We start from the raw sequence: 115343 nt of genomic DNA on the forward strand, positions 1-115343 counted from the left end.
CTCCACGCCGTAGCGGCACGTGGCGATGACGAGCTCCGGCGCGGGAACGGTGTAGTAGCTGTGCACGAAATAGAAACGGGCGTCGGGAGAAACTCCTTCCAGAAGCCGCGAGGGACGGCGCACCTCAAGGGTGTTCCAGCCCATGTGCGGAATGCGGATGGGTTCCCCGCCGTCGCGCCATTCCGGCCGGAAGCGACGGCATTCGCCGGGCACGATGCCGAGCGTTTCGGCGTTGTTTTCCTCGCTGCGTTCGAGCAGAATCTGGCAGCCGAGGCAGATGCCGAGCAGGGGCTTGCCTCTGGCGACCACCTCGCGCAGCACCTTGTCCATGCCCGTGGAGACGAGCTGATTCATGGCCTGACCGGCCGCGCCCACGCCGGGAAAGATCACGCCTTCCGCGGCAAGAATGACCGAAGGATCGGACGTAATTTCGGCGGGTATGTCCAGAGAACGCAGCGCCCTCAGAACGCTGGTCTGGTTCCCCGCCTTGTAATCGAGAATGGCAAGCATCGGGATGACCTGTGTTGTAAATGAACGGCTCCGAAGAGCTAGAAACTGATGCCGGTACGGGTCCGGCTCGACATGTGGGAAGGCGAACTTCCCGTTCTGAACACCGTGGTGATATCGCCATCGACCTTGACGCTGTCGAAGGTGTCTTCCTGCATGCAGCCCGTCAGAAAGAGCGTCGTCAGCATCAAAAGAGCGAGCGGCACAAGAAACGTTTTCATGTCGCATCCTCCTGCGGTCATCATAACCAAGACGTAAAACAGCGCAAGCCCTTCCCCATCGGCGGAACAAAAAAGAAGTCGTATTTTCAATACTCTGATTTTATTGGTATTATTTTGTAAGATTAAAGAAAAAGCACGCATGACTTGACAGTTCTTCATCTCGGGTGCAAACATGCGTTTTACAATAATGAAAAACTTGCCCCTTATGCAGGTTTTGCAACAGGAGAATTGCCCGCCATGAAGAAGTCCCTGAACGTTGCTGTGTGCGGCGCTACCGGCGCCGTCGGCCGCGAAATGCTTAAAACCCTTGCCGAACGCCATTTTCCCTGCGCTTCCATCACCGCTCTCGCCTCCGCCCGTTCCGCCGGAACCCGCGTTCCCTTCGGAGACGACGAAATTACGGTCAAGGAACTGACGAAGGACTCCTTCAAGGGCATTGATCTGGCCATCTTTTCCGCCGGCGGCAGCGTATCCACCGAATTTGCGCCCTACGCCGTGGCGTCCGGCTGCGTGGTGGTGGACAATTCCAGCGCCTGGCGCATGGACGACCGCTGCCCCCTCGTCATTCCCGAAGTGAACCCCGACGATCTGGAAAAGCACAACGGCATCATCGCCAACCCCAACTGCTCCACCATTCAGATGCTGGTGGCCCTCAAGCCCCTGCACGACGCTGCCAAGATCAAGCGCATCATCGTGACCACCATGCAGGCCGTGAGCGGCACGGGCAAGAAGGGCATCGACGAACTCGAAACCCAGGTGCGCCGCCTCTTCAACATGCAGGATGTCGAACCCAAGGCCTACCCTCATCAGATCGCCTTCAACTGCCTGCCCCACATCGACGTCTTCCAGGCCAACGACTACACCAAGGAAGAAATGAAGATGGTGAACGAAACGCACAAGATGCTCGATCCGAACATCCGCGTCACCGCCACGTGCGTCCGCGTTCCCGTGTTCTACGGCCATTCCGAATCCGTGAACATTGAAACGGAAAAGAAGCTCACCGCCGCCGAAGCCCGCGTCATTCTTTCCCAGGCTCCCGGCGTGCAGGTGGTGGACAACCCCCGCGCCAATCTCTATCCGCTCGCCATCGACGCCGCCGGCGAAGACGACGTGTTCGTGGGCCGCATTCGTGAAGACGAAAGCTGCGACAACTCCCTGAACATGTGGATCGTGGCCGACAACGTGCGTAAGGGCGCTGCTCTCAACGCCGTGCAGATCGGCGAAGAACTGCTCAAGCGCGACCTCGTTTCCGTAGTCAATCCCAAGATGTTCCTGTAGTCCTCCAACCGACAGGAAAAAGGCCGCCGTTCCAGCAAAGGACGGCGGCCTTCTTTTTTGCTTTCGACACGGAGCCGATGTTCCGAGACGCCGTCCGTCCCCAGGAGGGAAAACTGTGCCGCGCCCGAGAAGAAAAAGGCTCCCAAGGGAGAAAAAACGCGCCGGGAGGGACCATCGCCAGCGGACGCGGCCGCAAACGGCGAAGCGGCCATCCACGCCCAAGGAAACGGTTCGGGTGCGCGGAAGAGCCCCGGAGGCGAGAGAGGCGGGGATGGAGGCGGGAGACATGCCCCAGAGACGCGTGAAGTATCGAAGGTCAGGAAGCCGAAAGGGCAAGAGACGAAGAGAGGCGCGAGGATAAGGAAGGAGGGGACGCCCGGAAGGACGTGACGTTGAAAAGGTCTTGCGCCGCAAGCAAGCCCCGCTGATCTCCGCATCCGGCGCTTCCGCCAGTGAAGACCGCATGTTTCCGCCCTGCATGCTCATGCGAAAATCCGCATCCGATGCCCGCGCAGACGCGCCGTCACGTTCAAGCCCCTTCCGCACACAGCGTTCCGTGCATGCGCTCGCCCCGCGCCGCACAGATGTCGCTCGAAACACCATTGCGCCGCCGCGCGCCGCCGACACACGCCATCGACAGCACTCCTGCTTGCCGCGCGACGTCCGCACAGACGAAAAAGCCGGAAGCAACCATCGTCGCTTCCGGCCGTTCGTCTTTGTCAGAACAAAGTCAACTAGATGACCTTGTTCAGGCTGTATTCCAGAATGCCTTCCGCACCCAGCGCATGCAGCTGAGGAATCAGATCACGCACCACGTGAGTGTCCACCACGGTTTCCAGCGACACCCAGGCCGGATCGCGCAGCGAGGCCACGGTGGGGGAATTCAGGGCGGGCAGCAGGCCGAGAATGGCGTCAAGACGGGCGGTGGGCGCGTTCATCTTGAGGCAGACGAAGCTTTCCGCGCGCAGCGCGCCCTGCAGGAGCAGATCAATCTGCTCGATCTTGCGGCGGCTGTCGGGGTCGTTCCACACGTCGCGGTTGGCGATGAGCACGGTGTTGCTGGCCATCACTTCGTCGATGACGCGCAGGCCGTGCGCGCGAATGGTGGTTTCGGTTTCCGTCACTTCCACGATGGCGTCGGCCAGACCTTCCACAACCTTGGCTTCGGTCGCGCCCCAGGAATAATTAATCTGAACCGGCACGCCTTTCTTCTCGAAATAGCGGGTGCTTACGCCCACAAGTTCCGTGGAAATGCGCTTGCCTTCCAGGTCGGCCGCGCACTGATAGGGGGAATCGCCGGCCACGGCGAGCACCCAGCGGGCCTTGCGGTTCGACACCTTGGAATACACGAGGTCGGAAATCACCACCACGGGGGCGTCGCTGTCTTCCTTGCCGCCGTAGGAAACGCCGCGCTCTTCCAGCCAGTCCTTGCCGGTGAGGGCCACGTCGAGAATGCCGTTCTGAATGTATTCGGGAATTTCCTGCACGCGGCACAGACGGGCCGTCAGTTCAGGATCGTCGATATCGGGAAAATAGTTGCGGACATGTTTATGAATCTTCCACCCGGCTCTGTCGAAAAGGGCGATGGTGGCTTCTTCCAGAGAACCTTTGGGAATGCCGAGCTTGAGCTGAGCTTTCATGAGATGAGCCTCACTTCTTGTACACTTCTGCAGGATCAAACACCTGCGGGCAGCAGATGGTCGCTTCGGAGCTGCCGGGCGTGAGCCGCCGATAAAAACAGCTGCTTCTGCCGGTGTGGCAGGCGGAACCGCCCACCTGCTCGATTTCCAGCACCACGGCGTCGGAATCGCAGTCGAGGCGGATGGCCTTAACTATCTGAACGTTGCCGGAACTTTCTCCCTTGTGCCACAGCTTCTGACGGCTGCGGCTCCAGTAATGGGCCTCGCCGGTGGCGAGCGTGGCGTCCCAGGCTTCCCGGTTCATCCAGGCAAGCATGAGCACTTCGCCGGTGGCGGCGTCCTGCGCCACGGCGGCGATGAGACCTCCGGACTTGGAAAAATCGGGAACGAAGTCGGACGGAGCTTGAAACTTCATGGAACGATATCCTTCTGAAACGTGCGTTGTGAACGCCGTTATACGCTGCAATGATGACGCCAGTGTGATGATTTACTTGGCAAAGCCCACGGCGCGGCGCTCGCGGATGACCGTGACGCGTATCTGACCGGGATAGGTGAGGTTTTCCTCGATCTTGGCGGAAATGTCCTTGCAGAGCAGGTAGGTGCTGTCGTCGTCCACGTTGTCCGAATTGACGATGACGCGCAGCTCGCGGCCCGCCTGAATGGCGTAGGACTTGGCCACGCCCTCAAAGGAATCGGCAATGTTTTCCAGATCTTCGAGGCGCTTGACGTAGTTCTCCAAAAGTTCCTTGCGCGCGCCGGGCCTTGCGCCGGAAAGAGAATCCGCCGCCTGCACGAGCACGGCAAGCGCCGTTTCGGGATGCACGTCCTCATGATGGGCGGCAATGGCGTGAACAATGTCCTTGCCTTCGCCGTACTTCTTGGCGATGTCCGCACCGATGAGCGCATGGGAGCCTTCCACTTCGTGATCCACGGCCTTGCCGATGTCGTGCAGGAGACCTGCGCGCTTGGCGCGCTTGATGTCCATGCCGAGTTCGGCGGCCATCATGCCGCAGAGGGCGGAAACTTCCAGAGAATGCTGAAGCACGTTCTGCGTGAAGCTCGTGCGGTACTTGAGCTGACCGAGCAGACGGATGATGTCGGGATGAATGCCGTGAACGCCGGCGTCGAAGGTGGCCTGTTCGCCCACTTCGCGGATCTGCACTTCGAGTTCCTGCTCGCACTTATGAACCACGTCCTCGATGCGGGCGGGATGGATGCGGCCGTCCTGGATGAGGCGTTCAAGAGCCATGCGGGCCACCTGACGGCGGATGGGGCTGTAGGCGGAAAGAATCACGGTTTCCGGCGTGTCGTCGATGATGAGATCCACGCCGGTGGCGGCTTCGAGCGCACGGATGTTGCGGCCTTCGCGGCCGATGATGCGGCCCTTCATGTCTTCGCTCGGCAGGGTGACGGCCGTCACGGTCTGTTCGCCCACATAGTCGCCGGCGTAGCGCTGAATGGCGCAGGCCAGAATTTCCTTGGCCTTTCTGTCGGCGGTTTCCTTGGCCTCGGTTTCGATGACGCGCATCATCTTGGCGGCTTCATGGCGGGTGCGCGATTCAATTTCCTCGAACAGGCGGGTCTTGGCCTCTTCGGCCGTCAGACCGGAAACTTCCTGAAGGCGGCGTTCCTGCTCGTCGAGCTTGGCCTCCACCTGCGTTTCCTTTTCGGCGAGCACGCGCTCGCGCTGGGTCTGTTCCTTTTCCTGCGCCAGAATGTCGTGCTCCTTCTGCGTGATGCGCTCCATCTTCTCTTCCATACGGTCGCTGATGTCCTGGAGCTTTTTCTCACGGTTCTTGAGGGCGCGTTCCTGATCCTTGCACTCCATCTCAAAGGCGTGCTTCTGGCTGAAAATTTCGTTCTGTCCCTGAAGAAGAATTTCCTTCTTCTGAGCCTGCGCTTCCTTGCGGGCTTCTTCCACAATGCGGCTGGCCAGATCGTTGGCCTCGCCGATGCGCTTGGTGGTCACATGCCGCTGTATGCAGACGCCCAGCAGCGCGCCGGCCACAAGACTGACCAGCGCGAAGGCGTAAATAACGATATCATCCATGATAATTCCTGTAATATGCTGACGGGCAAAACCCGATATGTCCGAAACGGCCGGAAGGCGCGCCGGATTGTCGCGGACTCGCCGCGCTCCGAAAGGGGAGGGAGAATATTCCGCCTCAGGGGCGAACAAGTGCGGAAGAAGGAAAAAAGGAACCCGGGATGCCGTGAAAAGCTGCTGGCACGAGACCTTGTGGTCTCCAAGTGGGCGCCTGTCCGAGACTTCAGGCTGCCCGCCTGCGGCGGGTATGCACACCATCTCGGAGACTGGCGCCCTGCTAACGCTAGTGAGGCCGGCGCAAGCCAGCTCCTCACGCACATCCCAGGGAATATGGGCTGCCGGAACGCTGCCGGATCGGCTCAGGAAGCCGTATCCGTCTTCTCCGGCGTGTTTTCCTTCAAACTCTGCAGCAGCTCGTCGAGCCGGGCGTCTTCCCGGCTGCGGCGCTCCTGCAGTTCCAGCAGGTCGTCCGCCATGCTGATGAGCAGCATGACCAGCAACCTGTCTCTGCCGAACTGGCCGCCCTGCGCCTTGACCCTGCTATATCTTTCCTCCACGTACTTCCTGGCTCTTTCCACCCGTTCGGGATCGGCCTCGGTACGGAACGCGACCTGCAGGTCGCAAAGGTCAAGATGATAGCTGTGCATGCGGCCGCCCGCCATTAACCGTTCTGCTGCGGTTCAGCGGCAGGCAACGTATCCTGAATACGGCTGATGAGCGCATCGACCCTGTTGCAGGCCTCGTCGCGAACGCTGCGTTCGCGGTTGAGCTGCTCCTGAAGTTCCTCGGAAGCCATCTGCCCGAGCTCCAGGTCTTCACGAAGACGCTTGCCTTCCTCACGGAGCTGATGATTTTCCTCCCGGAGTCGGTCCAGTTCCTGAATGAGACTATCGATACGCTGCGCCAGCAGTTCCAACTTTTCCATAACTCTTCTATCTCCTTGAGAACCGGCGGGAAACAATCAGCGCCGATTCCGAGCATTTTTGTACATGCCGGACGTTTTCCGGCTTTTTTACAAGTGCGCAGAGAACATGGAATGACGGCAATGTTTCTTCTTGCGCTCTTTCCTTATTGATAAACTATGGAGGCCGGATGAGCAAGTAGATAAAGCGCTCACTATCGGCAAACTTCGCAGAAAAAACAAAAAAGACGCGGCCGAAGTTCCGGTTCCGAAAGTACGGGCCCGGGACCGGCCGTGATTTCAGAGAAAAAGCCGGACGAGCGCTTGGGAAATGCGGTCAGCGGCGAAAAATTCGGGAGCACGGAGGGCATTCTCATCTCTGGAACGCCGAACGCCGTCCTCTCGCGTTGTCACGGCCGTGCGGCGCACTCGCAAACTGAACCAAGCGCACTCCGCGCAAAAGGACTCTTCGGCGGCAAGCAGAAGCACGGCTCTCCGCGCCCTGACCAAAAAGGCGCGGACAGACGCGGCCCGCAGGCGCTGCTGCGAACACGGAAAACATCAGGCGAAGGCCGTGAGGAAACCAGTCCCTCTGGAGACCGGACGGAGCCCAGGGGGCGCTCCTGCCGTAATGGGAGTCGAGCAGACGTCCCGCACCTGGAGGACAGACCGCGGCAACGGAGCGCACGGCCTGCCGTGACGACCGTGCCGAGCCTGCATCCGCGCGCAGGGAAAGGGCAGCGGCAACGGGGGAAGGAGAAGCGAAGGGGAAGGCGCTCCACGCCTGAGACGAGGGCAGACGGGGGAACCGCGTGGAAAAGGAGCGCGACGAGCAGCGAGAGGGGCGGCAGGCTTTCGGCAAAAGATCGCCCGTCAGAAGCGACGGTCCGCAGGAGGGCATCGTTTCCGAAAAACGCTTCTTCCGCCGGCAGAACGGCAGGCCTCAGGGCAGAAAAACGCTTCCGCAAAATCCGGTGACGGCCTTGACGGACAAGCGCTCTGCGGCAAACGGGTTTCTTCATCGTCAACGGGCAACGTGCGCCGGAAAACGCCTTCGGCCACAGAATAAACGTCCCATGCCCGACGACGCCACTTCACCGCTGAACGAGCGGCACGCAGGGAATATCCCTCGCGCGCCGTGCAAAGAAATCTTGCGGAAAGAGAAGAGATGCCCCCGTCGGCAAGGAACCCGGCCCGCGCGGCAAAAGAGACGTCAGGCCCCGGCAACGGCGTGAATGCGCTGAAGACACTCCGGGGCTTCATCAAAGCGCTGTCGCCGTTCCGCAACACTGCGGAGCTTGTGATAATGATATCGAAATACAATGCATTATCATCTTAAATACGTTTTTGTCTTGCTTTTGTCCAAACAAGACCTTCGGCTCTGCAGATCATCCCCACCGAAGCGCGTCTTTTCAAAATTTTCGGCCTTCTTTCCGGCTGTCCGGCCCTTGCCTACGATGCCGAGACCGTTCGGAACTTCTTGCCGAGCGAGCTTAGACTCAGCAGAAAAGCCCGGCAGGCCCCGCCATGTTCCAAGGGGCTCGAAGTTTGCCCCTCAGCTCAGAAACGCCTCGGCCGCGCGCTGCTCAGGAAAAGTCAGCCCCCAGTGAACTCCTGCGGGCGCAGCGCTTTGGAAACGATGCCGACGGAGACAAAAAAAACACGCAAACAGTCCGCCCACAGCTGCGCTTCTGCGCGGCAAGGCCGACCGCAGCCGCCCCCCCCGGTCGAAGCCGCGTTGCCTGCGTTCGATGCGACCGCCGACTCGCCGCGTTCAGACGAAAAAAAGCCCGCCGAAAGTCGGGCTTCCGGCGGGCGAAAATGCAGAGCGGGAAAAATCAGCGCTGCTTCGTGGAGATGTTGAACGTCAACGAGTAAATCTGATGGAAGAAATTGACGTATTCCACGAACACGTGATCCGGCACGGTGATGCGGGCGGCGGAGTAGTTCAGAATGCCCTTGATGCCGGCGTCCACCAGCTGCGTGGCCGCACGCTGAGCGCGTTCCGGCGGCACGGTGATGATGCCAATTTCAATGCCCAGTTCGGGCACTTTTTCCATAAGGGTCTTGGTGCAGTACACTTCCAGACCGTAGAGCTTTTCACCGATCTTGAAGGGGTCGCAGTCGAACGCGCCCACGATGGTGAAGCCGTGACGGCGAAATTCCTGATAGTTGAGCAGGGCTCTGCCCATGTTGCCCACGCCCACGAGGGCGGCGCGCCATTCGCGGTTGGCGTTGAGGCAGGCCTTGATGACCTCCAGAAGATACGAGACATAATAGCCTACGCCGCGAACGCCAAATTCGCCGAAGTAGGCGAGATCCTTACGAACCTGCGAGGCGTTGACGTCGCACGCCCGGGAAAGGGGTTCGGAAGAAATGACCTGAACGCCATCCTTGTCCATGGCTTCGAGAACCTGGAGATAGGTGGCGAGACGCTGGATGGTTGCGCGAGGGATATGTTCGTATTTAGGAGTCTGGTTCATCGTCTTGGTTGGCCTGTTAAAAGAATAGGGGCGGAAAGAAATATATCCTTCCCGCCCGATAAATGCAACTACATCTTCACGAAGAGCAGGATGAGCGCCACGAGAAGGGCATAGATGACGAGGGATTCGATGAAGGCGAGGCCCAGGATGAGGGACTGGGAGATCTTGCCGGAAGCATCGGGATTGCGGGCGATGCCTTCGCAGGCGGCCTTGATGGCCGCGCCCTGGCCGCAGGCGCCGCCGGTGGCGGCAAGGCCGATGCCCAGAGCAATGCCGGCGGCGGCAAGGCCGAAGCCGCTGGTGACGCCGCCGTCAGCGGCGAAGGCCACGGCAGCCATGGAAACGAGCATGAGGGTGGTCAGGGTCGTGAGAACGATCTTGCGCATGGTAAAACTCCATTACAATTATGAGTGTTGAGGCCGAAAGGCCATTCCCCCGAAGGTAGGTCGGCTTAGTGGGCGTGTTCCACGGAGCCCTGGATGTAGATCATGGACAGGATGAACAGGATGAAGGCCTGCAGCACCTTGCCGAGCAGGAACAGGAAGTACATGGGCACCGTGCCGAGCAGCACGCCCACGTAGATGCTGGCGCCGAAGCCGAAGAAGATGATGAGCGTCATTTCTTCAGCGAAGATGTTGCCGAAAAGACGGAGCGACATGGAAAGCGGGCGGGCCAGATGGGAAATGATTTCGATGGGGAACATCAGCGGAATCAGCGGCTTGCTGGAACCGGTGAAGTGATGGATGTACCCGAAGCCCCAGGTGCGGATGCCCACGTAGTTGTAATAGATGAACACGCACAGCGCGATGGAAATGGTGGTGTTCAGGTTGGCGGTAGGCGCGTCGCAGCCGGGCACGAGGCCCAGCAGGTTCATGGTGAGTACGTAGATGAAGATGGAGGCAAGCAGCGGCACGAAGCGGCGGCCCTTTTCCTCGCCGAGGTTGTTCAGCACGAACTTTTCCAAGCCGTCCACCAGGGCTTCAAAAAAAATCTGGAACTTGCCAGGCACGATGCTGAGCTTCTTGCGCAGCACGAGGCCGGTGACGAGCAGAATGAGCATGCCGAGCCAGGTGAAGAACACATACTTGGTTTCAATGGTCATGCCCGCGACCGTGATCTGATCCATGTGGAAAACGGTCGACAAGAGCAGCGGGTGAGCCAGTCCAGATGCAGCCATGGAAATCCTCCTGTATGTGCCAGGCCTTTCAACCCCGGAAAATCAGCGAGACCGGAATGATTATCAGCGCCGAGGAAAGACCGACCGCAAGCGCGATCGGATTCGCCTGAAAAAAGACTAATGCTATATACACGAAAATTCCGGTAATGAAAAGCCTCAATTGCGTTCTGATGAGCAAACCTTTTTTCACAATGCGCGCCTGCGAGGCTCCGTTTTTGTCGCCGCCGGGAATGGACAGAGGCAGAGCATGCTGAATAAAAAGAGCAAGAGTATAAAAATTCCAGCAGGATAATACCGCCGCCACTCCTGTCCAGAAAAGCTCCGTCCGCCACCAGAAGGCGGCTGTTCCCGCCACAAAAATCAGCAGGGAAAAGAAAAAAAGATTCCTCGTCGCCCGGCGCAGAGGCGCATGGATGAACCCCCGTCTCCACAGCAGACGATCCGCTTGTTCAATTATGCTCATGCTCGTCCTTTTTCCGGTCTTCCTCGGCGTATTCCCGCAGTTCACGGCGTATGGCCTCCAGCGATTCGCCGAGCCTGTCGAGATCCCGTTCCGAGGGATCGGCCGTGCCCGCGAGTATGGACGCCGTCACGTCGTCCTGCCTCTCGGCGCGGCCTTCCTCGGCCGCCAGAGATTCCGGAGTGTCGGCCACGATGGCCGCCCTTGCCGGATCCGGAGCCGCGGGCCTGCGCGTTTTTTCCTGCGCCTGACGCTCCGCCTCGCGGCGGGCCTTTTCCTCGGCGTCGCGCTCGGCGTTGCGTCTGGCAAGATAGCGGGCGTCTATCCACACGTTGCGGAAGCCCGCGGCAAGGCCGAGAAGCAGTCCTATGCCCGCGCCCGCAGGCCAGGTGCCGAGCCACTTGTCCGCCAGCCAGCCGAGCACGCCCCCCACAATGGGGCCGGAAACCATGTGCAGACCCATGGTGCTCGCCGTGCCGAGCAGACTTATCTGCCCGCCGCCTTTGTTCTCTTTCCTTTCCTCGCTCATCTACGGGCCTCCATCCATTAAATGCTCTTGGAGTTGGACGCTGTCTGTGTTAGGTATCGTCCTGTGCCGACGCCGTCAATCGGAAAGCCCGCAAGCCTTCCGGCCCAGTCCGTCCGCGGCGGGCGTCGGTTCCGCACTCGTCTTTTCTGCACCCTTCAACGCTCTTCCACAGAGGTTCTCATGCCCATTAAACCCGGCGACACTGTTTCTGTCCATTATGTTGGCACTCTGAACGACGGCTCCGAATTCGACCGCTCCCGCGAAGGCAGCCCCCTGCGCTTCAAGGTGGGCTCCGGTCAGGTCATTCCCGGCTTCGACAAGGCCGTGACCGGCCACGAAGTCGGCGACAAGTTCTCCGTGACCATTCCTGCCGCGGAAGCCTACGGCGAAAGGCAGCAGCAGCTTCTCTTCTCCGTTCCGCTGGAACAGGTGCCGCCTTCCATCAAGCCGCAGCCGGGCATGATGCTCCACGTTTCCACCGATCAGGGCGAACTCGAAGTCGCCGTGCATGAAGTCACCGACACCCACATCGTGCTCGACGCCAATCACCCCATGGCCGGCAAGGATCTCACCTTCGCGCTGGAAGTGGTTGCCATCGACTGATGTTCCGGGGCGTCGCCCCTTTCTTCTACACAGGGCCCGCTCGACGGGCCGCTTATCTTTTCTTCAAGGAGTTCGCATGAGTTCTGCCAACGCCAGCCGCAGTCATGCCGTACTTTCCGTCGCCACGCGGCGTCATGACGCGGAATACATCGCGGGGGGACACCCCGCCTCGGCCGAAGCCCATACCGATCCCACCGAATACTACGGGTGCAACGTCTTCGACGACAAGGCCATGCGGCGCTATCTGCCCAAGGCCGTGTACAAGTCGCTGCGCACCACCATCGACCTCGGTCGTCGCCTCGATCCCAACGTGGCCGACGTGGTGGCCAACGCCATGAAGTCCTGGGCCATGGAGCGCGGCGCGGATCACTACACCCACGTGTTCTATCCGCTCACCGGCCTCACCGCGGAAAAGCACGACAGCTTCCTCGAACCCGACGGCAAGGGCGGCGCTCTGGCCCAGTTCAGCGGCAGCGCCCTCGTGCAGGGCGAGGCCGACGGCTCGAGCTTCCCCTCCGGCGGCCTCCGTTCCACCTTCGAGGCCCGCGGCTACACCGCCTGGGACGTGACCAGCCCCGCCTATCTCATGGAAAGCCCCGCCGGCATGGTGCTGTGCATTCCCACGGTCTTCCTTTCCTGGACGGGCATCGCCCTCGACAAGAAGACCCCGGTGCTGCGTTCCGGTCAGGCCCTCAGCCAGCAGGCCGCCCGCGTGCTGCGCCTGTTCGGCGTGAATCCCACCATGCCCATCACCTCCAACGGCGGCCTTGAACAGGAATACTTCCTCATCGACGGCACCTTCGTTTCCGCGCGCCCCGATCTGCTCATCGCCGGCCGCGCCCTCTACGGCGCGCGTCCGCCCAAAGGCCAGGAATTCGAGGATCAGTACTACGGCGTCATTCCGAGCCGCGTGCTCGGCTTCATGGCCGACGTGGAACGCCAGCTCTACCGCCTGGGCATTCCGGTGAAGACCCGTCACAACGAAGTCGCGCCCAGTCAGTACGAAATCGCCCCCACCTTTGAATCCGGCAACCTCGCCTGCGATCACAACCAGCTCATCATGACGGTGCTGCGCAAGACCGCCCGCCGTCACGGCATGTCCTGCCTGCTGCACGAAAAGCCCTTCGACTGCATCAACGGCTCGGGCAAGCATCTCAACTACTCCATCGGCAGCCCCGAAGTGGGCAACCTCTTCGCTCCCGGCGACAACCCGCATGAAAACGCTCAGTTCCTGGTGTTCCTGTGCGCCGTCATCCGCGCCCTGCACCGTCACGGCGGATTCCTGCGCGCCGTGGTGGCTTCCGCCTCCAACGACCGCCGCCTCGGCGCCAACGAAGCGCCGCCCGCCATCATGTCCCTGTTCCTCGGCGATCAGCTCACCGACGTGCTGGAACAGTTCCGCGTGGGCCAGGTGACCGGCTCCGCGCACAAGCGCATCATGAACGTGGGCGTGGACACCCTGCCCCCCCTGCCCGCCGATCCCGGCGACCGCAACCGCACCAGCCCCTTCGCCTTCGTGGGCAACCGCTTCGAGTTCCGAGCCCTGGGCTCCTCCATGTCCGCGGCCGACTCGCTCGTGGTGCTCAACACCATGATGGCCGAATCGCTGGACTACGCCGCCACCTTCCTCGAAAACGCCATGCACGACGAACGCCTCAGCCTGGGCGAAGCCGTGCAGAAGCTCATCGAAAACGTGATGGAGGAAGACAGCGCCGTCATATTCAACGGCAACGGCTATTCCGAAATCTGGCAGCGCGAGGCCGAACGCCGCGGTCTGCCGAACTATCCGGCCACGCCCGACGCCGTGCCCGTGTTCTCCTCGCCCGAAGTGGTGGAACTTTGCGAACGCTATCAGGTCTTCTCCCGCCAGGAACTCAAGGCCCGCGAAGACATTCTGCTTGAGCAGTACATCAAGAGCATTCACACCGAGTGCAGCCTCGCCGTGCGCATGGCCCGCACCCAGATTTATCCCGCGGCCGTCCGCTACCGTCAGGAACTCTCCTCGTCGGCGGCCTCCTGCGCCGCGCTCGGCGTGCCCGCGTCGCTGGATTCGCTCAAGGAGCTCTCCGAAGTCATCGCTGGCTTTGAAGCCTCGCTCCGTACGCTGGAAGCCAACGCGGCAAACCTCAACTGGACTCCCGAAGAGGGCCAGCTGCTCTCCGTGGCGCAGACCTGCCTCCACTCCGTGCTGCCCGCCATGGAAGAGCTGCGCCGCTGGGCCGACAGAATCGAAACGCTGGTGGCCGACGATCTCTGGCCGCTGCCCAGCTATCAGGAAATGCTGTTCATGAAATAAGGGAGGAATACCCATGCGCATACTTATCATCGGATCCGGCGGACGCGAACACGCCCTGGCCTGGAAGCTCCGTCAGAGCCCCGACGTGACCGAACTCTTTGTGGCTCCGGGCAACGGCGGCACGGCGGGAATCGCCACCAACGTCGCCGTCAAGGACAGCGACGTTCCCGCGCTGGTGGCCTTCGCCAAAGAACACGGCGTGGATCTCGTGGTGCCCGGTCCGGAACTGCCCCTCACGCTCGGCGTGGCGGACGCCATGAAGGAAGCGGGCATTCCCTGCTTCGGCCCCGTGGCCGCCTGCGCAAGGCTGGAAGGCAGCAAGGCCTTTGCCAAGGAAGTCATGCAGGCGGCGGGCGTGCCCACCGCCGCGGCGGGCGTGTTCACGAACCGCGCCGACGCCGACGCCTTTGTGGCCGCCCACGGCGCGCCGCTCGTGGTCAAGGCCGACGGCCTGGCCGCGGGCAAGGGCGTTGTGGTGGCCATGACCGACGAGGAAGTGAAGGCCGCGCTCGACCTCATGTTCGACGACCACGCCTTCGGCGACGCCTCCAGCACGGTGCTCATCGAAGAATTCCTCAAGGGCGAGGAAGTGTCGCTGCTGTGCTTCTGCGACGGCAAAACCGCCCTGCCGCTGCCTTCCGCGCAGGATCACAAGGCCGTGTTCGACGGCGACAAGGGCCCCAACACCGGCGGCATGGGCGCGTACAGCCCGGCCCCCGTGCTGCCCGACGAAAAGCTCGACGCCATGGCCGACATCGTGGCGCGGCCCATTCTCGCCGAAATGGCGCGCCGCGGCACGCCCTTCACCGGCATTCTGTACGCCGGCCTCATGATGACCGAATCCGGCCCCAAGGTGCTGGAATACAACGTGCGCTTCGGCGATCCCGAATGTCAGCCGCTGCTCATGCGTCTCAAGAACAATCTTGTCGATGTCATCAAGGCCTGTCTGGAAGGCCGCCTCGACGAGGTGAAACTCGACATCGAGCCGCGCTCGGCCCTCGGCGTGGTGCTCACCGCGGCGGGCTATCCCGGCTCCTACCCCAAAGGCATGCCCATTTCCGGCATTGAAAGCGCCGAAGAGCTGGACGACGTGCAGGTCTTTCAGGCGGGCACCCGCCGCGAAGGCGACCGCGTGCTCTCAAACGGCGGCCGCGTGCTCTGCGTGACCGCGCTCGGCAAGGATCTCAAGGACGCACAGAAACGCGCCTATGAAGGTCTGGATCGACTCTCCATGGAGCACAGCCAGTTCCGCAGCGACATCGGCCTGAAGGGCTTAAAGCGCCTCGGCCTCGCCTGATCTTTGTTTTTTCCGCGGGCGTCCCGGATGACCCCGGGGCGTCCGCTTTCCCGACAAACGCTCAAGGATTTCCCATGACTCAAGTCGCCATATTCATCGGCTCCGCTTCCGACGATCCCGTCGTCGGGGCCTGCGCCGACGTGCTGAAGAAACTCGGCATTTCCTACCGCTACACCGTCACCTCGGCCCACCGCACGCCCGAACGCACCGTCGAGCTCATGAACGAACTCGAAGCCGACGGCTGCCAGGTCTATATCTGCGCCGCGGGCATGGCCGCCCATCTGGCCGGAGCCGTGGCCGCCCGCACCATCAAGCCCGTCATCGGCATTCCGGTGGCCGGTTCGCCCATCGGCGGCCTCGACGCCCTCTATGCCACGGTGCAGATGCCCTCCGGCTTCCCCGTGGCCACCGTGGCCCTGAACGGCGCCAAGAACGCCGCCTGGCTCGCCGCTGAAATCATTGCGCTGCACGACGAGCGCGTGGCCGGTCTCATCCGCGCCGAACGCGAAGGCTACAAGGCTTCCGTGAGCAAGGCCGCCGCCGAGCTGGAAGCCAGGCATCAGGCCTGACCGCATTTTCGCGCGCCCGCCTGCGCGGCGCTCTCCCGGCTTTTGCCGCAAACCGTTTTTTAGCCCGGCAACGTCCGCGATTCAGGTTCCACGCGCGAATTTCGGGCGGACACGACCGCCCTTCAGTCTTCCGACGCACCTTCCCCGGCTCGCCGGAAATGTCCTTTTACCGAACAGGAGAATGACCATGGACGCATCCATCAAACAGCTGGCCCGCGAACGCATGAAGGGCCATTGCCGCGTCTGCCCCCAGTGCGACGGCCGGGCCTGCGCCGGCGAAGTGCCCGGCATGGGCGGTCTCGGCACCGGTTCGTCCTTCCGCGCCAACGTGGAAGCGCTCGCGAACGTGAAACTCGCCATGCGCTGCCTCCACACCGCGGCCCAGCCCGACACCTCCACCGAAATTCTCGGCCTCAAGCTCGCTCTGCCTCTTCTTGCCGCTCCCATCGGCGGCGTGGCCTTCAACATGGGCGACGCCTCTCAGAACCCCGTGGACGAAGCCGCCTATGCCGAAGCCATCATCTGCGGCTCCAGGCAGGCGGGCATCATCGGCTGCGGCGGCGACGGCGTGGGCTCCCTCATTCCCGACTGCGCCTTTGCGGCCATCCGCAAGGCGGAAGGCTGGGGCATTCCCTTCATCAAGCCCTGGGAAGGCGACTTCCTCTGGAACCGACTGGAATCGGCCACGGCCACGGGCTGCCCGGTGGTGGGCATGGACGTGGACGCCGCAGGTCTTGTGACCCTGCGCCTGCAGGGCCGTCCCGTGTCGCCCAAGAGCGCGGAAGAGCTCGCGGAAATCGCCCGCTTCGTCCACGAACGCGGCGCGAAGTTCATGATTAAGGGCGTGATGACCGTGGCCGATGCGCGCGTGGCCATCGACGCCGGCGTGGACGCCCTGGTGGTTTCCAACCACGGCGGCCGCGTGCTCGACGGCACTCCCGGCAGCGCCTCCGTGCTTCCCGGCATCGCCGCGGCCGTGGGCGACAGAATTCCCGTTCTGGCCGACGGCGGCGTGCGCTCCGGCACCGACGTGCTCAAAATGCTGGCCCTCGGCGCAAAGGCCGTGCTCATCGGCCGTCCGTTCTCCGTGGCGGCCGTGGGCGGTCAGACCGACGGCGTGGCCGCCTACGTGGCGGACATCAAGGGGCAGCTCACCTCGGCCATGGCCCTCACCGGCTGCGCCGACATCGCCTCCATCAGCTCCGACATTCTGGCCTGATCTTCCGGCCGGTCCGGTTCACCGGACCGGCCACGCCGAAGACGCGCCTTCCCATAAGCGGGGCGTCGCCTCTTCGCGGCAGACGCCGACGAAGCGCGGTTTTCCGTGCCGGGAGAGCGCGTCGCGGCAAAGGCCCGCCGCGCGTCTTTCGCGCCTTCCCCTTTTACGCCGCAGGGCGCAACCTGCGATTCTCACCCCTTCCGCAGCCGCGCGGCCCCCGGAACGATTTCTCATGATACAAGGCACTGGATTCGATCTTGCGGCGCTGCCGCGCATCAGAACGCTGCTGGAGCGCTACGGCGAACGCTTTGTCCGCCGCGTTCTCACGGAAAAGGAACGTGAAGGCATGCCCGCCCCGCTCTCCGCGCGCACGGCCTACGTGGCCGGACGCTTCGCCGCCAAGGAAGCCGCGGTCAAGGCGCTCGGCACCGGCTTTGCGCAGGGCGTGGGCATGCACGACGTGGAAATTCTCTCCCTCGCCTCGGGCAGGCCGGAACTTTTTCTGCACGGCGAGGCGGCCGCAAAAGCCCGCGCCATGACCGTGCAGAAAACCCACGTGTCCATCTCCCACGAACGCGACATGGCCGGGGCCGTGGTCATTCTCGAATCCTGACCGAAAAATTTCTGCCCGATCGGCACTTCTCCGCCGAGGCCGCGCCTTCGCCTGCGGAGAATTTTCCGGAACGCGTCGGCCCGTCCGGCCGCAGACTGGAGGAAAAGCAATGTTCGTTCCCGTTCCCACTCCGGAGGAAATGAGCCGCTGGGACGCCGCGGCCGCTTCTTCCGGCATTTCCGAAGAAACCCTCATGGAAAGCGCTGCGCGCGCCGCCATGGACTGCCTGCGCGAAGAGGCCGGAAAACGGCGTCTTTCTCTGGCCGGAGCCTCCGTGCTTCTGCTTGCGGGCGGCGGCAACAACGGCGGCGACGCCTTCTGCATGGCCCGTCATCTTCTGGACGCCGGAGCCGCGCCCGTGCTTGTGTGCGCCAAGGAGCCCGACGCCTATCGCGGCGCAGCGCTGCACTGGCTGCGCGTGGCCATGAGCCTTGGCGTGCCCGTCGTGCCTGCCGACGCCTGGGCGAAGGGCGACGCCCGCGCGCCCTCAGCGCCCGACATCGTGGTGGACGCGCTGCTCGGCACCGGGTTTCACGGTAAGCTGCGCGAGCGGGAAACATCCTTTGTGGAAAAGCTGAACGCCCTTTCCGCGCCCTTTGTGCTTGCCGTGGACGTGCCTTCCGGGCTTTCCGCCCGCAACGGCCGTCCTTCTCCCACGGCCGTGCGCGCCCACGTCACGGTCACGTTTCAGGCGGCCAAGCCCGGACTGCTGCTGCCCGAAGCGCAGGATTACACCGGCTCTCTCATCGTGCGGCCCATAGGCATGCCGCGCGCCGTGCAGGAAGCCGATCCCCCGTCCTTCCGCACCTGGCTGTGCACGCGCCGCCTCGACAGGGGCTCGCCCTACACCGTGGAACACGGTCTTTCGCCCCGGCTTGAGGAGATCTTCGACGCGCCCTCTGTGCCGGAAGGCCGCGGCCCGGCCCACAAGGGCGCGGCCGGAAGAGTGCTTGTGGCCGGAGGCTGCCCGTCCTACACCGGCGCGCCGTGCCTTTCCGCCTGGGCCGCCCTGCGCTCCGGCGCGGGCCTCGTCATGCTGGCCGCTCCCGAACCCGTGCTCAACGCCGCGCGCATTTCCATGCCCGCCCTGACGCTGCACGCGCTCTCCGGCAAGGCTCCGGACAACGCCTGGTGCGCCGAAGACGCGCAGACGCTGGCCGAAACTCTGCCCACCTTCGGAGCGCTGGTGTTCGGCCCGGGACTCGGACGCAGCAACGGAGCCGCGGACATGACCGAAGCGCTGCTTCAGCTTCCCCATCGCCCGCCCATGGTGATAGATGCCGACGCGCTCTTTGCCCTGGCTCAGCGGCCGAAGCTCTTTGCCCTGCTGCGCCCCTGCGACGTGCTCACCCCGCATCCCGGCGAAGCCGCCACGCTTCTCGGCGTCGGCGCACGCGACGTTCAGGCCGACCGCTTCGGCGCTCTCGCCGCCCTTGCAGCCCTCGCTCCTGCCGTGTGGGTGCTCAAGGGCGAAGGCACGCTCATCAGTGCACCGAACGAGCCTTCCGTCATCTCTCCGTGGCAGGTGCCGCAGCTGGCCGTGGCCGGTTCCGGCGACGTGCTTGCCGGCGTCATCGGCGCGCTGCTTGCCCGCGGCCACGCAGCCCCGCTTGCCGCCACGCTCGGCGTGTGGCTGCACGCCCTCGCCGGTCTTCGCCTCGCCGAAGAATTTCCCCTGCGCGGCAACGGCCCGCACGACATTGCCAACATCCTGCCCCGAGTGCTCGGCGCGGCAGGCGAACCCAGCAGAGAAGAATCATGCCCATCCTTCTGAAATCCCCCGAAGACACCATGGAATTCGGCGCCATGCTCGCGCAGGCCATGCTCGACTCGCCCCTGCGCACGATCTACCTGTTCGCCGATCTCGGCGGCGGCAAGACCACCTTCACCCGCGGCTTTGCGGCGGCGCTGCCCGGCGGCGATCAGGCAGAAGTGGCCAGTCCCAGCTTCACCCTGTGCAACGTGTATCCCACAAGGCCGGAAGTGCTCCACGCCGACCTCTACCGCCTTTCCGAAAACGCCTCGCTCCCCGAAGAAATGGAAGAAATGCTCGACGAGGGCGATCCCTTCCTCATTCTCGAATGGCCGCAGTATCTGGCTCCCGAGCGCCGCGCCGCCGAACGCCTCGACATTTATCTTGACCCGGTGCAGGGCAACGACGCAAAAGCTCTGGACAAGACTGCGGAATCATGCCAGACTTTCCGGCTGGCAACGATGAAAGCCCACGGCGATGCAGCCGACGCTCTTCTGCGGAATCTGAAGACCCGGCTCGAACGGCGCTTTGCGCCTGCCGACAAGGCATGAGCGTTCCATATCCCCTTTTTTCAGGATGTCCTATGCGTATTCTTGTGCAGAAATTCGGAGGATCCTCCGTCGCCGACCTGGAGTGCATGAAAAAAGTGCGCACCAAAGTGCTTGCCGCGCTTGAGGAAGGCTACAAGGTTGTGGTGGTTCTCTCCGCCCGCTACGGCCAGACCAACAGCCTGCTGGAAAGAGCCTATCAGTGGTCGGACGAACCCGATCCCGCAGAACTCGACGTTCTGCTCACCACCGGCGAACAGGAATCTGTGGCGCTGTTTTCCATGCTCCTGCGCGACGCAGGCGTGAAAGCCCGCTCCTTCCTCGGTTTTCAGGTGCCCGTCATCACCGACGAGGCCTACGGCAACGCCCGCATTGACACCATCAATGCCGACGCCATCCGCGAAGCCTTCCAGACTTACGACGTCGTGGTCATGGCCGGCTTCCAGGGCCGCACGCCCGAAATGCGCCTCACCACGCTGGGCCGCGGAGGCTCGGACACCTCCGCCGTGGCCGTGGCCGCCGCTCTCGGCGACGAGACACGCTGCGACATCTATACCGACGTGGACGGGGTGTACACCACCGATCCGCGCATGTGCAAGGACGCCCACAAAATGGACCGCATCAGCTATGACGAAATGCTGGAAATGGCTTCCATGGGCGCCAAGGTTCTGCAAATCCGTTCCGTAGAAATCGCCGAAAAATATAATGTTCCCGTCCGGGTGCGTTCCACCTTCTCGAACGATCCGGGCACGCTGGTCACCAAGGAGGACATCATGATGGAGTCCGTGCTCGTTTCGGGCATCGCTTTTGATAAGGATCAAGCCAGAGTCACGCTCCGCGACGTACACGACAGACCCGGTTCGGCGGCCAGCATCTTCAGCCCGCTCGGCAAGGCCGGCATCGTGGTGGACATGATCATTCAGACCGCCAGCCGCGACGGCGTGACCGACATGGCCTTCACCGTGTCCCGCAAGGATCTCAAGCGCACCCTCGACGTGCTCCAGCAGGCCGAGCCCGCCTGCAGCAGCATCGAACATTCCTCCAACATCGCCAAGGTGTCCGTGGTGGGCGTGGGCATGCGCAATCACAGCGGCGCAGCCAGCCGGGCCTTCGACGCCCTGTACAAGGCCGGCATCAACCTCATCATGATCAGCACCTCGGAAGTGAAGATTTCCTGTCTGGTGGACGAGGCCGACCTCGAACTCGCGGTCAACGTTCTGCACAAGGAATTCGATCTGTAGTCCGTCGGACTCCGATCCGTTTCATATCGTCACTGGGAAAGGGGAGCGCGCTCCCCTTTCTTGTTCCTTCCGCAGCGAAGCATACGACGAGGTCGTCATGACTCTGCATCTGCCCATTCCCGTCATCACCGTGCTGCTTCTCATAGGCTCCAACATCTTCATGACCTATGCCTGGTACGGACATCTGCGCCACCACTCCCTCACCTTCGTGGGAGCCATTCTCGTGAGCTGGGGCATCGCCTTCTTTGAATACTGCCTTCAGGTGCCCGCCAACCGCGTGGGCTACGGCTATTTTTCCGCCGCCGAGCTCAAGACCATTCAGGAAGTCATTTCCCTGACCATCTTCGGCATATTCTCCACGCTCTATCTCGGCGAAAGTCTCACCTGGAATCACGCCGTCGGCTTTGCGCTCATCGTGGCGGGGGCCTTCTTCGTGTTCAAGGGATAGAGGCGCGCCCCGTCTCCGGGCCTGCCCAGGACCGCATTCATGATCTGCCACGTCGCCCTCTGCACGCCGCCCTACGCCACGCTGAGCTATCTGACGCCTGAGGAGTTTCCGGACTTTCCCTGGCAGGCCGGACTGCGCGTGGCCGTGCCGCTCGGCAACGGAGCCATCCGCGCGGGCGTCGTCACGGCCGTGTTTGCCGACGACGATCCGAACGCCCTCCGGGAAAGCTCCGCCGGGCAACACAACATGAAGAAAAGCGGCGACATCACGCTGCGCCCCCTGACGTGGCCTCTGGAACTGACGCCGCTGCTTCCGCGCGACTACATGGAAACCGTGGAACAGCTCGCCGCGCGTCAGTATTCTTCGCCCGGCCGCGTGCTCGGCAATCTTCTGCCGCAGGGGCTGAGAGTCACCGCGCGCATCCGCGTGCGGCAGTACCTGCCGGACGTGAACGGCAAAGGACAAAAGCCCAGGCTCTTCGCCCTGCGCGACATTCCCGCCATGCCCGCCGCCGAACGCGCCGCCCTGGCGCAGGACTTCACGCACGGCCGGGCCGAAATTCTCATGCTGGCCGAAGACGCCGCCGACGGAGAACTTTGCGCACTGGCCTGCGATCCGCCGTGGCCGGTGCGGCCCAACGCCGTGAAGCAGCGCGAACTGCTCGACTGGCTGCTCAGAAACGGCACGGTGACGCGCAGAAAGCTGCGCGAAGCCCTGCCCGACAGCTCTCAGACGCTCACGGCACTGGTGAAGAACAAGCTGGTGGAACTTCGCCCCGCCGCGCCCGAAGAGGACGAGCCGGAACCAGAGGAAGCGCTGCTGCCGCCGCCAGAGCCGCCCTTCCAGCTCACGGAGGAACAGCTGGCCGCGCTCAGGGAATACTGCGCGCAGATGGACGCCCTTGCCCGCGGAGAAAAGCGGCCCTTCGCGCATCTTCTTTTCGGCATCACGGGAAGCGGCAAGACGGCCGTGTATCTGGAACTCGCCCACGCCTGCCTCAAAAGGGGCCGTTCCGCGCTTATTCTCGCCCCGGAAGTGGCCATCGCCCTCAAACTGCGCAGAGACGCCGAACAGCGTTTTCCCGGCGCGCCCATTTTCTTCTATCACGGCTACCAGAGCCAGCAGCAGCGGGAACGCACCTTCCGCCGCCTCGCCGCGCGCAAAGAACCCTGCCTCGTCATCGGCACGCGTTCGGCGCTGTTTCTGCCTCTGCCGCCGCTGGGCGCCATCGTGCTCGACGAGGAACACGACGGCTCCTTCAAGCAGGAAGACCGTCTGCCCTATCAGGCCAAGGAAGTGGCATGGGAGAGGGCGGGCAGGCATCGGGCGCTGCTGATTCTCGGCTCGGCCACGCCGGACATCAAGACCTTTCATGCGGCAAAGGAAGGACTTTTTCCCGTCTCCCGGCTGACGCACCGCACGGGCGGCGGCACGCTGCCCGCCATAGAGCTTGTGGACATCAAGAATCAGCCGGCCTCCAAACTGCTTTCCGACCGCGCCGTGGAGGCGCTGCGGGAAACCGTGCAGCGCGGCGAGCAGGCCGTGGTGCTGCTCAACCGCCGGGGCTACGCGCCGCTCATGTACTGCCTGAACTGCGGCACCGTGGCCAAGTGCCCCAACTGCGACATCGCCCTCACCTATCACAAGAAGCGCGAGCAGCTCGTGTGCCACTACTGCGGTCACACGCGCCCCTTTCCCTCGCCCTGCGAAAAATGCGGCGGCCTCAACTTTCTGCCCATGGGCGAAGGCACGGAAAAACTGGAGGAAAGCCTGGCCGGAGAAGAACTCGCCGGAGCCCTGCCGCCCGGCGGCCGCGTGCTCAGGCTCGACCGCGACAGCACGAGCCGCCCCGGACGCATGGAAGAAATTCTCGCCGCCTTCGCCCGGCAGGAAGCGCAGGTGCTGGTGGGCACGCAGATGCTCTCCAAGGGGCATCATTTTCCCAACGTCACGCTGGCCGTGGTGGCCGACGGCGACATGGGCCTGAACATGCCCGACTACCGCTCGGCCGAACGCACGTTTCAGCTTCTGGTGCAGTCCTCAGGACGCGCCGGACGCGGCGAAAAGCCCGGACGCGTGCTCATTCAGACCAGAGACGTCAATCACTACTGCTGGCAGTTCGTGAAAACCGGCGACTACGAGGGCTTCTACGAACACGAAATAGCCCTGCGCAAGCAGCGCCGCTATCCGCCCTTCATCAAGCTGGCGCTCATCCGTCTTTCCTACCCCTGGGACTGGAAGGACGGACAAAGCCGCGTGAACGCCTTTGCCGCAGCTCTGCGCGCCCACGGCCGCTCCCTCGGCCTCACCGTGCTCGGCCCGGCTCCCGCGCCGCTGGCCCGCATTCAGGGCCGCATGCGCTTTCAGTGCCTCATGAAGGCCGACACCTGGCAGCACGTGCGTCAGGCCTACGCCATGGCCCTGCGCGACGTCGGCGCGCTGCCCCACGAACTGCGCATCACGCTGGATCTCGACCCCGTCAACATGCTCTGACGCGGCTCCCCGGACGCGGCGCGCTGTTCCTCCGCCTGGCCGTCCGTTCCGAACCGCCGGCCCCGGCCTTCTGCCGCCGCGCCGCATGAAAAAGGCATGAAAAAAGCCGGGCCGCCCGCAATGCGGAACGACTCCGGCCTTCATGTCGCTCTGCGGAACATTCCGCAAACAAATTTAGAACTTGTACACATCCAGAGAAATGGCGGAGGCGGGCTGACCGTCGTCGCCGGGGAACACGCGGGCGCGGACCTTGTCGCCCTTCTTCAGGTCGCCGATGCCCTTCTTGCTCTCCCAGGTGAAGATGTCGGCGTACACGTTTTCAACCAGCGTGTTGTCCGTCACCTTGATGGTGGAAGTTTCACCCTGCTTGTCCTTGATGGTGAAGGTGCCGTTCTTGGCGTCCACGCTCTCCACCACGCCGCGTTCCACAACGAACAGCGGGAAGGTGACCACGATTTCCTCGCTGGGGGCCACGATCACGAAAGGAGTGTCGGCCACGGTCTGCTTGGCCTTGGGCGCGGGAGCGGTATCGGCGGCAAGGGCCATTGCGGGAGCCAGAATGATACCACAGCAAAAACCGGTGAACAGAGTCTTGATGCGCATAAGTTCCTCACTTGTTAATCATTTGAGGAACGGCACGCCTCCGGTCACAAGAGCGTCATGCAGCAGATGGCGCAGCCTGTCCGCCATGGGACCGGGACGGCCGTCGCCTACGGGCTTGCCGTTGTAGTGCGTGACCGCCACGCACTCGCATGTAGTACCAAGTACCAGAATCTCGGAAGCCTGTTCCACTATTTCTTCTGTGATATCAGTGATAACTACGGGCATGAACGCCTTGGCGAGCTCCATGGCCCGGATGGACGTCGTACCCGGAAGCGCATGCCGGAACTCGGGCATGAGCATGCGGCCCTGCCTGTCCACCAGCGCTACGTTGGCAATGGCCGCCTCGGCGAGAAAACCGTCTTCATCGAAGGAAAAGGTGAGATCCACGCCCTTCTCGCGGGCTTCCTTCGCCATGAGCGCGTTGGCGAGATAGTTGGTGGACTTGATCTGCGCAAGCCATTCCTGCTTGGCCGGAACGGCGCTTCTTGCCGCCGTCAGCCCCTTCTGCCAGAACGATTCCGGCAGCGGACGCCCCTTGGTGGCCACGATGTACAGGCTGGACTGCGGGCATTCGGCCGGATCCACGCCCAGACCTCCGCAGCCGCGGCCGAGCAGCACCTTGAGCCCGCCGTACGGCTCGCCGCCTTCCCGTGCCACGTCCAGCATGATGGAGCGCACCTCCTCCCACGGACACGGAGGCTCAAGCTCCAGACGCGCGGCGGAATGCTTCATGCGTTCAAGATGGGCGTCGAGCTGCACGATGCGCCCTTCCAGAAACGTAAGGCTTTCAAAAATGGCGTCGCCGCGATGCACCATGTGATCGTCCAGAGGCACCAGCAGCAGACGGGCGTCCTTGCAGATCGCTCCCATGCGATGTTCGTAAAAGGCCGTGACGTTGGCCGCGCCCTCGCGCGGCAGCTCCATGAGTCTTGCCGTCCACCCGGCGGCATCGAGGACAGGAACAGACATGATCTTCTCTCCAGAGCGCTGGCCGAAACGGCCAGGATTTGCGTGCCCCGGGAACCGGAACAGCCGCGGGCACGCCACCGCTATAGCGCAAAAGACAGGGGTAGTACAGACAAAGCACTCTTGCCGCCCGCTCTTTGGATACGAAAAAAGGCCTGCCGAAGCAGGCCCTTCTTGCAGGGAACACCGCCCTTCAGACTACGCCTCTTCGCCGCCGTTGAGCTCCATGCGGAACTTGCGGGAAAGACGGAACACCACCACCTTGCGCGGAGGCAGCGTGATGGATTCATCGGTCTGGGGGTTGCGTCCCTTGCGGGCATTTTTGTCGTAGGCCTCGAACTTGCCGAAGCCGCTGATGAGAAGCGCGTCATCCTTCTTGATGGCCTGCTTCATAAGGGCAAGCAGATTTTCAACGATATTCTTCACTTCCGCACGGTTGCGGCCGAGATTCTTGTCATTGTACACCGCTTCCACAATGTCAGCCTTCGTCAGAGCCTTGTTCATGTTTTCCTCCTGCCATTTCCTTCCGGATACGGATTACTTTTCCAGGCACGCGGCCACCTTGTCAGCCATGGCCTGCATGGCTGCGGCGTCAGGATATTTCCCCTGCTCCCACACGCCGAGCCCGTCCCCGTCGAAACGGGGGATGATGTGCCAGTGAATATGGAACATAGTCTGCCCTGCGGACAATCCGTTGTTCTGCATGACATTGAATCCCGAAGCTCCGGTGGCCTTCATCACGGCCGCGCCGACCTTCTTCAGCGCCGCAAACACCGCAGGCGCGATATCGCAGGAGACTTCAAGCATATCCTTGTAATGCGTCTTGGGTATCACCAGCGTATGACCGGGATGCACAGGCGACAGATCAAGAAACGCCAGAACGCAATCATCCTCGTACACCTTTGCGCAGGGAATCTCTCCCTTGGCAATAAGGCAGAAAATACATTTTTCTTCAGACATAACAGTACAGACCTCCAAAGCCTCTCCCGTATTTTTAACACGGGAGACACCTTGTCATCCTAAGCGCAAGCGATTAGAACATCAAGAGCTTTTCTGCCGAGGAAAAAAAATGTCACGTCTCCCTCAACCGTTGGGCCGCACCGGGTCCGGGCGCATCCTTTTCTTCACCGGAGCCCGTCAGAGCCGCTCCAGCCGCATCCTGCCGGTTTTTCTCCCTTTTCTCGGCTGTCCCGGGCACTGCGTGTACTGCGCGCAGGACAAGCAGACCGGTCACACGGGCTCGGAAGGCCTGCGCGCCATTCTCGCCGAAGCCGCAAAAAATGCGGCCGCTCTCCCGCCCTGCGGGCCGCAGGAGCGCCGCGAGCTGGCCTTTTACGGCGGAACCTTCACAGCGCTGCCCGCCGCGGACCGCGCGTCCTGCTTTGAACTTCTCGAAGCTCTGCGCCGCGAAGACCGCATCCGCCTCGCCCGCTGCTCCACCAGACCGGACGCACTTTCGCCCGCCGTGCTGGACGAACTTCTGCACCACGGCGTGGATCTCGTGGAGCTCGGCATACAGAGCTTCGCGAGCGAGGCCCTCGCGCTCTCCCGCCGCGGCTACGACCGCAGCGCGGCCCTCGCCGGATGCCGGGCCGTGACGGGCGCAGGGCTCAGCCTCGGCATTCAGCTGCTTCCGGGCATGCCGGGCAGCACGCCCGACGTGTTTCTGGACGACGTGCGCACGGCGCTTTCTCTTTCGCCCGCCTGCCTCCGCTTCTATCCCTGCCTCGTGCCCGAAGGCACAACGCTGGCGCGCTGGTTCCGCGAAGGACGCTTTGCGCCGTGGACCGTGGAACAGACCGTGCGCACCCTGGGCGAGGCGCTGAACATGGCCTGGCAGGCGCAGGTTCCGGTCATCCGTCTGTCGGTGGCGCCGGAGAGCGCCTTCGACGCCGCACTGCTCGCCGGCCCGCGGCATCCGGCCCTCGGCGCGCTCATTCAGGCCGAAGCGCTGCTTCGCGCGGCCGAAAACGCCGTGAACGCCCTCGGCCGCGCGCCGGAAAGGCTCACGCTGCCGCAATCGTGTCAGGGATTCATGTACGGAGACCGCGGCGCGCTCAAGTCGCGCTGGCAGGCTCTCGGGCTGGGCCCGGAACGCATTGCCTTTGCGCGCGAAGCCTCGGCCGCCGAGCTCGTCTGACACTTTTGCCGCGCAAAAAAAAACGCCGATCCCCCGAAAAACCCCGCAGGAACGGGCCAAATGCGTCTTTTGCGCCGCGCGGGACTTGACGCTCCCCCCTTTTAACGTATGTTGCTTGACGACGGAGGAGGCGCGTCCTCTCTTTGAAATTCCTACTTGTGAGCGAAATATGGGCAAGGATCTGATTATCGTGGAATCACCGGCCAAGGTGAAGACCATCAAGAAATTTCTGGGAAACAAATACATGGTGCAGGCCAGCGTAGGTCATATACGCGATCTGCCCACCAGAGAAATCGGCGTGGATGAAGCCCACGACTTTGCCCCGCACTACGAAATCATCAAGGGCAAGGAAAAGGTGGTGCGCGATCTGCAGGAAGCGGCCTCCAAGGCCGACACCGTGTACCTTGCTCCCGACCCGGACCGCGAAGGGGAAGCCATTGCCTGGCACATCGCCGAGGTCATCAAGAACAAGGCGAAGAACATCAAGCGCATTCAGTTCAACGAAATCACGGCCCGCGCCGTGAAGAACGCCCTGGAACATCCGCACGACATCAATCCCGATCTCTTCGACGCCCAGCAGGCCCGCCGCGTGCTCGACCGTCTCGTGGGCTACAAGATTTCGCCGCTGCTGTGGAAAACCGTGAAGCGCGGCATTTCCGCCGGACGAGTGCAGTCGGTGGCGCTGCGCCTCATCGTGGAACGCGAAGAGGAACGGCTCGCCTTCGTGCCCGAAGAATTCTGGACCTTCCGCGCGCTGCTTGCCGGAGCCACGCCCCCGCCGTTCAAGGCGGAGCTTGCCAAGATTGAAACGAACTTCGCCAAAAAGCTGAAGGAACTTTCCGGCTCCGACGAAAGCAAGGAAAAAAGCGCGCGCAAAATTCTCATCGCCAGCAAGGCCGCGGCCGACGCCCTCGAACAGGCCATGGCCGGTCAGCCCTTCGTGGTGACGCAGGTGGAGGAAAAGGAGCGCTCGCGCAATCCGCTGCCGCCCTTCACCACGTCCACGCTCCAGCAGACGGCCAACCAGCGCATCGGCTTCACCTCCAAGCGCACCATGGCCACGGCGCAGCGGCTCTACGAAGGCATCGAGCTCGGCGAACGCGGCACCACGGCCCTTATCACCTACATGCGAACCGACTCCGTGCGCATTGCCGAAGAGGCGAAGAAAAGCGCCGCCGACTACATCGAACAGCGCTTCGGCAAGGACTACATGGCTCCCGGCGGCAAGGGCCGCTCCTTCAAGGGCAAGACCTCCGCGCAGGACGCCCACGAAGCCATCCGCCCCGTGGACATCACGCTGACGCCCCAGGACGTGAAGGAATTTCTCTCCTCCGATCAGTACCGCCTGTACAATCTCATCTGGTGCCGCTTCGTGGCCTCGCAGATGGCCGCGGCCACCTATCACGACACCGCCGTCAGCCTGACCTGCGGCCCGGGCCTGTGGAAGGCCAAGGGCGAACGCCTGCTCTTCCCCGGCTTCCTTGCGGTGATGCCGCGCTCCGCCGAGGAAGAGGAAGCCGCGCTTCCGGCCCTGCGCGAAGGCGAAACCGTCACGCTCCAGAAGCTCGAAAAGGAACAGAAGTTCACGCAGCCCGCCCCGCGCTACACCGAAGCCTCTCTGGTGCGCGAACTGGAAGAACGCGGCATAGGCCGCCCCTCCACCTACGCGACCATCATTTCCACCATTGAGGACCGCGAGTACGTCCGTCTGGAAGACAAGCACTTCGCCCCCACGGATCTCGGCAAGGTGGTGTGCTCGCAGCTGCGCGACCACTTCGCCAAGCTCATGGACGTGGGCTTCACCGCCGAGATGGAAAACAATCTCGACAAGGTGGCCGACGGCGAACTCGGCTGGGTGGATCTCATGAAGGGCTTTTCCAAGGACTTCAATCCCACGCTGGAAGCGGCCGCCAAGAACATGGCCCCCGTCAAGGGCGGACTCACCACCGACGTGCCCTGCCCGGAATGCGGCAAGCCACTGGTGGTGAAGTTCGGCAAGAGCGGCGAATTTCTGGCCTGCACGGGCTACCCCGAATGCCGCTACACCACCAACTTCACCCGCGACGAAAAGGGACGCATCATTCCGCAGGAGCGCCCGAAGGAAGAACACAAGAAGATGGGCGTCTGCCCCAAGTGCGGCGGCGACGTGATTCTCAAGCAGTCGCGCACGGGCAGCCGCTTCCTGAGCTGCTCGCGCTACCCCGAATGCGACTACGCCGCGCCCTTCTCCACCGGCGTGGCATGCCCCAAGTGCGGCAAGGGCATGCTGGTGGAAAAGAGCTCCCGCAAGGGCAAGCTGTTCTATTCCTGCGACCAGTACCCCAACTGCGACTACGCCGTGTGGGACTGGCCCGTGGCCGAACCCTGCCCCGAGTGCCATTCTCCCATTCTGGTCATCAAGACCACCCGCGCCCGCGGACGTCATCTGGCCTGCCCGAATCCCAAGTGCCGGTACACCAGAGAGCTCGACGAGAATCAGAACTGATTCCGCCTTCCCGCAACGCAACCGGGGAAGCGCCCTTCAAGGGGCGCTTCCCCTTTTCTGTTTTTCAGAGGTGTGAAACAGGCCCCGGCCTTTTCCAGAAGCACGAAGCGAAAAACGACGACGGAGCATCTCCGACGCGCCGTCCTTTTTTTGTTCCGGAGGCTCCGCACGAGCAAAAAACGTTGCGGCACATCATTCTTCCGCCTTTCGGCCGATATTTTTTTGTTCCCGACAGGCATTTTTCGCCGGAACAAACGGCACAAAAAAGAACTCATTCAGAGCATTTTCAGCATCGCGCCCATTTCAATAGTCCGAAATAATATCGAAAAATATTTCGGCACAAAACTTGCATACGTTCATGCGATCCACTTGGACAATGTTCCGTAATTTTCTACTCTAGGAGCACGCATGAACCTTTTCTTCAAACGGGCGGCAGTGTTCGGAGCCGCGGCGCTCTGCGCCGTGCTCTGCGCCCCCCGCAACGGAGCCGCAGCCATGGAAAGCCCTTCCTACTGTGCCACCATTTCCCAGAGCACCAATCCTCTGACCACGCGCGGCATGGTGACTTCCCCCAACTATCTGGCCACGCAGGCCGGCCTCGACGTGTTGCGCCGCGGCGGCAACGCCGTGGACGCCGCCGTGGCCACGGCCGTCACGCTGGCGGTGGTCTATCCGCAGATGTGTACCCCCGGAGGCGACAACTTCTGGCTCATCTACAACGCCAAAACCGGCGAGCTGCGCGGCCTGAACGCCAGCGGCCGCGCAGGGGCCAGGGCCACCATCGACTTCTACGCCTCAAAGGGACTCAAAACCATTCCCTCCCGCGGCTACCTCGCGGCCAACACCGTGCCCGGCGCGGTTTCCGGCTGGGACGAGGCCTATCGCTACAGTCAGTCCGCCCTCAAGACGACCATGCCCTGGAAGGAGCTCTTCGCCTCGGCCATCGCCTACGCCAGAGACGGCTTTCCGGTGAGCACCTCCCTTTCCTACTGGAGCGCCGTCAACGCCGATCCCGACGACAAGGTGTTCCGCGATCTCCAGCGCTTCCCCGAATTTGCCCGCGTGTTCATGAAGGACGGCAAGCCTCTCGTCACGGGCGACATGTTCCGTCAGCCCGATCTCGCCGCCACGCTGACCGCCATTGCGGAAAAGGGCGCCGCCGAATTCTACAGGGGCGACATCGCCAGACGCATCGTGGCCGATCTGGAAAAGAACGGCGGCATGCTCTCGCTCAAGGACTTTGCCGATCACAAGGCGGACTGGGTGGAGCCCATCCGCGTGAACTACCGCGGCCTTTCCGCCTGCAACCTGCCGCCGAACACCCAGGGCATGGCGTCCCTGGAAATTCTGAACATCCTGAACAACTTCGACGTGAAGGCCATGGGCGAAGGCAGCGCCGACTACTACCACGCCGTCATCGAAGCCACCAAGGAAGCCTTCGCCGACCGCGACGCCTACCTTTCCGATCCGGCCTTCGTGTCCATTCCGCTGGATCGCCTTCTCTCCGAAGATCACGGCAAAAAGCAGGCCGAGCGCATCGACATGAAGAAGGCCGCCGGTCCCAAGGCTCCCCTCGATCCCAAGGGCGACACCATCTGGCTCGGCGTGGTGGACAAGGACGGCAACGCCGTTTCCCTCATCCAGAGCATCTATCACGACTTCGGCTCCGGCATCGTGGCGGAAGGCACGGGCGTGCTGCTTCAGAACCGCGGCAGCTTCTTCTCCCTTGATCCGAAGCATGTGAACCATCTGGAACCCGGAAAGCGCACCATGCACACGCTGAACCCCGCCATGCTGCTCAAGGACGGCAAGCCTTACCTCGTGTACGGCACCATGGGCGGCGAAGGTCAGCCGCAGACGCAGGCCGCCATCGTGACCCGCGTGGTGGACTTCGGCATGTCGCCGCAGGAAGCCATCACCGCCCCCCGCTGGCTCTACGGCCGCACCTGGGGCGCGGCGTCCAACGACGTGAAGCTCGAAGGACGCATTCCCGCTTCCGTGGTCGAGGAACTCAAAAAGCGCGGCCATCCCGTCAAGGTGGTCGAAGACTTCACCGACACCATGGGACACGCGGGCGCGATTCTCGTCAGGGACAACGGCGTGCTCCAGGGAGCCACCGATCCGCGCGGCGACGGCCTCGCCGCCGGCTTCTGATCCGGCTCTCAGCCGAAACAGGGCGGCCGAAGCGCTCCAAACGCCCCGGCCGCACGCCCTTCCGATATTCCGAACAGCTCTTCTTCCGACAGACAGACGACAAAAAGCCGTGAACATGCACCCTGAACACGCTCACGGCTTTTTTCAACACGAATCAGCGTCCGGCTACAGATCCACGGTGCCTTCCGGGCGTTCGGGCGCGCGCTTCGGCTTCAGTCCTTCCACGGCGTCGCCGAGCTCGCGCATGGCCTTGCCCATCTGACGCCCGAGGCTCTCGCCGAGCGCCGCCGCTCCGTCGCGGGCGTCGTCCCAGGCGCGGGACACGCGATCCCGCGTGCGGTCCGCTTCCAGCATCTCAAGCGTGCGGGGGCCTGTGCCGCTCAGCTTCCTGCCAAGCTCTTCCAGACGACCTCTGGTCACGCGCCCGTCCACAAAGGCCTCGCGCAGCAGCGGCAGCACCTTTTCCCGATAGTCCGAAGCCGAAAAAAGCTCCCGAAGCTCCACAAGACCGCCGTATTCCGCAGGACTGATTTCCGCTTCCTTCCAGGCCTTGTGGTCCATGTACTGACCGGCGAACAGAAACACGCACGCCGCCGCCAGCACGACGATGATCAGATTCCTTATCATGGCATACCTCCCCGGCAGACCGTTGAACGCCTCTTTGCGCTGAGCGCCGCCCCTTTGACTACGCCCCGCGATACTTCAGCATGCCGCCGTAATACACGCCGTCCTCCCGCACGTGAAACACAGTGGGATACACTTCCACGCCGGCGCGGACGGCTTCGGAGAGCGCCGCGGCATAGTCGGGATCCACGTAGTCGGCCGCGTCGAAACAGCGCCCGTCCGGCCGCTGAATCACGTACAGCATGGCGGCCCTTCCGCCCTCCGCCGCCAGACGCATGAGCGTGTGCAGATGCTTGGTTCCCCGGGCCGTCACCGCGTCGGGAAACGCGGCCACCTCGTCTTCCACCAGCGTCACGTTCTTGCACTCCACCCACAGCGGCGGAAGATCGGGCCCCGTGAGCAGTCCGTCGAGCCGGCTCTCTCCGTTCACGGCCTCGCGCCGCAGGTTAGTGTATCCTTCCGCCCACGAAAGCAGCCCGGCATGAAACATTGCCTCCAGCAGCCTGTTGGGCACGGACGTGTTCACCCCGACCCAGAAAAAACCGTCGCCGCAGGGCTGACCCAGCGCCTCCACGGTCCATTTCAGCCTGCGCGCCGGATTCGTCGCCGGAGACAGCAGCACCGGCATGCCCGGACGCAGCAGACCGAGCATGGTGCCGGTATTGTTGGTGTGCGCCACAACTTCCTGACCGTCGAGCCTTGCAAGAACAAAAAACCGCTTTTCCCTGCGGATGAAACGACCGATGCGGCAACCCTCGGGATATGTCAGAAGACGCGTTTCCATGACGCATGTTTCCTTTTTTTCTTGCGCGCGGCCCCTGCCGCAACGCAGCGTCCGCAGTTTTGAAGAGCCCCGCAACGGCAAAGCGTCAAAATCTCCGCAACGGACTGCGGCAATGCCTTTCCCGGGCAAACATCAATTTACATGCCCCCGTGAAGTTGATAGACTTTACCGTGACCGTCAGGCCTTTTATCGCTCATATCAAACAGGAAGCGCAACCATGAACTTTGCCGACAGAATGAAAAAGATCAAGCCCTCCGCCACCCTTGCCATCAATGCCAAGGCCCTCGAACTGAAGGCCCGCGGCATCGCCGTCACCAGCCTGGCCGTGGGCGAACCCGATGCTCCCACCCCGCATCACATCTGCGAGGCAGCCAAGAAGGCCATCGACGAAAACTTCACCAAATATACCCCCGTCAACGGCATCATGGAAGTCCGCAACGCGGTCTGCCATTATTTTCAGCGTCAGTACAACGTCTCGGCCAGACCCGAAAACGTCATTCTCACCACCGGCGGCAAGCAGTCTCTGGCCAACACGCTCCTCGCCATGCTCAACGACGGCGACGACGTGCTCCTGCCCTGCCCCTACTGGACCAGCTACCCCGACCTCATCCGTCTTGCGGGCGGCAATCCCGTGCTCGTGAAGGCCGACTCCTCCCGCGGCTTCCGCATCGACCCTTCCGATCTCGAAAAGGCCCTCACCCCCAGAACCCGCATGATGATCCTGAACTCGCCCTCCAACCCCACGGGCGTGGCCTACACGCAGGAAGAACTCGACGCCCTCGTCAAGTGGTGCTTCGATCACGATGTTTTCGTGCTGGCCGATGAAATGTATGAACAGCTCGTGTACGACGGCAAACCTGTGAGCGCCTCGCACTGGTGGGAAAAGTTCCCCGAAAAGATCGCCATTCTGAACGGCCTGTCCAAGGCTTTTTCCATGCCCGGCTGGCGCGTGGGCTACACGCTCGCCCATGAGGACCTCATCAAGCAGTGCTCCAAGCTGCAGGGACAGATGACCTCGCACATGTGCTCCATCGCCCAGAAGGCCGCCGTGGCCGCTCTGGACGGTCCCTACGACTGCGTGGAGGAAATGCGCCTCTCCTTCCTGCGCCGCCGCGATCTCGCCATGGCCGAAATTTCCACCTGGCCCGGCGTGGTGTGCCACCGCCCCGGAGGCGCCTTCTACCTGTTCCCCGACGTGAGCGCCCTGTTCACGCCCCAGATGCCTAACGGAGAAGCCGTGTGCTCCATGCTGCTGGAAAAGGCCCGCGTGGCCTGCGTTCCCGGCGAAGCCTTCGGCGATCCTCACTGCATCCGCCTCTCCTACGCCGTTGCCGACGACGTTCTCATGGATGCTCTGCATCGCATAAAGGAAGCCCTGTACAACTAAACCTCTTTACCGGATGGTGCGTTTATGACTCAGGCGAAACTTGATTGGGCCCATGCATGGATCGGCGGCGTTGCCGACCGTCCTTCCGACGACTCCCGCTTCATCGAAAAGCTGAAGCAGGAGCTGCCGGTTCTTCCCTTCCTGGCGCTTCCCTTTGCGGAAGATCTCATTCATCAGCTTGAAATCCACGAAGAATTTTTGAAGAGTTTCAAGCACATGCTGCTGCTCGGCATCGGCGGTTCGGCGCTCGGTCCCCGTGCGCTTCAGCGCGCCTTCGCCCCCGGTCAGGACCGCCCCAACCATGACGGCCCCTGCCTGTGGATTGCCGACAACGTGCATCCCGAATGGCTCCAGGAACATCTGGACAAGCTGGTGCCCGAAGACACGCTGGTGGTCGTGGTCAGCAAGTCCGGCGGCACCATCGAGACCATCGCCCAGTACCTCCTCGTGCTGCCCTGGCTGCAGAGCAAGCTCCCCGGCACCTGGCAGGAACATCTGTTCGTGGTGACCGACGCCAACAAGGGCTTCCTGCGCGACGAGGTGGACAAGTACGCCCTGCGCTCCCTGCCCGTGCCGGACAATCTCGGCGGCCGCTATTCCGTGCTCTCCGCCGTGGGCATGGTGCCTGCGGTGTTCCTCGGCATGGACTGGAAGGGACTCATTCAGGGCGCCATTTCCGTGGGCCGTCCGCTGGCGGAAAACCCCGACTCGCTGCTCGACCATCCTTCCTGGAAGCTCGCCCGCTGGGCCTGGCAGATGTCCGAAGCCGGCAAGAGTCAGGTGATCTACTTCTGCTACATTCCCGCCTGGTCCACGTTCGGCCCCTGGTTCTGCCAGCTCTGGGCGGAAAGCCTCGGCAAGGACGGCAAGGGCACCATGCCCATTCCCGCCACCGGCGTGACCGATCAGCATTCTCTGCTTCAGATGTTCCTCGACGGCCCCAAGGACAAGATCTGCCTCTTCGTGAGCACGCCCGCCAACAAGACGCTGCTGCCCATGCCCACCAAGCTGCCCGAACAGTGGCAGTACCTGAAGGGGCACAGCTTCGGCGACATTCTCGACGCCGAAACCCTGGCCACCCGCGCCACCCTGGCGCAGAAGGACGTGCCCGTGGTGCATCTCGACATGCCCGATGAAAGCGCCTTCTCCGCCGGCAAGATGATGATGCTCCTCGAAGCCGCCACCATCTTCACCGGCTGGCTCATGGGCATCAATCCCGTGGATCAGCCCGCCGTGGAAAACGGCAAGAAGCTCGCGCGCGCCCGCCTCGGCATGCCCGGCTCCGAAGAAGACGCGGCCAGACTGGCCATGTTCACCGCCATTCCCTCGGAAACCATGAACTTCTAACATCGGCAGCCGCGTCTGCAAAAGAGGCGAAATGCGCTTCTTTGCAGGCGCGGCGCATGTTTTTCACGCCCGCCCCCTTTCGGCGCGGCAAACATCGTCTCCGGCGAGCGGCCCGTTGCCGCGCGGCCTTCCCCCTTTTCCACGCCTCTTGCCCGAAGGAACCCTTATGGATGACGCAAGTCAGAACAGCGCAGAAAACAAGCTGCCGTTCAATCTGGCCAAGTTCTTCTCCTACATCTCGCTGGTGCTGATTCTCATCTCCAGCGTCATCCTCACGCTTTTCATCGGCAGCACCATGAACCGCTCCATGCTGGAAAGTCAGGAGGAATACGCGCTGCTGCTCGCAGACAACATCAACCGCCAGATTTTCCGCAAGTTCACCCTGCCCGTCACCTACGCCTCGGGCCGCGTGGCGCTGTCCAATCCGGCGCAGTACAAGCTGCTCGACGAAGTCATTCAGTCGCAGCTGCACGGCCTGCAGCTCGAAAGCGTGCGCCTGTTCGACGATCACTACACCATTCTCTATTCCACCGATCCCAGAGAAGTGCGCCGCACCGACATGTACACCGCCGGCATTCCGCTGGTGTTTGAAGGAAAGCCCCATCACTTCGACGTGCTCTCCTCCATGCCCTACGCGCAGGCGCTCGTCACGCCGAATCTGCCCAAGGGCACCTTTCTGCTGCGCACCGTGTTCCCCCTCACCGTGGACACCGACTTCCAGGGCCTGCGGCTGCACGGTCAGCCCGTGCCCGTGCTCGGCGTGCTGGAAATCGTGCAGGACATGACCCCCCAGTACCGGGGCACCATCCGCTCGCAGTGGCTCATCATCACGGGCTTTCTCATTTCCACGCTGATCCTGTTCTTCCTGCTGCACTTCGTGGCGCGCAAGGCCGAATTCACCCTGAGCCGCCGCATGGCCAGAAACCGGCAGCTCGAAGCCCAGCTGCATCAGGCGGAAAAACTCGCCAGCATGGGCCGCATGGTGGCCTCCATCGCCCATGAAATACGCAATCCGCTGGGCATCATCCGTTCCAGCTCCGAATTTCTCATCCGCCGCCACAAGACGGAAGACGCCACAACCCAGGCCATGCTCTCCGCCATTTACGACGAATCGTGCCGTCTCGGCACCACGGTGAACGATTTTCTCGACTACGCCAGACCGCGTCAGCCCCGTCAGGACGTGGTGAACATTCAGGACGTCATCAACAAGGCCATGGCCTTTCTCGGCGGCGAATTTCAGCGTCAGGGCATAGAGGTGCATGCCGATCTTTCGCCCGACGTCACCGTGCTCGGCGACGCCGACCTGCTCTACCGCGCCTTCTACAACATTCTGGCCAACGCGCAGCAGGCCATGCAGGGGCCGGGAGAAATATTCATCGAAAGCTCCCTGCCTTCCGACGGCAAAGTCACGCTCACGTTCCGCGACACGGGGCCGGGATTCAGCGAAGACGCCCTGAACAAGGCCATGGATCCGTTCTTCACCACCAAGGACAACGGCACCGGCCTCGGCCTGCCCATCGTGCAGGCCATCATTGACTCCCACGGCGGAACCATGAAACTCTCCAACGCTCAGCAGGGAGGCGCGCTCATCACCATCAGCTTCCCCGCCCGCAAGTCGTCTGAAGAAGAAGGAAACAGTCATGAGTGATATATCCCACATTCTCGTCATCGACGATGAAAAGAACTATCTCATCGTCATGGAGGCGCTGCTCAAGGATGCAGGCTACGAAGTGACCGCCTTGAACGATCCTGAAATGGCCCTCCATTTTCTCGACGAATCGGAAGTCGACGTCGTCATCACCGACATGAAGATGCCGAAGCTCTCCGGCAAGGAAGTGCTTCAGCGCATCAAGAAGTCGTGGCCGGATCTGCCGGTGCTCATCATGACGGCCTTCGGCAGCATTGAAAGCGCGGTGGAAGCCATGCGCTACGGCGCGTTCGACTACATCACCAAGCCCTTTGCCAACGACGAGCTGCTGCTTTCCGTCCACAACGCCGTGGAGCTTTCCAAGGCGCACCGTCAGTACAAGCTGCTCCAGGAATCGCTGGAAGAGCGCTACCGCACGCATCACATCATCGGCAAATCCAAGGCCATCCGAAACACGCTCTCCATTGTGGACCGCGTGGCCGTGAGCCGTTCCACGGTGCTCATCACCGGCGAATCGGGCACGGGCAAGGAACTCGTGGCCCGGGCCATTCATTTCAGCTCGCCGCGCAAGGAAGGCCCCTTTGTTTCGGTCAACTGCATGGCCTTCAACTCCGGCGTGCTGGAAAGCGAACTCTTCGGCCACGAAAAAGGCTCCTTCACCGGCGCCGTGGCCACGCGCCGCGGCCGCTTCGAGCAGGCCGATCACGGCACGCTCTTTCTCGACGAAGTGGGCGAGCTCAGCATGGATCTGCAGGTCAAGCTGCTGCGCGTGCTGCAGGAGCGCGTGTTCGAGCGCGTAGGCGGCACGGAGCCCATCAGCGTGGACATCCGCGTGGTGGCCGCCACCAACCGCGATCTCGCCAAAATGGTGGAGGAAGGCACGTTCCGCGAGGATCTGTTCTACCGGCTCAACGTGGTGCAGATTCACATTCCGCCGCTGCGCGAGCGCCGGGAGGACATTCCGCTGCTCATCGCCCACTTCACGGAAAAGATTGCCGAAGACAACGGCATTCCCACCAAGAGCTTCAGCCCCGAAGCGCAGAACTATCTCACCGGATACGACTGGCCCGGCAACATCCGGCAGCTTCAGAACGTGCTGGAAGGCTGCATGGTCATGGTGCCCGGCCCCGTCATCGGCGTGGACGACCTGCCGCCGGAAATCCGCGGCGAGGAATCGCAGTTCAAGAGCGCCGTGGATCTGCTGCCCGTGGAGCTCAACCTGGCCGACACGCTGGACAAGATTGAGGCGGCGCTCATCAAGCGCGCGCTCGTGCGCGCCGACTTCGTGCAGGCCCACGCCGCCGAACTGCTCGGCATTTCCCGCAGCCTCATGCAGTACAAGCTGAAAAAGTACAACATCACGGGACACTGATTCCGGGGCGAGACCGCCGTCCGGCACAGGCAGGACGAGGCCGGGCACCCTTCGCCCGACGACTTTCAGAGCGAACGTTCAAGGCGGACATCGCAGGATGTCCGCCTTTTTTCGGAACGCGTCGGGCCGTGCCTGTTCGGGCGCAACCGAAGCCGGGGCCGCCGTTGAGCTGACGCCGAGCGATTCTGCCGAGCCGGAACGCATGTTCTGATTCAGGCCGCGAACGTCGGGAAGCCCCCGAAATTTTGACCGCGAGAGCCTGCCACCGCGTCCGCATGGCGTCAGTCTGGTCTGCCTCCTCCGAGACGGCATCCGGGCAGCAGACATCTGCATGGCTTCGCCCTCTGCTGCGGCAAACATCCCCCAGTGCCCGACTGAGCCGGAAGACTTCGGCCTCGGGCTGTGGCGGCAGAACGCCCCATTTTCCGGCCGCATCGCCTCCAGAGTACGGAATTTTTCGCGGCAAACAAAAAATAGTGGCAAGCAAGAAAATAAATTATTTCAGCCCTAAAGAGCCTCCCTTTCAGCTCTCCGCCCCGCAGGAATGCCCGCCTTTGTGATGTTTCACGTGAAACATCGCCGCACCTGTGTTTCACGTGAAACACTCCTTGCTTTTCCCCATGCCTGCGTTTATGTAAAAAAGAAATCGGGAAAGGAGCTTGAATTTTGGCCAGAATCATTGCTGTTGCCAACCAGAAAGGCGGCGTGGGCAAAACTACCACGTCTGTCAACCTTTCCGCCTCTCTGGCTATCATGGAAAATCGTGTTCTGCTGGTGGATTGCGATCCGCAGGCAAACTCCACCAGCTCGCTTGGCTTCGACCAGCAGAATCTTCCGCGCAATCTCTACACGGCCCTCTGCGGCACCTCCACGCTGGAAGAAACCCTGCTCCCCACGGCCACGCCCTATCTCTCCCTGCTGCCTTCATCCACCGACCTCGTCGGCATCGAAATAGAACTCGTCGATAAAATGGCCCGGGAATTCTATCTCGCCGATCTGCTCGGTCAGGTGGCCGACAACTACGACTACATCATCATCGACTGCCCGCCCTCCCTCGGGCTCATCACCATCAACACCCTGTGCGCCGCACACGAAATTCTCATTCCGCTGCAATGCGAATTCTTCGCGCTGGAAGGCATCGTCAAGCTGCTGCACACCTACGAACAGGTGCGCAAGCGCCTCAACAAGGAACTCAAGATCCTCGGCGTGCTGCTCACCATGTACGATTCCCGCAACAAGCTCGCCCGGCAGGTCAAGGCGGAAGCTGAACGCTGCTTCCCCAAGCACATGTTCAAAACCGTCATTCCCCGCAACGTGCGTCTGTCCGAAGCCCCCAGTCACGGCAAATCCATTCTGCACTACGACATCAAATCCAAGGGCGCGGAAGCCTATCTCGAACTGGCGCGCGAGGTCGTGCATAAAACGGCGCTGCCCTGACGCAGGCGCTCCGTCGCCGCGGCATGCAAGCAACACGCGGCACGGCGACTCTCCCCGTTTCCACGCTTTTGCCCGGAAGTTTTCGCCTTTCGCCGTCACTCTGAACGCAAAACATTTTTCCCGCCGCAGCCCTCTCAGCCTCTGAACAGGCTGCGATGAACGGAGACGCCATGAACATACCCGAACGCGGACTCGGTCGCGGACTCAGCTCCCTGCTCAGCTCCGCCATGGAAAACAGCAGCGAAGAACCCAGAAAGCTGGCGCTCACGCAGCTTGTGCCCGGCAAGAATCAGCCCCGCAAACACTTCGACAACAACGCCCTCGGCGAGCTGGCGGCGTCCATCAGAAATCAGGGCGTCATTCAGCCGCTTCTGGTGCGCCTGCTGCCCGGCATGCCGCAGCGCTACGAAATCGTGGCCGGTGAACGCCGCTGGCGAGCGGCCCGCATGGCCGGTCTCACGGAAGTGCCCGTCATCGTCACGGAGTACACCGACAAGGAAGCCATGACCGTGGCCCTCGTGGAAAACCTGCAGCGGGAAGACCTCAACCCCATGGAAGAAGCCGAAGCCCTGCAGGCGCTGCGCGAAGCGCACGGCCTGAGTCAGGAAGAGCTGGCGGAACAGCTCGGCAAAAGCCGCTCGGCCGTGGCCAACGCCCTGCGCCTGCTCCAGCTCTCCCCCGCCATGCAGGACACCCTCGCAAAAGGCGACATCAGCGCCGGACACGCCCGCGCCCTGCTCTCCGTAAGCGACGCCAAACTGCGCGACGCCCTGCACGCCGCCGTACTCCAGCATCACCTGTCCGTCCGAGAAACGGAATCCGCCGCCGACGTCTGCAAACGCACCGGCGCGCTGCCGGAAAAGCTCGCGCCCGGAAACCAGGCGCAGCCTCCCCGCACCGCCCGCGCCCCGAAACCGCAGATCATCAAAAATCTGCAGAGCCTCCTGCGGCAAAGCAGCGGCACCAAAGCCACCATCAGCGGCAACGAACAGCAGGGACGCATCCAGATTCCCTATGCCAGCCCCGAAGAACTGACCCGCATCCTCAGCCTGCTCGGCCTGAACGCGGAAGAGAAATAAAAGAGGGGGCCAGGAAAGAGCGACACTTTGCTCCGCATGGGGACATCATTTCCCCATGATCCCTTGTTTGCGGGCGCGCCTTCTCGGCGCGCCCGCGATATTAAAAAAGGCCGCGGAGCACACCGCGGCCTGAAAAATGGCAAGGGGAAAGAACGACGCGCAGGCGCGTCCGCTCAGCTGACTTTTCGGAGTATGGCCAGGAACAAGGCGTCCTGCCCCGGAAACTGAGGAAGAAAGCTCCGCTGCTCCACAAGACGGCAGTCCCCGCTGCGAAGTTCCACGAAACGGGCGATCTGCGCTTCGTTTTCCTCGCGGTTCAAGGCGCAGGTCACGTAAAACAGCGCGCCGCCGGAAAGAAGATGTTCCCACGCATGGCGGAGAATGTCGGCCTGCATGCGCACGGCTTCGGCAAGGCGCTTCGGGGAAAGGCGCAGGCGCAGCTCGGCGTTTCTGGCTATCGTTCCCGTGCCGCTGCAAGGAACATCCAATAATATCAATGGGAAAGATTCATCTATCTGCTGTGCGGCCACGCATTGCAGCTGCGGCCACGGCAGCCCGAGGCGAAGCAGCGCGGCCTTGAGCTCCTCAAGGCGGAACGACGCCGGTTCGCTGGCGAGCGCCACATGCACGCCCTTTTCCAGCAGGGCCGTAGTTTTTCCACCGCGCCCGCAGCAGGCGTCCCAGAGCGGCGCTTTGGCGAGCGTCTCATCGGCAAGAATCCAGTCGGCCAGGTATTCGGCCACAAGCTGGGAGGACGCGCCCTGCCGCGTCAGATTGCCCTGCTTTTCAAAGGTCTCCAGAAGCGCCTGCTGCTTTGCCGCGTCCGGCCGGTTTCTGTCCAGGCCCTCGGCGGAAAAGCCGCCCTGCCCCACAGGAGCATAGCCTTTTTCCAGCCAGTGCTGCACCAGCATTTCGCCCCACGCCCGAGACAGGTTCGCCCGCCAGCACGGCGCAGAGTGCGCAAGCGTGTTCTCCGCAAGGCGGCACGCTTCCTTCTCTCCGTATTGCGACGCCCACATGTCGACAAGCCACTGCGGCAGCGACGCCGCCGTTGCCGCGCCTTCCGCATCCAGCTGTGCGCGGGAAAGCGCCTCCTCCCTCCCGCGGATCGCACCTCGAAGATCCTCCGACGCGCGATCCACAGCACGCAGCACGCCGTTGACCAGGCCGCCCAGCCCCTGCCCGAAACGACGCCGGGCCAGATTGACCAGCTCGTTCACCGTGGCCCGGGCCGGAATGCCGTCCATGAACAGAATCTCGTACGCGCCGAGCCGAAGCAGCATGCGCACCTGAAACGAAAGCGCATCCGGCTTTTTCAAAAATCCGGCCAGCGCCGCATCCAGCGCGGCATGACGACGCAGCACGCCATAGACCAGCTCGGAAAGCAACGCGACGTCACGTCCGTCGAGCGAGACGGAGGCTCCGTATCGGGAAAGCATGACGGGCAGCGGCGTTCCGTCCTCGGGGTGACGGAAGAGCTGATGCAGAAGTTCCAGCGCGCCCTTCCGGGCTGCGGAAACCGACGGATTTTGAGACTTTTTTTTTGTTTTTTCGATCATGGACTTGTCGTGCGGCGTTTTCGTGCCGGAAAAAGGCTCCTGACGCGTTTTTCGATATTTTGCCGTAGTTGAATGCCAAAGCGGCGACCTGGCTCTCCGTTTTGTCAAAACGTGATAAGCGACATCGACGTCGCCCCCCCCAAAGAGCGGACAAGACCGCCCCGCCCTCCGGCCGCGTCGGCGTTTTGCCTGAGCGGAGGGACAAAACGGAGCCTATTCCTTGCCGCCAAGCATGCCGTACGGTTCGGCAAGGCCGCGCAGACGCCCGTTGCGGAAATCCGCGGCGCTCATGGTGGACTTGCCCGCCGGACGCAGGCGCGTGATGCGGTAGGAACCGGAGCCGCAGGCGACGAGAAGCGCGTCGCCGTCCATGCCCACAAGCGTGCCGGGCGCGGCGTTCTGCGAACTTTCCACGGGTTCGCCCGGCTCGATGCGGAGCATCACCGGCTCGCGGCCTTCCATGCGGAGCACGGTTTTGGCTCCAGGCGCGGGCGTGAGGCCACGGATGATGTTGTGAATGCTCTTCGCGTCCTTCGACCAGTCGATATATTCCTCGGCCGCGGAAATCTTGGCCGCATGGGTCACGAGTTCCTCATTCTGCGGAACAAAGGCCGCTCTGCCCTCGGCGATCATGCCGAGCGCGCCGATCATGAGCTTCGCCCCGTGTTCGGCCAGCGTGTCGAACAGCGTGCCCGCCGTGTCGTCCGGCTCGATGCTCACCGCCTGCTGCAGAAGCATGGGGCCGGAGTCGAGCCCGGCTTCCATCTTCATGATGGTCACGCCGGAAATGGCGTCGCCGTTCATGACGGCGCGCTGAATGGGAGCGGCCCCGCGGTACTGAGGAAGCAGGGAGCCGTGAACGTTGTACGGCCCGAGCGTGGGAATATCGAGCACGCGCTGCGGCAAAAGCAGGCCGTAGGCCGCCACCACAAGCACGTCGGGCCTGAGATCGGCAAGGGCCTGCACGTCGGAGTCGTCGCGGAAATTGCGCGGCTGATACACGGGCAGGCCGAGTTCCAGCGCCAGTTCCTTGGCGGCGGAGACCTTCAGCTTCTTGCCCCGCCCGGCGGGGCGATCCGGCTGGGTATAGACGGCCACCACTTCCCCGCCTTCCCATGCGGCCACGGCCTTGAGAATCACCGCCGCAAAATCCGGCGTGCCCATGAATACGATGCGCAGTTTCGACATGTCAGCTCCATGACGGACAACAAAGGGGCTCGCGCGCCTTCGTGCATTTAAAAATGTTGTCGCGGCGCGGGCAGTTCGGAAAGCGCCCGTCGTCAGCGTGGTCACACTGTACGGTCTATCAGTTTTTCCGTCCAGCCGGAACGGGCCCGAAAAAGAAAAAGGCCCGGACTTTCGTCCGGGCCCGGATGCTGAACAGACGGCGGGCGCTGGCCCGGCGCGACTATCTTCTGCCCTTCCGTATTTTCTTGTCGTACAGAGAGCGCTTGAGATAGCTCAGGTAATCGATGAACAGCTTGCCGTCGAGATGATCGGTTTCATGCTGCATGCAGGCGCCGTAATAGCCTTCGCCTTCGATGTGAACGGGCTTGCCGTCCAGATCAAGGGCGTCGAGGGCCACGCGGCGGGGACGCTTCACCTTGGCGCGCAGATCGGGCACGGAAAGGCAGCCTTCGTTTTCCTCGTGGCCTTTGGGATCGAGCACCGTGACCACGGGATTGACGAACACCCGGAAATCCTGAGGCAGGTCGGGATCGTTCTTTTCCTGCGACACGTCGATGACCACCACGCGCTTGAGCACGCCGATCTGCGGCGCGGCAATACCCACGCCGCCCACCGTGGTGAGCGTGTCGAGCAGATCCTGCGCGAGAGCGCGGATGTCGTCGTTGATCTCGGCCACAGGTTCACTGATCTTGGCGAGCGTGGGATCGGGATACTGAAGAACGGGACGAAGCATGATTTACTCCGCGGAATTGCTGGGAGCGGGAGCCGCCTTTTCACGCAGTCGAATGCCCAGTTCACGCAACTGCTTGTTGTCCACGGGGGACGGAGCTTCGGTAAGCAGGCAGGCGGCCTTCTGGTTCTTGGGGAACGCGATGACGTCACGGATGCTCGACGCGCCCGTGAGCAGCATGGCCACGCGGTCGAGACCGAAGGCGATGCCGCCGTGGGGCGGAGTGCCGTAGTCCAGAGCCTGAATGAAGTAGCCGAACTGAGCCTTGGCGGACTCTTCGGTAAAGCCGAGACCTTCGAACATGCGGGTCTGGTCGGCGGGATTGTGAATACGGATGGAACCGCCGCCGATTTCGTTGCCGTTCAGCACCATGTCGTAGGCGCGGGCCTTGGCGCGGGCGGGATCGGTAAGCATGATGTCGTAGCTTTCGTCCTGCGCAGCGGTGAAGGGATGATGGCAGGCCACCCAGCGATGTTCCTCCTCGCTGTATTCAAAGAGCGGGAAGTCCGTCACCCAGAGCAGATTCCAGGTATTTTCAGGGATGAGGCCGAGCTTGTTGCCGAGTTTCACGCGCAGGCTGCCGAGAGCATTGTTCACGAGACCGGGTTCGCCGGCCTGGAAGAACACTATGTCGCCCACTTCGAGGCCGCACACTTCCGCAATGCCCGCCCTTTCCTTGTCGGAAAGGAACTTGGCGATGGGCGACTGCCATTCGTTTTCGTGGATCTTGATCCAGGCCAGGCCCTGAGCGCCGAAGCCCTTCACGAAATCGGTGAGTTCGTCGATTTCCTTGCGGGTCATGGTGGCGCCGCCGGGCACGCGCAGAGCCTTCACGAGCTTGGCTCCGGCAAAGAGCTTGAAGGCGGAACCGTGAACGATGTCGGTCACGTCCTTGAGCTTGAGATCAAAGCGGGTGTCGGGCTTGTCGGAGCCGTAGTCGCGCATGGCCTCGTCGTAGGGCATGCGCTTGAGGGGCAGCTCGATGTCCACGCCGATGGCTTCCTTGAACACGCGGGCGATGAGGCCTTCGGCCATGGCCATGACCTGATCTTCGTTCACGAAGCTCATTTCGATGTCCACCTGGGTGAACTCGGGCTGACGGTCGGCGCGCAGGTCTTCGTCGCGGAAGCAGCGGGCCACCTGATAATAGCGGTCCACGCCGCTCATCATGAGCATCTGCTTGAACTGCTGGGGCGACTGGGGCAGCGCGTAGAATTCGCCCGGAGAAAGACGGCTGGGCACGAGGAAGTCGCGAGCGCCTTCGGGGGTGGACTTGGTGAGGTACGGCGTTTCGACTTCAAGGAAATCGAGATCGTTCAGGTAGTTGCGGCAGGCCTTCACGATGTTGTGACGCACGCGCAGGTTGTGCGCCATGACGGGACGGCGCAGGTCGAGGTAACGGTACTGCAGGCGCACGGACTCGGAGCAGTCGGTGCGGTCCTCCACCTGGAAGGGCGGGGTCTTGGCCGTGTTGAGCAGCTTCCATTCCAGCACCACCACTTCGATTTCGCCGGTGTGCAGGTTGGGGTTGGTCATGCCTTCGGGGCGGGGACGCACGCGGCCCTTGATGGCGATGACGTATTCGCTGCGCAGAATGTGGGCGTCGCGATGCGCTTCAGGCGCGACTTCAGGGCTGAACACCACCTGCGTGAGGCCGTCGCGATCGCGCAGGTCCACGAAGATGAGGCCGCCGTGGTCGCGGCGATACTGCACCCAGCCCATGAGGCACACGGTCTTACCGTTGTCGGCAATGGTCAGGTCGTTGCAGTGATGGGTGCGCTGCCAGTCACCCAGCGGTTTGATGTATCGGGCGTGTTCCTTCTGAACATCCACGACGTTTTTTTCGTTGTCTTCAAACTGGCTCATGACCATTCCTCTTTATTGTTCGGCGTTCAGGCTGGCGGCCGCGTCGGCGCAGAAGACCTCGTGCTGCTCGCCAGATTCCATGTTTTTAATGATGACGCTGCCGGAAGCCAGCTCGTTGGTTCCCATGATGAGCGTGAAGCGCGCGCCGGACTTGCCGGCCTGACGCATGGTGGCCTTCATGCTGCGGCTCTCGTAGCCCATGGTGCCGGAAAAGCCTTCGCGGCGCAGGTTCTGGGCCAGGGCGAACGCGGCGTCGCGGCAGGAATCGTCGAGCACGGCCATGTAGAAGTCGGGACGCACTTCGGGCATTTCGCGGCCTTCGAGCAGAAGCGCGAGGCGCTCCATGCCGCAGGCAAAGCCTATGCCGGGCACGGCCGGTCCGCCGAGCTGTTCCACAAGGCCGTCGTAGCGGCCGCCGCCGGCCACGGAGCCCTGAGAGCCGATTTCGTTGGAAACCACTTCCCAGGTGGTGCGGGTGTAGTAGTCAAGGCCGCGCACCAGACGGTGATTGATCTGATAGGGCACCTTTTCCGCGTCGAGATGGCGCAGCACGGCCTCAAAATGGGCGCGGCAGTCGGGGCATTCGTTTTCCAGAATCACGGGCGCGTCGGCCGTGAGTTCCTTGCACTCGGGCACCTTGCAGTCCAGCACGCGCAGGGGATTGGTTTCCATGCGACGGCGGCAGTCTTCGCAGAGCTTCGACTGATCGAGAGAGGCCAGCCAGTCGTGGAGCTTCTGGCGATACTTCGGACGGCAGCTCGAGCAGCCCAGAGAGTTGATCTGCAAAGTAAGGTTCTTCAGACCGAGTCTGCCGAGAAACTCCATCATCATGCAGATGATTTCCGCATCGGCCTCGGGTTCCTTCGGGCCGAGGCACTCGCAGTTGATCTGATGGAACTGACGCATGCGGCCCTTCTGGGGGCGTTCATGCCGGAACATGGGGCCGATGGTGAAAAATCTGCTCACGGCCTCGCGTGCGTAGATGCCGCTTTCAATGTAGGCGCGCATGACGCCGGCCGTGGCTTCGGGACGCAGGGACATGGAACGGCCCTTGCTGTCGGGAATGCAGTACATCTCCTTCTGCACCACGTCGGTTTCCGTGCCGATGCCGCGGCAGAAAAGGTCGGTGTATTCCATGAGCGGAGTGCGAAGTTCGCCAAAACCGTAGCGGGGGAACACCTCGCGGGCAGTGGCTTCCATCATCTCAAAAAGACGGCTCTGCGCCGGAAACTGGTCGGCAAAGCCCTTGATAGCCTGAATCTGTGCCATGAACGGACTCCAGCAAAGTAGAAATAACGCATGAGGATAGGACCATTTCTCCCCATTGTCAAAGAATTCCCCTCGCTCCGCGCCCGCGCCCTGCAAGGCCCAAAAGAAAAATCACGGAACAGCCGCCGCGCTTTCGAGCGCGCGCCCGGAGCTTTGCGCAGCCTCGCCCCGCTGCTTTCAGGCCGCATTCCGGGGACCAATTCGTGGCGACTCCGGGCCGCACACTCCGGGCAGGCGTCCGGGCCGCCTTTTCCCCAGAAGCACAGGACGCATTCCGGGGATCTTTCCGGGCCGTTTTCCGCGCGCTTCCGAACGCCCCCCCCGCCCCCTCGGATGCGCCTCGAAGCCGCACTCCGAACGAGTCCTCCGAACGAACGTTCCGCCCCCCGGCATCCGCCCTCCGTTCCGTTGCATGCGGCCGGAAAACATGACAGAATAACAGGCTTGTGAACACATGGTTCACCTCTCCACATCCCTTTCTGCGAGACTGCCCCATGGAAGACATGATTCTTCGCGAAATCGTCGTTCTTTTTATCCTTTCCATCATCGTCGTTCTTGTCTGTCTGCGCTTCCGCCTGCCGTCCATCGTGGGCTTTCTGCTCACCGGCGTGCTGTGCGGTCCTTCCGCCCTCGGACTCATTCCCAGCCCTGAAGCCGTGGACACCATGGCCGACGTGGGCGTGGCCTTCCTCATGTTCTCCATCGGCATGGAGCTCTCCGGCAAGGAGCTCGTGCGGCTCAAGAAGCCGCTCTTTCTGGGCGGCTCCTCCCAGGTGCTGCTCACCATGGCCTTCGTGTTCCTGCTCACGTTCTGGTGGAGCGGGCCGCGGCTCGGCATCGTGTACGGCTGCATGGTCACGCTCTCGTCCACGGCCATCGTGCTGAGCATTCTCCAGCAGAAGGCCCTCACCGAATCCCCGCAGGGACAGGTCTGCCTCGCCGTGCTCATTTTTCAGGATCTCGCCATCGTGCCCATGGTGCTCATCTTCCCGCTGCTTGCGGGCGGCCTCGAACTCGACACCAATTCCATGATCTTCGCCGTGGGCAAGGGCGTGCTCGTCATCGGCGGCATTCTCCTGTTCGGCAAATACCTGCTCCACCGGCTCATGTTCAGCGTGGTGAGCACCCGCAGCCGCGAGCTCATGCTCATGACCACCCTCGGCCTGTGCCTCGCCGTGGCGCTCATCACCTCGTGGCTCGGCCTCTCGCTCGCCCTCGGCGCGTTCCTCGCCGGTCTCATGATGGCCGAGTCGGAATACAGCCTCAACACGCTTGAGAGCATCATGCCCTTCAAGGAAGTGTTCTCCAGCATCTTCTTCATTTCCGTGGGCATGCTGCTCGACGTCAAATTCTTCCTCACGCATCTGCCCGTCATCTCCCTGTGCGCCGCAGCCATCATTCTGGCGAAAATCCTCATGGTCGTGCCCGCGGTGCGCGTGCTCAGATACTCCATGCGCACGGCCCTGCTTGCAGCCTTCAGCCTCGCCCAGGTGGGCGAATTCTCCTTCGTGCTCGCCAAGTCCGCCCTCGGCCTCGAACTCATCAGCAACGACGCCTATCAGATCTTCCTCGCCTCCAGCATTCTGACCATGGTGCTCACCCCCCTGCTCATCGGCGCGGCCCCCAGGGTCACCGGCAGGATTCTGAAACGGCCCAACATGCAGACCGCCGAAGCCGCCACCGACGACTCCGACGAACACGACGCCGAAGACAGCGCCCACGGCATCATCCGCGACGGCCGGCAGCTCAAGGATCATCTCATCATCATCGGCTTCGGCATCGGCGGGCAGATCATGGCCCACGGCGCAAAAAGCTGCGGCATTCCCTACATCATTTCGGAAATGAATCCCGACACCGTGGAAAAATACCGCGCCACCGAACCCATCCGGCACGGCGACGCCTCCTTCCCGCTGGTGCTGGAACATCTCGGCGCGTCCACGGCCAGGGCGCTCGCCATTCTCACGTCCGATCCGGCGGGCAGCCGCGCCATCATCGCCAACGCCCGCGCCATGAATCCCTCGCTGCACATCATCGTGCGCACGCGCTTCCTCGGCAATCTGGACTCCTACAAGGAAGTGGGCGCCAACGAAGTGATTCCCGAAGAGTTTGAAACCTCGCTGGAAGTGTTCGCCCGCGTGCTCAATCACTACCTCGTGCCGCGCCAGACCATCGATCAGTACGTGTCCGCCATCCGCCGCGAAAACTACGGCATGCAGCGCAGGCTCGGCATGGGCGGCTCCATCATGGACAGCCTGCCCGATCTGCAGCTCGTGGCCTACGCCGTGGAAGAGGGCTCCCCCCTCGCAGGCAAGACCATAGCTCAGGCCGCGCTGCGCAAGGAACACGGCGTGACGGCCGCAGGCGTGCGGCGCGGCGATACGATCAACAACAATCCCAACGCCCAGACGCAGCTTCTCGCCGGCGACATCGTGTACCTTCTCGCCACGCAGGAAGCGCTCGCCAAGGCGGCGGTACTCTTCCACACCGAAGGGAGAGCGGCCTGACATGAACGCATCTCTTCCGCAGCAGACGGGCCTCGCCGCTCTGGACGACGACGGACGCCGCGAATACTGGGCGGCGCTGGCCCTGCGCCACACCGCCGGGCTCGGCGTGCGCGGAGCGTGTCTTCTGCTCAAGCATTTCGGCTCCGCCTACGAGGCCGTCACCAACGTTCCCGCATGGCCGGAAGCGGGCGTGCCCGCCCAGAAGGCCGAAGGCTACCTGAACAATGCCTGGCGAGCCGCGGCCCGTCCGGAATGGGACGCCGCCCACACGCTTCGCGCCTCCATCATCCTGTGGACGGACAAGCGCTATCCGCCGCTGCTGCGTGAACTGCCCGACGCGCCCGCCCTGCTCTACGCCGCAGGCGACGCCTCGCTTCTGCGCGCGCCGTGCGTGGCCATCGTGGGCTCCCGCGACGCTTCTTCCGCAGCCATCGACTTTACGGCGGCCGTTGCCGAAGAGCTTTCCGCCGCGGGCGTGACCGTGGTTTCCGGCCTGGCCTACGGCGTGGACGGCTACGCCCATCACGCGGCACTCGGCGGCCCGGGCCGCACCATCGCCGTGCTGCCCGGAGGCGTGGATCTGCCCTTCCCCTCCGGTCACCGCGACCTCTATCTCGACGTGGTCGAACACGGCCTTGCGGCAAGCGAAATGCCGCCGGGCTGGGTGCCCGGCCCCGGCGCTTTTCCCGTGCGCAACCGCCTCATCAGCGGCCTCTGCCTCGGCGTGCTGGTGGCGGAGGCCAGCCGCGCGCGCAGCGGCAGTCTCATCACGGCGCGCCTGGCCGCGGAGCAGGGCAGAAACGTCTATGCGCCTTCGCCGAACGCCCTGCGCGCCCCCTGCCGCGAAGGCACGAAAAAACTGCTTCTGGATGGCGCGCGGCCCGTATCCGGCGCGGCGGACATTCTGGCCGATCTGCTGCCGCATCTTCAGGATTCGCTGAAGCATTCCCCGGCAGCGCCGATGCGCGGCAGGCCCGCAGAAGAAACGCAGCCTGCCCCGGCAAAGCACGACGCGCCGGAAGAGATTGAAGAAATTGAAGACGCTTCGCCCGCGCAGCCGGAGAGCCCCCGCGCCCCCGCAACCGACACTTCCGCCCGTCCGAAAGAAGAGCCGCGCCCGCAGGCCGCCGCTTTGCCCGCAGCCTCCGAAAAGAGCGAGCCTTCGACGCCCTCGAGAGCCGATCGCGCCTCTTCCCGCGCCGAAACGGCCGCTCCCGAGCGAAAAGAACAGCGCCCGGCCCGCAAAGCGCCCGAGAAAAAGCCCGCCCGCGCCGCCGCGCCCCTCACCGAAGAAGAGGAAACCATTCTCGCCCTTCTGCAGAACGGCCCCCTTTCCCAGGATGAGCTTCTCTACGCCGCGCAGGCGCAAAGCGACTCCTGGAACAGCGCTTCCGTGAGCGCCGTGCTCATGATTCTGGAGGTGAAGAAACTCGCGAGGCGTCTTTCCGATTCCCGCTACGAGGCCAGAGCATGAGCCGCCTTGCCGAAATCACCGCCGCCCTTCCCGTGCCCGCCGCCACCTTTCTCGCCTGGATGGAGTTTCAGAAAGGCGCGTCCGAAGCCACGGTGGCGGCCTACGCCGTGGACATCCTGGAATTTGAAACCTACCTGCGCGGCATGGGCGCTTCGCTGGAGCAGCCTTCCGAAATCACGCGGCAGATGGTGCAGGGCTTTTCCGCCTCGCTGTTCCGGCAGGGCATGGCGCGTTCGTCCATGGCGCGCAAGCTCTCCGCCCTGCGTTCGCTGTTCCGGCATCTTCTGCGCCTGCACAAGATTGAGGCCGATCCCTGCGCCGGGGTGCGCAATCCCAAGCAGGATCAGCGGCATCCCGCCATGCTCAACGTGGATCAGGTGTTCAGCCTGCTGGATGAAAAGCCCGCCGAAGCCGTGGCCGCCCATCCGGGCGACATGTCCGCGGACGATGTCTTTCTCCTGCGCGACAAGGCGCTTCTTGAGCTGCTCTACGGCTCGGGCCTGCGCATTTCCGAGGCGCTCGGCCTCAACGTGAACGACATACGCCCCGAAAGCGGGCACGTGCAGGTCATGGGCAAGGGCAGCAAGGAGCGCATCGTACCGCTCAGCGACGCCAGCAAAGACGCGCTTTCCCGCTGGCTTTCCGTACGCGACCGCGTGCCGCCCGCGCACGGCGAACGGGCCGCCTTTCTCGGTCGGCGCGGCAAAAGGCTGGATCGCCGTCAGGCCGCGCGCATTCTGGAGGAACGGGCCGCAGAAGCGGGCATCCCGCAGCACCTCTCCCCCCACGATCTGCGGCACTCCTTTGCCACGCACCTGCTGGAAGGCGGGGCGGACCTGCGCGCCGTGCAGGAACTGCTCGGGCACAGCCGCATTTCCACCACGCAGCGTTACACGCACCTCAACATGGAGGCCCTCACGCGCATCTACGACGCCGCGCATCCGCTCTCCCGAAAGAGCGACAAGAAATCCTGACCCCGTTCCCCGCCCCGGAAACCGGACCTTTTACCCATTGCGAACGCCGCAAAGAAAGGATAAACTCTCTTGTCTTTTCTTTTTCCGGGTGGTTCACGCATGTCTGAACATCTCCTTCTTGCCGACATAGGCAATACCTGCATCAAGATAGTCTTCGCCCGCCCCGACGCCCTGGAGGCCGCCTACTCGCTGCCCACCAGAGCTTCGCACACGGCGGACAGCCTGGGACTCTCGCTGCTTCAGCTTCTTTCCCTGCGCCGCCTGAAGCCCGAAGACATAGCCGCCTGCCTCGTCTGCTCCGTGGTGCCCGACGTGAGCACCCTGCTTCACGAGGCACTGCAGAAATACCTCGGCAAAACGCCGCTGTCCTTCCCCGGCGACTTTGAAATAGACCTTGTCAACGGCTACGAACAGCCGCAGGAAGTGGGCGCGGATCGTCTTCTGGCCGCCTTTGCCGCCAGAAAGCTCTTTCCCGACGCGCCGTCCATCATTTCCGTGGACTTCGGCACCGCCACCACCTTCGACTGCGTGTCCGGCAACGCCTATCTGGGCGGCCTCATCTGCCCCGGACTTTTTTCCTCGCGCAACGCGCTTGCCGCCAACACGGCCAAGCTGCCGCGCATCTCACTGGAAATGACGGAAGATCGCGTCCGCATCGGGCGCAACACCATCACCAGCATGAACCACGGCTTTCTGTTCGGCTTCGCCGCCATGACCGAAGGCCTGTGCGAACGTCTCAAAACCCAGCTTCCCGGCCCCACGCTCGTTGTGGGCACGGGCGGCGCGGCCCACGACCTTTCCAGAATCTGCCGGGCCTTTGACATCGTCAGACCCGATCTTATTCTTGAAGGGCTCCGGCTCCTCTGGCTCCGGAAGACCGCCACGGCATAGCATTCTGTTCTCTTACCCGGACTGAGTCCGGCATATTCCAAGGAGTTCCCGCCATGAACAACAGCACCATCACTTCCGTATGGGCCCGCGAGATTCTCGACTCCCGCGGCAATCCCACTGTTGAAGTGGAAGTCGGTCTCGAATCCGGCCACGTCGGCCGCGCCGCCGTTCCTTCCGGCGCCTCCACCGGCAGCCGCGAAGCCCTCGAACTGCGCGACGGCGACAAGGGCCGCTACAAGGGCAAGGGCGTGACCCGCGCCGTGGAACACGTGAACGGCGAAATCGCCGAAGCCGTGATCGGCCTCGACGCCCTGCGTCAGGTGCAGGTGGACAACACCCTCATCGACCTCGACGGCACCGAAAACAAGTCCCGCCTCGGCGCCAACGCCATGCTCGGCGTGTCGCTCGCCACGGCCCGCGCCGCCGCCGAATACCTCGGCCTGCCCCTGTATCAGTACCTCGGCGGCGTGAACGCCAAGATCATGCCCTCTCCCATGATGAACGTCATCAACGGCGGCGCGCATGCTCCCAACAATCTGGACATCCAGGAATTCATGATCATGCCCGTGGGCGCCAAGACCTTTGCCGACGCCCTGCGCATCGGCGCCGAAGTGTTCCACACCCTCAAGGGCATTCTCGCCAAGGACGGCCATGTGACCTCCGTGGGCGACGAAGGCGGCTTTGCTCCCAACCTCAAGAGCCACGACGAAGCCTTCAGCTACCTCATCAAGGCCATTGAAGCCGCCGGCTACATCCCCGGCGCGGAAGTCGCCCTCGGCATCGACGCCGCCTCCTCCGAATTCTACAAGGACGGCAAGTACGTCATCGCCGGCGAAGGCCTCGAACTCACCAGCGAACAGATGGTGGACTGGCTCGAAGACTTCACCAGGCGCTATCCGCTCATCTCCATTGAAGACGGCATGGCCGAAGACGACCGCGAAGGCTGGAAGCTGCTCACCGACCGCCTCGGCGACCACATCCAGCTCGTGGGCGACGACCTCTTCGTCACCAACCCCGACATCCTCGCCGAAGGCATCGAAGACGGCCTCGCCAACGCCGTGCTCATCAAGGTGAACCAGATCGGCACCCTCACCGAAACCCTCGACACCATCGAAATCGCCAAGAACGCCGGCTACGCCACCATCGTGTCCCATCGTTCCGGCGAAACCGAAGACACCTTCATCGCCGACCTCGCCGTGGGCACCAACTCCGGCCAGATCAAGACCGGCTCCGCCAGCCGTTCCGACCGCATCGCCAAGTACAACCAGCTCCTCCGCATCGAAGAGGAACTCGGCGACGTCAGCTTCTTCTTCGGCCCCATCCTCGCCGACAACTACGGCCTCACCCAGTCCGACGAAGACGCTGAATAAGCATTCCGCGGGGAGGGCTGCCTCCCCGCACACTGGTTTCCGGCCCGGGCTTCCGGGCCTTTTTCAACCTCCCCTGCGGCGTGCATCGCCGCCCGCCCCGGGCATCGGGAGGAATAAGGAAAAAATCATGAGCAGACTGCTGCGAATACTCTTCTGTGCCTTTCTTGCCCTCGGCCTCTTCGCCCAGAGCGCTTCCGCCGCCGACATCGCCGCCGCGGTGAACAAGATGCAGACCGCCTACGCCGGCATGCAGAGCTTCCGCGCCGACTTCACGCAGCAGCTTCTGCAGAGAGAAAGCGGCGTCGTGGAAAAAAGAAACGGCGTCATTCTCTTCCAGAAGCCCCTTCTCGTGCGCTGGGAAACCGCCGCGCCCCACGCCGAACTTCTCATGGTGACGGACAAGGAAATCTGGAACTACCTGCCCGACGAGGAACTCGCCTACCGCTATTCCCGCGCGCTGGCCGAAGATTCCCGTTCCCTCATCCAGGTGATCACCGGCCAGAGCGCCCTTTCCCGCGATTTCGACGTGGAAGCCGCCCAGTCGCCGGAAGACGGCAAGCTCATTCATCTGCTGCTCTACCCCAAGGATCCCACCACGGAACTCACCGAAGCCCAGCTCTGGCTCGACCCCGACACCTCGCTCATCCGCCGCGCCATGGTCATGGACTTCTACGGCAACACCAACACCATCGAGCTGCAGAACCTGAAGCCCAACGCGCCCGCCTCCGCCAAGGACTTCCAGTTCACCCCGCCCAAGGGCACGGAAGTGGAAGACCACGTGGAGGCCAAGCATCCCGTGGCAAGGCCGCTGCTCAACTAGATTTCCAGGCAGTGCTTCAAAGCATATTTCAATAATTCCGGGATATTCCGTTTCCGCCCGCGCGGCGGCGCCGGCAAAAGCGAATTTTCCGGGCTCTCCCTGCCCGGGCCCTGCGTCGGGGCTGGACTATCCTGATAATTAAAGGTACATAGACTTCTCGCATGGAACAGCAGCACGGCATACTGGTACTGAACAAGCCCAAGGGGCTCAGCTCCGCGCAGGCCATCGCCCGCGTCAAGCGCCTCGGTCAGAAGAAAATCGGTCATGCGGGCACTCTCGACCCCATGGCCACCGGCGTGCTGCTCGTTCTGCTCGGCAACGCCACAAAACTTTCCGGCTATCTGCTGGAAGGCGGGGTGAAAACCTACGGCGGCACGCTGCGCCTCGGCGTCGTTACCGACACCTGGGACGCCGAAGGCTCCGTGGTTGCCGAAACGCCCCTGAGCGAAGACGATCTCGCTCCGGGCTCCGTGCTTGAACAGGCCGCCCGCCGCGAAGTGGAGGCCTGGCTGGATGTGACGGAACAGCCCGTTCCGCCCTATTCCGCCGCAAAGCACCAGGGTCAGCCGCTGTACAAGCTGGCCCGCGCCGGCAAGGAAGTGCCGGTCAAGGTGAAAAGCATACATGTTTCGCACGCCTCTGTTCAATGGGTGAACATGCCGGACGTGCGATTCCGGGTAACGTGCAGTTCCGGTTCCTACATACGGTCCCTGGCCCACAGCTTGGGGATTCGACTTGGGTGCGGAGCCATGCTCACGGAACTGACCCGGGAATACAGCCACCCGTTTGGCCTGGAGGTCGCCCACACGCTGGACGAAATCCTTGCCGAGCCCGAAAGGCTTCCCGAATGGATCATGCCCATCAGCGCCGCCCTGCCCGGCTGGAAGAACATTTCCGTCGGCAAAATGCAGGAAGCGCATCTGAAAAACGGCATGCCCGTTCCCCATCTGCCGGAATTCGGTGATTTCGAACCCGGCACACGCGCCCTCATACTGGCGCAGGATGGCTCGCCTCTGGCTCTGGCAGAAGCCCGCATGGACAGGGATCGCCCTGTCTGGGCAGTGCTTCGGGGGCTTTTTACCCACTAACCTCTGACGACACGTCAGAGAGGAGGATACCGCTGTGGCTATGGATTCCGCTCAGAAGCAGGCCGTCATCGCTCAGTACGCCAAGCACGAAGGCGACACCGGCTCCGCTGAAGTTCAGATCGCCCTTCTCACCGCCCGCATCAATGGTCTCGCCGACCACTTCAAGGCCAACAAGAAGGACTTCCACTCCCGCACCGGCCTGCTCAAGCTGGTCGGCCAGCGTCGCAAGATGCTGAACTACCTCAAGAAGACCGACATTCAGAGCTATCGCGCCCTGATCGAAAAGCTCGGTCTGCGCAAGTAGTCGGAAAACGATCCGGAAACAAGGGGGAGCGGAAGAAATTCCGCTCCCCCATCCTGCATGGAAAGGGGCCTTTTCCCCTCAACCTCAACGCGAGGAAGGAGCATCCGCGAACAGAGGCGAAATTTTCGTCTTTCTTCACGGAGTCTCCTTCCAGGAGTAACCATATGGGTCTGCTCAACAGCACTCGTGTGTCCGCCACCGTGGGCGGCAAGGAAATCATTCTGGAAACGGGCCGTGTGGCCCGTCAGGCCAACGGCGCCATCTGGATTCAGTGCGGCGGCACCGTGGCACTCGTCACCGTGTGTGAAGCCCAGCTCGAAACCCCCAAGGACTTCTTCCCCCTCACCGTGGAATACGCCGAACGCATGTACGCCGCCGGCCGCATTCCCGGCAACTTCTTCCGCCGCGAAATCGGCCGTCCGAGCGACCATGAAACCCTCGTGGCCCGCCTCATCGACCGCCCCATCCGTCCGCTCTTCCCCAAGGGCTACGGCAATGAGGTGCAGGTGCTCGCCACCGTCATTTCCGCCGACGGCGAAAACGATCCCGACGTACTCTGCATCACCGCGGCTTCCGCGGCCACCTGCATTTCCAACATTCCCTTCGCGGGCCCCGTGGCCGGCGCGCGCCTCGGCCGCGTGGACGGTCAGTTCGTGCTGAACCCCACCACCGAAGAACTCAAGCGCTCCGACATGGACATCGTGCTCGCCGCCTCCCGCGACGCCGTGGTCATGGTGGAAGGCGAAGCCAAGCTCGTCAAGGAACAGGACCTCATCGACGGCCTGAACTGGGCCCACAAGGCCATTCAGCCCCTCATCGACGCTCAGGAAGAGCTCGTGAAGCTGGCCGGCAAGCCCAAGACCGAATTCATTCCCAAGCAGGACGATCCCGAACTGTTCGCCTATGTGGAAGACCTTGCCATCAAGTCCGGCATGGAAGACGCCCTGCGCACGCCCGACAAGCTGCTCAGAAAGGACGCCCGCAAGGCCGTCAAGGACAAGGTGAAGGCCCTCATGGCCACCGACGAACGCTATGCCGACGATCCCGCGGCGCAGGCCGCCATCGGCGAAGTGCTCGAACACCTCGAAAAGAAGCTCGTGCGCCAGAGAGTGCTCAACGAAGGCACCCGCATCGACAACCGCGACACCAAGACCGTGCGTCCCATCGAAATCGAAACGTCGGTGCTGCCCCGCGCCCACGGCTCCGCCATCTTCGCCCGCGGCGAAACCAAGACCATTGCCGTCACCACCCTCGGCAGCACGTCCGACGAGCAGAAGGTCGATACCCTGAACGGCGACGAAACCAAGCGCTTCATGCTGCACTACAACTTCCCGCCCTTCACCGTGGGCGAAGTGAAGTCCGTGCGCGTGTCCCGCCGCGAAATCGGTCACGGCCACCTCGCCGAACGCGCCCTCAAGGCCGTTCTGCCCTCGCCCGAAAGCTTCCCCTACACCATCCGCGTGGTGTCCGACACCGTGGAATCCAACGGTTCGTCCTCCATGGCCGCCGTGTGCGGCGGCTGCCTCTCCCTCATGGACGCCGGCGTGCCGATCAGCGCTCCCGTGGCCGGCGTGGCCATGGGCCTCATCAAGGACGGCGACACCTACACCGTGCTCACCGACATCCTCGGCGACGAAGACGCCCTCGGCGACATGGACTTCAAGATCGCCGGCACGGCCGACGGCATCAGCGCCATCCAGATGGACATCAAAATCAACGGCCTGCCCACCGAAGTCATGGCCCGCGCCATGGAACAGGCCCGCGTGGCCCGTCTGCACATTCTCGACGTCATGGCCAAGGCCATGCCCGCCGTGCGCGAACTCTCTCCCTACGCTCCCCAGCACGAGGAAGTGTTCGTGAATCCTGAAATCATCCGCATGATCATCGGCCCCGGCGGCAAGAACATCAAGGCCATCACCAGCGCCACCGGCGCGGCCATCGACATTGAGGATTCCGGCCGCATCACCATCTTCGCCCCCACGCAGAAGTCCATGCAGGCCGCCAAGGAAATGGTGCTCTACTACGACCAGCACGCGGAACTCGGCAAGAACTACAACGCCAAGGTCAAGCGCATTCTGGAAATCGGCGCCATCGTGGAAATTCTGCCCAACCTCGAAGCCCTGGTCCACATCTCCCAGCTCGACACCAACCGCGTGGAAAAGACCGAAGACGTGGCCCACCTCGGCGAAGACATGCTGGTCAAGGTCATCGAAATCAACGGCGACCGCATCCGCGCGAGCCGCAAGGCCGTGCTGCTCGAACAGCAGGGCATCGAATGGAAGCCCGAAGACACCGCCCGTCCCGCCCGCCGCGAACGCGGAGAACGCGGCGACGGCGAACGTCGCGAACGCCGCGGCGAACGTCGTGAACGCAGCGATCGTCCCCGCCGCGAACACAAGGAAGACTAAGCGGGAGCGGGGAATTCCCCTCGCGCAGAGATGAAAAGAGAGGCCGCCGTCCGCATGGACGGCGGCCTCTTCGTTTGTCATGCAAATTCGCGCTCAGCCCGCCGTACCGGGGCGGGCAACGCCGGGAGGAATCAGCGCCCGCGGGCAAATTCCGGGAAAACCCGGACGCTCCCGACGCGCAGCCACGGCCAGGAGAACGCCCCGGCGTGCCGGCGGCCCTAGCCCAGACGCTTTGCAATCCTGCGCTGGAGTTCCTTGTCCTCGCCGGGCTGCATCATGCGCTCGGGGCTCAGCACGTAGTCGATTTCCTCGCTGGTCATGTAGTTGTGCCGCACCACGAGATCGTACACCGACTGCCCGGAAGCCAGCGCCTCCCGCGCTATTTCCGACGAGCGTTCGTAGCCGATGTAGGGGGCGAGCGCCGTCACCACGCCTATGGCGTTGCGCACGAGCGAGGCGCAGTGCTCGCGGTTGGCCGTAATGCCGTCCACGCACAAATCGCGCAGAATGTGGCAGGCGTTGCCGAGATGCTTCAGCGAGGCGAACAGCGTGTAGGCAATGACGGGCTCCATGGCGTTGAGTTCCAGCTGTCCGGCTTCTGCGGCCATGGAAATGGTCACGTCCTTGCCGATGACGTCGAAACAGACCTGATTCACCACCTCGGGAATGACCGGATTCACCTTGCCGGGCATGATGGAGGAACCCGGCTGACGGGGCGGCAGATTGATTTCGTTCAGTCCGCAGCAGGGGCCGGACGAGAGCAGCCTAAGGTCGTTGCATATTTTGGAGAGCTTGACCACAAAGCGCTTGAGCAGGCCGGAAATCTGCACGTAGGCGCAGCAGTCGGACGTGGCTTCCACCAGATTTTCCGCCATGAACAGCGGCAGCGAGGAAATCTCCGCGAGGCGCTTCGTCACCAGCGCGGCGTAGCCTTCCGGCGTGTTGATGCCCGTGCCTATGGCCGTCGCGCCCATGCTGATGTCGCAGATCTGCTCGCGGCCTTCGCCGATGCGGCGGATGTCCTCGCCGATGGTGGTCGCCCACGCGGAAAATTCCATGCCCAGCGTCATGGGCACGGCGTCCTGCATCTGGGTCCGGCCCATCTTCATGACGTCGCAAAACTCCACGGCCTTGGCCGCAAAGCCCTGACGCAGGTATTCCATGTCGCCCATGAAGTCCGTCAGCGTGGCGTAGAGCGCCAGACGGATGGCCGTGGGATACACGTCGTTGGTGGACTGCGAGCAGTTCACGTGATTGTTGGGATGGCAGTACTGATATTCGCCCTTCCTGTGCCCCATGAGCTCAAGGGCGACGTTGGCGATCACCTCGTTGGCGTTCATGTTGCACGACGTGCCCGCGCCGCCCTGATACACGTCCACGGGGAACTGATCGTTGTACTCTCCGGCAATGACCTTGTCGCAGGCGAGGCAGATGTAGCGGCCGATGGATTCCGGCAGCACGCCGAGCTCCATGTTGGCCAGCGCCGCCGCCTTCTTCACGTAGCCGAACGCCTGAATGAAGCGCGGCATGGAGGCAATGGTCGTGCCCGAAATGCGGAAGTTCTCCAGAGCCCGGCTGGTCTGGATGCCGTAATAGACATCGGCGGGAATTTCCAGATCGCCAAGAAAATCATGCTCCTTACGCGTTGCGGTCATAGGCGCTCCTTTTCCGTCTCTGAAACGGCAAATGTTTGACAATCGTTTTCAGAAAGAGAAAAATACACTGCAATATCAAATAACTATCCAATCAGGCGAAAAACTTTTTCCGCCCCGACTCAATTTTGGGCCACCCTAGCACACTCAGCGCCCGGGGAAAAGCGCACTGTATTGCTTTTTCTCTTCCGCGCCCTTGCGCCCCATGACTTCAAAAAATTTTTGCTCGACGCGCGGCGGCAAGCAAAAAAGCCGGGGAGGATTTCAAAGTTCGCGCCTTCGTCCTGCTTTCGAGCCGACGCCGCCCGCGCCCAGAGCGCCGAGTCCCAAGCCTGCCTGACGCGCGCACAAAAAAAGCCCTTTCCGACCGGACAGGACGGAAAGGGCGAAACGTGAAGCCGCAAGTGCGGCTCCCCGGGGTGGAAGACCGGAGTGCGACCGGGCCTGCGGCGTTTTGCGCAGGCCGGGCGTTCCGAGCTTTCGGCGTTATGCGCCGAGAAGCGTTTTCCTCCAGGCCCGGGCGGTGTTCACAAGAAGCTGAGAAATGGTCATGGGGCCGATGCCGCCGGGAACCGGCGTGATGGCGGAAGCGAGCGGGGCCACGTGCTCAAAGTCCACGTCGCCGCAGAGCTTGCCGTCCTCGCCGCGGTTGATGCCCACGTCGATGATGACGGCCCCGGGCTTGACCATGTCGGCCGTGACGAAGCGGGGCCTGCCGAGCGCGGCCACGATGAGATCGGCCTCGCGGCATACGGCGGCGAGATCCGGCGTGCGGGAATGGCACATGGTCACGGTGGCGTTGTAGTCGCGGCTGCCGAGCATGAGGGACACAGGACGGCCCACAAGATTGCTGCGGCCGATGACCACGGCCCGCTTGCCGCTCACGGAAATGTTGTAGTGGTCGAGCAGCGCCAGAATGCCCGCGGGCGTGCAGGGACGAAGCCCGGGCACGTTCATGGCCACGCGCCCCTGATTGACGGCAGTGAGGCCGTCCACGTCCTTGTCCGGACTGATGGCCTCAATGCAGGGACGCTCGTCCAGCCCTTCGGGCAGGGGGAGCTGAAGCAGAATGCCGTCCACGGCCGGATCGGCGTTGAGGGACGCAATGAGCTCTTCCAGCTCCTGCTGAAGAATGGAGGCGGGTCTGCGGTAGGAACGCGTGTCGATGCCGACGTCGGCGCAGGCCTTTTCCTTGTTGCGCACGTACACCTGCGAAGCCGGATCCTCGCCCACCAGAATCACCGCCAGGCAGGGAGCGCGTCCGGCTTTCTCCCTGTCTTTCGCTATGTCCTCACGAAGCGCGGCGCGTATGGACGCCGCAGTCGCCTTACCGTCGAGTATCAAGGCAGTTCCTCCTTTTCCGGCCGGGCCGGAGGCATGGGGTGACAGGTTCGCCGCTCCGCACGGCGCAGGAACGGCTCATTCCGCAATCCCGCCGGACTGCGGCGCGGAAAAGCGCCCACTGCCTTTTCCGCAAATGTGTTGCGCCAGCCGCCTTCCGGTGCGTTCTCCCCGCCTGCACACGCGAGGCGAGCCCCGCTCTTCGGCCAGGGGCTAGCGATGCACCACGCTGCGCGGCCGCGTGCCGTCGGCCTGACTGAGCAGACCGTCCTTTTCCATCTGCTCCACGAAGCGGGCCGCGCGGTTGAAGCCGATGCGGAAACGCCGCTGCAGCAGGGAAATGGACACCTTGCCGTTGTCCAGCACGAACTGCACGGCTTCGGCGTAAATGGGATCGTCCACGATTTCGTTGCTCCGGGAGGCGGGCTGACCGAAATCTTCGGCGTCTTCGGCGTCGTCGTTGCCGAATTCCGCAAAATCGACCTTGTAGTTCGGCGGCTGCTGCTTTTTCCAGAATTCCACCACGGCCGACACTTCATCGTCGCTCACGAAGGCTCCGTGCAGGCGCTGAATCATGCCGCCGTTGGGCTTGAACAGCATGTCGCCCATGCCGAGCAGCTTTTCCGCGCCCGCGCCGTCGATGATGGTGCGCGAATCCTGACCGCTCGTCACCTTGAAGGCGATGCGGCAGGGGAAATTCGCCTTGATGATGCCCGTCACCACGTCCACGCTGGGGCGCTGCGTAGCGATGATGAGGTGAATGCCCGCGGCTCGGGCGAGCTGCGCGAGACGCACGATGCTGCCTTCCACTTCCTTGCGCTTCACCATCATGAGGTCGGCGAGCTCATCGACAATGATGACGAGGAACGGCATGTTGGAAAGATCTTCCGGCTCGCCGGTTTCCGCGTCCACGGGCATGGGGCCTCCGGCCTCCACCTCTGCGCGCAGACGGGCCTGCCGGTCGTTGTAGCCCGTGATGTTGCGCACCTTGACCTTGGAGAACAGCGAAAGGCGGCGGTTCATCTCCTCAATGGCCCAGAGCAGCGCGTTCTTGGTGAGATCCATGTCCGTCACCACGGGATGCACGAGATGGGGCAGATCCGCGTACATGGAAAGTTCCACGCGCTTGGGGTCCACCAGAATCATCTGCACTTCGTCGGGCCTGGCGCGGTAGAGCAGGCTGAGAATGATGGCGTTCAGGCACACGCTCTTGCCCGCGCCGGTGGCGCCGGCCACCAGAAGATGCGGCATTTTGGCCAGATCCGCGGACACGGGACGCCCGCCGGTATCCTTGCCGAGCGCCACGGTGAGCAGCGATTTGGCCTGACGGAAATTTTCGTTTTCCACAATTTCCCGGAAATGCACGGTGCAGCGCTTTTCGTTGGGCACTTCCACGCCCACGGTGTCGGTGCCGGGCACGGGAGCCTGCATGCGCACGGACACGGCCTTGAGCGACATAGCCAGATCGTTGGCCAGATTGGTGATGCGCGTGGCCTTGACGCCCGGAGCCGGACGCACCTCGAAGAGCGTGACCACGGGGCCGGGCGTGATGCGCGCCAGCGTGGCGTTCACGTTGAAGTTCTTGAGGCAGGTGATGAGCGCGTTGCCCTGTCTGGCCAGGGTAAGCTCATCGGGTCTGCTGGCAAGATCCTCTTCCGGCAGCGGCGAAAGCAGTTCCAGAGGCGGCAGCTGAAGCTCCCTGCGCTTCGGCAGCACGGGCGCAGGCGCAGCGGGCGCGGCTTCGGCTTCAAGCTGCCTCTGCACAGCGAGAGCTCCGGCCACGGCGCTGTCCACGGAAGCGTAGGCGGCGTCCTTGTGCTGCGCGGCAGGCGCTTCCGCCGCGCGGAAAAACTGGGGGAACGTCTGCCCGGGCACTTCCGTCTGCGGCGCGGGCTGCTTTTCGGACGTCGGCGCAGCCGTCACCACGGCGGGCAGATCGTCGGTATTCACGGCTGATGCCGAGGCGGAAAGCGCGGCCAGGGCCGAAGGCGGCAGATCTTCCTCCGGCACGTCGGGTTCGATGAAGGGCGCGGGAGAAACGGGCTGAGCAGGCACGACGGCGGGGGCCGGAGCCTGCGCGGGCTCAAAGGAAGGCGCGGCGGGCGCGGACGCCATCGCCGCAGGGGCAGGAGCGGAAAACACGGAAGCAGCCGTCGCGGGAGCGGCAGGCACAACCGCCGGTGCTTCAACAGCAACCGGAGTCGTCTCAGCGCTCGATGCTGAGAAAGCCGCCGGAGCCGCAATCACCGGCGCAGCCGCCGAGGAAGCAGGCGCAGAACCGACTGCTGCGGAGGGTATCGGAGAAACCGGCGCAGCGCTCACTGTCGCGGAGGGCGTGGGGGAAAACGGCGCAGAAACGGTTGCCGCGGAAGGCGCCGCCGCGGAAGATTCCGGCGTTTCGACGGCATCCTCCAGCTCAAGAATGAATTCGCTCTCTTCCTGCGCCGGAGCCTTTTCCGCCGCAGGCGCCGGAACCGGTTCCGGCACGAACACGGCGGCCACGGCAGGTTCGGAAGCGCTCGCCGCGCTTCTGGCGTTTTCCGGCCGTTCCACAAGGCGCAGAAGTTCGCTCAAGTCCTCTTCCCGAATGCCGGAATCCACTGGCTCCGGCTCCGCGCCCGGAAGATCGGGGGCCTTCGGCAGATCCGTTTTTATTTCAAGCACGGGCGCGGGAGTTTCCGCAACGTCCTTCTTCCTGCCGAACACGATGTCGAGCACAGGGCGGGGACGCTTTGCCGCGTCCGGAATTCTGCGCCATCCGGCGACAAGCCCGGGCAGGCGCTTCAGCGCTTCGGGCAGATGCGGCACGGGCAGATCGTAGGTCGTGCCGAAGGAGGGAATTTTCCGCATCGCCCATGAGGCGAACGAAGCAATGAGCGTCAGCCAAGAAATGCTGAACGACAGCTCCATGGCAATGAGGAACACGAAGAACCACAGCAGAAACGAGCCGACGGGACTGAAAAAAATAAGGGAAAAGGCGGAAAGCCACTGTCCGGCAAGGCCGCCGCCGTGAATGCCGTGAACGCTGATGTCGAATACAGACGAGGCCACCAGCATGCAGGAAAAAAGCAAGAGATACCCCACCCAGCGGTACCACTTGAGCACCAGCCAGCGGGACACCAGTCCCGCGCCCACGGCCAGAAAGAACACGACCCACAAAAAGGAGCCCAGACCGAAGCAGTCCACCAGAAAGCCCGACAGATACGCGCCGAACAGTCCGGCCGCGTTCTGCACGGAAGAAGCGTTCATGCTCACGGCCTGATTGAAGGTGGGATCGCCGACATGATAGCTCCAGAGACTGAGCAGCATAAGCAGACCGCAGAAAAGAAAAAGCAGTCCGAGCAGTTCGCGTACCAGTCTGTGTCCGTACATTGGCATCCCCTTCAAACTTCAAGTGAACCCTTCCGGGACGGACCCGGAATCCGTTTTTCTCCCGAAAAACGAAAGCGCTGCCGGAAGGGCGCGCAACACGTCCTGCCGACAGCGCAAAAGAAAAGAACGCGAATTAGTCGCGGCCGAGATATTCGCGGGTGCGGGTATCGACCTTGACGCGGTCGCCTTCGTTCACGAAAATCGGCACCTGAATGGTCACGCCGGTTTCCAGGGTGGCGGGCTTGGTCACGTTGGAAACGGTGTCGCCCTTCACGCCGGGTTCGGTCTTGACCACGGTCATCACGAGGCTCACGGGCACTTCAATGTCGATGGGCTGTCCGTTGTAGAGCAGCACGCGGCACTGCTGGGATTCCAGCAGCCAGTCGGCCTTGCCGTCGGTGTCGGACACGGGCAGGGAAATCTGTTCGTAGGTGGTCATGTCCATGAAGATGAGGTCGTCGCCTTCGCGGTACAGGTACTGCATGTCGCGCTGTTCCATGTCGGGCTTGCCCACCTTTTCGCCGGAACGGAAGGTATTGTCCACCACGCGGCCGTTGAGAATGTTGCGCAGCTTGGTGCGCACCATGGCGCCGCCCTTGCCGGGCTTGAAGTGCTGGAATTCAACGATTTCGTAAGGAGTGCCATCGATCTCGATCTTCAGGCCGCGACGAAAGTCAGTAGTGGAATACATGATGCCTCCAGGCAAAAATATGATTTTTTTTTCGTAAAAAATCCGAAACGGGCCGACGCGGACCCTTCCGGCCTCCGAAAACGGAGGAAATATTCCCCGCGCTGCGGGGGACGCCCTGCGGAATATTTGCCTTTTCCGCCGGAGCAGGCTAATCTCGGCTTTTTCCGAAAAGCAAGATATATTGTCCGATAGAGGCTCACTTTGTCAACTCGGGAGGAGCGCCATGACCGACCCGTCCGCCGAAAAAAAGACCTGTTCCGAACCCGCGCTGGAACTTCTGGCCACCCTGTACACCCTTGAACAGCTGGAAGACGCCTCGCATCACATGCCGCAGATTGCGCTGGCCGGCCGCTCCAACGTGGGCAAGTCCTCGCTCATCAACGCCCTCGCCCGCAGAAAAAAACTGGCCAAGGTCAGCTCCGAACCGGGCAAGACCCGTTCGGTCAACCTTTTTCTGGTCAAACCCGACGGCTTCTGCCTCACCGACCTGCCCGGCTACGGCTACGCCCGCCGCGGCCACGAGGAGCGCCGCAACTGGGCGGCCCTCATTCAGAAGTATCTGGAAGAAACCAAAACGCTGCGCGCGCTCGCCCTGCTCATCGACTGCCGCATTCCCACGCAGCAGTCCGACCGGCTGATGGCCGACTTCGCCAAAGCCCGGAAGCTTCCCGTCATCGCCGTGCTCACCAAGGCCGACAAATGCTCCCTCAAGGAACGCTCCGCCCAGCAGAAGACCTGGGAGGCCATTCTCGGCGGACAGAAACCCGTGGTGGTTTCCGCAGTCACGAGGCTCGGCATCGACGAGCTGTGGGCAAGGCTGCGCGAAGCCGGAGCCCCCGATCCTCTTCCCTCCGCCGATGATATCGACGGTCCTTCCGCAGACTGATTCACGCCATGCTCGACATCTCCATTCTCAACGAGGCCCAGAAACAGGCCGTGACCGCGCCCGAAGGGCCCATGCTGGTCATTGCCGGCGCAGGCTCCGGCAAAACCCGCACCATCGTGTACCGCCTGGCGTGGCTGGCCGAACACGGCATCGATCCGCATTCCATGCTGCTGCTCACCTTCACGCGCAAGGCTTCGCAGGAAATGCTGCACCGCGCCGCCAATCTGCTCGACCATCAGCTTCTCGGCGTGCAGGGCGGCACGTTCCACAGCTTCGCCTTTTCCGTGCTGCGGCGCTGGAGCCCGGACTGGACGGGCGGCTCCCTCACGGTTATGGACACTTCCGACAGCGTCGCCGCCATTCAGGCCTGCAAGGAAGCGCTGAAAATAGGCAAGGGCGACCGCAGCTTTCCGCGCACGCAGGCCGTGCTCGGCCTGCTCAGCAAGGCGCGCAACAAGGAAATGGAACTCGACGAGGTGCTTCGCCGCGAGGCGCAGCATCTGCTGCCGCACGCCTCGGATCTGGCGGAACTCGGCGAAGCCTACCGCAAATACAAGCGCGAACACGCCCTCCTCGACTACGACGATCTGCTCTTCGAGCTGGAGCAGCTCTTCCTCGACAAACCCGACGTGCTGGAAACGCAGAAGCAGCGCTTCCGTCAGATCATGGTGGACGAATATCAGGACACCAACAAGGTGCAGGCCAGGCTCGTGCGCATGATGGCCGGAGAGAACGGCAACATCATGGCCGTGGGCGACGACGCGCAGTCCATCTACGCCTTCCGCGGCGCCACCGTTCACAACATTCTCGATTTTCCCAAGCTCTTTCACAACACGCGCATCATCCGGCTGGAAGAGAACTACCGCTCCGTGCAGCCCGTGCTCGACATCGCCAACAGCCTGCTCGCCAACACCACCGAAGGCTACCGCAAGCATCTTTTCTCCCGCCGCCCCGTGCCCGCCGAGCCCGCGGTCACGCTGTACCGGCCCCTCAGCGACAAAACGCAGGCCGTGCTCGCGGCAAGGCGCATCGAAGAGCTGCTCGACACCGTGCCCGCCCGGGAAATCGCCGTGCTGTTCCGCTCGGGCTACCAGTCCTACAACATGGAAATCGAGCTCAACAAGCGCGGCATAGGCTTCCGCAAATACGGCGGCCTGCGCTACGCCGAAGCCGCCCACGTGAAGGACGTCATGGCCTTCGCCCGTCTGGTGAGCAATCCTCTCGATCTGCCCTCCTTCGACCGCATCGCCGCGCTCTCCCGCGGCATCGGCCCGAAGACCTCGCGCAAGCTCTTCGCCCTGGCTTCCGGCAGCGACGAGACCGCGCTCAAGAAAGCCTGCACGCGCTGGCCGGACTTTCTGGAAAACATGGCGCTCATTGCCAACCTGCGCGTGAGAAATCCCCGCCCCGAAGAAGTCATCGACACCATTCTCGAACACTACCGCCCGAAAATGGAGGAACTTTTTCCCGACGACTGGCCCCGCCGCCTGCAGGGCCTCGAGGAAATGTCCGGCATCGCCTCGTCCTACGAAGACCTCCAGCTCTTCATCGCCGATCTTTCCCTGGACAGCCCCGAAGAAGCCCCGGAAGAAGACGACGGAGAGAAGAAAATCACCCTTTCCACCGTGCATTCCGCCAAGGGGCTGGAATGGTCGGCCGTGCTCGTCATCGACCTTGTGGAAGACCGCTTTCCCTCCCGCCACGCGCTGGTGCGCCCCGAAGATTTCGAGGAAGAGCGGCGGCTCATGTACGTGGCCTGCACGCGCGCCAAGGACACGCTCGATCTTTTCGTGCCGCTCAGCCTCTACAACCGCAGCTCCGGCAGTCAGGAACCCGCCTCGCCGAGTCCCTTCATCCGCGAACTGCCCACGGATACGCTGAACGAAATCTATGAAAACTACGGCGGCGCGCTGACGAAACGCCGCATCCGGGAACAGCCCGCGCCGGCCTTTTCCGGCTTCGGCGCGCCGAAGCGCCGCTCCTGGCACTGGGATGAAGACGGCGAGGAAACGGACGATTCCTTCCGCGGGAAACGCCGGAAGGATGATGACGACGACTGGCCGCCCCGCGACAGGGACTTCGCCCCCTCGCCCCGCTCCCGCGAAGACGCGGACGACGCCTACCTGGCCGCCGTGCGCGAAGCCGTGAAGAGCGGCCGCACGCTGGAGGAAAGCCCGGACGCCAAACCCGTCAGGAAAAAACTCGGCTTCTGCCGTCACCGCCTGTTCGGTCGCGGCAAAATCGTGGAGGAAATTCCGCCGGACAAGTACCGGGTGAACTTTCCCGGCCTCGGCCTGAAAATCATTCTCGCCGATTACCTCACCCTGGAGTAAGCCATGCGCATGGCCAGCGAAGACGACATTCTCGGTCTCATCGACCGCTTTTTCCCCGAAGATCATCCGGCGCTTCTGCTCGGCCGCGGCGACGACTGCGCCGTTCTCCGCCCGGGCGTCCCGCTTGCCCTGACCACCGACGTGTTCGCCGAAGACGCGCACTTCCGCCGCCGCTACTTCACTCCCTTCGACATCGGCTTCAAGTCCGTGGCCGTCAACGTGAGCGACGTGGGCGCAAGCGGCGCAAGGCCGGTGGGCATTTCCATGGGGCTCACCCTCACGGGACGCGAAGACGAAGCCTGGCTGACCGACTTCTGCCGGGGCGTGAAGACCGTGTGCGACGATTTTTCCCTGGCGCTTTCCGGCGGCGATCTGGCCCGCTCCTCGCTTGTCAACGTGTGCGTCACAGCCTGGGGAGAACTTCCCGAAGCGCTGCCGCAGGGGCTTCGCCGCGGCGCGGCCGAAGAAGGCGACGTGGTGTTTCTTGTGGGCTCCGTGGGGCTGGCAAGGCTCGGCCTCTCGCTGCTTGAGCGAGCCTCCTCGCCCGAAGAGGCGGAAGAAGTGAAGTGCGACTGGCCCGAAGTCTGCGCAAGGCATCTGCGTCCGAAGCCGCTGGCCCGGGAAGGCGAAGCCGTCGCCAGATTCGCCCTGCGCCATGACGCCGGAAACCGCATCGGACTCATGGACGTTTCCGACGGGCTCGCGCGCGATCTGCCCCGCCTTCTGGCAAGCCGCCGCTCCGGGCTCGGCGCGGACATCGCGCTGGCGGAAGACATTCTGCCGGAAGAGCTTCTGCGCTTTGCCTCAGATACGGGCGTCAGCGCCCCGGAATTCGCCTTTGAAGGCGGCGAGGACTACGCCCTTGCAGGCACCTGCCCCGAAGCGCTGTGGCCGGAACTTGCGCGCGAACTGAACGCGCCCGCGCTCGCGCTCGGACGGGTGCGCCGAGGCGGCATCACGCTCAACGGCCGGACTCCGGCCTCTGCGGGATTCGACCATTTTGCCGCATGAAGAAGCGTTGTTTCTTCATACAGGCTTCACACTGACCGCCTACCATGACGCCGTCAGAAACATAACCCATGCCGCCGGACGCACCGGCCTGCAAAAGTGAGGAACACCATGGAAAGAACCATGAGCGCCACCAAGCACATCGCTCTCATCGCCCACGACAACATGAAGGAAAGCCTCATCGAATGGTGCGCGGAACACAGTCAGATTCTGGCCCGTCACTTTCTCTGCGGCACCGGCACCACGGCGCACCTCATCAATGAAAAAACGGGTCTGCCCGTCACGCCCTACCTCAGCGGCCCGCTCGGCGGCGATCAGCAGATAGGCGCCAAGGTGGCCGAAGGCCACATCGACATCATCATCTTCTTCTCCGATCCGCTCACCGCCCAGCCTCACGACCCCGACGTCAAGGCCCTGCTGCGCATCGCCCAGGTTTACGACATTCCCATCGCCAACAACCGCGCCACCGCGAACTTCATCATCACCTCGCCGCTCTTCAGCCAGAGCTACACCTACACGCCCCACATTCATTTTCCGCTGAAAAACAAGTAATCCGCAACCCTCTGTGACGGACGCGGCCTGAACGCAGAATCTGCACTTCTGCGCGCTCCTGCCGCAGAAAAGGCCCTGTTTCCGCAAGAAGAAACAGGGCCTTTCAGCACTCAAAAAATCATGGAAGCGACAAAGCGTCAGCGAAGGTTCCCGCGCTTTTCCAGCTCTTCCAGAAGACGGGCCAGCGCCTTGCCCCGGTGGCTGCGCGCCATCTTTTCCTCGCGGGAAAGTTCCGCGCCCGTGCGGCCGCTTGCCGGATCGAGAAAAAGCGGATCGTAGCCGAAGCCGTTGCTTCCAGACGGCGCGTCCGCAATGCTTCCTTCCCACGCGCCGCTCACCACGATGTCTTCCGGTCTGTTCTCCCACGAGGAAGGGTACACCAGGGCCATGCAGCAGCGGAAACGCGCGGTGCGCTTTTCCGCGCTCACGCCTTCCAGCTCGGCAAGGAGCTTGCGGTTGTTGCGATCGTCCGTGCTTTCGCCTTCCCGCTCCGGCCAGTCGAGGCTGTACCTTGCGGAATACACCCCGGGCGCGCCGCCGAGCGCGTCCACCTCAATGCCGGAATCGTCGGCCACCGCGGGCACGCCGAGCGCTTCGGCCACGGCCCGGGCCTTGATGAGGGCGTTTTCTTCAAACGTGGTTCCCGTTTCCGGAATTTCGGGAAAATCGTCGGGCAGACTTTTCACGTCGAATCCGAAACGGGCCAGGGGTTCGCGCAGTTCCCTCACCTTGCCCTGATTGCGGGTGGCGAGAATGAGCGTCTCAAGCAGCGTCATGGGAGTCTCCTTGCCGAAAGGCTGTTTTCATGGCAGAAAGGGATATCTCAGGCCAGTCCTGTTGACAAGTCCAGGCCTGCTCGAAGGTAGAGTAATGCTCCGTATCTATTCCCAAAGTCTTGGCTGCCCCAAAACCCGCGTGGACACCGAACGTCTGCTGGGCTCGCTGGGCCCCGTTCTCACCGTGGACGAGCCTGAACAGGCCGACCTCGTGTTCATCAACACCTGCGCCTTCATCGCGCCGGCCGTGCAGGAATCCGTGCAGACCGTCCTTCAGATGATCGAAGATCTCAGCGAGCTGCCGAAAAACAAAAAGCCGTTCCTGGCCGTGGCTGGCTGCCTGCCCGGGCGCTACGGCATCGCCGATCTCAAGTCCGAGCTGCCGGAAGTCGATCTCTGGCTCCACACCGACGACATCGACTCCTGGGCCGATCAGATCATGCGCGCGCTTCATCTGGAGCACGCCTCGGCCGGACGCCTGCTCAGCACCGGCCCTTCCTACGCCTGGCTGAAAATCGGCGAGGGCTGCCGTCACAACTGTTCGTTCTGCGCCATTCCGTCCATCCGCGGCAAGTACGCTTCCGAACCGGTCGACAAGCTGGTGACGGAAGCCTCCGCCCTCGTCGCCGACGGCGTGAAGGAACTCATTGTCGTGGCGCAGGACGTGACCGCCTACGGCACGGACTTCGGCAGAGATCCGCGCATTCTTCTGGAAAAGCTCCTTGCGCTCGACGGACTGGAACGCCTGCGCCTGCTCTATCTGTATCCGGGCGGACTCACCCGCGACCTGCTGCGCTTTCTCAAGGAGGCGGGCAAGCCGTTCGTGCCGTATTTCGACATGCCTCTGCAGCATGCTCACCCGGACATTCTCAGCCGCATGGGCCGCCCCTTCTCCGGCAATCCGCAGGAGGCGGTGGACCGCATACGCGAATTTTTCCCCGAAGCCGCCCTGCGCACGACCATGATGGTGGGCTTTCCGGGAGAAACCGACGAACATTTCCGCACTCTCATGGATTTTGTGGAAAAGAACCGCTTTCACCATATGGGCGTGTTCGCCTTTCAGCCTGAAGAAGGCACGGCCGCGGCAGCCATGCCCGATCAGATCGACGACTCCGTCAAGGAAGCCAGAAAGGACGAACTCATGGAACTTCAGCGCGGCATCAGCGAGGAGATTCTCGCCGGTTACGCCGGACAGCGCATGGAAGTGCTGGTCGATGAAAGTTCCGAAGAATGGCCCGGTCTTCACACCGGCCGCACCTGGTTCCAGGCCCCCGACGTGGACGGTCTGACCTACGTGAGCGGCCCGGGCGTGGAAAACGGCGCCCTGGTGGAAGCCGACATCGTAGAGACCAGGGAGTACGACCTCGTGGCCCTGGCCTGAACTGAGGAACCGCATGCATAAAACACTGCTCTTTTTTTTCTGCTCGCTTCTTCTCATTTCCTGCGTCGCCACTTCGGGCACTCCGGGAGACATCAGCGGCGCATGGGTGGATGACGAAGGGCGGATCTATTTTCTGGACGAAGACGGCGCGCTCGGCCTGCCCGATCAGACCGCCATTTCCGGCGTGAGCTGGAATCTGGAAAACGGCGTGCTCTCGCTCGCCACCATGGACACCCCCGGCGACAAAGTGCGCACGCAGAAGCTCGTGCTTGCCAAGTCCGGCTCGAGCAGACTGGAATTCACCGACGCCGACGGCGCCGCCGTGGTGTGGAAAAAAAGCCGGGCCAAGGTAGGCAGGCTGGAAGGCACGCTGTTCTACCGCGAACGCATGGCCCTGCCGCCGGAAGTCGTGGTCAGAGTGCAGCTCTATCCGCTGCACTCCCCCATTCCCGTGGCCGCGTCCACCATGCCCTCGTCCGGCAGCGGAAGCATTCCCTTCCGCGTGTACTATCTCGAACAGACCATGCCGAACGAGGCGCGTCTTGCCGCCGCCGTCATGCACAGCGGCGAAACGCTCTTCGCCACGCAGACCGACGAAGTCGTTTCCATTCCCGGCAGGCCGAACGTGCTTGTCTATCGCACCATGCCCGGCGAACATCAGCTTCCCGAGCTCAAGACGCCCGCAAGCTATCAGGGTTCGCTGAAAAGCGGCGGGAAAAACATTTCCGTCCATCTCTACCTTGAAGACGACGGTCTGGCCCTGCTCACTCAGGACGGCGACCGCAATCAGTACATGGGCACATGGATGGAAAAAGACAGAAACCGCACCATCGAAATCACGCGCGGCGCTCTCAAGCCCGTGACCGCCACGCGCGAAGCCGGCGGCAATCTGCTGCTCCACGGCCTTTCCGCGCAGCCCGTGGAACTCAAAAAAGCCGACATTCCCTGGCCCTCCAAGGGCTTTCTCATCGAAGGAGAGCTCAGGAAACAGAACGGCAAGCCCGTATTTTCCGAATGCAATTCCCAGCGGGACATTCCCATTCAGCCGTCCGGGCGGGGATACGATCAGCTCAGCCACATTCTGCAGTCCAACGGCAATTCCTCCGTGGTGCTGGAAGGCCGCATTCAGGACGGTCACCTGGAAGCCTCCAACGTCTTTCTCGTGCAGAAGGGCGGCGTCTGCTCCACGGAAAACTACGCCTCCGCGCCGCTCGAGCAGACCTACTGGCGTCTGCGCGAGCTCAACGGCGCGCCCGTGGAACTCTTTCCCGAGCAGCCGGAACCCCATCTTATTCTGCGCGACAACGGTCAGGCTTCCGGCTCCGACGGCTGCAACAACTTCTTCATGAACTGGAAGCGCAAGGATGAAGCCATCAGCTTTTCCGACGGCGGCTCCACCCTGCGCATGTGCCCGCAGGGCGAAGAACAGGCCCGCGCCATGCACACCATGTTCTCCAAGGCCGACGAGTGGAACATCAACGGCTCCATGCTGGAGCTGCGCTCCAAAAAGAGCATCGTTGCTGTGTTTGAAGCCGTGGACATGTAACGCTCTAAAACTACATAAAAAAGCCGGAGAACAGCATCATCGCTTCTCCGGCTTTTTCGTATATTTCAGCAAGGACGCTTACAGAATTATTCACTCCATCCGAAAGCGGTCCGAGCTCGTTTCCGCTCCGCTCAAATCCGTTCGAGGCGGGGACGCATCACAGAGCGGAAACGTTATCTTTCGCCGACACGGTTTACAGGATTGGCTGGCACGCGACCTTCAAGCACATCCACAATGTTCCTTGCCGCCGTCATTTCAATGGCTGCTCTCACCTTGTCCACGGCAGAGCCGAGATGAGGCGTAAAAAGAGTATTCAGCGCCGGAGAAAGCAACGGAGGATAAATGCTTTCGGGACGCCCTTCGAGAGCCCAGTCCTCGAATGAGAAAACATCGGCGGCATACCCCGCAAGATGTCCCCGCTCCAGAGCTTCTGCCACGGCGGGCTCATCTACGCATGATCCTCGCCCGGTATTCACCAGAAACGCGCCCTTTTTCATGAGCGCTATGCGTCCGGCATTCAGCAGACTCCGGGTCTGAACACTCAGCGGCGTCAGCACAAGAACAACGTCCGACCGCTCCAGAAGCTCGTGCAGTGCACAGTCCTCCACCCCGAACGCGCGGGCAGCAGCCAGCGCCTTTTCCGAAACGTCAAAGCCGAGCAGCCTGGCATTCCATACCTGAAGTCTCCGGGCCACGGCCTGTCCCAGACGCCCCAGACCTATGATGCCCACCACGGAACCCGATACGCCCGTACCGAACAGCACGGGACGCCAGCCCTGAAACTCACTGCGGACACGCCTGTCACCGGCCTTCACGTTCCGGCTCAGTCCGAGCATAAGTGCAATGGTCAGTTCCGCGGTAGGTTCGGTAAGAAGGTCGGGGACGTACGTCAGCCAAACTCCATGACGGGTGGCGGCTTCAACGTCATAATTGTCATAGCCCTTCAAAGCCGCCCCTATGACCTTCAGACGGGCAGCCCCGGCAAGAAGTTGTTCATCCACCTTGTCGGGCATGAAGGTCATGGCCGCATCGACATCGGCCGCGCGCCGGCAGAACTCTTCATGCGAAAGGCTCTCGTCGCTCCGGTTCAGGTCAAGCTCGCAGTACCTTCCAAGATACTCCTCAACCTCGGCATGAATGCGACACGTGACCAGACAACGGGGTTTTCCGTTCATGAAACCTTTCTCCGTATTCTTGAACCGAGGCCATCCACCAGCGTCACCATGACGAGAATGACCAGAAGAATGGCCGAAACTTCCCGGTACTGCATGATGCGCAGCGAAGCCATAAGCTCGAAGCCTATGCCTCCGGCACCCACCATGCCCATGACGGTGGATGCCCGGAAATTGTATTCCCACCTGTACACAAGCGTATCCACAAGCTGCGGCATGACCTGCGGCAGAATGCCGTAAAGAACGGTCTGCGCCCTTGTTGCGCCGACGGCCCGAATGGCTTCCACAGGCTTGGGATCACAGTGTTCAATGGCCTCCGCAAAAAACTTGCCCACCATGCCGACGGAATGCAGCCCCAGCGCCAGCGCGCCGGGAAGCGCGCCGAAACCCACCGCCGCGACGAAAACGATGCCCATGATAAGCTCGGGTACCGAACGGAGAATATTGAGAATCCCCCTTGCCAGACGATATACGGCCCTGTTCGGAGCCACATTTCCGGCGGCCAGAAGCCCCACAGGCAAAGAAAGAACCAGCGCTATGAACGTACCGGCAACACTCATGCACAGCGTATCGACCACCGGCTTTCCCCACTTGCGCATATTGGAAAAATCAGGAGGAAACATTTCTCCCAGCAGCTGGCAGAGCGCAGGCCCACCCTCCACCATGCGCTGCAGATCAAGCAGGCCGGTATGCCACGAACAGACAAGAACCATCAGCCCCAGCGCGACGAGCTTCAGGCAGGATCTGCGATAGCCGCCGCTTACGGTGCGCCGGACGTCTTCCAGAGTTGCCGCCATGTTACATCTGCGCCAGATTGAGATTGAGAATCGTGGCCAGCTCGCGCACGGGATTATAGGCGGCATCGTCGATGGCCGTGAATCCGTCCGCCTTGAAAGGCTTGAGAACCGCAGGATCCTTCATATCGAGAAAAGCCTGTCTGACGGCCTTCTTGAGCTCGGGATTCAGACCTGCGCGCATGGTCCAGGGATATTCGGGAAATTCCTGCGACGTGGCGATGATTCTCACCTTGTCCGCCTTCAGCAGTCCCTTTTCCATCATGGTCTGGAAAATGGGCTCCGACATGCCGCCGGCCTGTGCGTTGCCGTTCTGCACGTTCATGGCCACGGCGTCGTGGCTGCCCACGAAATGTTCCTTGTAATCCTCGCCGCTTTTGAGCCCCTCATTCAGAAGCATGGATTTGGGAATGAGGTGAGAAGACGTGGAGGCGACATCGCCAAACGCCATGTCGTGCCCCTTGATGTCCGCCACCTTTTCAATACCGCTGGCCGCATTGGCGATGACGACCGAACGATATGTGGCCTTGCCCTTCTTCTGCATGGCGGCAAAGGGTTCTATATCGCACTTCGACTTGGCCATGACATAGGAAAGCGGTCCGAAGTAGGCGAGGTCCAGACGATCGTGCCGCATGGCCTCAATCATGGAGGAGTAGTCGGTGGTCACCACGAGCTCCACCTTTCTGCCCAGCTTTTCCTGAAGATAGTTCTTCAGATTCTCATTATTCTTTATCACCACGCTGGGGCTTTCATCGGGCAGAAGCGCCACGCGAAGCGTCTGAGGGTTTCCGTCTCCGGCCGCAAAGGCAGCGGTCTGCATAGTGAACACGCCCAGAAGCGCCAGAACGATGTTGCGGATCTTCATAAAAATTCCTCTCTGAAAATGAAAATACATACTCAGGACTCCGCTCTCCGATCCGATACGAAGAACGGTACGACCCGTATCCGGTAACTATGCGGCCAGGGCCGGCTTCAGCGAAGGCTCGGCGACAGGAGGCAGAACGGATGTTTCCGCGGAAGACGTTGCGTAGAGTCTGTTCAGCACCCCGTCGTCCAGTTCGGCGGCACTGCCGTCGAACACCACGCATCCGCCGTTCAGGGCAATGATTCTGTCGGCGAAACGTCGTGCCAGCTCCACCTGATGCAGACTCACGACCGAACAGATGCCCCTTTCCCGACAGATTCCGTGGAGAAGCTCTATGACTTCGTAGGCCCGCTGAGGATCCAGGCTGGCGACCGGTTCATCGGCAAGCATGATTTCCGGCTGCTGCATGAGCGCCCTGGCGATGCCGACGCGCTGCTGCTGCCCGCCGGAAAGATTGCCCGCAGCCGTCAGTGCAAAGCCTTCCATTCCCACACGGGCAAGACAGGCATACGCATTCTCCAGATCCTCGGAAGACGCCGGAAGCAGACCATGAAACAGAGAATGAAAACCGATGCGGCCGTTGAGCGTGTTTCTCAGGGCCGTCTGCCTCAAAATGAGCTGATGCTGCTGAAAGATGAATCCGGTTTTCCGGTGCAGCTCACGCAGTTTTCCGGCAGAATCGACAACGCCTATTCCGCGAACGCTGATGCTGCCTTCCGATACCGGACTGAGCAGCGCCAGACTGCGCAGCAGCGTGGACTTGCCCGCACCGGAAGGCCCGAGAAGAACGGTGAAGGTGCCGGGATCCAGATGTATCGTCGTGGGCGCAAGCGCCGTCGTCCGACCGTACCTTTTGGCAATATTCAAGGCCTGAAGCATACAACCTCCTGAATTATCAGGATGATAAATATGCCTGAAATATTGCTCCAATGTTTCCCGGAATTAAAATTTTCATTATCAAAGAAGCGGCTTTTTTACAGCCGCAGCAACAAAAAGCCCGTTCTGAAAGTCGGAACGGGCCCTGATTCAGCAAGAGAGGAGACGCGTCTCTCTACAGCGAGCAGAGATACGGGTCATCCTTCAGAAGATAGTTGCGCACGTAGTCGTCCACGCCTTCTTCCAGCGAATGGAACTTCACCGGGCAGTGCTCGCGTTCAAGCCAGCCCATGTCCGCTTCGGTGAAATACTGGTACTTGCCCTTGAGGTGTTCGGGCATGTCGAAGTATTCGATGTCCACCGGGCGATCCATGGCGGCAAACACGGCCTTCGCCAGATCGTTCCAGCTGCGGGCGCGGCCCGTGCCCACGTTGAATATGCCGTTGCAGGAAGGCGTTTCCATGAACCAGCGCATGAGGGCCGCGCAGTCCTTGGAATACACGAAGTCGCGCACGGACTCGCCGTCGCCGTACTGCGGATTGTCCGAACGGAACAGACGGATCTTACCGGTTTCCTTCACCTGCGGCACCGCGCGGCACACCATGCTCATCATGCTGCCCTTGTGGTATTCGTCGGGGCCGTACACGTTGAAGAACTTGAGGTTCACCACTTCGCCGAGCAGCTTGTGCTCCATGCACCACAAATCGAAGAGCTTCTTCGAATAGCCGTACATGTTCAGCGGACGCAGCTTCGGCATGATGTCGAGCGAATCGGAAAAGCCGAGTTCGCCGTCGCCGTAGGTGGCGGCGCTGCTCGCAGTGATGAAGCGCGCTCCCGCCTCAAGGGCGGCGAGGCACAGTTCCACCGTGTAGTGGAAGTTGTTCTCCATGAGAAAATCAGCGTTGCGCTCGGTGGTGGAGGAGCACGCGCCCATGTGGATCACGCAGTCCACGCCTTCGAGCTTCTTCCCGGAACGCAGCTGTTCCAGAAATCTGTCGCGATGCATGTAGTTGCTGTAGCGCAGGTGGGAGAGGTTCTTCCACTTTTCCGTGGAAGCAAGGTTGTCCACCACGAGAATGTCGTCCACGCCGTGGCGGTTCAGTTCCCATATCATGTTTGCGCCGATGAGGCCGGCGCCGCCGGTGACGATGATCATTCGTGCCCCTTCAAGGTTGCCTTCGTGGTCTGCACGAGGGTAATGCTGCCGTCGGCATTGCGTCTGGCGTCTATGCCGAACATGATGACGGTGTGCAGAAGCGGACGCCCGAACAGAAAGTCCAGCATTTCCTTCCGCACCTTGCCCTTTTCCATCATGAGATCGCGGAACGCCCTGTCGTATTCCACCACTTCCACGAGCGCGCGACGGGCCGCCTCCTGCTTTTCCAGATGAGAGGCCAGCTCGATGAGCGCCGCATAGTTGCAGCGGGCCTCATGCGCTTCCACGGAATCCATGAGCCACTGCGGCGCGTGAAGCAGTTCCAGAATGGACTTGCGGTCCAGCCTGTCCTCGCCCTGCATGGACAAAAGCGCCGTCGGATCGTCGCAGAACAGGGCCCGGCATTCCGCGGGATTCCTGTCGTGAATGAAGCAGCGGTTGTCTTCCATGAGGAAGCGGCAGGTCCAGACGTCGGGACGGGAGCCGTAGGGAGCGGCAATCTTGACTATTTCCTCGGGCAGAGGAACCACATGATCGTTGGAATTGTCCCGCACGAGTTCGCCTGCGCGAAACGTGCAGAGATCCTGAAGCTGAAGCACGCCGTCCGTCAGAAGCGGGGCGTCCTCCTTGTGAAGCGCCGGTCCGCCCTTGCGGCAGCAGGTTCCGCACTGACGGCACTGATGTTGTTCGCTCATGATATCCTCACTGGAGCGTTTCCGTGGTGAATGCGGCAAGGAGCGCCGCGGGAATGTCTTCCCCTTCCGAAAGCAAGACGCCTTTCGAAACGCGCGCTCCCTGCCCGGACTATCTCGCTAGTCCCTTGTACAGCCTGAGCCGGTTGATGCGCACCCGGCGATACTGCATGTGCGTTTCCAGCATGTTTTTCTGCTGGTGAAGTTCGTGTATTTCCTGCGGGAACACAATGCCGTTGGCTATGTCCTCGGCAGCCATGAGCTCCCGGATTTTTCTGTCGCACTCCTTCTGCACCGCGCCGATGACGGCCATCTGCTCCTCAAGCTCAGAAATCGTCTCCGGAAGCGGTTTCCGGAGGAAGCTCTCCATAGACTCCATGGGCGATGACTCTTCTGCGCGCGGGTTTGGCATCTTCAGGCTCCTGCTCGACTTTGCGTTTCAGTTCAGGATGAGGAAGGGTGTTGTACATGTTCCAGAAGGCCGGGAAAAGACCGGTCATCACGCCGGGATTGGACAGGTGCAGATTGGGCTTCAGGAACGCGCCCAGAGCATAGGCCATGGCCCACTGCGCGGAAGGAGCCACCCACGAGCCGGGCACGGTTTCTTCCACCGGAACGAGAACGCCGTCCTTCTCCTCCACGCCGCAGCGGGAAAGGAAGGCCGTGACAAGATGACGATTCTCTTCGGAAAGCTCGGGCAGGGAGACCTTCGCGCCTTCGTGCGCCGCGGCCGCCATGATGACGACGCAAAGCGGCAGCAGTTCGGGGCAGCGTTCCAAAACGTCGCGCATCACCTCGGGCGCGGGAGCGGAGGTTTCGCGCTCCTTGCCGGAGCATTCCACCCTGTTCGCGCCGTACTTCACGTTGAGGCCCGCGCCGCGCAGAATCTTTTCCACGAGCGAAGCGGCCTCGCTCTTGCCCCACACGCCTTCGAGCACGGCGCGACCGCCGTTGAAGCCGGGGAACATGAGCACCACGGAAGCCACGGAAGCGTCCATGGGCACCACGGGCTCGGCGGGAACGGAAAGATCGCCGCGCTCCACAAGAATGTCGCGGCCGTTCTTTTCCACCTTCATGCCGCAGCCGGAAAGCACGTCCAGCACCAGCGGCAGCAGACGGGGTTCATGTTCGGGAAGCGTCAGGCGGCAGCTCGTGTCCCAGAACGCGGACGCCAGCACGAGCGCGGCCACGAAGTCTTCGGGCAGATCGTCGGCCAGACGGATCTGACGGGGAATGAGACCGGAGCACTCCATGCGCACGGGCAGACCGTCCTGCGAGGGAATGACGTTGGTCAGACGCACGCCGAGCTGCGGCAGGAAGTGGCGCAGCGGCGCAAGATCGAGGAAGCGCAGGGAGCTGTCGCCGGTGAGCTTGAGACGCGCGGGCATGCCCAGGCAAAGCGCCACGACAAGCCAGAGGTTGAAGGCGTCGTCGCCGATGTGAACCACCTTGTCCATGTTGCGGGCAAGGCCGTTGCCGCCGCGGCTCTGCACGTCGCCGTTCTCTTCCCACCAGAGCTGACCGCCTATCTGATTGAGCGCCTTCACGCCGCTCACCACGGCGTCGGTCAGCGGCACGCGGGAAACGCGGGTCACCTGTCCGGCGGCGGCGGCCACGGCCAGCCAGCAGCGGGCGGCCACGGTGTCGGAAGGCGCGGGAATCTGAATGTCCACGGCCTCGCCGTTGGGAGCGAGATTGTAGAAGCCCTGTTCCTCTTCCATGCGGGTCAGGGGCTCGATGGTCTGGAGCAGCACGAAAAGATCGCGGGAGAGACGATTGTCGCGGGCAAGACGCGCGGCCTTGCTTTCCCACGCGGTGCGCAGGGTCTTTTCCGTCTCGGGAGCGAGGCGTCCGCCGCGGCGCAGGCGGGCGAGCATCTGGGCGCGGCGCATCACAAGATGCAGAATGTCGTTGTCCAGATCCATGAGCGCGCCGAGTTCACGGCCGCGGGACACGCCGCGGTCCGAGCGCATGCGGTAGCCGTCCTTCTTGAAGTCTCTGCGCCCTTCGCGGCGCTCGTCGTCGCCGCGTTCAAATCGACGCGGGCGGAAATTTTCCGAATGTTCCTGACGCCGGCCTTCGCCGCGTTCGCCGTCATTTTTTCTGAAGGAACGCCTGGCGAAATCCTTTCTATCCTCGCCCCTATTATCCATGTCAAACCTGCTTTGCTCTGTGCGTGGCGCGTCGGCAGGCGCGCACGTCGTTTCAAAAGGGGCAGAAAGCGAAGCCGACGCCCCGGATGTTCACCCCGTAAACCGACTTTTCCTACGCGAAAAGTCATGGTGAACAGGCATGATACCCTTATTGCATCCGGCGGGCAAGTCTTTTGCCGGGGCCCTCCCGGGCCCCTTCACGACGGAAGGACAAAGGATTATGCTCCTTCCCTCCGCGCAAAAGCCGCGGCAACCGGCGAAACGCCCCGCGCCGCTGCAAAAAAATGCGCCCACGGGCCACGCGGCAGAACATGCGCCCTCCTCACGCCGGATCCCTTGCCGAAGAGGACGCCGCGCCGGCGCAGACGTTCAACGCTCACAAACAACACACAAATACAAGGAACGCTATGGAACAGTTCACGCCCTTTGACCGGTTATTCCAGTCCTGCGGCAGGATATGGCACATCCGCCGCGCCGACATGGACAAGCTCTGGGCCGCCATGGACCAGCAGGAAGGCGAAGAAGCCCACCTGCCCTACTGGAATGAAATATGGCCTTCTTCCCTGGCGCTTGCCGGATGGCTCGCGGAAATGCAGGACGACATACGCGGCAAAAACTGCCTCGACATGGGCTGCGGCCTGGGATTTACGGCGCTGCTCGGACGCTGGCTCGGCGCGAACGTCACCGGCATGGACTATGAGCCGCAGGCGCTGGAATACGCCAGGATCAACGCCGTGCTCAATCAGATCGAAGGCGTGCGCTTCGAGGTCATGGACTGGAGGGAACCGACCTTCCCGCCCGAGAGCTTCGACCGCATCTGGGCCGGAGACGTCATGTATGAAAAGGACTTCGCCGATCCCATTTGCGCTTTTCTTTCCGCCATGCTGAAGAGCGGCGGCCGCGCATGGATATCCGAACCCGGCCGGGACGTGTTCCATCATCTTCTCGACGCGCTGCCTGCGCATCATCTGCGTTTCAAGCGCATCTGCTCCCTTCCCGTTTCGCCGCTCACCGAACAGGAAGTGCCCGTGCCCGTCACCATCTGGGAAATCGCGAAGTAACGAAACCCCGCCCTGTTTCAAGAACGCAAAAGACTCTCCGCACGCATGCGGAGAGTCTTTTTTTCAGATCAGGCCGAACATCGCTCTCGCTTAGAAGCCTCCAGGCGCGATGTTCGGAGCGGCGTCAGCGAACGAACATGGCGTCGCCGTAGGAGAAGAAGCGGTACTTTTCCTTCACGGCCTCGGCATAGGCGGAAAGAATGCGCTCTCTGCCGCAGAGCGCGGCCACCAGCATGATGAGCGACGATTCGGGCAGGTGGAAATTGGTGATGAGATGATCCACCACCTGAAAGCGGAAGCCCGGATAAATGAAGATATTGGTCCAGCCGTGCCAGCCGCCTTCGGGAATGACGCCGCCGTTCTGCGCGGCGCAGCCTTCCATGGTGCGGCACGACGTGGTGCCCACGGCCACCACGGGACGCCCGGAAGCTTTCGCCTCGCGGATGACTGCCGCCGTTTCCGGCGACACTTCCACATACTCGCTGTGCATGGGATGCTCGCGGATGTCCTGCTCGCGCACGGGGCTGAACGTGCCGTAGCCCACGTGCAGCGTCACTTCCGCCCAGCCGAATCCGCGCTGACGCAGCTCTTCGCGAAGAGCGTCGGTGAAGTGAAGTCCCGCCGTGGGCGCGGCCACACTGCCGGACTTTTCTCTATCGGCGTACACGGTCTGATAGCGGGCCATGTCCTCGCTGCTCTGCTCGCGCTTGATGTACGGCGGCAGCGGCAGCTTGCCTATGCGCCGCATGCATTCCACAAGATCGCCCTTCCAGAACAGCGTCACGTCGTGCTGACCGAATTCCTTTTTCCTGAGCACTTCGACGGCGATGTCGTCGCCGAACACGAGGCGGTCGCCCACGTGAATGCTGCGGGAGGGGCGCAAGAGCACCTCGGCCTGCGCGTGATTCCAGCCGTCGGCTCCAAGCGAGGCGCAGGCCTTGAGCAGCGGAGGCGGCGTGAGCAGCAGAAGTTCCACCTTGCCGCCCGTGGGACGATGCCCGAACAGACGCGCGGGCACCACGCAGGAATTGTTGGCCACAAGCAGCGCGCCCTCGGGAAGAAAATCGCCCAGATGAGAAAACGTGGAATGAATGTTTTTTCCGCTCGCCCGATCCAGCACCATGAGGCGCGACGCACCGCGCTTTTCGGGAGGATACTGGGCTATGCGCTCCTCGGGAAGATCATAGTTGTAGCTCGACAGCTGAAAGTCGGATTCGTTCATTGTTGTTCCATGCCCTTGCGGGCCTTCAAAAATATGGGGACGGAAAGGCTGGCGCGCCCCGCTTTGGGGAGACGGCGCCAGCCTTCGATACAAGCAAAAAATCGGATTACTTTTCCGCCACGGCGGCGTTGCTGTCAAGCAGTGAGCGGGCGCTCGCCACGGTCTGGAGGAAGCTTTTGCGGCTTGCCCTGGACACCGGTTCGGAACGCGCTCCGGAAAGACTGTCGGGATGCACGAACTTTCCGTTCTTCATGACGCGAAAATCCAGATGGGGGCCGGTGGCCGTGCCCGTGGCGCCCACAAAGGCCACCACTTCGCCCTGATCGACCTTCTGCCCCACCTTGAGCGACGAGGCGAAGCGCGAAAGATGGGCGTACTGCGTTTCGATGCCGCCGCTGTGACGGATGACGAGCGTGTTGCCGTAGCCGCCCTTCCAGCCCTTGAACGTCACCTTGCCCGCGCCGAGCGCCTTCACGGGCGTGCCGCGGGGCGCGGCGTAGTCCACGCCCTGATGCGGGCGGACCTTGCCGAAGATGGGATGACGGCGGTGCATAGTGTAGCCGGAGCTCACGCGGGTGAAATTAAGAGGCGCCTTGAGAAATTCGGTTTCCAGGGAGCTGCCGTCCGCGGCGTAGTAGCGGGCGCGGCCTTTTTCGTCCACAAAGCGGAACGCCTCAAAGGTCTCCCCGTCGTTGACGAAGCGGGCCGCCACAATGTCGCCGTAACGGCGGAAGTCGTCGCCGAGATACTTCTTTTCCACCACAAGCTCGAAGGTGTCGCCTTCCTGCACCTCGTTCACGAAGTTGATCTGATGGCTGAACACGTCGGCCAGACGCACGGCAAGATTGGCGGATTCCCCGGCGTCGGCCATGGCCTCGAACAGCGAGGACCGGATGACCCCGCTCACCTTGACGAGCTTCGTGTCGAATTCAAACACGTCCACGCGGGCCGAAAATCCGTTCTCGGCCCTCTCGATCACCAGACGACTCTCTTCGTCGATGTCGTAGAAAAAGCGGCTGACCTGTCCGCTTTCCTTGTCGCGCTCCACGCTGAACAGATGGCCGGGCATGATCTTTGTGAGCGAATACACCGACGATGCCGCCTTCACGGCCTGGTCGGTCTCATTGTTGTCCAGCCAGCGGAGAAAGAGAGACCCCGCGTTGTCGCCGCTGCGCACGGCGCTGCGGAACATCTGCGTGCCGCAGCCGGAATCCTCCACCATGTAGCGGGAATCCTCCTCCCACGGCACGGCTTCGGAATAGTTCGGAATGCACATGTCCCCCCTTGAAGAAAGGAAGGCGCTGAGAGAATCGTCGTAACGCGGCGCGGCTTCGGCGTCCTCGCCGGAAGACAGTCCGCCCTCGCTCCAGAAATCCCGCATCCAGGAAAGACCGCTGCCCAGAGTGGCAAGACGCGTCTCGTCCAGCGCCGGCACGTCCGCGCCGAGGGAAAAATCATGCGGCTTCACGGCCTGCGGCAGCAGCTCCGCGCCGTTGACGGACATCAGATAGCCCGGAATTTCGCGCTCCCGGGAAAACAGCCATGCGCCGGCGGCCACGGCCGATCCGATAAGGACACAACAAAGCACGCGCGCAGACAGCGTGCGGAATATTTGATATTTTTTTATCATAACGTCGGACGCTTCGTATTTTTCAGTGCAGAGAAAAGAAAAGGAGCTTAACGCTCCACGGATATATAAGCAAGAAACTGCTTGTTTATGCAAGCGTTTTCTGGTAAAAATTTTTATGCCCGGCAGTCTGCGCGCCTTTGGCCGACCGCGGGCGACATGATATGCAGGCATCTGAAATGTCAGACAGTTGCACATATCAATCATCATCTTTTCTCAAAGCAAAACATCCGTCCGAAACACGCATGAAAGTTCTTTCCAGCTTTCCCCGGGCCGCCGACGGGATTGAAGATTCCGCAGGAGAAGGCTCCCCCGCTCTTTCCGGGGTTTCTCCTGCCGACGGCGCACTGGTGCGAAGCCTGCTTCGCCGTCGTCTGGGCGGCGGCACGCCGGACTGGTTCTCCCCTCTCGGTTTCAGTCTGGAAGACGGCGAGAACAAAGTGCTCACCGTGTCCATGCCCCACGAGCTTTTTTTCCGCTGGTACGACAAGCGCGGACGCGCGGATCTGGAAAAGGCCGCGCGCAGTCTGCTCGGCAGCCGCACGGCCCTGCGATACGAATGGCCGCAGGGATCTCCCGCCGCCCATTCTCCCCTCGCCGGCCCCGCCTCGACCTCTCCCCTGCCCTCCGCCGGCTTCGACGACTTTCTCGTCAGCGGCCGCAACCGCGACGCCCTGCGCCTCTTTCGCGCCGCCCTGCGGCAGGCTCCCCGCACCATGCTCCTGCGCGGCGCTTCCGGCACGGGCAAAAGTCACCTGGCCTGCGCCGCCTTCCAATTTCTGAACGAACGATTCCACGGGCGGGCCGTCTTTCTTTCCGGCAGCGAGCTGCTCGCCCGCGCCCGCCGATGCCCGGATTTTCTTCTGAGGCTCGCGCACGGTCTCGACGCCGTGGTCATCGACGATCTGCAGTTTCTCGAAAGCTCGTCCTCCGCGCAGAGAGAACTCTCCGCCCTGCTGGACAGCCTGAACGAACGCGTCTTCTTTCTGGGCACCATGTCGCAGGAATGTTCCCTCATGCCGGAGCTGCACGACCGCCTCTGTTCCCATCTCGCCCTGCATCTTTCCGAACCGGATCTCGACGTGCGCATGCGTTTTGCACAAATGTTCATGGAACGCTCCAAGCTCCCCGAACACCGGCCCACGGCCTTCCTGCTCGCGCGGCGCTGCCTGCGGCTGCGCCACATTCAGGGCATTTTGGAACATGTACGCATGCGTTACGAACAGGACGGCAGAATGCCCTCTTCCGGAGAGCTGGAACGCATTCTCGAACATTTCGCTCCGGCCGCGCCCGCAGACGTGGATTCCATACTCGCGGCCGTGGCCTCGAACTACGGCTGCACCTCGGCGCAACTGCGCGAAAACACAAGAAACAAGGAACTTTCCCAGCCTCGGCAGATAGCCATGTACCTCTGCCGCAGCCTGCTCGGCGAATCCTATCCCTCGCTGGGACTCATCTTCGGCGGCAAGGATCACAGCACTATCATGTATGCTGTGAAAAAGATTGAAAAACTCAAAGTTACGAACAAAGATGTGCACATGCTGATCACAAAGCTGACGAAACAGTGCGCAAACAGCGTTTCAGAGGCCCCGCAGAGGCTCTGAATGTGCGTTCTCTTCCTCGCGGTTCCTGTTTTTGTTCCTATAAAATTCAATAAAATCAAAAATGTTGATTGAGATAGGAACAAACTGACGACATTAAACCTTCTACTACAAGGAAAAGACATGTATTTAACCGTAAAAAAGGAACAAATCATTGAAGGCCTGCAGAAGGCGGCGTCCATCATTCCCAGCAAGGCGGGAGCCGCGTATCTGCGTTCGATCTGGCTTCAGGCCGTGAAGACTCCCGAAGGAGACCGGCTCACCATCATGTCCACGGATGTGAACATCGAGTTCACCGGCACGTATCCTGCGGAGATCAAGGAAGAAGGAACGGCGGGCGTGAACGGCCGCGCCTTCGTGGAACTTCTGCGTCGTCTGCCCGGAGGCGACATCAGCCTTCGTCTTGACGAGGAATCGCACATTCTTTCCGTGGAGCAGGGACGCCGTTCCTACAAGCTGCCCACCGTGGATCCGGTATGGTTCCAGCCTCTGCCTCCCTTCCCCGAAGAAGGCGCTGTGCTCTGGTCCGGCGACTTCTTCCAGGACATCATCGACAGGGTGGCCTTCTGCATCAGCGACGACGACAGCGCCGAAGGCCTGGCCTGTCTGTACCTCAAGGCCGGAGACGCCGGAAAGGTGGACGTGTGCGGCCTGAACGGTCATCAGTTCGCCATGGTGCGCTTCATCAACGACGCGCTTGCGAATCTGCTTCCTGAAAACGGCCTGCTCATCCAGAAGAAATACGTCAACGAACTGCGCAAGTGGCTCGGCAGCGACGAAGTCATGCTGAACATCAGCGAACGCCGTTTCCACATCCGCACCGGTTCCGGCAGCGAAACGCTGAGCATTCCCCGCAGCGCCAACTTCAGCTATCCCGATCATCTGAGCTTCCTTGCCAGACTCGACGGCGACAACACCTCGCAGCTCGACGTGGATCGTCGCGAAACGCTGAACGCCCTTGACCGTCTGCTCATCTTCAACAACGACAGCGACCGCTGCACCTATTTCCGCTTCTCCCCGCAGGAAGTGGAACTTTCCGCTCAGGGGCAGGAAACCGGTTCCGCCACCGAACATCTGGAAGGAACCTTCAAGGGCGATCTGGAACTCATCGCCTTCCCCACGCGCAGCCTCATGGACATTCTCGGACACTTCCAGTCCGCAAGCCTGCACTACGTGTTCACCGGAGCCGAAGGCCCCTGCGGCATCACCGGTTCCGAAGACGCGGAATACACCGTCATTCTCATGCCCATGAAGATTGCCGAATCCTCCTATTATACGGAAGAGGAATAGTCGGGTTTCCCAAAGGTAAACATGCGCTCCGGTCGGTCCGCTCCGTTCCCCGCAACGGGAACTTTCGGGCCGACCGTCCGCTTTAGAGCCCTCAGCAGCCTGTCTGCGCCGATTTGGGGCTCGCGCCCATCCCCTGCACAGGGGTTTGAAGTTTTCATCGTTTTCGTATATACTGAAAAACTCTACGACGCCCCGCCTCGAAGGGGCCAACCAATATCATTCAGGAAATCACATGACCCAGGAAAATCTCCGGTCCGGCAAGAACTCTTACGACGCGTCCGCCATCACGGTTCTGGAAGGTCTGGCCGCGGTCCGCAAGCGCCCGGCCATGTATATAGGCAGCACGGACAGCCGTGGTCTTCATCACCTCGTGTACGAAGTGGTGGACAACTCCATCGACGAAGCCATGGCCGGCTACTGCAACAAGATAGAGGTCATCCTGCACGTGGACAACAGCGTCACCGTGCGCGACAACGGCCGCGGCATTCCCGTGGACATTCATCCCAAGCTGCGCATTCCCGCCGTTCAGGTGGTCATGACCAAGCTGCACGCGGGCGGCAAGTTCGACAACAACGCCTACAAGGTGTCCGGCGGTCTGCACGGCGTGGGCGTCTCCTGCGTGAACGCGCTGTCGAGCTGGCTGGAAGTCATCGTCCGCCGCGACGGCAAGCGCTGGCGTCAGCGCTACGAGCGCGGCGTGCCCGTCACCAAGGTGGAGCCCCTGGGCGACGCCGAGGGGCACGGCACCACCGTGCATTTTCTGCCCGACGAAGAAATTTTCGAGACCACCGTCTATTCCTTCGACATCCTGAAGAAGCGCTTCGAGGAACTGGCCTATCTCAACAAGGGCCTGACCATCATCTGCAACGACGAGCGCACCAACGAAACCCACACCTATCACGCCGAAGGCGGCCTTGAGCAGTTCGTGAAGGATCTGAACAGCAACGAGACCGGCCTGCATCCCATCATCAGCGGCGAAGGCGTGCAGGACAACGTGACGGTGGACTTCGCCCTGCAATACAATTCCGGCTTCAACGAAAAGACGCTCACGTTTGCGAACAACATCCGCACGCACGAGGGCGGCACGCATCTGGCCGGCTTCAAGACCGCGCTCACCCGCGCCATCAACAACTACGTGAAGAGTCAGCCCGACCTTCAGAAGAAGCTCAAGGGCGACAGCCTTTCCGGCGACGACGTGCGCGAAGGCCTGACGGCCATCATCAGCGTGAAGCTCCCCCAGCCGCAGTTTGAAGGTCAGACCAAGACCAAGCTCGGCAACAGCGAAGTGGTGGGCATCGTGAACGGCGTGGTGTACAACGCGCTCGACGTGTATTTCCAGGAGCATCCCAAGGACATCCGCGTCATCATCGAAAAGGCCACCGAAGCCTCCCGCGCCCGCGAAGCCGCGCGTCGCGCCCGTGAACTCGTGCGCCGCAAGGGCGCGCTTTCCGACAATTCCCTGCCCGGCAAGCTCGCCGACTGCCAGAGCAAGGATCCTTCGGAATGCGAAGTGTTCATCGTGGAAGGCGATTCCGCAGGCGGTTCCGCCAAGCAGGGCCGCAACCCCATGACGCAGGCCATTCTGCCGCTGCGCGGCAAGATCCTGAACGTGGAGCGCGCCCGCTTCGACCGCATGCTCGCCAGCGAAGAAATCAAGAACATGATCACGGCCATGGGCGTGGGCATCGGCGACAACATGGACTATTCCAAGCTGCGCTATCACAAGATCATCATCATGACCGACGCCGACGTGGACGGCGCGCACATCTGCACGCTCATGCTCACCTTCTTCTTCCGCTACTATCCCAAGCTCATCGAGGAAGGGCACATCTACATCGCCCAGCCTCCGCTCTACGGCATCAAGAAGGGCAGCAACACCATCAAGTTCCTGAAGGACGACAACGAGCTCGACGAATTTCTGCTCCAGCGCCTGGCCGACGGCGTGTCCGTGACCACCGCCGACGGCAGAACCTACCGGGGGAGCGAGCTCATCGGTCTGCTCAAGGACATCGACGACCTTGAAAAGTCCATGACCGAAGCGGAAAATTCCGCCATTTCGCGCGAGCTTTTTCTCTCATTCCTCCGCTTCAGCGAGGAACTCAAGCCCGCCATGGCCGAAAACGGTCTGCCCGAAAACTTCCGCGCCTGGATGGAAGAACAGGGCTATGCGGCGAAGCTGGAAGTGGAACAGCTCGAAGACGACGAACGTTCCTTCCTGGTGTTTGAGAACCGAAGCGGCCATCGCACGCGCCTTGCCGTGGAATTCTTCCACTCGCGCATGTACCGGCACGCCCGCCAGGTCTGGACGAAGCTTGAAAAGGCCTGCGGAGCCTTCCCCGTGACGCTTTCGAGCTCCGAATCCAGCCGCGAGGTCAAGGACTACTTTGAACTGCGCGAATCCGCCTACGCCGAGGCGCGCAAGGGCTTCAACATCCAGCGCTACAAAGGTCTCGGCGAAATGAATCCCGAACAGCTGGAAATGACCACCATGAACCCCGAAAAGAGAGCGCTTCTGCAGGTCAGCATTGAAGACGCCCAGGCCGCGTCCGACACCATTGAGGAACTCATGGGCGACCGCGCCGATCTGCGCCGCGACTTCATCATCCGCAACGCGCTTTCCATGGAAGATCTCGATATCTGACAATCCGGGCCCCTTCCCGCGAAGGGGTCCTCTTCCCGGGGCGTTTTCCAACCATCGCCCAAAGGATTCCTACCGTGGCAGAATTTAAAGTCGATATAGAAAAAGAGCTGCGCCAGTCCTATCTGGCCTACTCTCTCAGCGTCATCATAGGCCGCGCCATTCCCGACGCGCGCGACGGCCTCAAGCCCGTGCATCGCCGCATTCTCTTTGCGCAGTCGCAGATGGCCAACACCTACAACCGGCCCACCAAGAAAAGCGCCCGCGTCGTCGGCGACGTCATAGGCAAGTATCATCCTCACGGCGACTCCGCCGTGTACGACGCCCTCGTGCGCATGGCGCAGGACTTCAACATGCGCGATCCCCTGGAAGACGGTCAGGGCAACTTCGGCTCCATCGACGGCGACTCCGCCGCCGCCATGCGATACACCGAAGTGCGCATGTCCCGCCTTGCTTCCGAATTTCTGGACGACATCGAGAAGAAGACCGTGGATTTCCGTCCGAACTACGACGGTTCGGAACAGGAGCCCGAAGTGCTCCCCACCAAGGTGCCGAACCTGCTGCTCAACGGTTCTTCGGGCATTGCCGTGGGCATGGCCACCAACATTCCTCCCCACAACCTCGGGGAACTGTGCGACGCGCTCCTGCGCCTCATCGACGAACCCGACTGCACCGTGGACGACCTCATCGATTTCGTTCACGGCCCGGATTTCCCCACGGCCGGCTTCGTGTATGCCGGTCAGGGGCTTCTCGACGCCTACCGCACCGGCCGCGGCGTGGTGAAGGTGCGCGGCCGCGTGGAAGTTGAGGAACGCAAGAAAGGACAGCAGTCCGTGGTTATCCGCGAAATTCCCTACGCGCTCAACAAGTCCGTGCTCGTCACCAAGATTGCGGCCCTCGTGAACGACCGCAAGCTCGACGGCGTGACCGACCTGCGCGACCTGTCCGACAAGAAGGGCATACGCATCATTCTCGATCTGCGCCGGGGCACCATTCCGGAGCTCGTCATCAACGCGCTCTACAAGTACACGCCGCTGGAAACCTCCTTCGGCATCAACATGCTCGCCGTGGTGGACAACAAGCCCCAGCAGCTCAATCTGCGCACGGCCCTCACCTGCTTCCTCGATCATCGCCGCGAGGTGGTCATTCGCCGCACCCGCTTCGATCTGGAAAAGGCGCAGGCCCGCGCCCACATCGTGGAAGGTCTGCTCAAGGCGCTCGACATCATCGATGAAATCGTGTCGCTCATCCGCGGTTCGGAAACCCCGCAGGAAGCCAAGTCCGGCCTGGTGAACCGCTTCGGATTCACGGAAATTCAGGCGCAGAGCATTCTCGACATGCGCCTGCAGCGCCTCACCGGCCTCGAACGCGACAAGCTGCTCGAAGAATTCCGCGAACTGCAGAAGCTCATCGCCTACCTGACCTCCATCCTTGAGGATCCCGAAGTGCTCCGCGGGGTGCTGCGCGACGAAACGCTGTACATCAAGAACACCTACTCCACGCCCCGCCGCACCGAAGTGGTCATGGACGAGCTTTCCGGCATCGACATCGAAGACCTCATTCCCGACGAGGACGTGGTCATCACCCTGTCGCGGCGCGGCTACATCAAGCGCACCACGCTCGCCAATTATCAGCAGCAGAAGAGAGGCGGCAAGGGCATTGCCGGCCTGCACACCTCCGAAGACGACTTCGTGCAGGAATTCCTCACCACCACCAATCATCAGTATCTGCTGCTCTTCACCAACAAGGGCCGCATGCATCAGCTCAAGGTGCATCAGGTTCCGGAAGGCAGCCGCACCGCCAAGGGCATGCACATCGCCAACCTTCTGCCGCTGGAAAAGGACGAGTGGGTGGCCAACGCCCTTACCGTGCGTGAATTCTCCGAGCAGAGCTACTTTTTGTTCACCACCAAGCAGGGCATGGTCAAGCGCTCCAGCGCTTCCCTGTACGCCCGCTGCCGCAAGAGCGGAATGATAGCCCTCGGCCTCAAGGAAGGCGATGAACTCATCGCCGTGCGCGAAGTCACGGATTCCGATCACGTGGTGCTCGCCACCGCCCACGGCATGGCCATCCGCTTCGCCATGCCCGATGTTCGCCCCATGGGCCGCAGCGCTTCCGGCGTGAAAGGCATAGGTCTGCGCCGTGGCGACTCCGTGGTGGCCTGCGTCACTGTGAAGGACGGCGACAACTCCACCATGATCATGACGGTCTCTGCCCTCGGCTACGGCAAACGCACCAAGATAGACCTCTACCGCATGCAGAGCCGCGGCGGCATAGGCCTCATCAACTTCAAGGTCTCCCCCAAGACCGGCGAAGTCATCGGCGCCATGCCCGTGTCCGATTCGGACTCCCTCATCCTGCTCACCTCCACCAACAAGATCATCCGCCTCGGCGTGGACGAAGTCCGCTCCGTCGGCCGCGCCACTATGGGCGTCCGCCTCGTCAAACTCGACGAAGGCGCCAGCGTCGCCGGCTTCGACACCGTGTCCGACAACGGAGAGAATGCGGAAGAATAGGAGAGATTGTGCGGGGAGGGAAGGGAACTTTCTGAAGAAAGCTTCCCTTCCCTCCCCGCGCCCCTCCCATCCTTCCAAGACTTTTTAATTATGCGGCGGCTCGGTCGCCGAAAAAAAGAAAAAGCCCCGACTCTTTTTGAGAGTCGGGGCTTTTTGTCGATGTGCTGTTTGGAAGGAGGCAAAGAAAAGGAACATTTTTGAGGCTGCCTCGGCAACATATCTGCGGGCAGGATGGAAAAGCTTTGCTCGACATGCCCGTACCTTTGCGCGGCAACGTTCGTGCAGACTCTTCCGCCTTTTCTTCCCGCCCTCAACAATACCCCGAAATTAAAAGTTTTAGGAAGGGGGATGGGGGTGCGGGGGAAGGGGGAAAGCCCTTTTTCAAAAGGGTTTCCCCCTTCCCCCGCATAACCCATAACTCTCCTATTTCTTCCTTGAAACAACGATGGCAGCTCTCAGAGAGTCGTAGACCGGGGGGCAGCGGAGGGCGTTGGCTGTCCATGAGGCGATGAATGCCACGATGATGGCGCCGGGGAGGCAGGAGAGGGCGCCGGACATTTCCATGACGAGGGCGGTGCCGGTGAGGGGGACGCGCACCATGGAGACGAAGAAGCCGACCATGCCGTAGATGAGGAAGGAGTTCCAGCTTTCCGGGGGGATGAGGCCGGAGGCGGCGAGAAGCTGTCCGCAGAGGGCTCCGAGCAGCGCGCCTATGCAGAGCATGGGCATGAGTATGCCGCCGGGCACGTTGCCGGTGTAACTGAACAGGGAGAAGGCGATTTTGAGAGCGGCGAGGATGAGCAGCGCGGGCAGGACGGAGGCGGGGTCGGCGGCAAAGCGTATCAGGCTTCCGGCGAGGTCTTCGCCGCCGCCGAGCACGGCGGGGCAGGCGAAGGCCAGCACGAAGGCGGCCAGCATGGGCGGCAGGATGCGCCAGTTCTGGGAAAGGGGCGTGTGCAGGGCTTCGGCGTTTTTGGTTCCGAGCAGAGCTTTGTTGTAGAGCACGCCCGCCGCGCCCATGAGGACGCCCATGAGGGGAGCCGTCCAGAGGAGGGAAAGCGGCAGAGCGCGGATGTCCCGGAAGGGAAAGATGAGTCCGAATCCGAAAAGACAGCGCGTGGCGAGTGCGGCCGTGGCGGCGGCAAAGCCCACGGCGAGGAGTCCGCCCCAGGTGAAGCGGCTTTTCATTTCCTCGAACACGAAGAGGACGCCGGCAATGGGAGAGCCGAAGGCGGCGGTCATGCCTGCGGCGGCTCCGGCGGCGATGTGAATGTGCCCGGCAAAGGAGATGCGTTCCCAGAGTCCGGCAAGAAGGGCTGCGGTAGCCGCTCCCATCTGGATGCAGGGCCCTTCGCGACCGAGGGAGAGTCCGCCCACCGTGGAAACGAGGCATCCGACGAATTTTGCCGGAAGCACGCGCAGCCAGTCACGGCGCGAGACGTGGAGTCTGCCCCGGACGATGAGTTCCGTCTGCGGAATGCCGCTGCCGGAAATGAGCGGCGTGGTTTTGACCAGCCAGCCGAGAAAACGGGCGGCGGCAACAAGGACGAGCAGCCAGAGCGGCGCGATCCACCAGTGTTCCTTCCACCCTGCAAGCCAGGAGGAGAGAACGGGCGCGGCATGGTCGCGGGCCAGGCGGAAACTGCAGATGACGCAGGCGCAGCCGAGGCCGATGACGACGCCTTCCAGAGCGAGCAGAACGTGGTTGGCGCGCAGAATCCAGTATTTGCGGCGATGTTGATTCATGAATGATTCCTGTGAGGCACGTAGGCTTCCCGGGGAAAGGTGATGCGGAGCGACGGCAAAGGCAAGGCTGCGCCGACGACCGTGAACGGAGAGGCGCATGCGTTTTTTTCGAGCTCGTTACCTGTCCTTTTGTCTTGACTGCGGCAACACTGCGGCGATGGTAAACGCAACACGAAGGGCCGACGTTTTTCCGCCGCCTGCCTGTGCAAAGCTGTAGTACAGGAGCGCCGGCAGCGCAAGCATGCCTCTGAAGGGAAAAAGAGAACATTTTCGGTTGCCGGGCCCGTGAGTTTTATCCTATACCTAGAAGAAATCATCTTCTTCAGGAGAACTGAACATGGCTCAGCGTGAACAACTTGCCAGCAGACTGGGGTTTCTGCTTCTTTCGGCCGGGTGCGCCATCGGGCTCGGCAACGTATGGCGCTTTCCGTATATTACGGGCAAGTACGGCGGCGCTGTCTTTCTTGTGGTTTATCTGCTTTTCCTGATCTTCGTGGGGCTTCCCGTGCTGGTCATGGAATTTTCCGTGGGGCGCGCCACGCAGCGCAACATGGCCCACGCGCTGGCCAGGCTTGAGCCCCGGGGCAGCTGGTGGCACAGGTTCGGCATCATGAGCCCCATAGGCAACTATCTTCTGATGATGTTCTACATTCCCATTGCCGGCTGGATGCTCTGCTACTGCTGGTTCATGCTGTCCGGCCGTCTGGATGTTCCCACGGAGCAGGTTCCGGCGGTGTTCGGCGGCATGCTTGCCGATCCCTGGCTGCTGCTGTTCTGGACCGTAGTGGTGTCCGCGTCGTGCTTCGCGATCTGCGGACAGGGCCTGCAGCGGGGCGTGGAGCGCGTGGTCAAGGTCATGATGCTGGGGCTGCTTGTCATCATGCTGGGGCTCGCCCTGCACTCCTGTTTTCTGGAAGGCGGCTCCAAGGGGCTGGAATTCTATCTCAAGCCCGATCTCGGACGCGCCGTGGACGCGGGCTTTCTCGCTCTGGTGAACGACGCCATGAATCAGGCCTTCTTCACCCTGAGCGTGGGCATGGGCAGCATGTGCATTTTCGGCAGCTACCTGAAGAAGGATCGCTCGCTTACGCAGGAATCCGTGCTCATCGTGGCGCTGGACACCTTTGTGGCCCTGACCGCCGGGCTCATCATCTTCCCCGCCTGCTTCGCCTTCGGCGTGACGCCGGACGCCGGGCCCGGTCTCATTTTCATCACCCTGCCCAACATCTTCAACAACATGACCGGCGGCCGCTTCTGGGGCTTTTTGTTCTTCGTGTTCATGAGTGCGGCCGCGCTCACCACGGTCATTGCGGTGCTCGAAAACATCATTGCGTTTTTCATGGACGGCTACGGCTGGTCGCGCAAAAAGTCCACCATCATCAATTTCGTGGTGCTCACCCTGCTCACTCTGCCCTGCATTCTCGGCTTCAATGTCTGGTCCGACTTCCAGCCCTTCGGCCCCGGCAGCGCGGTGCTTGATCTTGAAGACTTCATCATCAGCAACAACATTCTTCCGCTGGGTTCGTTCCTGTTCATGCTGTTCTGCTGTCACCGCTACGGCTGGGGCTGGGACAACTTTATTGCCGAGGCCGACACGGGTCGGGGCATGAAGTTCCCCAAGTTTCTGCGCTTCTATCTGACCTGGGTTCTGCCGGTGGTGTTTCTTTTCATCTTCGCGCAGGGATACATTCAGAAGTTCTTTTAATTTCGGAAGAATTTTAACGAATTTGTAAGACTGTTTCAAAAAACGGAAAGACGACGCATCCCGACGATTTTCCGTCGTTTTTTCGGCGGGAGTCGGAGCCTTTGTGAAGAGGAGGCGGCCGCGGAAGCCGGTTTTTTCCGGTTGCCGGGCCGTCCTGTTTCACATATATGAAGAAAAAAGATTTCCGCCAAGGAGAAATATACTATGGCTCAACGAGAACAGCTCGCCAGTCGGCTGGGTTTTCTTTTCCTTTCCGCCGGTTGTGCCATCGGACTCGGCAATGTATGGCGTTTTCCTTTTATTACGGGCAAATACGGCGGCGCTGTTTTTCTTGTCGCCTATCTTGTGTTTCTTCTCGGCATGGGGCTGCCCATTCTCATCATGGAATTCACCGTCGGGCGCGCTTCCAGGCGAAACATGTCCCGCGCCTTTCGTGAACTCAAGCCCGGTTCCAAATGGAGCTATTTCGGCTGTTTCAGCATCATAGGCTCCTACGCGCTCATGATGTTCTACATTCCCGTGGCCGGATGGATGATGTATTACTGCTGGGCCACCGTGACGGGCACGCTTTCCGTTCCCGTGGATCAGGTGCCGGGAGTCTTTTCCAATCTGCTTGCCAGTCCGGGCATCATGCTTTTCTGGACGCTTGTCGCCTCCCTCGGATGCTTCGGCGTGTGCGCGCTCGGGCTTCAGAAGGGCGTGGAGCGCGTGGTCAAAATCATGATGGGCGGACTGCTCGTCATCGTCGTCGGCCTTGCCGTGCATTCCCTCACTCTGCCCGGCAGCATGAAGGGCGTTGCCTTCTATCTCGTGCCCGACCTTCAGCGCGCCATGGACGCCGGCATCATGTCGCTTCTCAACGACGCCATGAATCAGGCCTTCTTCACCCTGAGCATCGGCATCGGCGCCATGTGCATTTTCGGCAGCTATCTCAACCGGGACAACGCCCTGACCAAGGAATCGGTGTTCATCGTTTCTCTGGACACCTTCGTGGCGTTCATGTCGGGCCTCATCATTTTCCCGGCGTGCTTCGCCTTCGGCGTGCAGCCCGACGCCGGCCCCGGCCTCATCTTCATCACGCTGCCCAACATCTTCAACAACATGGCCGGCGGCCGCTTCTGGGGCGCGCTGTTCTTCGTGTTCATGAGCGCGGCTGCGCTCACCACGGTCATCGCCGTAATGGAAAACATCATCTCCCACTTCATGGACACCTACGAGTGGACGAGAAAGAAGGCCGTGAAGATCAACTGCGTGGTGCTTACGCTCTGCACCCTGCCCTGCATTTTCGGCTTCAACATCTGGTCGGACATTCAGCCCCTCGGTCAGGGTTCCACCATCATGGATCTTGAGGACTTCGTCATCAGCAACAACCTGCTGCCGCTCGGCTCGCTCATTTTCTGCCTGTTCTGCTGCCAGCGCTACGGCTGGGGCTGGGACAAGTTCATTGCCGAAGCCGACACCGGCGCAGGCATGAAGTTTCCCAAGTTCCTGCGCTTCTACCTGACCTGGATACTGCCCGTTGTGCTTCTGGTCATTTTTGTGGAAGGCTACATTCAGAAGTTCTTCTGATCCTTTTTTCTGCAAACCTTTTCCGGCGCGCGCCTTGCTGCGGCGAGGCGCGCGCCGCCTTTGTTTTCCGTCTCTGGAGTACGTCATGCAACGAGAAAAAATGGCCAGCCGCATCGGCTTTCTTTTTGTTTCCGCCGGATGCGCCATCGGCCTGGGCAACGTGTGGAGATTCCCCTACATTACGGGCAAGTACGGCGGCGCCGTGTTCGTGGTCGCGTACCTGTTCTTTCTGCTCATGCTGGCGCTGCCTCTGCTCATCATGGAATTTTCCGTGGGACGCGCCTCGCAGCAGAACCTCGGCAACGCGCTGCGCGTGCTGGAACCCAGAGGAACGCACTGGCATCGCATGGGCTGGCTCAGCATTGTGGGCAGCTACCTGCTCATGATGTTCTATATTCCCGTGGCCGGATGGATGCTCTTTTACGTGTGGAGAACGGCAACGGGACAGCTCGCCCTCGCGCCCGGCGATATGCCCGCCGCCTTCGGAACCATGCTCGCCGATCCTGCGGGAATGATCTTCTGGGCGTTTCTGACGTCCATACTCTGCTTCATCGTCTGTGGCTTCGGTCTGCGCCGGGGCGTGGAGCGCGTGGTCAAGCTCATGATGACCGGACTTCTCGTCATCATGCTGGGACTCGCTCTTCGCGCCGTGACACTGCCCGGAGCGATGGACGGACTGACCTTCTACCTTGCTCTCGACTGGGAGCGCGCCGTGAACGCCGGCATCTGGAGCCTGCTCAACGACGCCATGAATCAGGCCTTCTTCACGCTGGGACTCGGCATCGGCTCCATGTGCATTTTCGGCAGCTATCTGGGGCGCGAGTACACCATCACGCAGGAATCCATCTGGATCGTCTGTCTGGACACCTTTGTGGCCATGATGTCGGGATTCATCATTTTCCCGGCCTGCTTCGCCTTCGGCGTGGAACCCGATTCCGGCCCCGGCCTGATTTTCATCACGCTGCCCAACGTGTTCAATTCCATGTCCGGCGGACGCTTCTGGGGCACGTTGTTCTTCGTGTTCATGAGCGTGGCCGCGCTGACTACGGTCATCACTGTCATCGAGAACATCATTTCCTACAGCATGGACGTGTGGAAATGGTCGCGCCGCAAGTCCACGGTGGTGAACGGCGTGGCGCTCACACTGCTGACTCTGCCCTGCGTGCTCGGCTTCAACGTGCTCTCCGGCATTCAGCCGCTGGGCAAGGGCAGCACGCTCATGGATCTGGAAGACTTCATTCTCAGCAACAATCTGCTGTCCATAGGCGCCATCACCTTCATGCTGTTCTGCTGTCACAAGTTCGGCTGGGGCTGGGACAAGTTCATGGCTGAAACCGACGCCGGCCGCGGCGTGAAGTTTCCCAAGTTCCTGCGCTTCTACCTGACGTGGATTCTGCCTCTTGTGGTGGCGCTGGTGTTTGTGCAGGGATATATTCAGAAATTCTTTTCCTGATGTCGTCTCTCTGAACCTCTGCAATAACGAGAAGGCCGCGTCTTACGGACGCGGCCTTCTCTATGACGGGCGTGCCCCGGAGCTGGGAATGTTTTCTGCGGCGTCGCTTCGGTTTGCGCGGCAACGCCGGATTTTCGTCATCTCCGGCGCTTCGCCCCGTCTGAAATCGACGCGCGCAGTCGTCAGGCCTGCTCGCCTATGCGGCGCAGAACCTCAAGCAGCAGACGCCAGGCCCGTTCAGCAGAAGGAAGGTTGAGCGTTTCCTTGGTGGAATGCGCGCCCGTGACTTCCGGCCCGAAGGAGAGAAAGTCCATGGGGTGTCCGAGCTTCTTGAACTTTTCGGAGAACAGGCCGCATTCCAGACCGGCGTGAATGCCTTCCACTCTGGCGTCCTTGTGGAAGAGATCGCGGTAGGTCTGTTCAAACAGCGGCTGCAGGCGGGAATCGGGATTGTATTCCCAGGCCGGATAGTCGCCGGAATGTTCCACGGTTGCGCCCACCATGGCGCCGAGCACGTCGATCTGACGGCAGAGGGCCTCCTTGCGGCTGGCGGAGGAACTTCTGGTCTGGCACTGGAAGACCACGCCGTTCTCTTCCATGAGCATCACGGCAAAGTTGTTGGAGCTTTCCACCAGACGCTGCGAGGTGATGGTCATGTCCATGGAGGCGATGCCGGTGGGAATCAGCAGCGCGGCGTCAAGAATGCGTCCGGCGCTTTCTTCGGTCATGATCCTGCCGCCTTCCGCGTTCTCCAGGGTGATGTGCAGACCTGCGCCGTCGGCTCCCCGCAGTTCGTGGCGGAAAACGTCGGCCCAGTCGTCAAGACGGCTGCGCAGCGCATCTTCGTCGGCGCGGATGAACACCACGGCCGAGCTCTCCTTGGGAATGGCGTTGGCCGCCGTGCCGCCGTGGATGGACGCCAGACGGCAGGGGAAGGCCTGCATGAGGTCGTCGAGCACTCTGGCCAGCAGCTTGTTGCTGTTGCCGCGCTCCTTGTGGATTTCGAGGCCCGAGTGTCCGCCCGCCAGGCCGCCCACGGTGATGCGGAAAAAGCGGAAGGCGCTGCGTTCGGGAACGGCGGCCGCGTCTTCAAACGCGGCGGGAATGTGCATTCTGCTTCTTCTTCCGCCGGCGCAGCTCACGCAGAACACGCCTTCTTCTTCGGAGTCCATGTTGATGAACATGGAGGCCGTCACCTGCGAGGCGTCGAACACCGTGGCTCCGCCCATGCCCACTTCTTCATCCACGGTGACCACGGCTTCGAGCGGAGGATGCGGAATGTCCCTGGAATCCAGCAGCGCGAGCATGTAGGCGAGCGCTATGCCGTTGTCCGCGCCCAGCGAGGTGCCGTCGGCGTGCAGGCTGTCGCCGTCGAACACGAGCTTCAGCGGATCCTTGGCAAAATCGAAGTCGAGGCCGTTGTCCTTCACGCACACCATGTCCATGTGTCCCTGAAGAACCACGGCGGGAGCCTGTTCCAGACCGGGCGTGCCGGGCTTGCGGATGAGAATGTTGCCTGCTTCGTCCTGCCTGACGGCGAGGCCGCGCTCGTTGGCGAAGGTCACGAGATAGTCGCTGAGCTGACGCTCGTGCTTTGATTCATGAGGAATGCTGCAGATCTTGGCAAACCAGCCGAGATAGGGCTTGTCGGTGCTGGAGGCGTTGTTCATAACTTGCTCCTGTATTTTCCATGTCGTTGAAATGCCTGGGAGGATGCGAGCCCGCAAGGGCGCGCCGTTCCGGTTTACTCAAGAAGTCCGCCGGGTGCAACCGGCTCTTCGGATCGACGCGGGAGACGCTTGAAAAAGCGCTGCGGCGCATGCGATGCCGGGAAAATAAGAGAAGAAATATGCAGGATTTTTTAATTTCCCGCCGACTGATTGACATAATGTTCTATTAATCACATAGTACCGACGTATGCCTTTTTCAGACGGAATCAGGTTTACGTGTATTATTTATTCTACCTCGGAGAATATTATGGAATACAGCAGAAGAGCCATGCTGGGCGTTATGGGTGGTCTTGCCGTTGGTGGTTCCCTTGCCGCCATGTCCGGTACCGTTATCGCGGCTCCTGCCGCTCCTGCCATGTCCGCCGGCAAAAACGGACACTTTGCGCAGATGGGCGGAGAGTTCGGCTGGACCCCGAAAAAGATCGACGACATCGCCGCTGCGGCTTCCGTGGCCTATCAGGGCTACTGGTATAAGGGTTACGGCTGCGGCTACGGCGTGTTCTACAGCATCATCGGCACCATGGCGGAAAAGTACGGCGCTCCCTACAACACCTTCCCCTTCACCATGATGGAAGGATTCAAGGGCGGCATGTCCGACTGGGGCACCATCTGCGGCGCGCTTGCCGGCGCGGCCATGGCCTTCTCGGTGTTCTATCCGCGCAAGGAAGCCACTCCCATGGTGAACGAGCTGTTCCGCTGGTATGAACAGACGGCCTTCCCCATCTACAATCCCGGCGACGCCGCCCAGGGCGTGAAGGGCGATCTGCCCACCAGCGTGTCGCATTCCGTGCTCTGCCATGTGTCGGTTTCCCGCTGGTCGCACGCCACCAAGCTGGCGGCCAACAGCACGGAACGCAGCGAACGCTGCGGCCGCATCACGGCCGACGTGAGCCGCAAGGCCATTGAGATTCTCAACGCCAAGATCGAAGCCGGCAAGGAATGGAAGGGCGCGCTCGGCAAGCAGGAATCCGTGACCGGCTGCACCACCTGCCACGGCAAGGGCAAGATGTCCGACATCCAGAAGGGCAACATGGACTGCACTCCCTGCCACAGCGGTTCCGAAGCCACGGCGGACAAGTTCCACAACCATCCGTAAATCGGGAAAGGCTCATTCCATATTGATGAGGAAAAGGAGGGGGCCGAATCCCCCTCCTCTTTTTTATAAAAAAGTGTTTTTCGGACGGTTGCGGCAGGAATTGCCGCGGAAAGCCTGACGAAGCCGTTTGGATTGATAAAAAAAAGAATGTAATCAGCATATTAAATATAAAAATGAAAAAAGAATGAAAAAATCGCAAAAAAGTGTTTGACAAGTCGTGAGTAAATGGGCATAACTCGAAAACACGCTGAGGCACAGCGGCTCAAACGAGCGCCCCGCCGAAAGCGCCGCCTGAAAAAAAACTTGAAAAAAGTTGTTGACAGGTGAAACGAAAAGTTGCATAAAGCAACACCGCCGCGAGTGAGCGGCACGGTTCTTTGACAAGTGAAGAGCGAGTTGGGAAATAGAGCTTTGAGTTCGATTTGAGAACTTTATGTTCTCTGAATCAAATACTTTTCAACTGGAGAGTTTGATTCTGGCTCAGATTGAACGCTGGCGGCGTGCCTAACACATGCAAGTCGTACGTGAAAGGGTCTTCGGACCCGAGTAAAGTGGCGCACGGGTGAGTAACACGTGGATAATCTACCGGGAAGTGAGGAATAACAGCTGGAAACGGCTGCTAATACCGCATACGCTTCATATTTATCTATGAAGGAAAGGGGGCCTCTGCATATGCTTCCGCTTTTCGATGAGTCCGCGTCCCATTAGCTAGTTGGTGAGGTAACGGCCCACCAAGGCGACGATGGGTAGCTGGTCTAAGAGGATGATCAGCCACATTGGAACTGGAACACGGTCCAAACTCCTACGGGAGGCAGCAGTGGGGAATATTGCGCAATGGGCGAAAGCCTGACGCAGCGACGCCGCGTGAGGGATGAAGGTCTTCGGATCGTAAACCTCTGTCAGAAGGGAAGAATAAGCATTGTGCTAATCAGCAATGCCCTGACGGTACCTTCAAAGGAAGCACCGGCTAACTCCGTGCCAGCAGCCGCGGTAATACGGAGGGTGCAAGCGTTAATCGGAATTACTGGGCGTAAAGCGCGTGTAGGCTGTATGGCAAGTTGGAGGTGAAATCCCACGGCTCAACCGTGGAACTGCCTTCAAAACTACCAAACTGGAGTGCGAGAGAGGATAGCGGAATTCCAGGTGTAGGAGTGAAATCCGTAGATATCTGGAAGAACATCAGTGGCGAAGGCGGCTATCTGGCTCGTAACTGACGCTGAGATGCGAAAGCGTGGGTAGCAAACAGGATTAGATACCCTGGTAGTCCACGCTGTAAACGATGGATACTAGTTGTCGGGTTGTATGACTCGGTGACGCAGCTAACGCAATAAGTATCCCGCCTGGGGAGTACGGTCGCAAGGCTGAAACTCAAAGAAATTGACGGGGGCCCGCACAAGCGGTGGAGTATGTGGTTTAATTCGATGCAACGCGAAGAACCTTACCCAGGCTTGACATCTAGGGAGCCTCTATGAAAGTAGAGGGTGCTCTTCGGAGAACCCTAAGACAGGTGCTGCATGGCTGTCGTCAGCTCGTGCCGTGAGGTGTTGGGTTAAGTCCCGCAACGAGCGCAACCCCTGTCCTTAGTTGCCATCAGGTAAAGCTGGGCACTCTAAGGAGACCGCTTCGGTTAACGGAGAGGAAGGTGGGGACGACGTCAAGTCATCATGGCCCTTACGCCTGGGGCTACACACGTACTACAATGGCGCATACAAAGGGAAGCGAGACCGTGAGGTGGAGCCAATCTCAAAAAATGCGTCCCAGTCCGGACAGGAGTCTGCAACTCGACTCCTCGAAGTCGGAATCGCTAGTAATTCTGGATCAGCATGCCAGGGTGAATGCGTTCCCGGGCCTTGTACACACCGCCCGTCACACCACGAAAGTCGGTTTTACCCGAAGCCGGTGAGCTAACTAGCAATAGGAGCAGCCGTCTACGGTAGGCCCGATAATTGGGGTGAAGTCGTAACAAGGCAGCCGTAGGGGAACCTGCGGCTGGATCACCTCCTTTTAGAGAAATCCCAACTCGCTCTTTACTTGCAAGGAACCGGAGAGTTCTTTGAAAGTGAGTATGTCAGGGCCTGTAGCTCAGGTGGTTAGAGCGCACGCCTGATAAGCGTGAGGTCGAAAGTTCAAGTCTTTCCAGGCCCACCATTATCGGGGGCGTAGCTCAGTTGGGAGAGCATCTGCTTTGCAAGCAGAGGGTCGTCAGTTCGATTCTGTCCGCCTCCACCAGACATACGTAGGTTGAATCTTGAGAGAAGGCTTCAGGAAACTGAAGATTTCGAACCGGGATTCAGCCCGGCTGCTGCCGCGAAAGGCAGTAAGTTCTTTGACAATTGAACAGGGAAATGATGAGAGGTTTTTTTCGAGAAAAACAAGTTAGTAAGAGCAACGGGCGGATGCCTTGGCGCTGAAGGCGATGAAAGACGTGATAAGCTGCGATAAGCCTCGGGGAGGAGCTAAATATCCTTTGATCCGTGGATCTCTGAATGGGGCAACCCACTGGAAGCAGTTCCAGTACCTCTATTGAGGAGCTAACCTGGGGAAGTGAAACATCTCAGTACCCAGAGGAAAAGAAATCAAACGAGACTCCCAAAGTAGCGGCGAGCGAAATGGGAAGAGGCCAAACCGTGCAGTTTCGACTGTGCGGGGTTGTAGGGCCGCCGTACGTGATCTCGGAGTAGGCAGGAGAAGCTGGCTGGAAAGCCACACCACAGCGGGTGACAGTCCCGTATCCGAAACCGAAAAGAGCGCAGGCGGTACCTGAGTACTGCGAGGCACGTGAAACCTCGTGGGAATCCGGGAGGACCATCTTCCAAGCCTAAGTACGATCCAGCGACCGATAGTGAATCAGTACCGTGAGGGAAAGGTGAAAAGAACCCCTGTTAGGGGAGTGAAATAGAATCTGAAACCTGTTGCTTACAAGCTGTGGGAGCAGTTTTAACGACTGTGACCATGTGCCTTTTGCATAATGAGTCAGCGAGTTAATCTGTTGTGCAAGGTTAAGCGAGAGCGGAGCCGAAGCGAAAGCGAGTCTGAACAGGGCGCACAGTACAGCGGATTAGACCCGAAACCGGGTGATCTATCCATGAGCAGGTTGAAGCAAGGGTAAAGCCTTGTGGAGGACCGAACCAGTATCGGCTGAAAACGATTTGGATGACTTGTGGATAGGGGTGAAAGGCCAATCAAACCCGGTGATAGCTGGTTCTCCCCGAAATATATTGAGGTATAGCCTCAGGGATTGTTTATCGGAGGTAAAGCACTGACAAGGCTAGGGGTCCTACCAGATTACCAAACCTTATCAAACTCTGAATGCCGAATAAATGTACCCTGGGAGTCAGACGGCGGGTGCTAAGGTCCGTCGTCAAAAGGGTAAGAGCCCAGATCGACAGCTAAGGCCTCCAATTCCATACTCAGTGGTGAAGGTGGTGGAGTTGTTTAGACAGCCAGGACGTTGGCTTAGAAGCAGCCATCGTTTAAAGAAAGCGTAATAGCTCACTGGTCTAATGATTCTGCGCCGAAAATGTAACGGGGCTAAGTATGGAGCCGAAGCTTCGGATTTGCCTTTATGGCATCTGGTAGGGGAGCGTTCTCAACGGGCTGAAGCTGTGGTGAAAACCATGGTGGACTGTTGAGAAGTGATTATGCTGACATGAGTAACGATAAAACAGGTGAAAAACCTGTTCGCCGAAAACCCAAGGTTTCCTGGGTAAAGTTAATCTTCCCAGGGTTAGTCGGTCCCTAAGGAGAGGGCGAAAGCCGTATCTGATGGAAAACGGGTTAATATTCCCGTACTTGCATGGATGTGCGATGGAGGGACGCAGCAAGATAGGTGATCCGGGTGTTGGATATCCCGGTGCAAGCGTGTAGGAGTGCGAAGCAGGCAAATCCGTTTCGCTTATCCGAGACGCGAGTCCGAGCCGCAAGGCGGAAGTCATTGAGTCTACACTGCCAAGAAAAGCTTCTAAGTTTAGTCCATGTGAACCGTACTCGAAACCAACTCAGGTGGGTGGGATGAATAATCCAAGGCGCTCGAGAGAATTCTGGCTAAGGAACTCGGCAAAATGACCCCGTAACTTCGGAAGAAGGGGTGCTCCTCTGTGTGAGTTTATTTACTATGCAAGCACGAGGGAGCCGCAGTGAATTGGTGGTGGCGACTGTTTACTAAAAACATAGGTCTGTGCGAAGTCGCAAGACGACGTATACGGACTGACGCCTGCCCGGTGCCGGAAGGTTAAAAGGAGAGGTCAGCGCAAGCGAAGCCTTGAATTGAAGCCCCGGTAAACGGCGGCCGTAACTATAACGGTCCTAAGGTAGCGAAATTCCTTGTCGGGTAAGTTCCGACCTGCACGAATGGCGTAACGATCTCCACACTGTCTCGGCCAGAAGCTCGGTGAAATTGAAGTCGCGGTGAAAATGCCGTGTACCCGCAGAAAGACGGAAAGACCCTGTGCACCTTTACTATAGCTTGACATTGGATTTTGGCCCTACATGTGTAGGATAGGTGGGAGCCTGTGAACCCTGTACGCCAGTATGGGGGGAGGCACTGTTGAAATACCACCCTTGTATGTCTAAGATCCTAACTCCATGCAGTTATCCTGCTGGAAGACAGTGTCTGGTGGGTAGTTTGACTGGGGCGGTCGCCTCCTAAATTGTAACGGAGGCACGCAAAGGTTCCCTCAGGCTGTTCGGAAACCAGCCGTCGAGTGCAAACGCATAAGGGAGCTTGACTGCAAGAGAGACATCTCGAGCAGAAACGAAAGTTGGCGTTAGTGATCCGGTGGTCCCGTATGGAAGGGCCATCGCTCATTGGATAAAAGGTACGCCGGGGATAACAGGCTGATCGCATCCAAGAGTTCATATCGACGATGCGGTTTGGCACCTCGATGTCGGCTCATCACATCCTGGGGCTGGAGCAGGTCCCAAGGGTACGGCTGTTCGCCGTTTAAAGTGGTACGCGAGCTGGGTTTAAAACGTCGTGAGACAGTTTGGTCCCTATCTTCTGTGGGCGGAGGAATATTGAAAGGGCCTGTCCCTAGTACGAGAGGACCGGGATGGACATACCACTGGTGAACCTGTTGTTCTGCCAAGAGCATAGCAGGGTAGCTATGTATGGAAGGGATAACCGCTGAAAGCATCTAAGCGGGAAGCCTGCCTTAAGATAAGTATTCCCTGTCGCAAGACCTGAAGGGCCCGGATAGACGATCCGGTTGATAGGTCGGAGGTGTAAGCGTTGTGAGACGCTCAGCTGACCGATACTAATAGCCCGTGAGGCTTGTTTTTCTCTCAAACCTCTCTTCATTCCCTGTCAATTATATATTTTGAAAAATTTCCTTGGTGTCCATAGAGAAGCGGGTACACCCGATCCCATTCCGAACTCGGAAGTTAAGCGCTTCATCGCCCATGATACTGCGCACCTTTACGTGGGAAAGTAGGCCGATGCCAAGGTTATCTTTAGAAAGGCTCCTGTTCAGGAGCCTTTCGTCGTTTAACGACCTGCGCTTGCAGAATGTATCTTGAGGGAAGGAAGACCCGCTCCGGGGTTCCTTCCCTTTTTGTTTTAATTCCTTCGGATGGCTGAGGCGGCGGAGGAGAGCAGCAAAGAAAATTTCCGCAGCGTCTGCCCTGACGGGCAGGAACTTTTCAGAGGCAGATCGAGGAGCCTCCGCAATACGGGAAGCGACTGAAAAGGAAAATACCGCGGCGGCAAAGCTGCGGGAGGAGGTTTGTAGAGGAAAATCGAGGATCATCCCGCAACATCGGGCTTTCCTGTCTGGAAAGATGCCTGTTGCCGCTCGCGCCCTGCTGGCCTGGCCGGGCTGCATTTTTTCAGGCGGAAGATCCTTCAAAAGAAAAACATCGCAGCGGCAGAGTCGGCCGGACGAAATTTTCAGAGGAAGGCGGAGGACAGAAGGAGTTTGACCATCAAAACAGCATTGCCGTGCAGGCGCAGTCCTGACGCTTTGCAGTTTGTTGTTTCTTCGGCGAAAAATATTTTTTCTCTTTTCCCCGTTGCAGCGGAGTGTCGGCGATGGAGTGCCGCCGCCTGACGTTGAGGATCAGCAGGCGAGGAAGGGCTCGCTGCTTCGGGGGATGCTCTCTTTGATTTTTTTTGAGGCTGGGGAGAGTTTTTCTCCCAAACCTGTGCTGAATCCTTGAGAGGGGGTGGAAGTGAACGAAAAAAAAATTGCCTTCAGCGGCGGCTCTGGCTGGATGAAGCAACCTTAATCGGAGACGTTGCACATCTTGTGCAGGCGAGGCATGGCCGGGACATGTTTTCTGGAAATATTGTACTCGTGAAAGCGACAGGAGCCTTCGGCAGCGCAGATTCAATCCTTCCGTGACATACGGTAATGCGCCATAAAAAATCTGCGGTGTTCTCTGCCGGAAACTCCATAAAAGAGCATCAGGCTTTGAGCTCTCCGAAAAAGAGAGCAATAAAACACGAGGTGCGGTCTTTTGTCATGCCAATTTTTTTCTTTGGGGAATGTTGTGGACGCAGAGGGTATCCTGGCGGCGACAAAAGTCGATCTGGTTGCCATTATTTGTTTTTTTGACTAACGTCACCTTCCATACCGTTTTCATGACGAGGCCTTGCCTCGTGCAGACGGAAAGAGTTTGCGGCATTTCGGGCCTGAAGTCCGGCGTTCCATGTGTTTTACAGAGGTTCATGCATAGCGTCGTCTTCGCCTGTTCACTGCAGTCGGCGTGGAGTCGGCTTCAATACAAAAGCATATCGGGAGCGGTTATGAACATCGTTTCTTCTGTCGTCGAAGTCAGAGCGCAGGTCAAAGAATGGCGTCGTCTGGGCCTGAGCGTCGGCCTTGTTCCCACCATGGGGTATCTTCATGAGGGGCATAAGAGTCTTATTGTGCGGGCGGTCGCGGAAAATGATCGCGTCGTGGTCAGCGATTTCGTCAATCCCACGCAGTTCGGTCCTCATGAGGATCTCGACAGCTATCCCCGCGATATTGATGCGGACAGCCGCCTTTGCGAGGCTGCCGGAGCGCATCTGATTTTTCATCCCCGCCCCGAGGATATGTACGCGTCCGATTTCTGCACCTGGGTCGACATGACCGGCCTGACGGAGGGTCTGTGCGGCAAGAGTCGTCCCGGCCATTTTCGCGGCGTGTGTACGGTGGTGAGCAAGCTTTTTAATATTGTTGCTCCCGACAGGGCGTATTTCGGGCAGAAGGACGCCCAGCAGCTTGCCGTCATTCGTCGCATGGTCCGCGATCTCAACTTTGATGTGGAGATCATCGGCTGCCCCATTGTGCGCGAGGCGGATGGGCTGGCCAGAAGCTCCCGCAACACCTACCTCAATGCGGAAGAGCGGCAGGCGGCCGTCGTGCTGAGCCGCGCCGTGACCCTCGGCAGAACCATGATGGAGCAGGGAGAACGCCGTGCCGAGATGGTGCTTTTCGCCATGCGGAAGATGTTGGAGGGCGAGCCCCTGGCCCGTATCGACTATGTGGAAATGGTGGACGCCTCTTCCATGCAGCCCGTGGCTGAAATCCGGGGGCCGGTGCTTTGCGCCATTGCCGTGTACATCGGCAAAACCCGCCTCATCGACAACGTTGTTTTTGAAGGCTAGAACATGCTGCTGACGATGCTGAAAGGCAAAATTCATCGGGCGGTGGTGACGCAGGCTGAGCTTGATTACGTGGGCAGCATCACCATCGACGAGCAGCTTATGGAGGCGGCAGGCATTCAGGAATACGAAAGGGTGCAGGTCGTCGACGTGAACAACGGACAGCGCCTTGAAACCTATGCCATTGCCGGTGAGCGGAACAGCGGGGTGGTATGTCTGAACGGTGCGGCTGCGCGGCTGGTGCAGCCGGGAGATATGGTCATCATCATGGCCTATGCGCTCATGCAGCCGGAAGAGGTTCGTGCCTTCAGGCCGAAGGTCGTTTTCGTGGATCCGCTCAACAGGGTGGTCCGTGTCGCCGACTATGAAAAGCACGGCAGTCTTGCGGACGTGTAACTGATCTGCCCTAAGGACAAGGCCGGACATTCTGCCGAACATGTCCGGCCTTGTCCTTATCCTTTTATGGAGATGACACATGTTGTTTTTCAGGCGGCTCAGCATGCTGCTGGCCCGACATATAGGCGTTCTCATACTGTTCTGTTCCGCTCTGGCCTGGATGTATCCCCCGCTGTTTGCCTGGACTGTGCCGCACACGTCGCTTTTTCTTGCCGTCATCATGTTCGGCATGGGGCTTTCCATAAGTCCGGAGAATTTTCGGGCCGTGTGGCAGCGCCCCGGAGCTTTGGCGGCGGGCTGTGCGGCGCAGTTTTGCGTGATGCCCCTGCTGGCCTGGGGGCTGACGGAACTTTTTTCGTTGGAGCCGGAACTGGCCCTCGGGGTCATTCTTGTGGGGTGCGCGCCGGGAGGAACGGCCAGCAACGTCATCACGTACCTTGCGCGCGGCGACGTGGCGCTTTCGGTGAGCATGACGGTGGTATCCACGCTTCTTGCGCCCGTGCTGACGCCGCTTCTGGTCTATCTGCTTGCCGGGAGCCGGGTGGACGTGTCCTTTCCGGCCATGATGGCCTCGGTTCTGAACATGGTTCTGGTTCCCGTGCTGGCGGGCCTGCTTTTGCGGAAGGCGGCGTGGGGGCTGGTGCGCCGATGCGTGGACTTCTGCCCTCTGGTTTCCGTGATCGGCATTGTGCTCATTGTGGGCGGCATTGTCGCCGTCAATGCGGACAAAATTGCCGAGAGCGGCCTGCTGGTGCTTTTGCTGGTCTTCCTGCATAATGGAGCAGGGCTGCTGCTCGGACTCGGCATAGCCGCGCTTTTCGGCATGAACTACGCCGGAAGAACGGCCGTGGCCGTGGAAGTAGGCATGCAGAACAGCGGACTGGCCGTGGCGCTGGCGGCGGCGAATTTTGCCGGCTTTCCTCTGGCCACGCTGCCGGGGGCGCTGTTCAGCGCGTGGCAGAATATTTCCGGCGCTCTTTTTGCGGCCTGGAGGCGAAGAGCGCGGAATGACGACGAACTTCTTTCCGACGCGGCAGACGCGTCATGATTCAGGGAACACTGCGACAGAGGATTGACATATGCGCGGAGCGTTCAGACAGGCCGACCGGGAAGCCTTGATTACGTTTGGTCTTTACATCTTTTTTTTCGTGTGGTGGACGGCGTTTGCCTTTGGCCTCGGCTCGGGCGACCCGGAGGAATACAGCTATGTGTTCGGTCTGCCGGCATGGTTTTTTTACAGCTGCGTGCTTGGGTATCCCGTCATGACGCTGATTTTGTGGATCGTGGTCCGGCGCTTTTTTGCCGACATTCCTCTTGACGAGAACAGGAACGACGAAAACATCGACGAGGAGAAGCGCTCATGAATATGGCTCTTGTTCCTCTTGTCGGCTATCTGATTCTGACGATTCTTCTGGCCGTGTGGGCGCAGCGGCAGTCCGGAAAGGGCAACGGCAGCGGTTTTATTGAAGAATACTTCATAGGCGGCCGAACCATGGGCGGCTTTGTCCTGGCCATGACCATCATTGCCAGCTACACCAGCGCGAGCAGCTTTGTGGGCGGCCCCGGCGTGGCCTACAAGCTGGGCCTCGGATGGGTGCTTCTGGCCATGATTCAGGTGCCCACCACGTTTCTTACGCTCGGCGTTCTCGGCAAGCGCTTTGCCATGGTCGGTCGTCGCATTCATGCCGTGACCATTACGGATTTTCTTTACGCCAGGTATCGGAGCGACGCGGTGGTCATTCTGTGTTCCGTGGCGGTGCTGATCTTTTTTGCGGCGTCCATGATTGCGCAGTTCATCGGCGGGGCCCGCGTGTTTCAGGCGGTGACGGGATATCCGTATGAAGTGGGGCTGGCGCTGTTCGGCATCACGGTCGTGCTGTACACCACCGTGGGCGGATTCCGGGCCGTGGCCGTGACGGACGCCTTGCAGGGCGTGGTCATGCTGATTGCCTCCGTGGTCATTCTTTTTGCCGTGGTTCGGGCCGGCGGCGGCATGGAACAGTGCATTCAGACGCTGAAAGGCATTGATCCCGGCCTGATCTCCCCTTCCGGCGCGGGGGACAGC

The 115343-nt window shown here is 61.3% G+C and carries 90 protein-coding genes, 2 tRNA genes, 3 rRNA genes and 1 other RNA gene (2 of these 96 only partly in view); 55 read left to right on the top strand and 41 right to left on the bottom strand.

What is annotated here, in order from left to right:
- Positions 1-510, bottom strand: partial view of an imidazole glycerol phosphate synthase subunit HisH gene (gene hisH, locus ABGT79_RS06625; RefSeq protein WP_346665537.1) — the 5' portion only. 126 nt of this gene lie to the left of the window's left edge; 510 of the gene's 636 nt are visible here — the first part of the coding sequence; its start codon is at positions 508-510; its stop codon lies beyond the left edge, outside the window.
- A 38-nt stretch (positions 511-548) separates the two neighbouring features.
- Positions 549-728 carry a hypothetical protein gene (locus ABGT79_RS06630; RefSeq protein WP_294484301.1) on the bottom strand — a complete coding sequence of 60 codons (180 nt, stop codon included), beginning with the start codon at positions 726-728 and terminating at the stop codon, positions 549-551.
- Between the two features lie 237 nt (positions 729-965).
- Between ABGT79_RS06630 and ABGT79_RS06635 the strand changes: the two genes are divergently transcribed.
- Positions 966-2006 (top strand): aspartate-semialdehyde dehydrogenase, encoded by a 1041-nt coding sequence (locus ABGT79_RS06635; RefSeq protein WP_346665538.1) that lies wholly within the window; start codon positions 966-968, stop codon positions 2004-2006.
- 734 nt (positions 2007-2740) lie between these two features.
- Here the strand turns inward: ABGT79_RS06635 and hisG are convergent.
- The 11 genes from hisG to ABGT79_RS06690 form a co-directional block, all read right to left on the bottom strand.
- Positions 2741-3646 carry an ATP phosphoribosyltransferase gene (gene hisG / locus ABGT79_RS06640; protein WP_346665539.1) on the bottom strand — a complete coding sequence of 302 codons (906 nt, stop codon included), beginning with the start codon at positions 3644-3646 and terminating at the stop codon, positions 2741-2743.
- 10 nt (positions 3647-3656) lie between these two features.
- Positions 3657-4061: a phosphoribosyl-AMP cyclohydrolase gene (gene hisI, locus ABGT79_RS06645; RefSeq protein WP_346665540.1), complete on the bottom strand. Its 405-nt coding sequence runs from the start codon at positions 4059-4061 to the stop codon at positions 3657-3659.
- Between the two features lie 72 nt (positions 4062-4133).
- On the bottom strand, positions 4134-5696 hold the full coding sequence (gene rny / locus ABGT79_RS06650; RefSeq protein WP_346665541.1) for a ribonuclease Y: 1563 nt from the start codon (positions 5694-5696) through the stop codon (positions 4134-4136).
- A gap of 146 nt (positions 5697-5842) precedes the next feature.
- Positions 5843-6024: non-coding RNA, 6S RNA (ssrS, locus tag ABGT79_RS06655), on the bottom strand.
- Positions 6025-6052: 28 nt separating this feature from the next.
- On the bottom strand, positions 6053-6340 hold the full coding sequence (locus ABGT79_RS06660; RefSeq protein WP_294484309.1) for a cell division protein ZapA: 288 nt from the start codon (positions 6338-6340) through the stop codon (positions 6053-6055).
- A 14-nt stretch (positions 6341-6354) separates the two neighbouring features.
- Positions 6355-6618, bottom strand: coding sequence for a cell division protein ZapB (locus ABGT79_RS06665; RefSeq protein WP_294445633.1), 264 nt, complete (start codon positions 6616-6618; stop codon positions 6355-6357).
- 1814 nt (positions 6619-8432) lie between these two features.
- Positions 8433-9077 carry a redox-sensing transcriptional repressor Rex gene (locus ABGT79_RS06670; protein ID WP_077074016.1) on the bottom strand — a complete coding sequence of 215 codons (645 nt, stop codon included), beginning with the start codon at positions 9075-9077 and terminating at the stop codon, positions 8433-8435.
- Between the two features lie 68 nt (positions 9078-9145).
- Positions 9146-9463 (bottom strand): ATP synthase F0 subunit C, encoded by a 318-nt coding sequence (atpE, locus tag ABGT79_RS06675; protein ID WP_294445632.1) that lies wholly within the window; start codon positions 9461-9463, stop codon positions 9146-9148.
- Positions 9464-9528: 65 nt separating this feature from the next.
- Complete coding sequence (atpB, locus tag ABGT79_RS06680; RefSeq protein WP_346665542.1) at positions 9529-10254, bottom strand: F0F1 ATP synthase subunit A; 726 nt, start codon at positions 10252-10254, stop codon at positions 9529-9531.
- 28 nt (positions 10255-10282) lie between these two features.
- Complete coding sequence (locus ABGT79_RS06685; RefSeq protein ID WP_346665543.1) at positions 10283-10717, bottom strand: hypothetical protein; 435 nt, start codon at positions 10715-10717, stop codon at positions 10283-10285.
- Positions 10704-11243: an AtpZ/AtpI family protein gene (locus ABGT79_RS06690; protein ID WP_346665544.1), complete on the bottom strand. Its 540-nt coding sequence runs from the start codon at positions 11241-11243 to the stop codon at positions 10704-10706. Before ABGT79_RS06690 ends, ABGT79_RS06685 begins: the two co-directional genes overlap by 14 nt.
- Before the next feature lie 180 nt (positions 11244-11423).
- Here ABGT79_RS06690 and ABGT79_RS06695 point away from each other — a divergent pair, with 180 nt between their 5' ends.
- From ABGT79_RS06695 to priA, 11 genes are all read left to right on the top strand, one after another.
- Complete coding sequence (locus tag ABGT79_RS06695; protein WP_294484323.1) at positions 11424-11846, top strand: peptidylprolyl isomerase; 423 nt, start codon at positions 11424-11426, stop codon at positions 11844-11846.
- Positions 11847-11922: 76 nt separating this feature from the next.
- Positions 11923-14142 (top strand): glutamine synthetase III, encoded by a 2220-nt coding sequence (locus ABGT79_RS06700; protein WP_346665545.1) that lies wholly within the window; start codon positions 11923-11925, stop codon positions 14140-14142.
- A gap of 13 nt (positions 14143-14155) precedes the next feature.
- Positions 14156-15439 (top strand): phosphoribosylamine--glycine ligase, encoded by a 1284-nt coding sequence (gene purD / locus ABGT79_RS06705; RefSeq protein WP_346665546.1) that lies wholly within the window; start codon positions 14156-14158, stop codon positions 15437-15439.
- A 74-nt stretch (positions 15440-15513) separates the two neighbouring features.
- Complete coding sequence (gene purE / locus ABGT79_RS06710; RefSeq protein ID WP_346665547.1) at positions 15514-16008, top strand: 5-(carboxyamino)imidazole ribonucleotide mutase; 495 nt, start codon at positions 15514-15516, stop codon at positions 16006-16008.
- A 187-nt stretch (positions 16009-16195) separates the two neighbouring features.
- On the top strand, positions 16196-17227 hold the full coding sequence (locus ABGT79_RS06715; protein ID WP_346665548.1) for an alpha-hydroxy-acid oxidizing protein: 1032 nt from the start codon (positions 16196-16198) through the stop codon (positions 17225-17227).
- Between the two features lie 232 nt (positions 17228-17459).
- On the top strand, positions 17460-17840 hold the full coding sequence (locus ABGT79_RS06720) for a holo-[acyl-carrier-protein] synthase (protein WP_346665549.1): 381 nt from the start codon (positions 17460-17462) through the stop codon (positions 17838-17840).
- A gap of 109 nt (positions 17841-17949) precedes the next feature.
- The gene (locus ABGT79_RS06725; protein ID WP_346665550.1) at positions 17950-19614 is read left to right on the top strand and encodes an NAD(P)H-hydrate dehydratase; all 1665 of its coding nucleotides are present in this window, start codon (positions 17950-17952) and stop codon (positions 19612-19614) included.
- Positions 19599-20144: a tRNA (adenosine(37)-N6)-threonylcarbamoyltransferase complex ATPase subunit type 1 TsaE gene (gene tsaE / locus ABGT79_RS06730; RefSeq protein WP_346665551.1), complete on the top strand. Its 546-nt coding sequence runs from the start codon at positions 19599-19601 to the stop codon at positions 20142-20144. The genes ABGT79_RS06725 and tsaE overlap by 16 nt, the downstream gene beginning before the upstream one ends.
- Before the next feature lie 32 nt (positions 20145-20176).
- Positions 20177-21382, top strand: coding sequence for an aspartate kinase (locus tag ABGT79_RS06735; protein WP_346665552.1), 1206 nt, complete (start codon positions 20177-20179; stop codon positions 21380-21382).
- A 97-nt stretch (positions 21383-21479) separates the two neighbouring features.
- Positions 21480-21830 (top strand): DMT family protein, encoded by a 351-nt coding sequence (locus ABGT79_RS06740; RefSeq protein ID WP_294484344.1) that lies wholly within the window; start codon positions 21480-21482, stop codon positions 21828-21830.
- A gap of 39 nt (positions 21831-21869) precedes the next feature.
- Positions 21870-24323, top strand: coding sequence for a primosomal protein N' (gene priA / locus ABGT79_RS06745; protein WP_346665553.1), 2454 nt, complete (start codon positions 21870-21872; stop codon positions 24321-24323).
- Between the two features lie 174 nt (positions 24324-24497).
- Here the strand turns inward: priA and ABGT79_RS06750 are convergent, their stop codons facing one another.
- From ABGT79_RS06750 to ABGT79_RS06765, 4 genes are all read right to left on the bottom strand, one after another.
- On the bottom strand, positions 24498-24926 hold the full coding sequence (locus ABGT79_RS06750; protein WP_346665554.1) for a hypothetical protein: 429 nt from the start codon (positions 24924-24926) through the stop codon (positions 24498-24500).
- Positions 24927-24944: 18 nt separating this feature from the next.
- Positions 24945-25895 carry an aminotransferase class IV gene (locus ABGT79_RS06755; RefSeq protein ID WP_346665555.1) on the bottom strand — a complete coding sequence of 317 codons (951 nt, stop codon included), beginning with the start codon at positions 25893-25895 and terminating at the stop codon, positions 24945-24947.
- A 195-nt stretch (positions 25896-26090) separates the two neighbouring features.
- Entirely contained in the window at positions 26091-26396 is a 306-nt protein-coding gene (locus ABGT79_RS06760; protein ID WP_294484361.1) for an integration host factor subunit alpha, read from the bottom strand.
- Between the two features lie 33 nt (positions 26397-26429).
- Complete coding sequence (locus tag ABGT79_RS06765; protein ID WP_346665556.1) at positions 26430-26852, bottom strand: HIT family protein; 423 nt, start codon at positions 26850-26852, stop codon at positions 26430-26432.
- Between the two features lie 109 nt (positions 26853-26961).
- On the opposite strand from ABGT79_RS06765, the gene ABGT79_RS06770 reads away from it, so the two are divergent.
- From ABGT79_RS06770 to ggt, 3 genes are all read left to right on the top strand, one after another.
- Positions 26962-28032, top strand: coding sequence for a radical SAM protein (locus ABGT79_RS06770; protein WP_346665557.1), 1071 nt, complete (start codon positions 26962-26964; stop codon positions 28030-28032).
- Positions 28033-28201: 169 nt separating this feature from the next.
- Complete coding sequence (gene topA / locus ABGT79_RS06775) at positions 28202-30517, top strand: type I DNA topoisomerase (RefSeq protein WP_346665558.1); 2316 nt, start codon at positions 28202-28204, stop codon at positions 30515-30517.
- A 408-nt stretch (positions 30518-30925) separates the two neighbouring features.
- Positions 30926-32671: a gamma-glutamyltransferase gene (gene ggt, locus ABGT79_RS06780; RefSeq protein WP_346665559.1), complete on the top strand. Its 1746-nt coding sequence runs from the start codon at positions 30926-30928 to the stop codon at positions 32669-32671.
- A gap of 165 nt (positions 32672-32836) precedes the next feature.
- Here the strand turns inward: ggt and ABGT79_RS06785 are convergent, their stop codons facing one another.
- Both ABGT79_RS06785 and sfsA read right to left on the bottom strand, forming a co-directional pair.
- Positions 32837-33298: a hypothetical protein gene (locus ABGT79_RS06785; protein ID WP_346665560.1), complete on the bottom strand. Its 462-nt coding sequence runs from the start codon at positions 33296-33298 to the stop codon at positions 32837-32839.
- Between the two features lie 58 nt (positions 33299-33356).
- Positions 33357-34079, bottom strand: a complete 723-nt coding sequence (gene sfsA, locus ABGT79_RS06790; RefSeq protein ID WP_346665561.1) for a DNA/RNA nuclease SfsA — start codon at positions 34077-34079, stop codon at positions 33357-33359.
- A gap of 217 nt (positions 34080-34296) precedes the next feature.
- Between sfsA and ABGT79_RS06795 the strand changes: the two genes are divergently transcribed.
- The 6 genes from ABGT79_RS06795 (at position 34297) to ABGT79_RS06820 (ending at position 42349) form a co-directional block, all read left to right on the top strand.
- A complete protein-coding gene (locus ABGT79_RS06795) occupies positions 34297-35466 on the top strand; it encodes a pyridoxal phosphate-dependent aminotransferase (protein WP_346665562.1) in 1170 nt (389 codons plus the stop codon).
- 24 nt (positions 35467-35490) lie between these two features.
- Positions 35491-36813 carry a glucose-6-phosphate isomerase gene (locus ABGT79_RS06800; protein ID WP_346665563.1) on the top strand — a complete coding sequence of 441 codons (1323 nt, stop codon included), beginning with the start codon at positions 35491-35493 and terminating at the stop codon, positions 36811-36813.
- A gap of 166 nt (positions 36814-36979) precedes the next feature.
- Complete coding sequence (locus ABGT79_RS06805) at positions 36980-38461, top strand: ATP-binding protein (RefSeq protein WP_346665564.1); 1482 nt, start codon at positions 36980-36982, stop codon at positions 38459-38461.
- Complete coding sequence (locus tag ABGT79_RS06810) at positions 38454-39833, top strand: sigma-54 dependent transcriptional regulator (protein WP_294484392.1); 1380 nt, start codon at positions 38454-38456, stop codon at positions 39831-39833. Before ABGT79_RS06805 ends, ABGT79_RS06810 begins: the two co-directional genes overlap by 8 nt.
- A 666-nt stretch (positions 39834-40499) precedes the next feature.
- On the top strand, positions 40500-41270 hold the full coding sequence (locus ABGT79_RS06815; protein WP_294484394.1) for a ParA family protein: 771 nt from the start codon (positions 40500-40502) through the stop codon (positions 41268-41270).
- A gap of 170 nt (positions 41271-41440) precedes the next feature.
- The gene (locus tag ABGT79_RS06820; RefSeq protein WP_346665565.1) at positions 41441-42349 is read left to right on the top strand and encodes a ParB/RepB/Spo0J family partition protein; all 909 of its coding nucleotides are present in this window, start codon (positions 41441-41443) and stop codon (positions 42347-42349) included.
- A gap of 173 nt (positions 42350-42522) precedes the next feature.
- On the opposite strand, the gene ABGT79_RS06825 is transcribed toward ABGT79_RS06820, so the two are convergent.
- From ABGT79_RS06825 to hisS, 5 genes are all read right to left on the bottom strand, one after another.
- On the bottom strand, positions 42523-43908 hold the full coding sequence (locus ABGT79_RS06825) for a transcription antitermination factor NusB (protein ID WP_346665566.1): 1386 nt from the start codon (positions 43906-43908) through the stop codon (positions 42523-42525).
- A 213-nt stretch (positions 43909-44121) separates the two neighbouring features.
- Positions 44122-45096 (bottom strand): methionyl-tRNA formyltransferase, encoded by a 975-nt coding sequence (gene fmt, locus ABGT79_RS06830; RefSeq protein ID WP_346665567.1) that lies wholly within the window; start codon positions 45094-45096, stop codon positions 44122-44124.
- 220 nt (positions 45097-45316) lie between these two features.
- Positions 45317-45829, bottom strand: a complete 513-nt coding sequence (gene def, locus ABGT79_RS06835) for a peptide deformylase (RefSeq protein ID WP_346665568.1) — start codon at positions 45827-45829, stop codon at positions 45317-45319.
- A 3-nt stretch (positions 45830-45832) separates the two neighbouring features.
- The gene (aspS, locus tag ABGT79_RS06840) at positions 45833-47692 is read right to left on the bottom strand and encodes an aspartate--tRNA ligase (protein WP_294484409.1); all 1860 of its coding nucleotides are present in this window, start codon (positions 47690-47692) and stop codon (positions 45833-45835) included.
- 12 nt (positions 47693-47704) lie between these two features.
- The gene (hisS, locus tag ABGT79_RS06845; RefSeq protein ID WP_346665569.1) at positions 47705-48961 is read right to left on the bottom strand and encodes a histidine--tRNA ligase; all 1257 of its coding nucleotides are present in this window, start codon (positions 48959-48961) and stop codon (positions 47705-47707) included.
- Between the two features lie 494 nt (positions 48962-49455).
- On the opposite strand from hisS, the gene ABGT79_RS06850 reads away from it, so the two are divergent.
- The 9 genes from ABGT79_RS06850 (at position 49456) to pnp (ending at position 60794) form a co-directional block, all read left to right on the top strand.
- Positions 49456-51465 carry a cation:proton antiporter gene (locus ABGT79_RS06850; protein ID WP_346665570.1) on the top strand — a complete coding sequence of 670 codons (2010 nt, stop codon included), beginning with the start codon at positions 49456-49458 and terminating at the stop codon, positions 51463-51465.
- A 1-nt stretch (position 51466) separates the two neighbouring features.
- Positions 51467-52939, top strand: a complete 1473-nt coding sequence (gene dprA, locus ABGT79_RS06855; protein ID WP_346665571.1) for a DNA-processing protein DprA — start codon at positions 51467-51469, stop codon at positions 52937-52939.
- Positions 52936-53913, top strand: coding sequence for a tyrosine recombinase XerC (locus ABGT79_RS06860; protein ID WP_346665572.1), 978 nt, complete (start codon positions 52936-52938; stop codon positions 53911-53913). Before dprA ends, ABGT79_RS06860 begins: the two co-directional genes overlap by 4 nt.
- A gap of 99 nt (positions 53914-54012) precedes the next feature.
- The gene (locus ABGT79_RS06865; protein ID WP_346665573.1) at positions 54013-54804 is read left to right on the top strand and encodes a type III pantothenate kinase; all 792 of its coding nucleotides are present in this window, start codon (positions 54013-54015) and stop codon (positions 54802-54804) included.
- Between the two features lie 53 nt (positions 54805-54857).
- Positions 54858-56174 carry a phosphopyruvate hydratase gene (gene eno, locus ABGT79_RS06870; RefSeq protein WP_346665574.1) on the top strand — a complete coding sequence of 439 codons (1317 nt, stop codon included), beginning with the start codon at positions 54858-54860 and terminating at the stop codon, positions 56172-56174.
- Between the two features lie 127 nt (positions 56175-56301).
- The gene (locus tag ABGT79_RS06875) at positions 56302-56994 is read left to right on the top strand and encodes an outer-membrane lipoprotein carrier protein LolA (protein WP_346665575.1); all 693 of its coding nucleotides are present in this window, start codon (positions 56302-56304) and stop codon (positions 56992-56994) included.
- A gap of 161 nt (positions 56995-57155) precedes the next feature.
- Positions 57156-58082 (top strand): tRNA pseudouridine(55) synthase TruB, encoded by a 927-nt coding sequence (truB, locus tag ABGT79_RS06880; RefSeq protein ID WP_346665576.1) that lies wholly within the window; start codon positions 57156-57158, stop codon positions 58080-58082.
- A gap of 40 nt (positions 58083-58122) precedes the next feature.
- Positions 58123-58386, top strand: coding sequence for a 30S ribosomal protein S15 (gene rpsO, locus ABGT79_RS06885; RefSeq protein WP_294484515.1), 264 nt, complete (start codon positions 58123-58125; stop codon positions 58384-58386).
- 164 nt (positions 58387-58550) lie between these two features.
- Positions 58551-60794: a polyribonucleotide nucleotidyltransferase gene (gene pnp, locus ABGT79_RS06890; RefSeq protein WP_346665577.1), complete on the top strand. Its 2244-nt coding sequence runs from the start codon at positions 58551-58553 to the stop codon at positions 60792-60794.
- 218 nt (positions 60795-61012) lie between these two features.
- Here the strand turns inward: pnp and aspA are convergent, their stop codons facing one another.
- The 4 genes from aspA to efp form a co-directional block, all read right to left on the bottom strand.
- Positions 61013-62449, bottom strand: a complete 1437-nt coding sequence (gene aspA, locus ABGT79_RS06895) for an aspartate ammonia-lyase (RefSeq protein WP_346665578.1) — start codon at positions 62447-62449, stop codon at positions 61013-61015.
- Between the two features lie 483 nt (positions 62450-62932).
- Entirely contained in the window at positions 62933-63790 is an 858-nt protein-coding gene (gene folD, locus ABGT79_RS06900) for a bifunctional methylenetetrahydrofolate dehydrogenase/methenyltetrahydrofolate cyclohydrolase FolD (protein WP_346665579.1), read from the bottom strand.
- 210 nt (positions 63791-64000) lie between these two features.
- Entirely contained in the window at positions 64001-67159 is a 3159-nt protein-coding gene (locus ABGT79_RS06905; protein WP_346665580.1) for a DNA translocase FtsK 4TM domain-containing protein, read from the bottom strand.
- A 133-nt stretch (positions 67160-67292) separates the two neighbouring features.
- Positions 67293-67850 (bottom strand): elongation factor P, encoded by a 558-nt coding sequence (gene efp / locus ABGT79_RS06910; RefSeq protein WP_294484450.1) that lies wholly within the window; start codon positions 67848-67850, stop codon positions 67293-67295.
- 223 nt (positions 67851-68073) lie between these two features.
- Here efp and yihA point away from each other — a divergent pair, with 223 nt between their 5' ends.
- The 4 genes from yihA to ABGT79_RS06930 all read left to right on the top strand — a co-directional run bounded on the left by yihA (position 68074) and on the right by ABGT79_RS06930 (position 72629).
- Positions 68074-68736, top strand: a complete 663-nt coding sequence (gene yihA / locus ABGT79_RS06915; protein WP_346665581.1) for a ribosome biogenesis GTP-binding protein YihA/YsxC — start codon at positions 68074-68076, stop codon at positions 68734-68736.
- Between the two features lie 8 nt (positions 68737-68744).
- On the top strand, positions 68745-71069 hold the full coding sequence (locus ABGT79_RS06920) for an ATP-dependent helicase (protein ID WP_346665582.1): 2325 nt from the start codon (positions 68745-68747) through the stop codon (positions 71067-71069).
- Between the two features lie 3 nt (positions 71070-71072).
- Entirely contained in the window at positions 71073-72080 is a 1008-nt protein-coding gene (gene thiL / locus ABGT79_RS06925; RefSeq protein ID WP_346665583.1) for a thiamine-phosphate kinase, read from the top strand.
- Between the two features lie 108 nt (positions 72081-72188).
- Positions 72189-72629: a methylglyoxal synthase gene (locus ABGT79_RS06930; RefSeq protein WP_294484457.1), complete on the top strand. Its 441-nt coding sequence runs from the start codon at positions 72189-72191 to the stop codon at positions 72627-72629.
- A 137-nt stretch (positions 72630-72766) separates the two neighbouring features.
- On the opposite strand, the gene rdgB is transcribed toward ABGT79_RS06930, so the two are convergent.
- Entirely contained in the window at positions 72767-73405 is a 639-nt protein-coding gene (gene rdgB / locus ABGT79_RS06935) for an RdgB/HAM1 family non-canonical purine NTP pyrophosphatase (RefSeq protein WP_346665584.1), read from the bottom strand.
- A gap of 94 nt (positions 73406-73499) precedes the next feature.
- Between rdgB and rimO the strand changes: the two genes are divergently transcribed.
- Positions 73500-74786: a 30S ribosomal protein S12 methylthiotransferase RimO gene (rimO, locus tag ABGT79_RS06940; protein WP_346665585.1), complete on the top strand. Its 1287-nt coding sequence runs from the start codon at positions 73500-73502 to the stop codon at positions 74784-74786.
- Between the two features lie 13 nt (positions 74787-74799).
- Positions 74800-76332: an META domain-containing protein gene (locus ABGT79_RS06945; protein ID WP_346665586.1), complete on the top strand. Its 1533-nt coding sequence runs from the start codon at positions 74800-74802 to the stop codon at positions 76330-76332.
- A 173-nt stretch (positions 76333-76505) separates the two neighbouring features.
- On the opposite strand, the gene ABGT79_RS06950 is transcribed toward ABGT79_RS06945, so the two are convergent.
- The 8 genes from ABGT79_RS06950 to ABGT79_RS06985 form a co-directional block, all read right to left on the bottom strand.
- Entirely contained in the window at positions 76506-77507 is a 1002-nt protein-coding gene (locus ABGT79_RS06950; protein ID WP_346665587.1) for an NAD(P)-dependent oxidoreductase, read from the bottom strand.
- Positions 77504-78301, bottom strand: a complete 798-nt coding sequence (gene phnE / locus ABGT79_RS06955) for a phosphonate ABC transporter, permease protein PhnE (RefSeq protein ID WP_346665588.1) — start codon at positions 78299-78301, stop codon at positions 77504-77506. The genes ABGT79_RS06950 and phnE overlap by 4 nt, the downstream gene beginning before the upstream one ends.
- 1 nt (position 78302) lies before the next feature.
- Complete coding sequence (gene phnD / locus ABGT79_RS06960) at positions 78303-79163, bottom strand: phosphate/phosphite/phosphonate ABC transporter substrate-binding protein (RefSeq protein WP_346665589.1); 861 nt, start codon at positions 79161-79163, stop codon at positions 78303-78305.
- An 87-nt stretch (positions 79164-79250) separates the two neighbouring features.
- Positions 79251-80042: a phosphonate ABC transporter ATP-binding protein gene (locus ABGT79_RS06965; RefSeq protein ID WP_346665590.1), complete on the bottom strand. Its 792-nt coding sequence runs from the start codon at positions 80040-80042 to the stop codon at positions 79251-79253.
- 172 nt (positions 80043-80214) lie between these two features.
- Entirely contained in the window at positions 80215-81195 is a 981-nt protein-coding gene (rfaD, locus tag ABGT79_RS06970; protein ID WP_346665591.1) for an ADP-glyceromanno-heptose 6-epimerase, read from the bottom strand.
- A complete protein-coding gene (locus tag ABGT79_RS06975; RefSeq protein WP_346665592.1) occupies positions 81192-81890 on the bottom strand; it encodes a YkgJ family cysteine cluster protein in 699 nt (232 codons plus the stop codon). Before ABGT79_RS06975 ends, rfaD begins: the two co-directional genes overlap by 4 nt.
- 109 nt (positions 81891-81999) lie before the next feature.
- Complete coding sequence (locus ABGT79_RS06980) at positions 82000-82200, bottom strand: hypothetical protein (protein ID WP_294484469.1); 201 nt, start codon at positions 82198-82200, stop codon at positions 82000-82002.
- A gap of 13 nt (positions 82201-82213) precedes the next feature.
- Positions 82214-84040 carry a 3-phosphoshikimate 1-carboxyvinyltransferase gene (locus ABGT79_RS06985; protein ID WP_346665593.1) on the bottom strand — a complete coding sequence of 609 codons (1827 nt, stop codon included), beginning with the start codon at positions 84038-84040 and terminating at the stop codon, positions 82214-82216.
- Between the two features lie 407 nt (positions 84041-84447).
- Here ABGT79_RS06985 and ABGT79_RS06990 point away from each other — a divergent pair, with 407 nt between their 5' ends.
- Positions 84448-85101, top strand: coding sequence for a class I SAM-dependent methyltransferase (locus ABGT79_RS06990; RefSeq protein WP_346665594.1), 654 nt, complete (start codon positions 84448-84450; stop codon positions 85099-85101).
- A 124-nt stretch (positions 85102-85225) separates the two neighbouring features.
- On the opposite strand, the gene queA is transcribed toward ABGT79_RS06990, so the two are convergent.
- On the bottom strand, positions 85226-86323 hold the full coding sequence (queA, locus tag ABGT79_RS06995) for a tRNA preQ1(34) S-adenosylmethionine ribosyltransferase-isomerase QueA (protein WP_346665595.1): 1098 nt from the start codon (positions 86321-86323) through the stop codon (positions 85226-85228).
- 106 nt (positions 86324-86429) lie between these two features.
- Positions 86430-87953: a M23 family metallopeptidase gene (locus ABGT79_RS07000; RefSeq protein WP_346665596.1), complete on the bottom strand. Its 1524-nt coding sequence runs from the start codon at positions 87951-87953 to the stop codon at positions 86430-86432.
- A 242-nt stretch (positions 87954-88195) separates the two neighbouring features.
- Here ABGT79_RS07000 and ABGT79_RS07005 point away from each other — a divergent pair, with 242 nt between their 5' ends.
- From ABGT79_RS07005 to gyrA, 4 genes are all read left to right on the top strand, one after another.
- The gene (locus ABGT79_RS07005; protein ID WP_346665597.1) at positions 88196-89554 is read left to right on the top strand and encodes a helix-turn-helix domain-containing protein; all 1359 of its coding nucleotides are present in this window, start codon (positions 88196-88198) and stop codon (positions 89552-89554) included.
- 120 nt (positions 89555-89674) lie between these two features.
- Positions 89675-90841, top strand: a complete 1167-nt coding sequence (gene dnaN, locus ABGT79_RS07010; protein ID WP_346665598.1) for a DNA polymerase III subunit beta — start codon at positions 89675-89677, stop codon at positions 90839-90841.
- Positions 90842-91073: 232 nt separating this feature from the next.
- Positions 91074-93482 carry a DNA topoisomerase (ATP-hydrolyzing) subunit B gene (gene gyrB / locus ABGT79_RS07015; RefSeq protein ID WP_346665599.1) on the top strand — a complete coding sequence of 803 codons (2409 nt, stop codon included), beginning with the start codon at positions 91074-91076 and terminating at the stop codon, positions 93480-93482.
- 74 nt (positions 93483-93556) lie between these two features.
- Complete coding sequence (gene gyrA / locus ABGT79_RS07020) at positions 93557-95995, top strand: DNA gyrase subunit A (protein ID WP_346665600.1); 2439 nt, start codon at positions 93557-93559, stop codon at positions 95993-95995.
- A 423-nt stretch (positions 95996-96418) separates the two neighbouring features.
- On the opposite strand, the gene ABGT79_RS07025 is transcribed toward gyrA, so the two are convergent.
- Positions 96419-97741, bottom strand: a complete 1323-nt coding sequence (locus ABGT79_RS07025) for a chloride channel protein (protein WP_346665601.1) — start codon at positions 97739-97741, stop codon at positions 96419-96421.
- Between the two features lie 337 nt (positions 97742-98078).
- Here ABGT79_RS07025 and ABGT79_RS07030 point away from each other — a divergent pair, with 337 nt between their 5' ends.
- The 3 genes from ABGT79_RS07030 (at position 98079) to ABGT79_RS07040 (ending at position 102468) form a co-directional block, all read left to right on the top strand.
- Positions 98079-99446: a sodium-dependent transporter gene (locus ABGT79_RS07030; protein WP_346665602.1), complete on the top strand. Its 1368-nt coding sequence runs from the start codon at positions 98079-98081 to the stop codon at positions 99444-99446.
- Positions 99447-99650: 204 nt separating this feature from the next.
- Positions 99651-101015, top strand: a complete 1365-nt coding sequence (locus ABGT79_RS07035; RefSeq protein ID WP_346665603.1) for a sodium-dependent transporter — start codon at positions 99651-99653, stop codon at positions 101013-101015.
- Positions 101016-101100: 85 nt separating this feature from the next.
- Positions 101101-102468, top strand: coding sequence for a sodium-dependent transporter (locus ABGT79_RS07040; RefSeq protein WP_346665604.1), 1368 nt, complete (start codon positions 101101-101103; stop codon positions 102466-102468).
- 182 nt (positions 102469-102650) lie between these two features.
- On the opposite strand, the gene ABGT79_RS07045 is transcribed toward ABGT79_RS07040, so the two are convergent.
- Positions 102651-104138: an aminoacyl-histidine dipeptidase gene (locus ABGT79_RS07045; RefSeq protein ID WP_346665605.1), complete on the bottom strand. Its 1488-nt coding sequence runs from the start codon at positions 104136-104138 to the stop codon at positions 102651-102653.
- Positions 104139-104445: 307 nt separating this feature from the next.
- On the opposite strand from ABGT79_RS07045, the gene ABGT79_RS07050 reads away from it, so the two are divergent.
- From ABGT79_RS07050 to panF, 11 genes are all read left to right on the top strand, one after another.
- Complete coding sequence (locus ABGT79_RS07050; protein WP_294489458.1) at positions 104446-105294, top strand: split-Soret cytochrome c; 849 nt, start codon at positions 104446-104448, stop codon at positions 105292-105294.
- Between the two features lie 457 nt (positions 105295-105751).
- Positions 105752-107299: ribosomal RNA gene (locus ABGT79_RS07055) — 16S ribosomal RNA — on the top strand.
- Between the two features lie 66 nt (positions 107300-107365).
- Positions 107366-107442, top strand: a tRNA-Ile gene (locus ABGT79_RS07060).
- Between the two features lie 5 nt (positions 107443-107447).
- Positions 107448-107523 (top strand) — tRNA-Ala (locus ABGT79_RS07065).
- A 140-nt stretch (positions 107524-107663) separates the two neighbouring features.
- Positions 107664-110574, top strand: a 23S ribosomal RNA gene (locus ABGT79_RS07070).
- Positions 110575-110624: 50 nt separating this feature from the next.
- Positions 110625-110739: ribosomal RNA gene (gene rrf / locus ABGT79_RS07075) — 5S ribosomal RNA — on the top strand.
- The 16S, 23S and 5S rRNA genes sit together here with 2 tRNA genes alongside, the layout of an rRNA operon.
- Positions 110740-112039: 1300 nt before the next feature.
- On the top strand, positions 112040-112885 hold the full coding sequence (gene panC, locus ABGT79_RS07080) for a pantoate--beta-alanine ligase (RefSeq protein ID WP_346665606.1): 846 nt from the start codon (positions 112040-112042) through the stop codon (positions 112883-112885).
- 3 nt (positions 112886-112888) lie between these two features.
- Positions 112889-113278, top strand: a complete 390-nt coding sequence (panD, locus tag ABGT79_RS07085; protein WP_346665607.1) for an aspartate 1-decarboxylase — start codon at positions 112889-112891, stop codon at positions 113276-113278.
- A gap of 79 nt (positions 113279-113357) precedes the next feature.
- Positions 113358-114326 carry a bile acid:sodium symporter family protein gene (locus ABGT79_RS07090; protein ID WP_346665608.1) on the top strand — a complete coding sequence of 323 codons (969 nt, stop codon included), beginning with the start codon at positions 113358-113360 and terminating at the stop codon, positions 114324-114326.
- Positions 114327-114357: 31 nt separating this feature from the next.
- Complete coding sequence (locus ABGT79_RS07095; RefSeq protein ID WP_294485593.1) at positions 114358-114642, top strand: YhdT family protein; 285 nt, start codon at positions 114358-114360, stop codon at positions 114640-114642.
- Positions 114639-115343, top strand: partial view of a sodium/pantothenate symporter gene (gene panF, locus ABGT79_RS07100; protein WP_346665609.1) — the beginning only. The gene runs 765 nt beyond the window's last position; the window shows 705 of its 1470 coding nt (coding positions 1-705); it begins with the start codon at positions 114639-114641; its stop codon lies off the right edge, out of view. Before ABGT79_RS07095 ends, panF begins: the two co-directional genes overlap by 4 nt.

It is taken from the genome of uncultured Mailhella sp. (assembly GCF_963931295.1).
GTDB lineage: Bacteria > Desulfobacterota > Desulfovibrionia > Desulfovibrionales > Desulfovibrionaceae > Mailhella.

Bases quoted from the DNA above. Each gene is read 5' to 3' on its own strand.
- atpE (WP_294445632.1), bottom strand. From the start codon at position 9,463: ATGCGCAAGATCGTTCTCACGACCCTGACCACCCTCATGCTCGTTTCC.
- ABGT79_RS07005 (WP_346665597.1), top strand. From the start codon at position 88,196: ATGAAAGTTCTTTCCAGCTTTCCCCGGGCCGCCGACGGGATTGAAGAT.
- ABGT79_RS07040 (WP_346665604.1), top strand. From the start codon at position 101,101: ATGCAACGAGAAAAAATGGCCAGCCGCATCGGCTTTCTTTTTGTTTCC.
- ABGT79_RS06660 (WP_294484309.1), bottom strand. From the start codon at position 6,340: ATGCACAGCTATCATCTTGACCTTTGCGACCTGCAGGTCGCGTTCCGT.
- ABGT79_RS06930 (WP_294484457.1), top strand. From the start codon at position 72,189: ATGGAAAGAACCATGAGCGCCACCAAGCACATCGCTCTCATCGCCCAC.
- ABGT79_RS06860 (WP_346665572.1), top strand. From the start codon at position 52,936: ATGAGCCGCCTTGCCGAAATCACCGCCGCCCTTCCCGTGCCCGCCGCC.
- ABGT79_RS06760 (WP_294484361.1), bottom strand. From the start codon at position 26,396: ATGAACAAGGCTCTGACGAAGGCTGACATTGTGGAAGCGGTGTACAAT.
- priA (WP_346665553.1), top strand. From the start codon at position 21,870: ATGATCTGCCACGTCGCCCTCTGCACGCCGCCCTACGCCACGCTGAGC.
- ABGT79_RS06905 (WP_346665580.1), bottom strand. From the start codon at position 67,159: ATGTACGGACACAGACTGGTACGCGAACTGCTCGGACTGCTTTTTCTT.
- ABGT79_RS06850 (WP_346665570.1), top strand. From the start codon at position 49,456: ATGGAAGACATGATTCTTCGCGAAATCGTCGTTCTTTTTATCCTTTCC.
- ABGT79_RS06795 (WP_346665562.1), top strand. From the start codon at position 34,297: ATGAACTTTGCCGACAGAATGAAAAAGATCAAGCCCTCCGCCACCCTT.
- ABGT79_RS06990 (WP_346665594.1), top strand. From the start codon at position 84,448: ATGGAACAGTTCACGCCCTTTGACCGGTTATTCCAGTCCTGCGGCAGG.
- dprA (WP_346665571.1), top strand. From the start codon at position 51,467: ATGAACGCATCTCTTCCGCAGCAGACGGGCCTCGCCGCTCTGGACGAC.
- phnD (WP_346665589.1), bottom strand. From the start codon at position 79,163: ATGAAGATCCGCAACATCGTTCTGGCGCTTCTGGGCGTGTTCACTATG.
- panC (WP_346665606.1), top strand. From the start codon at position 112,040: ATGAACATCGTTTCTTCTGTCGTCGAAGTCAGAGCGCAGGTCAAAGAA.
- ABGT79_RS06805 (WP_346665564.1), top strand. From the start codon at position 36,980: ATGGATGACGCAAGTCAGAACAGCGCAGAAAACAAGCTGCCGTTCAAT.
- ABGT79_RS06740 (WP_294484344.1), top strand. From the start codon at position 21,480: ATGACTCTGCATCTGCCCATTCCCGTCATCACCGTGCTGCTTCTCATA.
- rdgB (WP_346665584.1), bottom strand. From the start codon at position 73,405: ATGACGCTGCTTGAGACGCTCATTCTCGCCACCCGCAATCAGGGCAAG.
- ABGT79_RS06750 (WP_346665554.1), bottom strand. From the start codon at position 24,926: ATGCGCATCAAGACTCTGTTCACCGGTTTTTGCTGTGGTATCATTCTG.
- ABGT79_RS06695 (WP_294484323.1), top strand. From the start codon at position 11,424: ATGCCCATTAAACCCGGCGACACTGTTTCTGTCCATTATGTTGGCACT.
- ABGT79_RS06765 (WP_346665556.1), bottom strand. From the start codon at position 26,852: ATGTCTGAAGAAAAATGTATTTTCTGCCTTATTGCCAAGGGAGAGATT.
- ABGT79_RS07045 (WP_346665605.1), bottom strand. From the start codon at position 104,138: ATGAACAACGCCTCCAGCACCGACAAGCCCTATCTCGGCTGGTTTGCC.
- hisG (WP_346665539.1), bottom strand. From the start codon at position 3,646: ATGAAAGCTCAGCTCAAGCTCGGCATTCCCAAAGGTTCTCTGGAAGAA.
- ABGT79_RS06810 (WP_294484392.1), top strand. From the start codon at position 38,454: ATGAGTGATATATCCCACATTCTCGTCATCGACGATGAAAAGAACTAT.
- ABGT79_RS07035 (WP_346665603.1), top strand. From the start codon at position 99,651: ATGGCTCAACGAGAACAGCTCGCCAGTCGGCTGGGTTTTCTTTTCCTT.
- ABGT79_RS06635 (WP_346665538.1), top strand. From the start codon at position 966: ATGAAGAAGTCCCTGAACGTTGCTGTGTGCGGCGCTACCGGCGCCGTC.
- ABGT79_RS06875 (WP_346665575.1), top strand. From the start codon at position 56,302: ATGAGCAGACTGCTGCGAATACTCTTCTGTGCCTTTCTTGCCCTCGGC.
- ABGT79_RS06950 (WP_346665587.1), bottom strand. From the start codon at position 77,507: ATGAACGGAAAACCCCGTTGTCTGGTCACGTGTCGCATTCATGCCGAG.
- ABGT79_RS06735 (WP_346665552.1), top strand. From the start codon at position 20,177: ATGCGTATTCTTGTGCAGAAATTCGGAGGATCCTCCGTCGCCGACCTG.
- fmt (WP_346665567.1), bottom strand. From the start codon at position 45,096: ATGTCGAAACTGCGCATCGTATTCATGGGCACGCCGGATTTTGCGGCG.
- ABGT79_RS06920 (WP_346665582.1), top strand. From the start codon at position 68,745: ATGCTCGACATCTCCATTCTCAACGAGGCCCAGAAACAGGCCGTGACC.
- purE (WP_346665547.1), top strand. From the start codon at position 15,514: ATGACTCAAGTCGCCATATTCATCGGCTCCGCTTCCGACGATCCCGTC.
- ABGT79_RS06985 (WP_346665593.1), bottom strand. From the start codon at position 84,040: ATGGATAATAGGGGCGAGGATAGAAAGGATTTCGCCAGGCGTTCCTTC.
- ABGT79_RS06700 (WP_346665545.1), top strand. From the start codon at position 11,923: ATGAGTTCTGCCAACGCCAGCCGCAGTCATGCCGTACTTTCCGTCGCC.
- hisS (WP_346665569.1), bottom strand. From the start codon at position 48,961: ATGGCACAGATTCAGGCTATCAAGGGCTTTGCCGACCAGTTTCCGGCG.
- ABGT79_RS07030 (WP_346665602.1), top strand. From the start codon at position 98,079: ATGGCTCAGCGTGAACAACTTGCCAGCAGACTGGGGTTTCTGCTTCTT.
- ABGT79_RS06670 (WP_077074016.1), bottom strand. From the start codon at position 9,077: ATGAACCAGACTCCTAAATACGAACATATCCCTCGCGCAACCATCCAG.
- ABGT79_RS06720 (WP_346665549.1), top strand. From the start codon at position 17,460: ATGATACAAGGCACTGGATTCGATCTTGCGGCGCTGCCGCGCATCAGA.
- truB (WP_346665576.1), top strand. From the start codon at position 57,156: ATGGAACAGCAGCACGGCATACTGGTACTGAACAAGCCCAAGGGGCTC.
- thiL (WP_346665583.1), top strand. From the start codon at position 71,073: ATGCGCATGGCCAGCGAAGACGACATTCTCGGTCTCATCGACCGCTTT.
- ABGT79_RS06690 (WP_346665544.1), bottom strand. From the start codon at position 11,243: ATGAGCGAGGAAAGGAAAGAGAACAAAGGCGGCGGGCAGATAAGTCTG.
- ABGT79_RS06965 (WP_346665590.1), bottom strand. From the start codon at position 80,042: ATGCTTCAGGCCTTGAATATTGCCAAAAGGTACGGTCGGACGACGGCG.
- eno (WP_346665574.1), top strand. From the start codon at position 54,858: ATGAACAACAGCACCATCACTTCCGTATGGGCCCGCGAGATTCTCGAC.
- ABGT79_RS06825 (WP_346665566.1), bottom strand. From the start codon at position 43,908: ATGATCGAAAAAACAAAAAAAAAGTCTCAAAATCCGTCGGTTTCCGCA.
- yihA (WP_346665581.1), top strand. From the start codon at position 68,074: ATGACCGACCCGTCCGCCGAAAAAAAGACCTGTTCCGAACCCGCGCTG.
- ABGT79_RS06980 (WP_294484469.1), bottom strand. From the start codon at position 82,200: ATGGCCGTCATCGGCGCGGTGCAGAAGGAGTGCGACAGAAAAATCCGG.
- gyrB (WP_346665599.1), top strand. From the start codon at position 91,074: ATGACCCAGGAAAATCTCCGGTCCGGCAAGAACTCTTACGACGCGTCC.
- ABGT79_RS07000 (WP_346665596.1), bottom strand. From the start codon at position 87,953: ATGATAAAAAAATATCAAATATTCCGCACGCTGTCTGCGCGCGTGCTT.
- ABGT79_RS07050 (WP_294489458.1), top strand. From the start codon at position 104,446: ATGGAATACAGCAGAAGAGCCATGCTGGGCGTTATGGGTGGTCTTGCC.
- ABGT79_RS06945 (WP_346665586.1), top strand. From the start codon at position 74,800: ATGCATAAAACACTGCTCTTTTTTTTCTGCTCGCTTCTTCTCATTTCC.
- dnaN (WP_346665598.1), top strand. From the start codon at position 89,675: ATGTATTTAACCGTAAAAAAGGAACAAATCATTGAAGGCCTGCAGAAG.
- tsaE (WP_346665551.1), top strand. From the start codon at position 19,599: ATGCCCATCCTTCTGAAATCCCCCGAAGACACCATGGAATTCGGCGCC.
- ABGT79_RS06665 (WP_294445633.1), bottom strand. From the start codon at position 6,618: ATGGAAAAGTTGGAACTGCTGGCGCAGCGTATCGATAGTCTCATTCAG.
- ABGT79_RS06800 (WP_346665563.1), top strand. From the start codon at position 35,491: ATGACTCAGGCGAAACTTGATTGGGCCCATGCATGGATCGGCGGCGTT.
- rimO (WP_346665585.1), top strand. From the start codon at position 73,500: ATGCTCCGTATCTATTCCCAAAGTCTTGGCTGCCCCAAAACCCGCGTG.
- ABGT79_RS06820 (WP_346665565.1), top strand. From the start codon at position 41,441: ATGAACATACCCGAACGCGGACTCGGTCGCGGACTCAGCTCCCTGCTC.
- ABGT79_RS07090 (WP_346665608.1), top strand. From the start codon at position 113,358: ATGTTGTTTTTCAGGCGGCTCAGCATGCTGCTGGCCCGACATATAGGC.
- rny (WP_346665541.1), bottom strand. From the start codon at position 5,696: ATGGATGATATCGTTATTTACGCCTTCGCGCTGGTCAGTCTTGTGGCC.
- ABGT79_RS06715 (WP_346665548.1), top strand. From the start codon at position 16,196: ATGGACGCATCCATCAAACAGCTGGCCCGCGAACGCATGAAGGGCCAT.
- atpB (WP_346665542.1), bottom strand. From the start codon at position 10,254: ATGGCTGCATCTGGACTGGCTCACCCGCTGCTCTTGTCGACCGTTTTC.
- panD (WP_346665607.1), top strand. From the start codon at position 112,889: ATGCTGCTGACGATGCTGAAAGGCAAAATTCATCGGGCGGTGGTGACG.
- hisI (WP_346665540.1), bottom strand. From the start codon at position 4,061: ATGAAGTTTCAAGCTCCGTCCGACTTCGTTCCCGATTTTTCCAAGTCC.
- efp (WP_294484450.1), bottom strand. From the start codon at position 67,850: ATGTATTCCACTACTGACTTTCGTCGCGGCCTGAAGATCGAGATCGAT.
- ABGT79_RS06770 (WP_346665557.1), top strand. From the start codon at position 26,962: ATGTCACGTCTCCCTCAACCGTTGGGCCGCACCGGGTCCGGGCGCATC.
- ABGT79_RS06630 (WP_294484301.1), bottom strand. From the start codon at position 728: ATGAAAACGTTTCTTGTGCCGCTCGCTCTTTTGATGCTGACGACGCTC.
- ABGT79_RS06785 (WP_346665560.1), bottom strand. From the start codon at position 33,298: ATGATAAGGAATCTGATCATCGTCGTGCTGGCGGCGGCGTGCGTGTTT.
- ABGT79_RS06685 (WP_346665543.1), bottom strand. From the start codon at position 10,717: ATGAGCATAATTGAACAAGCGGATCGTCTGCTGTGGAGACGGGGGTTC.
- sfsA (WP_346665561.1), bottom strand. From the start codon at position 34,079: ATGGAAACGCGTCTTCTGACATATCCCGAGGGTTGCCGCATCGGTCGT.
- aspA (WP_346665578.1), bottom strand. From the start codon at position 62,449: ATGACCGCAACGCGTAAGGAGCATGATTTTCTTGGCGATCTGGAAATT.
- ABGT79_RS07025 (WP_346665601.1), bottom strand. From the start codon at position 97,741: ATGAATCAACATCGCCGCAAATACTGGATTCTGCGCGCCAACCACGTT.
- aspS (WP_294484409.1), bottom strand. From the start codon at position 47,692: ATGAGCCAGTTTGAAGACAACGAAAAAAACGTCGTGGATGTTCAGAAG.
- purD (WP_346665546.1), top strand. From the start codon at position 14,156: ATGCGCATACTTATCATCGGATCCGGCGGACGCGAACACGCCCTGGCC.
- ABGT79_RS06725 (WP_346665550.1), top strand. From the start codon at position 17,950: ATGTTCGTTCCCGTTCCCACTCCGGAGGAAATGAGCCGCTGGGACGCC.
- rpsO (WP_294484515.1), top strand. From the start codon at position 58,123: ATGGATTCCGCTCAGAAGCAGGCCGTCATCGCTCAGTACGCCAAGCAC.
- topA (WP_346665558.1), top strand. From the start codon at position 28,202: ATGGGCAAGGATCTGATTATCGTGGAATCACCGGCCAAGGTGAAGACC.
- pnp (WP_346665577.1), top strand. From the start codon at position 58,551: ATGGGTCTGCTCAACAGCACTCGTGTGTCCGCCACCGTGGGCGGCAAG.
- ggt (WP_346665559.1), top strand. From the start codon at position 30,926: ATGAACCTTTTCTTCAAACGGGCGGCAGTGTTCGGAGCCGCGGCGCTC.
- rfaD (WP_346665591.1), bottom strand. From the start codon at position 81,195: ATGATCATCGTCACCGGCGGCGCCGGCCTCATCGGCGCAAACATGATA.
- queA (WP_346665595.1), bottom strand. From the start codon at position 86,323: ATGAACGAATCCGACTTTCAGCTGTCGAGCTACAACTATGATCTTCCC.
- phnE (WP_346665588.1), bottom strand. From the start codon at position 78,301: ATGGCGGCAACTCTGGAAGACGTCCGGCGCACCGTAAGCGGCGGCTAT.
- ABGT79_RS06755 (WP_346665555.1), bottom strand. From the start codon at position 25,895: ATGTCTGTTCCTGTCCTCGATGCCGCCGGGTGGACGGCAAGACTCATG.
- ABGT79_RS06865 (WP_346665573.1), top strand. From the start codon at position 54,013: ATGTCTGAACATCTCCTTCTTGCCGACATAGGCAATACCTGCATCAAG.
- ABGT79_RS07095 (WP_294485593.1), top strand. From the start codon at position 114,358: ATGCGCGGAGCGTTCAGACAGGCCGACCGGGAAGCCTTGATTACGTTT.
- ABGT79_RS06975 (WP_346665592.1), bottom strand. From the start codon at position 81,890: ATGAGCGAACAACATCAGTGCCGTCAGTGCGGAACCTGCTGCCGCAAG.
- def (WP_346665568.1), bottom strand. From the start codon at position 45,829: ATGCTTCGTCCCGTTCTTCAGTATCCCGATCCCACGCTCGCCAAGATC.